Origin of the sequence: Streptomyces sp. NPDC052721 (assembly GCF_040678315.1) — a bacterium.
Lineage (GTDB): Bacteria > Actinomycetota > Actinomycetes > Streptomycetales > Streptomycetaceae > Streptomyces.
Genome location: NZ_JBFATL010000003.1, coordinates 234,285 through 327,094 on the forward strand (window position 1 = coordinate 234,285; position 92,810 = coordinate 327,094).

Genomic DNA, 92,810 nt, shown 5'->3' on the forward strand with positions numbered 1-92,810 from the left:
CTACACGTTCGGCATGCTGATCGGCCAGGACATCTGGCAGCGCGTGTTCACCGCCCGCAGCGACAGGACCGCCAAGTGGGGCGGCACGGTGGCCGGAACCTACTGCCTGGCCTACGCCCTGGCCGGCGCGGTGATCGGTACGGCCGCCAAGGTGCTCTACCCCAAGCTGGGCAGCCCCGACGACGCCTTCGCCACCATCGTCAAGGACGAACTCCCCGTCGGCGTGCGCGGACTGGTCCTGGCCGCCGCCCTCGCCGCCGTGATGTCGACGTCCTCCGGCGCCCTGATCGCCTGCGCCACGGTCGCCAACAACGACATCTGGTCCCGCCTGCGCGGGGTGGTGCGACGGGACGGCGAGGACCACGACGAGGTCAAGGGAAACCGCGCGTTCATCCTGGTCATGGGCCTGGCGGTGATCGGCACGGCGATCGCGCTGAACAACGTGGTCGAGGCGCTCACCGTGGCCTACAACCTCCTCGTCGGCGGCCTGCTCGTGCCCATCCTCGGCGGCCTGCTGTGGAAGCGCGGCACGGTCCAGGGCGCGCTGGCCTCCGTGATCGTCGGCGGTCTCGCCGTCATCGGCCTGATGGCCGGCTACGGCATCCTCGCCAACGAGCCCGTCTACTACGGCCTGCTGGCCTCCCTCGCGGTCTACGTCGCCGTCTCCCTGGCCACGAAGCCCACCGACGAGACCGTCCTCGCCACCTGGCGCGAGCGCCTCGCCGGACGCTCCCCCGAACTCCCGACCGAACCGGTCCCGGCTCACCAGTAGAGTCGTAGAGAAAGCAGTACATGCGCGAAGAAGCGCAGGAAAGAAGGCATTTCACCATGAGCAGCACCGAGACGCCCCGCGGCCCCGTCGACTCCTCCCGCATCCCGCGGTACGCCGGCCCCGCGACCTTCGCCCGGCTGCCCCGCCTGGACGAGGTCGGCACCGCCGACGTCGCCGTCGTGGGCGTGCCGTTCGACTCCGGCGTCTCGTACCGGCCGGGCGCCCGCTTCGGCGGCAACGCCATCCGTGAGGCGTCCCGGCTGCTGCGCCCGTACAACCCGGCGCAGGACGCCTCCCCGTTCGCCCTCGCCCAGGTCGCGGACGGCGGCGACATCGCCGTGAACCCGTTCAACATCAACGAGGCCGTCGAGACCGTCGAGGCCGCCGCCGACGAACTGCTCGGCACCGGCGCCCGCCTGATGACCCTCGGCGGCGACCACACCATCGCGCTGCCGCTGCTGCGCTCGGTGGCGAAGAAGCACGGCCCGGTCGCCCTGCTGCACTTCGACGCCCACCTGGACACCTGGGACACCTACTTCGGCGCCGAGTACACGCACGGCACCCCGTTCCGCCGCGCGGTCGAGGAGGGCATCCTCGACACCTCCGCCCTGTCCCACGTCGGCACCCGCGGCCCGCTGTACGGCAAGCAGGACCTGACGGACGACGAGAAGATGGGCTTCGGCATCGTCACCTCCGCCGACATCTACCGCCGTGGCGCCGACGAGGTGGCCGACCAGCTGCGCCAGCGCATCGGCGACCGCCCGCTGTACATCTCCATCGACATCGACTGCCTCGACCCGGCCCACGCGCCCGGCACCGGCACGCCCGAGGCGGGCGGCATGACCTCCCGCGAGCTGCTGGAGATCCTGCGCGGCCTGGCCGGCTGCAACCTGGTGTCCGCGGACGTCGTCGAGGTGGCCCCGGCGTACGACCACGCCGAGATCACCTCGGTCGCCGCCTCCCACACGGCGTACGAACTGACCACCATCATGAGCCGCCAGATCGCGGCGGCCCGGAAGGACGCGGAAGCGAAGTGACTCACGACCACGACCTGGTACTCCGCCCGACGCCGGCGCAGATCACCGCCGCCCTGAACCCTCCCCCGGGGCGCAACGGCGGAGACCTGGTCGTGGAGACACTGGCCGGGCTGGGCGCGACGACCGTCTTCGGCCTCCCCGGCCAGCACGCCCTCGGCATGTTCGACGCGCTCCGCCGCTCCTCCCTGCGCTATGTGGGCCTGCGGGTGGAGAACAACGCGGGCTTCGCGGCGGACGCGTACGGCAGGATCACGGGCCAGGCGGCCCCGCTGCTGCTCTCGACGGGCCCGGGAGCCCTGACCTCGCTGGCCGCGCTCCAGGAGGCGGCGGCGGCCAGCGCGCCCGTCCTGGCGATCAGCAGCCAGATCCCGACGGCGGGCCTGGGCGGCGGCCGGCACGGCTATCTCCATGAACTGCCGGACCAGGCGGCCTCGTTCCGGGGCGTGGTGAAATCGGTCCACACGGTCCGCACCCCCTCCCAGATCCCCTCCGCCCTCGCGGCGGCCTGGAAGTCGGCCCTGACGGCCCCGCACGGCCCGGTGTGGGTGGAGATCCCGCAGGACGTCCTGCTGGCCGAGACCTCGCTGCCCGTGGTGACGGCGATGGACGCGACCCCGGACGACCTGGTCCCGCGCCCCGAACTGACGGCGGTGGCCGCCGGCCTGCTCTCCCGCGCCGCCCGCCCGGCGGTCATCGCGGGTGGCGGGGTCGTCCGCGCGGACGCGTCCGGCAAGCTGCTCCAGCTGGCCGAGAAGCTCCAGGCACCGGTCGTGACGACCTTCGGCGGCAAGGGCGCGTTCCCGTGGCACCACCCCCTGTCGTTGCAGTCCTGGCTGGAGGACAGGCACACGACGGACTTCCTGGAGGACGCGGACGTCCTGCTGGTGGTCGGCTCGGGCCTCGGCGAACTGTCCTCCAACTACCACACGTTCCAGCCCCGGGGCCGGGTGATCCAGATCGAGGCGGACCTCGGCAAACTGGAGTCCAACCACCCGGCCCTCGGCATCCACGCGGACGCCCGCCTGGCCCTCCAGGCGCTGCTGGAGACGGTGGAGGAGCGCACGGACGCCTCCGCGCCCGAACGGGTGCGGGACCTCCTGGCCCGCGTGTCCGAGCGCATAGCCGCCCAGGAACTCACCCTGGAACAGGACGTGCTGGCGTCGGTCCGCCGCGCGCTGCCCGCCGGCTCCCCGTCCTTCTGGGACATGACGATCCTGGCCTACTGGGCCTGGTCCGCGTTCGACGCGCAGGGCCCCAACACCATGCACTCGGCCCAGGGTGCCGGCGGCCTCGGTTACGGCTTCCCGGCGGCCCTGGGCGCGGCGGCGGCGGACCCGACGCGTCCGGTCCTGGCGGTGTCGGGCGACGGCGGAGCGCTCTACTCGATCGCCGAACTGGCCACGGCCCGCCAGTACGACCTCCCGGTCACCTGGCTGATCATCGACGACGGCGGCTACGGCATCCTCCGCGAGTACATGACGGACGCCTTCGGCCAGGCGACGGCGACGGAACTCACCCGCCCGGACTATGTGGCCCTCGCCGAGTCCTTCGGCGTACCGGGGGTGCGCACGACCCCGAAGACGCTGGAGGAGGACCTGGCGAAGGCGCTGGGGACCCCGGGCCCGTCGGTGGTCGTCCTCCCGGCCCTGCTCCGGATGTTCGCGCCGACCCATCTGGGCGGCTGACGCGCCGCACCGGCGTCGCCCGCGTCCAGGGAGCCGAAGAACCAGGCCTCCAGCTCCGGGTGCCGCTCAACACGGCAGCGCTCAGAAGCTGTTGCGCTCGGAGCCGGAGAGGTTCCAGGACTGGAGCAGCGCCGGCGGCGACCAGCCGGGCGCCGGGTGGGGGAGGGGATCGGTGGCAGATGCCACCGGTGCACCGTGCCGGCCGGCGAAGGGTGCGCGCTGTGGCCCCCTGGGCGCACGCTGCGGGCCGGTGAGAGTCGGGTAAGGAACTCCGGTTCGCCGAACGGGCGTACAACTTTCGACCACCCTGGCGAGTCCAGTCATGCAGCGCACGGGTGCGCTCAACGGCGTTCAGGGGGACGCCCGTACGACATTCGAGGGGGACTTTCCATGACTCACCGGACATCCGGCCGGGCCGGTGCGCTCGCGGCCGCCGTCAGTGCCGCGCTGCTCATACCGGCGGTCACCGCCGCCACGCCGGCCGTCGCGGCCACGCCCGCCGTGACCTGTACGTCCGCCAAGGCGGGCCTGGCCGACAAGCTGAAGAAGGACATCACGGCCGCCCTCACCAACCGCAAGGGCACGGTCGCCATCGGCCTGTACGACCGCAGCACCAAGACCACCTGCACCCTGCGGGCCACCAGTGCCTACGACTCGGCCAGCACGGTCAAGGTCACCGTGCTCGCCACGCTGCTGTGGGACGCGAAGAAGCACAACCGGTACCTGACGAGCACCGAGCAGTCGCTCGCCAAGGCCATGATCACCCAGTCCGACAACACCGCGACCAGCAAGCTCTGGAAGCAGCTCGGCATGACGAAGATCAAGGGCTTCCTGGCCGCCGCCGGCATGACCAAGACCGTGCCGGGCTCGGGCGGCTACTGGGGGCTGACGCAGGAGAACGTCAACGACGAGCAGAAGCTCCTCAAGCTCATCACCGCCAAGAACAGCGTGCTGAGCGACAACTCCCGGGCCTACATCCTGAAGCTGATGGGCCAGGTCGTCTCCTCGCAGCGCTGGGGCACCCCGGCCGGCGCGCCGTCCTCCGTCTCCGTGCACGTCAAGAACGGCTGGCTGCAGCGCTCCTCGCACGGCTGGCGGGTGCACAGCCTGGGCACCTTCAACGGCGCCGGCCGCGACTACATGATCACCGTGCTGACGCAGGACAACAGCACCATGAGCTACGGCGTCACCACCATCCAGAACGTCGCCAAGGCGATCCACAAGGATCTGGTGCCGACCACCGCCGGCGTCACCCGCTACACCCCGACCAGCCAGCCGCGCGAGGCGTTCGTCGCCGTACCGCCGCGGGGCTGACGCTTCACGAGGCGGTCTTCCGCACGTCACCGACCGGTTCTACGGTGGCGGCCATGCGCCTGAGAACCGTACTCGCCACCCTCACCGCCGGCCTGGCGGCGGCCACCTGTCCGACCGCCGCCGGGTCCGCCGCCGGCGCGGAAGCGCGCGCCGCCTGTTCGGCCACCGTGTCGATCGACCGCTTCTCCGACGTGCTCGACAAGACGACGTACGACGGCACCATCGTCGGCAACTTCTCCGCCCTCGCCGTGGACCGGGACGGCTCGCTCGCGGCCCTGGCCGACCGCTCGTCGCTGTTCCGCCTGGACGCCCGTACGCTCCAGCCGCAGGCGGCCGTCCGCCTCGCCGACGAGAAGGGCGCCGGCCTCGACTCCGAGGGCCTCGTCATCGACAGGGACGGCACCCGGCTGATCTCCTCCGAGACCGAGCCGTCCGTCCGCCGCTACTCCCGCGACGGCAAGATCCTCGACCGTCTCCCGGTCCCGGCCGCCCTCCAGGTCACGCCGGCCGGCCGCGCCACCGCCAACCAGACCTTCGAGGGCCTGACCCTGCTGCCCGGCGGCCACACCCTGCTGGCCTCCATGGAGTACGCGCTGTCCGGCGACTCCACCGGCATCGTCCGCTTCCAGACGTGGACCCGCCATCACGGCCGCTTCACGCCCGGCGCCCAGTACGCCTACCGCACCGACGCCGGCCTCGGCGTCCCCGAGGTCCAGGCGACCCCCGACGGCCGCCTCCTCGTCCTGGAGCGCGGCTTCACCGCCGGCGTCGGCAACACGGTCCGCCTCCATCTGGCCGACCTCCGTCACGCCACGGACACGAGCGGCATCGAGAACCTCACCGGTCAGCCGGGTGTCCGCCTGGTCAAGAAGACGCTCCTGGCCGACATCGCCGCCTGCCCCTCCCTCGGTGCCACGGCGAAGCAGCCCCAGCCGAATCCCCTCCTGGACAACATCGAGGGCATGACGATCACGGGCCGTGACCACACCGGCCGCCTGAAGGTCCTCCTGGTGAGCGACGACAACGAGAACGCGGCCCAGACGACCAGGTTCTACTACCTCCGGGTACGTGTCTGACCGCTGCCCTCGCACTGTTGCGGAGGGATGAAATCCGCATCGTCCGACGTTGACGCCTTCTGGTAGAGCACGGCCGAAAACAGGAGGCACCGGCGTGGCAGCGCAACGGGGATGGGCACGACGTCTGGCGGCCTACGCCTGGCGGTATCCGAAGGACGTCGTCCTCGCCCTCGGCTCCTCCCTCGCCGGCATGGCCGTCCTGGCCGTCGTCCCGCTGCTCACCAAGGTGATCATCGATGACGTGATCGGCGCCCACACCCGCGCCATGGCGCCCTGGGCCGGCGCCCTCGTAGGCGCCGCCGTCCTGGTCTACGCCCTCACCTACATCCGCCGCTTCTACGGCGGCCGGCTCGCCCTCGACGTCCAGCACGACCTGCGGACCGAGATGTACGGCACGATCACCCGGCTGGACGGCCGCCGCCAGGACGAGCTGTCCACCGGACAGGTCGTCGGCCGTGCCACCAGCGACCTCCAGCTGATCCAGGGCCTGCTGTTCATGCTCCCGATGACCATCGGGAACGTCCTGCTCTTCCTGATCTCCCTGGTGATCATGGCGTGGCTGTCGCTGCCGCTGACCCTGGTCGCCCTGGCCGTCGCGCCCGCCCTCGGCTGGATCGCCAAGCGCAGCCGCAGCAGGCTGCACCCGGCCACCTGGTACGCCCAGGCCCAGGCCGCCGCCGTGGCCGGAGTGGTGGACGGCGCGGTGAGCGGCGTCCGCGTGGTGAAGGGTTTCGGGCAGGAGGACCAGGAGACGAACAAGCTGCGCGAGGTCGGCCGCCGGCTGTTCGCGGGGCGCCTGCGCACGATCCGTCTGAACAGCACGTACACCCCGGCCCTCCAGGCCGTGCCCGCGCTCGGTCAGGTCGCCATGCTGGCCCTCGGCGGCTGGCTCGCCGTACGCGGGCACATCACGCTCGGCACCTTCGTGGCCTTCTCCACCTACCTGGCCCAGCTGGTCGGCCCGGTCCGCATGCTCGCGATGGTCCTCACCGTCGGCCAGCAGGCCCGCGCCGGCACCGAACGCGTCCTGGAGCTGATCGACACCGAGCCGACCCTCAGGGACGGCACCAAGACCCTCCCCGCCGACGCGCCCGCGACCGTCGAGTTCGACGACGTGTCCTTCGGCTACGACCACGAGCGTCCCGTGCTGGACGGGCTGAGCTTCGAGATCCGGCCCGGCGAGACCCTCGCCGTCGTCGGCTCCTCCGGCTCCGGCAAGTCCACCCTCTCCCTGCTCCTGCCGCGCTTCTACGACGTCACCCACGGCGCCGTCCTGATCGGTGGCCACGACGTCCGCGAGCTGACCCTGGACTCGCTGCGGGCCGCCATCGGACTGGTCCCGGAAGATTCGTTCCTCTTCTCCGACACCGTCCGCGACAACATCGCCTACGGCCGCCCGGACGCCACCGACGAAGAGATCGAGGCCGCCGCCCGCGCCGCGCAGGCGGACCGCTTCATCAGGGAGCTGCCCGACGGCTACGACACCAAGGTCGGCGAGCAGGGCCTCACCCTCTCCGGCGGCCAGCGCCAGCGCGTCGCCCTCGCCCGTGCCCTGCTCACCGACCCGCGCCTGCTGGTCCTGGACGATGCCACCTCGGCCGTGGACGCCCGCGTCGAGCACGAGATCCACGAGGCGCTGAAGCATGTGATGGAGGGCCGTACGACCCTGCTCATCGCCCACCGCCGCTCCACCCTCAACCTCGCCGACCGCATCGCCGTGCTCGACGGCGGCCGGCTCGCCGATCTCGGCACCCACGAGGAGCTCCAGGAGCGCTCGGCCCTCTACCGCCGTCTGCTCACCGACCCGGACGAGCTGGGCGGGGTCTCCCCGGGCCGCGCCGTGCCCGCCGAGCCGCAGGAGGACACCTCCGTCCGCGACGAGCTGGAGGCCGAGTTCGACGCCGAGCGGGGCGTCACCCCCCGGCTGTGGACCGGCGACCGCGAGCGCAAGGACCAGGCGCTGACCGGCACCCCGGCCACCCCGGAACTGCTCGCCCAGGTCGAGGCGCTGCCCCCGGCCACCGACACCCCGGACATCGACGAGGCCCGCGCCGTCCTGCCCGAGGACTCCTACGGCCTGCGCCGCCTCCTGCGCGGCTTCCGGCTGCCCCTGCTCGTCAGCCTGCTGCTGGTCGCCGTCGACGCGGGCGCCGGCCTGCTGCTACCGGTGCTGATCCGGCACGGCATCGACTCGGGCGTCACGAAGATGGCGATCGGCGCGGTCTGGTCGGCGGCCCTGCTCGGCCTGCTGACCGTGCTCGTCCAGTGGGCCGCGCAGATCGGCGAGACCCGGATGACGGGCCGTACCGGCGAACGCGTGCTGTACACGCTGCGGCTGAAGATCTTCGCCCAGCTCCAGCGGCTGGGCCTCGACTACTACGAGCGCGAGCTGACCGGCCGGATCATGACCCGGATGACGACGGACGTCGACGCGCTCTCCACGTTCCTGCAGACCGGCCTGGTCACGGCCTTCGTCTCGGTCGTCACCTTCTTCGGGATCATGGTCGCGCTGCTGGTGCTCGACCTCCGGCTCGCACTCGTCGTCTTCGCCACCCTGCCTCCGCTGATCGTGGCCACCTTCTTCTTCCGCCGGGCGAGCGTGAAGGCGTACGAACTCGCCCGCGAGCGGGTGTCGACGGTGAACGCCGACCTCCAGGAGACCGTCGCAGGGCTGCGGATCGTGCAGGCCTTCCGGCGGGAGCGGGACGGCGGACGGCGGTTCGCCGAGCGCAGCGACGCCTACCGCAGCGCCCGCATCCACGGCCAGCGGCTGATATCCGTCTACTTCCCGTTCGTGCAGCTTTTGTCCTCGGTGGCCGCGGCGGCCGTGCTGATCGCGGGCGCGGGCCGGGTCGAGGCGGCCACGCTGACCACGGGCGCCCTGGTGGCGTACCTGCTCTACATCGACCTGTTCTTCGCGCCCGTCCAGCAGCTCTCCCAGGTCTTCGACGGCTACCAGCAGGCCACGGTCTCGCTGGGCCGCATCCAGGAGCTGCTGCGCGAGCCGACGTCCACGCGGACCGCCGACGAACCCCTCGACGTGCTGTCCCTGCGCGGTGACATCGCCTTCGAAGGCGTGCGCTTCGCGTACGGCGACGAGGAGGAGGCGCTGTCCGGCATCGACCTGACGATCCCGGCCGGACAGACGGTCGCGTTCGTCGGCGAGACCGGCGCCGGCAAGTCGACGCTGGTCAAGCTGGTGGCCCGGTTCTACGACCCGACTGCCGGCCGGGTCACGGTCGACGGCACGGATCTGCGCGCCCTGGACCTCACGTCGTACCGCCACCGGCTCGGGGTCGTCCCGCAGGAGGCCTACCTCTTCCCGGGCACCGTCCGCGACGCCATCGCCTACGGCCGTCCCGACGCCACCGACGCCGAGGTGGAGGCGGCGGCCCGCGCGGTCGGCGCGCACGAGATGATCGCCACGCTGGAGGGCGGCTATCTGCACGAGGTCGCCGAGCGGGGCCGCAACCTCTCGGCGGGCCAGCGCCAGCTGATCGCCCTCGCCCGCGCGGAACTGGTCGACCCGGACATCCTGCTCCTGGACGAGGCCACGGCCGCCCTGGACCTGGCCACGGAGGCACAGGTCAACCAGGCCACCGACCGCCTGGCGGGCCGTCGTACGACCCTGGTGGTCGCCCACCGGCTGACCACCGCCGCCCGCGCGGACCGGGTGGTGGTGATGGACCACGGCCGGGTCGTGGAGGACGGCACCCACGAGGAGCTGCTGGCCCGCGGCGGCCGGTACGCCGAGCTGTGGCGGACCTTCGTCGGCCAGTCCGAGCCGGAGGAGCCGGTCGGCGCCTCCCGCTGAGGCCTCCGGTTGGGCTGTCGCGCTGACGGTCGTGCAACCATCCGGCACACCCGTGCGTCCGTACATCAGTACGGACACGGGGGTGCGTGACCGGGACGGGGAGGACGACAGTGGACAGTGGTGCGATACGCCGGCGACCGCGCAGGCGACTGGCTCTCGCCGCGGCCGTGCTGGCCGCGTCCGGGGTGCTCGGGCTCACGGCGACGGGGACCGCGCAGGCCGGGTCGGCGAACGGCTGCGCCGGGCGTGAAGTGCGGACGCTGCCGTTCAAGTCCGGCGTCACCCACGTCTACAAGCGCAACGGCTACGTCTGCGCCGTCACCGTCGCCCGACAGCCCGGGCCCACCCGGACCATGTCGGTCAGCGTGCAGGCCCGCGGCAACCGGCCGGTCGTCGACAAGGGCCGCTACAAGCACCACGCCGGCCCGGTGACCGTGCACGCCGGCCACCGCTGCGTGTGGATCAAGGGCTCGGTCGGCAGGTACTCGGTCAGCTCCGGCTGGATCCTGTGCTGAACGTCCCGTGCTGAACGCGACCCCAGCACCCGGCCGGTGATCCGGAGCGCTCAATTCCCCCTGGTGGTACAGCAGTTGCTGGGATAGCTTCCGGCGCACATCTGTCTCACAGGGGAGAGTGCGCATGCGCAAGGCGCTCAGATGGCTGCTGGCGCTCACGGTGTTCATAGGAACCCTGAGCACGGCGGCCGGCGCGGCCACCGCCGCCGGGTCCGAGCCCACCGACATCAAGGACCGGCTCCTGTCGATACCCGGCATGAGCCTCATCCAGGAGAAGCCGTACCCCGGCTACCGCTACTTCGTCCTGAACTACACCCAGCCGGTCGACCACCGCCACCCCGACCGGGGCACCTTCCAGCAGCGCATCACCGTGCTGCACAAGGACACGAGCCGCCCCACGGTCTTCTACACCAGCGGCTACAACGTCTCCACGACCCCCTCGCGCCGCGAGCCCACCCAGATCGTGGACGGCAACCAGGTCTCCCTGGAGTACCGCTTCTTCACCCCGTCCCGGCCGGCCCCGGCCGACTGGTCCCAGCTCGACATCTGGCAGGCGGCGAGCGACCAGCACCGCGTGTACCAGGCCCTGAAGCCTCTCTACTCCGCCAACTGGCTGGCCACCGGCGGCTCCAAGGGCGGCATGACCGCCACGTACTACGAGCGCTTCTACCCCCGCGACATGGACGGCGTGGTGGCCTACGTCGCCCCCAACGACGTCGTCAACAAGGAGGACTCGGCGTACGACCGCTTCTTCGAGCGGGTCGGCACCAAGGAGTGCCGGGACCGGCTGAACGCCGTCCAGCGGGAGGCGCTGGTGCGGCGCGGGCCGCTGGAGAAGAAGTACGCCGCGTACGCCGCCGAGAACGGCTACACCTTCACCACCATCGGCGGCCTCGACAAGGCCTACGAGGCGGTCGTCCTCGACTACGTCTGGGGCTTCTGGCAGTACAGCCTCCTGAAGGACTGTGACACCGTCCCGGCGGACGCGGCGACCGCGACCGACGAGGAGATCTGGACCTCGGTCGACACGATCTCCGGCTTCTCCGCCTACACCGACCAGGGCCTGGAGACGTACACCCCGTACTACTACCAGGCGGGCACGCAGCTGGGCGCCCCGACCATCCACTTCCCCCACATCGAGCGGAAGCTGATCCGCTACGGCTACCAGCCCCCGCGCAACTTCGTCCCCCGCTCCATCCCGATGCGCTTCCAGCCGGACGCCATGCGGGACGTGGACACATGGGTCCGCCACCACGCCGACCACATGCTCTTCGTCTACGGCCAGAACGACCCCTGGGGCTCGGAACGCTTCCGCCTCGGCGCGGGCGCCCGGGACGCGTACGTCTTCACGGCTCCCGGGGCGAACCACGGCGCGAACGTGGCAGGCCTGGTACCGGAGCAGAAGTCCCTGGCCACCGCCCGGATCCTGGAGTGGGCGGGCGCTTCCCCGTCCACCGTGGCCGAGGCGAAGCCGCTGGCCAGGTACGACGCGAAGCTGGACGTACGGGACGTGGAGAAGGAGCCGTCGTTGCGGCCGTGACGCCGTTCGGTGATCGCTGACGGCGGGGGCGGCGTGTCGCCCCCGCCGTCTTCGCCGGTACCTCCAGGCGGGCCGGTGCCTCGACCGGGAGACGGCGGGCGGGTGTCTCTAGTAGGTCAGCCCATGGCCGATCGGGTACAGCACCCGCGCCGGGTCGTCCGCCCGCTGTACCGGCACCGGCAGCTTCCCGCGCGGTCTCACCCGGCCCGCGATCACCCGTGCCGCGGCGCGCAGTTCGACGTCCGTCCAGCAGTACGTGGCCAGGCAGGCGCGGACGGAGGGGAGTTGCGCGACGTCGTACGGGTTGCGGACGGCCACCGCGACCACCGGCCTGCCCGTGGCCAGCAGACGGTCCACCAGGGTGCGCTGGGTGCTGGACGCCGTCACGTTGTACGTGGCCACGATCACCGCGTCCGCGTCCCGCGCGGCGGTGACCGCCTGGTCGATGGCCGCGGCGGAGGGTGCGGTGCCGGTGGACAGGGCCGTGGCGGTGAAGCCCAGTTCGGTGAGGGCGGCGGCCAGCACGCCGGTGGGCGGGCCGGTGGTGCCGGACGGGGAGGCCGGATCGGCGCCGACGACCAGGAGCCTGCGCCGCGTGCGGCGGTCGAGGGGCAGCGTGGCGTCCTCGTTGACCAGCAGGGTGGTGGTGCGTTCGGCGATGCGGTCGGCCGTGGCCAGGTGGGCTTGGGTGCCCACCGTGCGGTCGACGTCCGCCCGGTCGGCCCAGGGGCGGTCGAAGAGTCCGCGCCGGGCCTTCAGGCGCAGGATGCGCAGGATCGATTCGTCCAGGCGGGCCTCGGTCAGCTCGCCCTCCCGTACGGCCTTCAGCACCGCGTTCCAGGCCACGTCCAGCGACGGCGGGTTGAGCAGCTGGTCCACGCCGGCCTTGAGCGCGAGCACCGGCACCCGGTCGTCGCCGTACTTGGTGCGCACGCCCTGCATGCCGAGGGAGTCGGTGATCACGACGCCGTCGTAGCCGAGTTCCTCGCGCAGGATGCCGGTGAGGATCGGGCGGGAGAGGGTCGCCGGGTCGCCCGAGTCGTCCAGGGCCGGGAACTGGATGTGCGCGGTCATGATCGAGTCGATGCCCGCCCGGATCGCCGCCCGGAACGGTACGGCGTCCAGCTCCTCCCACAGGTCACGGCTGTGGGTGATGACCGGGAAGCCGTAGTGGCTGTCGACGGCGGTGTCCCCGTGGCCCGGGAAGTGCTTGGCGGTCGCGGCGACACCCGCGGCCTGATAGCCCTTCACCTCGGCGGCGACCAGCCCCGCCACGGCCTCCGGATCGGCGCCGAAGGAGCGCACGCCGATGACCGGGTTGGCCGGATTGACGTTCACGTCGGCGTCGGGGGAGTAGTCCTGGTTGACGCCCATCGCGCGCAGCTCGGCGCCGGAGATCCGGCCCAGGGCGCGGGCGTCGGCGCGGGAGCCGCCCGCGCCGATCGCCATGGCGCCGGGGAAGAGGGTGGCGGGCTTGCCGATCCGGCACACCGCGCCGTGCTCCTGGTCGGTGGCGATGAGCACCGGCAGGCCGCGCGGCTGGTCCAGTGAGGCCCGCTGGATGCCGTTGGAGAGGTCGGCGATCTGGTGCGGGTCGCGGGTGTTGTGCGCCCAGGCGAAGTAGATGATGCCGCCGACCCGGTACCTGGCGATGAGTTCGGCGGCGGTGCGGACGCCGATCTCCTTGAGGTTGGCGTCCACGTCCGTCTGGTCGGGGGCGGTGGCGGAGTGGCCGTAGACCCGCATCACGAAGAGCTGGCCGACCTTCTCCTCCAGTGTCATGCGGGAGATCAGGGCGCGCAGCCGGCGGTCGTCGGGGGTGGCGGCGTGGGCGGTCGTCGGTACGGTCAGCGCGGCGGTGAGGCCCGCGGTCGCGGCGAGGACGGCGCGTCTGGACGGCCGTGCGGTGTGTCTGCCCGCGCTCGCGGAGTTCTCCGCGCCTCCCGTGCCGGTGTCGCCTCCCGTGCCGGTGTCGCTTCCCGTGCTGGTGTGGTGCACGTGCGCTCCTTCCAGAGGAGAACCGCTGAAGGAAACTTCCGAGGAGTCACCAATATCCGGGAAGTTTCTTTCCGTCAAGGGAATGCACAGTAACCACGAAGGTGCGGCCGACCGCGCATTGGCGGGGCGCGTACGGACGTTCCCCGGCATCCACGAGGCTCACTGGACCGGTGGACGCCGGCCGTAGAGGATCACCGGCATGACCACACGCGCGTACCTGATCCTGCACGGCTGGCAGAACCACCGCCCGCCGGAGCACTGGCAGCACTGGCTCGCCGGCCGGCTCACCGCCCTCGGCCACCGGGTCGGCTACCCGCAGCTGCCCGACGCCGACGACCCCGACCTGGACGTCTGGCTCGGTGAACTCGCCCGCCACCTGGAGGAGTTGAACGGACCGGAGGAGCGGGTCGTGGTGGCCCACAGCCTGTCCGCCGTGCTGTGGCTGCACGCCGCCGCCCAGGGCATGGAGCAACAGCGGTACGCGGACCGGGTGCTGCTCGTCTCCCCGCCGTCCGGTTCCGTCCTCGCCCGGCACCCGGAGGTGGCCGCCTTCGCCCCGCCCGCACCGGACTTCACCCTGCCCGGGCCGACGCGGCTGGTCGCGGGCGACGACGACCCGTACTGCCCCGAGGGCGCGGGCACGCTCTTCGCCGAGCCCCTCGGCATCCCCGCCGACGTCCTGCCCGGCGCCGCCCACCTCGACCTGGACGCCGGGTACGGTCCCTGGCCGGCGGTCCTGGACTGGTGCGTCGACGGCACCGCACCGCTCACGCCTCGTCCGGCACCCCGCTAGGCCCTGTCGTCAAACTCCCGTCTGCCGCGCGACGCCATGCACGCACTCTCGCCGCACCGGGCCCCGACCCAAGTACATCCAGTACGAGGGCCCGGGCCCGGCACGCCGAGAGCACGCACCTGACGCCGCGCGGCCCGCCCTCCGGGCCGACGACGGGAGTTTGACGACAGGACCTAGGCCGGTCGCGCAGCTCCGGTGTCGTCGTCGCGACCGCGGCCACCGCCACGACGCACAGCAGGCCGCCGCTGATCAGGGCGGTCGTGCCCGAGGTCCAGCCGGCGAGCAGACCGCCGGGCGCGTTGCCGAGGCTGGGGCCCGCCTGGCCGACGATCTGCTCGGCCGCCGTGACCCGGCCGAGCAGCGCGTCCGGGGTACGGGTCTGCACGATCGTGGAGCGCGAGACCACCGCCGTGGCGTCGCCGCGAGGAAGACGCGGCGCCGGTCGGCCCGGTCCACCCACGCCCCGGCGAACAGCCCGAACACCACCAGCGGCAGCGCCTGGGCCAGCCCGACGGCGCCGGTCCACGCGGTGCTGCGGGTCTGGTCCCAGACCTGGTACATGACCGTCACCATGGTCATGAACCCGCCGAGCACGGACACGGTCCGGCCGATCAGCAGCCGCCGGAAGACGGGTGAGGTGCGCAGGGGCCGTACATCGATGAGCGAGCGGGTGAGGCTCATGAGCGGAGGCGGGCGCACGGCCCCGGTGGCTGGATCACCGGGGGAGGGTAACCGGACGCCGACGCCCCGGCCAGCGAATTCGGCGCGGACAGCGGCTCTCCGGGAGAGGGACCAGCTGGAGGCTAGGCCGCTTCGCCCAGCATCCTCAGCAGATGCTCGCGGCCGGCACCGAGCAGACCCGGAAGCGGTGCCGCTCCCTCGTACCAGCGCTTCTCGTACTCCCAGCACAGCCAGCCGTCCCAGTGATGCCGGGACAGCACCTCCACGCACTCGGTGAGCGGCAGCACTCCGGTGCCGAGCGGCAGCGGGGTGGTGTCCTCGGCGGAGGCGATGTCCTTGACCTGGACGTAACCCAGGTGCGGGGCGAGAGCCGCGTAGGTGTCCGACGGCTGCTCACCGCCCAGCCAGGTGTGCATGACGTCCCACAGGGCGCCCACCTGCCGGTGCCCGACCGGGCCGAGGATCCGGATCGCGTCGGCGCCGGTGCGGTGCGAGTCGTGGGTATCCAGCAGGATCCGGACGCCCAGGGCGGCGGCGTCCTCGGCGGCGGTGCCGAGCCGCCGGGCGGCGATGGCGTCCGACTCCTCGCGGGGCCGGTCCGGGTCGGCGCCGGGGAGGACCCGGACGAAGGGCGCGCCCAGGTCATGGGCCAGCCCGAGGAGGTCCCGGATCTCCGCGAGTACGGGCGCGTCCTCGCCCGGGGCGGCGACGCGCGCGTACCCGGCGAGGCCCAGCACCTCGACCCCGGCGTCCCGGAACAGGGCGGCTGTCTCGGCGCGTTGGGCGGGCGTCAGGCCCGGATGCACCGGCTCCTCGGGATGGGCGCGCAGCTCGACACCGTGGTAGCCGTGCGCGGTCGCGAGCGCGAGGACCTCCGGCACGGGCAGGCCGGGGACACCGAGAGTGGAGAACGCCAGCTTCATGGGCAGGGACCCTACTCGCCCCACCCGCCACCCGCCCGCTCCACACAGCGCGAGCCGCCGGTCTCGGCCGGGACGCTGCGCGTCGTCCGCCTGGTGCGGGCGGTGCGAGCCGCCGGTCTGGCGGGCTGGGTCCGGGATGGTGTGCCGTTCGCTTGGTGCGGGGTGCGAGCCACAGGTCTGGGGCGGGCTGGGGTCGGGGACGGTGTGTGGGCGGTGTCAGTCGCCGGTCTGGCGGGCTGGGGCCCGGGGCGCTGCGCGTCGTCCGCCTGGTGTGGCTGGTGTGAGCCGCAGGTCTGGGGCGGGCTGGGGTCGGGGACGGTGTGTGGGCGGTGTCAGTCGCCGGTCTGGCGGGCTGGGGTCCGGGATGGTGTGTGTCGTTCGCTTGGTGTGGGTGGTGGGAGCCGCCGGTCTGGCGGGCTGGGACTCGGAACCGTGTGTGTCACTCGCCTGGTGCGGGGTCGTGCGGCGTGTTCAGGTCCCGTCCGCGTCACTCGCCCGGCCCGTGTAGCGCCAGCCGCCAGTCCTGGCCGACCAGGTCCTTGCCGAAGGAGCGGTGGGGCCGCTCGGCGACCAGGGCGAAGCCGTGCCGCTCGTAGAGGCGGCGGGCGTCGCCGAGCACGTCGTTGGTCCACAGCACCAGGTCCCGGTAGCCGGCCCCGCGGGCGAAGTCGATCACGGCCCGCACCAGCCGGTCGCCGATGCCGTGCCCGCGCGCCTCGGGCTCCACGAGCAGCAGCCGCAGCCGCGCGGTGCCGGGCGCGTCGTCCCGTACGCACATCACACAGCCCACGGGCCGCCCGGCCAGCTCGGCGATCCACACGCGCTCCAGATGCGGATCGTGATCCTCCGCGTAGTCGGCGACGATCCGGGCGACAAGCCCCTCGTACGCGGCGTTCCACCCGTACTCGGCCGCGTACAGCGCGCCATTGCGCTGCACGATCCACCCCAGTTCCCCGGCCTGCGGCTCCCGCAGCACCACGTCCGCGGCCTGCTTCTCCCCGCCCAGGATGTCCCGGATGGTCCGCATGGCCTCGGCCAGCCGGGCCCGGTCCGCCGGAGCGACGCCGTCGAGCAGCGCCCCGACGGACTCCTGGGCCCGCTCGTCCAGCAGCGCGGCGGTCTCACGCCCGCGCGCGGTCAGCGTGATACGGCGCCGCCGAGGATCGTCCTGCGACGGCTCCCGCCCGATCAGCCCGCTCTCCTCGAACCGGTTCAGGATCCGGCTCAGGTACCCGGCGTCGAGCCCCAGCCCACCGCGCAGGTCGGCCGCGTCGAGATACGGCGCGTGCGCGAGTTCGTAGAGCACGCGGGCCTCGGTCAGGGTGTACGGGGCGTACAGGTGGCGCTCGTAGTCGAGGGCGCCGATCACACCCGTGTAGAACCGGTTGAAAGCGCGGACGTCCTCGACGGTCATGATCGCCCCCGGATGCTTGACCCAGTCAGAGATCCTGCTCCTCCGAGCCTAGGCCGCCCGCACCGAGCCGTCCACGCCTACGACCGCCCGGCGGGCCGGTACACGTTCACCTGTGCGCCGGTCTTCGCGGTGGCCGACGACACCAGTTCCCAGCTGCGCAGCCCCCCGTCGGCCGGGAAGATCGACTTCCCGCCGCCGAGCAGCACGGGCATGACGACGAGCTGCATCTCGTCCACGAGCCCCGCCGCGATCAGCGCCCGCACCAGGGTGGGGCTGCCCATCATCGCCAGATCCCCGCCCTCGGCGGCCCGCAGCTCCCGCACCTTGTCGAGGGCCTGCGCCCCCGGGATCCGCACGGTGTTCTCCCAGCTCAGCTCGTCGTCCGAGAGGCTGTCGGACACGACGTACTTCTTCATGGAGTTCAGCCGGTCGGCGAACGGGTCTCCCGCCCGCTCCGGCCACGCGGCGGCCATCGTCAGATACGTCCGCCGCCCGTACAGCAGCGCCTCGGCCTTCTCCAGCCCCGCGGCGAAGGCCCCGCCCACCACCTCCGGGTCGAAGAAGGGGTGCGACCACCCACCGTGCGCGAACCCCCCGTCGGTGTCCTCCTCGGGCCCGCCGGGGGCCTGCACGACCCCGTCCAGACTGATGAATTCGGTGACGACGACACGCATGGGGTCCGCTCCTCGGCAAGTGTCCGTTGCTTACGACGATGAAGACGCCCAGCACCTCGAAAACTCATCGGTGCTGTCGAGAAAAAGGCAGCCCGGTCAACCCGGGCACCCGGCACACAACCACAAACCGCCGCCCTCCGGCACCACCCCGACGCCCCGGACCTTCACTCCCGCGGCACTCCGGAGGACCCCCGCACCATCAACTCCCCCCGCACCGAGGCGATCCCTCCGGGCGGCGGCTCCTCCCGCCCCATCGCGATGCGCCCGGCCCGCGCTGCCGCCTCCGCCAGCGGCAGCCGGACGGTGGTGAGAGAGGGCACCGCGTCGATGCTGAACGGCAGGTCGTCGAAGCCGGCCACCGAGACGTCCTCGGGAATCCGCAGCCCGGACTCCCGCAGTGCGGCGCAGGCGCCGAGGGCGACGGAGTCGTTCGCGGCCACGATCGCCGTCAGAGAGGGATCGCGGCGCAGCAGCTCCAGCGTGGCCTCGTGACCGGACCGGCGGTCGTAGCGGCCGTGGACCGTCCGGCGCGGGTCCTCTTCGATGCCCGCCGCCGCGAGCGCCGCGCGGTGGCCCTCCAGACGGTGCCGGGTGGTCGTGCGTTCCTCGGGGCCGGCGATGTAGCCGAGCCGGCGGTGGCCGAGGCCGATGAGGTGGTCGGTCAGCGCGCGGGCGCCGCCCCGGTTGTCGAAGGTCAGCGCGACGGCCTCGGTGTCGGGCGCGGGCGGGCGCCCGCACAGCACCACCCGGGTCCCGGCGTCCGCCAGCTTGCGCAGCTTGGCCGCGACCGCCGCCGCGTGCGGCGCGTCCTCCACCGCCCCGCCGGTCAGCACGACGGCGGCGGCGCGCTGCCGCTGGAGCAGGGTCAGGTACGTCAGCTCGCGCTCGGGCGAGCCGCCCGTGTTGCAGACGACCGCGAGGCGTTCGCCGCCCGCGCGCCCGCCGGGTCCGCCGATCTCCGCCTGGATGGCGCTGGCCATGATCCCGAAGAACGGGTCGGCGATGTCGTTGACGAGGATGCCGACCAGGTCGGAGGTGGCCGCGGCGAGCGCGCTGGCGGGGCCGTTGAGGACGTAGTCCAGCTCGTCCACCGCCCGCAGCACCCGCTCGCGGGTGGACGCGGCGACGGGGTAGTTGCCGTTCAGCACGCGCGACACCGTCGCGGGGGAGACCTGGGCGCGGGCCGCCACGTCCGCCAGGGTCACCGTCATCTCGTCGTCCTCCGGTCACGCGTCGTCTGGTACGCCCTCGTAGACAGCCAGGCATGCGTCCTGGTTCCGAGCAGACCTTAAGGCCACGACCCCCCGTTGTTCGCCCCCTCGAACAACTCGAAGCGGACACGGTCTTGTACAGACCACTTCCAGAGGCTAGCTTCTCCTCATGTAGAAAGCGCTTGCTATCCGATGCCTGGACTGCCTGCTCCACCGGCCCACGAAGGGGACTCACGTGACACGCAAGACGGTGCGTATCGCCATGAACGGCGTGACCGGGCGCATGGGCTACCGCCAGCACCTCGTCCGGTCGATCCTCGCCCTGCGCGACCAGGGCGGACTCGCCCTCGGCGACGGCACCGTGCTCTGGCCCGAACCGATCCTGCTCGGCCGCCGTGAGCACGCCCTGCGGGACATCGCGGAGCGGCACGGCCTGGACCAGGTCTCCACCGACCTGGACGCCGTCCTCGCCGACCCGTCCGTCGACATCTACTTCGACTCCCAGGTCACCTCCGCCCGCGAGGAGGCCCTCACGAAGGCGATCGCGGCCGGCAAGCACATCTACACCGAGAAGCCCACCGCCACCGGCCTCGACGGTGCCCTCGCCCTCGCCCGCCTCGCCCACGACAAGGGCGTCAAGCACGGAGTCGTCCAGGACAAGATCTTCCTGCCGGGCCTGCTGAAGCTGAAGCGCCTCGTCGACGGCGGCTTCTTCGGCCGCGTCCTGTCCGTGCGCGGCGAGTTCGGCTACTGGGTCTTCGAGGGCGACTGGCAGCCCGCCCAGCGCCCCTCCTGGAACTACCGCGCCGAGGACGGCGGTGGCATCGTCGTCGACATGTTCCCGCACTGGGAATACGTCCTGCACGAGCTGTTCGGCCGGGTCACCTCCGTCCAGGCCCTCGCCACCACCCACGTCCCCCGACGCTGGGACGAGAACGGCAAGCCCTACGACGCCACCGCCGACGACGCCGCCTACGGCGTCTTCGAACTGGAGGGCGGCGCCATCGCGCAGATCAACTCCTCCTGGGCGGTCCGCGTCCACCGTGACGAACTGGTCGAGTTCCAGGTCGACGGCACCGAGGGCTCGGCCGTCGTCGGTCTGCGCAGGTGCCGCGTCCAGCACCGCAGCGCCACCCCCAAGCCGGTCTGGAACCCGGACATCCCCGCCCCCGAGGTCTTCCGCGACCAGTGGCAGGAGGTGCCGGACAACGCGGAGTTCGACAACGGCTTCAAGGCCCAGTGGGAGCTGTTCCTCAAGCACGTCTACGCCGACGCCCCCTACCACTGGGACCTGCTGGCCGGCGCCCGAGGCGTGCAACTCGCCGAACTGGGCCTGAAGTCCTCCGCCGAGGGCCGCCGCGTCGACGTACCGGAGATCTCGCTGTGACCATCCGACTCCCGGTGGCGGACGGCACCCTGCGCACGTACGAGCCGCGCACCGCACCCCTCGCCCTCGCCCCCGGCACCCCCTTCACCTCCCGCACGGTCTTCTCGGCGGCCCATGTCGTCGCCGACCCGTTCGCCGACGTCTCGCCTGACGCGCCCGCCGCCGTCGACTGGGACGCCACCCTCGCCTTCCGCCGCCACCTGTGGTCCCACGGGCTCGGTGTCGCCGAGGCGATGGACACCGCCCAGCGCGGAATGGGCCTGGAGTGGGCGGGCGCCGCCGAACTGATCCGGCGCAGCGCCGCCGAGGCGCGCTCGGCCGGTGGCCGTATCGCCTGCGGTGTCGGCACCGACCAGATCACCGGGGGCGGCCTCGCGGAGATCCGGGCCGCGTACGAGGAGCAGCTCGCGGTCGTGGAGGAGGCGGGTGCCCAGGCCATCCTGATGGCGTCCCGCGCCCTGGCCGCGACGGCGAAGGGCCCCGAGGACTACCTGGAGGTCTACGGCCACCTCCTGCGCCAGGCCGCCGAACCGGTGATCCTGCACTGGCTCGGCCCGATGTTCGACCCGGCCCTGGAGGGCTACTGGGGCTCGTCCGGCCTGGACGCGGCCACCGGCACCTTCCTGGAGGTGATCGCCGCCCACCCCGACAAGGTGGACGGCGTCAAGATCTCCCTGCTGGACGCGCGGCGCGAGACCGACCTCAGGCGGCGGCTGCCGCGGGGCGTGCGCTGCTACACCGGCGACGACTTCCACTACCCGGAGCTGATCGCGGGCGACGACCAGGGCTTCAGTCACGCGCTGCTCGGGATCTTCGATCCGCTGGGCCCGCTCGCGGCCGAGGCGGTGCGGGTCCTGGACACGGGTGACGTCCAGGGCTTCCGCGAACTCCTCGACCCCACGGTCGAGTTGTCCCGCCACCTGTTCCGGCCGCCCACCCGCTTCTACAAGACAGGGGTGGTGTTCCTGGCCTGGCTCGCCGGCCACCAGAGCCACTTCACCATGGTCGGCGGCCTCCAGTCGGCCCGCTCCCTCCCGCACTTCGCCCGCGCCTACGAACTCGCCGACGGTCTCGGCCTGTTCCCGGACCCGAAGCTCGCGGAGGAACGGATGAAGACCCTTCTGTCGCTGTACGGGGTGAGCCAATGAGCACGGCGGAACTCGCGCGCTTCTCCATCAACCAGATGACGGTCAAGCAGCTGTCGCTCCCGGAACTGGTCGACGCCTGTGCCGCGTTGGGCGTGCCCGGTGTGGGCCTGTGGCGGGAGCCGGTGCAGCGCTACGGCGTGGAGGCCGCGGCCAAGCTGGTCGGGGACGCGGGCCTGACGGTGACGACGCTGTGCCGGGGCGGCTTCCTCACGGCGGCCGACCCCGTCGAGCGGGCCGAGGCGCTGGGCGACAACCACGCGGCGATCGACGAGGCCGCCACCCTCGGCACCGACACCCTGGTCCTGGTCTCCGGCGGACTCCCCGCCGGCAGCAAGGACCTGCGCGGCGCCCGTGAGCGCATCGCCGACGCCCTGGCCGTCCTCGCCCCCTACGCGGCCGAACGCGGCGTACGCCTCGCCATCGAGCCGCTGCACCCCATGTACGCGTCCGACCGCTGCGTGGTCTCCACCCTCGCCCAGGCCCTGGACCTCGCCGAACGCTTCCCCGCCCACCAGGTCGGGGTGACCGTGGACACCTACCACGTCTGGTGGGACGACCAGGCCCCCGCGCAGATCGCCCGCGCGGGCGCGGCGGGCCGCATCCACACCTTCCAGCTCGCCGACTGGACCACCCCCCTGCCCGAGGGTGTCCTCAACGGGCGCGGCCAGATCGGCGACGGGGCGATCGACATGCGGGAGTGGAAGAGCTGGGTGGAGGCCGCCGGGTACACCGGTCCCATCGAGGTCGAGCTGTTCAACGAGCGGCTGTGGGCGCGGGACGGGCGTGAGGTGCTGGCGGAGACGGCGGAGCGGTTCGTGGAACACGTGATCCGCCGGCGGGCCCACGCACAGAAATTCTCAGAAGCGGGTGCAACCATTCCGCCGCCCGCCGTGTCGTAACTGTCGTCGGAACCACGGGGGACCCCGGGGGGGGATCGGGTTCCGGCAGGGGAGGGGAACCCCGAGGGGGCGTCCCCTGGTCTACGGGCCGGGGACGCCCCCTCGAAACGTTCCGGACGTCTCCGCCCTAGAAGAACACCCCGCAGCGCAGCAGGACGTTCGCGTACGGCCGGGCCTCGCCGGTGCGGACGATCAGCCGGGCCCCGGCCGACAGCTCCTTGAGCCGCTCGTGCGGGACGAGGACCAGCTCCGGGAAGCGGGCCTGAAGCAGCCCGGCCGCCGCCGGATTGGCCGCCCGCACCTCCTCCGCCGCCGTGGCGCCCTCCACCACCAGCTCGGTCAGCAGGCCGTCCAGCACTTCGGCGAAGGACGGCACACCGGCGCGGAAGGCCAGGTCCACCACCCGGGGCCCGTCGGGTACGGGCATGCCCGCGTCGCAGACCAGCACCCCGTGCCCGTGGCCCAGTTCGGCCAGGGCGCCGGAGAGATGACGGTTGAGTATCCCCGCCTTCTTCACAGGGCCTCGACCTCCTCCGCCGTCGGGTACGACTCCTGCGCGCCCCGCCTGGTCACGGCCGCCGCGCCGACCCGGGCCGCGTAGGCCGCCGCGTCCGCCAGGTCCGCACCGGACCCGAGCTTCCAGGCGAGGGCGGCCGTGAACGCGTCCCCGGCACCCGTGGTGTCCACCGCGTCCACCTTCACCGACGGCACCCGGGTCACCCGCGAGCCGTCGGCCACCAGCGCCCCCTGCGCGCCCAGCGTCACCACCACCGAGCGGGGACCCTCGGCCAGCAGCAGCCGGGCCCAGTCCTCGGGGGCGTCGCTCGCACAGGAGTCCCCGAGGACGACCCGTGCCTCGTGCTCGTTCAGGACCAGCGGGTCACACGCCGCCAGCACCTCCGCGGGCAGCTCGCGCGGCGGCGACGGGTTCAGCACGAAGCGCGTGCCCGGCGCCAGGTTCCGTACGACCTCCACGACCGTCTCCAGCGGGATCTCCAGCTGCGCCGACACCACCCGGGAGGCGCGCAGGACGCCCGCCGCCGCCCGGACGTCCGCCGGCAGCAGGCGGGAGTTGGCGCCCGGCGACACCACGATGCTGTTGTCGCCGGACGGGTCGACGGTGATGAGCGCGACACCCGTCGGGGCACCCCCCACCAGCACGCCCACCGTGTCGGCCCCGGCCGCGCGCAGGGAGTCGAGCAGCAGCCGGCCGTGGCCGTCGTCGCCGACCCGCGCCAGCAGGGCCGTGGCGGCACCGAGCCGGGCCGCGGCGACCGCCTGGTTGGCGCCCTTGCCGCCCGGGTGCACGGCCAGATCGCCGCCGAGCACCGTCTCGCCGGCGGCCGGCCGCCGCTCGACGCCGATCACCAGGTCGGCGTTGGCCGATCCCACGGCCAGAAGGTCGTAGTCGTACATCAGTTGACTCCCCTGAGAGATGACGCCAGGCGGGCCGGCCCCGGAAGTGCTCGCGGGGCCGGCCGCCCGAGTCGTCTGTTGTCAGCCGGTGAAGCCGGCCACGTTGTCCTTCGTGACCACCTTCACCGGCACCTTCACCGTCGGCTCCACCTTGTCGCCCTTGACCGCCTTGAGGGCGTTGTCCACGGCGATCTTCCCCAGCTGCGAGGGCTGCTGGGCGACGGACGCGTACAGCGTGCCGTTCTTGACCGCGGTCAGGCCGTCCGGGGTGCCGTCGAAGCCGACCACCTGCACGGACCTGCCGGCCTTGGAGCCGAGCGCCTTGATCGCGCCCAGGGCCATCTCGTCGTTGGCGGCGATGACGCCCTGCACGTCCGGGTGGGCCTGGAGCAGGTTCGACATCACGTCGAGGCCCTTGGTGCGGTCGAAGTCGGCGGGCTGCTGGGCCAGCACCTGGATGCCCGGGTAGGCCTTGAGGCCCTGCGCGAACCCGGCCGCCCGCTCCCGGGCCGCCGACGTGCCCGCCTGGCCCTGGAGGATGACGATCTTGCCCTTGCCGCCCAGCTTCTCGGCGATCGTCTTCGCGGCCAGCTCACCACCGGCGACGTTGTCGGAGGCCACCAGCGTGTCCACGGACGCGTGGTTGACACCGCGGTCCACGGCGATGACCGGGATCTTCGCCTTGTCGGCGGCCTTCACGGAGTTGCTCGCCGCGTCCGAGTCCACCGGGTTGACGATGATCGCGCCCAGGCCCGAACTGGTGAAGTTCTGCAGCTGGTTGGCCTGCTGCGAGGCGTCGTTCTGGGCGTCGGTGACGGTCAGGTCCACGCCCAGCTTCTTCGCCTCGGCCTGGGCACCCGTCCGGATCTGCACGAAGAAGGGGTTGTTGAGCGTGGACAGGGACAGACCCATCTTCGGGGTCGTGGACGGCGAGGAGCCGCTGTGCAGGAAGGAGGTCGCGCCGACGACGGCGACGGTGACCACGGCGGCGAGCGCGTACGTCACCGCCTGCTTGCCCTTCGGCCCGCCCGTGCCGGCGGCCACCGGGGTCGCCCCGGCCTTGCGGCGCACGGTGTCCAGCAGCACCGCCAGCGCGATCACGACACCGATCACGACCTGCTGCCAGAAGGCGGAGACGGAGAGCAGGTTGAGGCCGTTGCGGAGCACCGCCAGGATCAGCGCGCCGATCAGCGTGCCGGACGCCTTGCCGGTGCCGCCCGCCAGCGAGGCGCCGCCGATGACGACCGCCGCGATGGCGTCCAGCTCGTAGCCGTCGGCGGCCTGCGGCTGCGCGGAGGACAGCCGGGAGGCGAGCACGATGCCCGCCGCGGCGGCGAACAGCCCGGACAGGGCGTAGATCGCGAGCTTCTGCCGCTTCACCCGGAGACCGGACAGCCGCGCGGCCTCCTCGTTGCCGCCGATCGCGTACATGGACCGGCCGATGTAGGTCCGCCCCAGCACGAACGCGGCGATCAGGCCCATCACCACCATGACCAGCACCGGCACCGGCAGCCAGCCGCCGAGGGTGTCCCCGAGGTGGGAGACCGAGTCCGGGAAGGCGATGGGGGAGCCCTGCGAGATCACCAGGGCCAGACCGCGGCCCACCGACAGCATGGCCAGCGTCGCGATGAACGGCGGCAGCTTGCCGTAGGCGATGAGGAAACCGTTCACCAGACCGGCGACGATGCCGGTGGCGACCGCCATCAGCACCGCGAGCACGACCGGCACCCCGTGGGATGTGGCGCTCCAGGCCAGCACGGTCGCCGACAGCGCGGCCACCGAGCCGACCGACAGGTCGATGCCCGCGGAGACGATCACGAAGGTCACACCGAAGGCGAGGATCGCCGTCACGGCCGCCTGGACGCCGATGTTGAGCAGGTTGTCCGTCGTCAGGAAGTCGCCGGACAGCGCCGACAGGGCGATGACCAGGACGATCAGCGCGGTGAGCGCGCCGTTGTCGAGGAGCAGCCGGCGCAGGCCGCCCGGGGCGCCACTCGCGCCCGCCGGCCTCTTGAGCGTGTCAGTGGCCACGGGTGGCCTCCTTGTCGGTGGTGGGGGTGGAGCCGGTGGCGGAGTCCGAACCGGCGGTCGGGGTGGAGACGGCGAGCGCCATGACGGCGTCCTGGGTGGCCTCGTCGGCCGGGAGTTCACCGGCGATCCGGCCCTGGGCCATCACCAGCACCCGGTCGCTCATGCCGAGCACCTCCGGCAGATCGCTGGAGATCATCAGCACGGCGGCCCCGGCGGCCGTCAGCTCGTTGATGAGCTGGTAGATCTCGACCTTGGCGCCGACGTCGATACCCCGCGTCGGCTCGTCCAGGATCAGCACCTTGGTGTCGGCCAGCAGCCACTTGCCGATGACGACCTTCTGCTGGTTGCCGCCGGACAGGGTCCGCACATGCTGCCCGAGGCCCGCCATGCGCACGCCCAGCTGCCCGGCGATCCGCTCGGCGGCGGAGTACTGCGCCTTGCGGTCCACCAGCCCGGCCCGGGTGGCCGACCGGAGGGTCACCAGCCCCAGGTTCTCCGCGACGGAGGCGTCCAGCACGAGCCCCTGGCCCTTGCGGTCCTCCGGTACGAGCCCGATCCCGGCCGCCATCGCCGCGTTCACGTCGTGCCGCTTCAGCTCGGCCCCGGAGACCCGCACGACCCCGTGGTCGTACGGATCGGCGCCGAACACCGCCCGGACGACCTCCGTACGGCCGGCCCCCACGAGCCCCGCGATACCGACGACCTCGCCGGCGTGCACCTCGAAGCTCACGTCGTGGAACACGCCGTCACGGCCCAGCCCCTCCACGGACAGCAGCGCGGCGCCCTTCTCCGGCCGCTGACGCGGGTACTGCTGCTCGATGGAGCGCCCCACCATCAGCCGTACGAGCTCGTCCTCGGGCGTGGCGGCGGGCACCTGCCCGACACTGCGCCCGTCCCGGATGACGGTCACCCGGTCCCCCAGGGCGGCGATCTCCTCCAGATGATGGGTGATGAAGACGATCCCCACGCCGTCCTCGCGCAGCGACCGCACGATGGCGAAGAGCTTCTCCACCTCCTCCGAGGTGAGCACGGCGGTCGGCTCGTCCATGATGAGCACGCGCGCTTCCAGGCTGAGCGCCTTGGCGATCTCGACCATCTGGAGCCGCGCGATGCCGAGTTCCCGTACCCGCGCGCGGGGCGAGACATCGACCCCGACACGGTCCAGCAGCGTCGCGGCCTCCGCCTCCATCCGCTTCCGGTCGATCATCCCGAACCGGCGCGGCTGCCGCCCCAGGAAGATGTTCTCGGCGACGGTCAGATCGGGAACGAGATTGAACTCCTGATAGATGGTGGCGATCCCGAGGCGCTCGGAGTCCTGCGCGCCATGGATGCGCACCTCCTCACCGCCTACGAGAATCCGGCCGGCATCGGGGGTGTAGGCACCGGAGAGCATCTTGATGAGGGTGCTCTTGCCGGCGCCGTTCTCACCGAGCAGTACGTGGACCTCGCCCCGGCGCAGGTCGAAGTCGACGCCGTCGAGCGCGACCACGCCGGGGAAGGTCTTGCGTATGCCCTCGATGCGCAGCAACTCGTCCGGGTTGCTCACGACGTGCTCCTTTGCACTGGGGAGGGGGACTGCGTGGGGGGTGCGGGGGTCTGGGAGGGCACGAGCGTCTCTCCGCAGGAGCGGCGTACGACGAGCCGCGCGGGCAGGGTGACGGAGCGCGGGGTGCGCCCCTCGATCCGGTCGACCAGGGCCCGTACGGCGGCCCGCCCCAGCTCACCCGTCGGCTGGGCGATGGCGGTGACGGGCGGATCGGTGTGCACGAACCACGGGATGTCGTCGAACGCGGCCAGCGCGATGTCGTCGGGCACGCGCAGCCCGCGCGCGCGTACGGCGTCCAGCGCGCCCAGCGCCATCAGGTTGTCGGCGGCGAAGACGACCTCGGGCGGCTCCGGCAGATCGAGGAACCCTTCGGTGACCCGCCGCCCGCTCTCGGCCTGGAAGTCGCCCTGCCCGATGTAGACGTCCGGCAGCGACAGCCCGTACTCGGCGAGCGCGGCCCGGAACGCCTCCACACGCTCACTGCCGGTCGTGGTGGCGGCGGGCCCGGCGATGATGGCGAGCCGCCGGTGCCCGAGCCGGCACAGATGGGCGACGAGATCCCGTACGGCGGCCTGCCCGTCCGCACGGACCACCGGCACATCCACGCCGGGGATCCACCGGTCGACGAACACCATCGGCGTCCCCGCCCGGGCGGCGTCCAGCATCAGGGGCGAACCGCCGTCGGTGGGGGAGACGAGCAGCCCGTCGATCCGCCGGTCGAGCAGGTTCCGTACGTGATGGTCCTGGAGCTCGGGCCGCTCGTCGGCGTTCCCGATGATCACGCTGTAGCCGAGCGCGCGGGCCTCTTCCTCGACGGAACGGGCCAGCTCGGTGAAGTAAGGATTCAGCACGTCGCTGATGACCAGCCCGAGGGTATGGGTCTGATCCGTCCGCAGGGACCGGGCGACGGCGTTGGGCCGGTACCCCAGGGCATCCACGGCCCCCATCACCCGCGCCCGCGCGTCGGCACTGACGGACGGATGCCCGTTCAGCACGCGCGACACGGTGGCCACGGACACACCTGCCGCAGCGGCCACATCCTTGATGCTCGCCATCGCCGGTCCCACCTCCTCGTGGACTCATGGAATCGATTACATCCCTGCCGTAGGGAGGATTGGAATCGATTACACGGGCCCGAGGCAAGGGGTCACGGGTGGCCGAGACCCAATCGTGACCGAGGGGCGGTGGAGGGGGCCGTCCAGCCGGCACGGCCCGGGCCGGCCGCCGCGCCCGGACGGGCCACCGGGATGGAAGGGTTCTCAGAATACAAACCGCTCGACTCACAAGATGGCGTCTGAAAAGCGAATGACACAAATGAAAAAACGCACGTCCAACGATTCCCGGTCACGTTCACTCATTTGCCGCGCATCTGGAGGAGAGGGGGCGGCGTTAGCTCGGATATGACGACAGCTAGGTTCCGTGGCTTGCCTCACCGCGACGCGAGGAAAGACAGTCTGTCTGCGAGCCGTGTTGTGACGGCGGCAAAGTATATTTACACACCTGGTGTTGCACGCTCGCTGGAGGCGCGTGGCACCTTGCGCGGGGACGGCGCGCGCATCGAACCCCAGGCTACTGACTCGCTGCTCCGCGAGTTCCTTACGCTACTGGAAGCGGTCCAGCAGGAACTTAATCAACGGTGGACCGCCCAGGCAAACTCTGACTGCCGCGCGGATCGCGTGTGACGGGGGTGGATTTCCATGAATCACGACTATGCGGGTCCCCCCTTCGCCCGGCGTGAACGGTATGCGGACACTCCCCCTTACACGGTGGGTACCGTCTGGCACGGCAGTCCTGTCGGCGCCCTGGACTCAGAGGCTCCCCTGGTGCCCCCCGACTCCGGCTGGGACCCGGCCGAGGAACTCGCCTACCTCCTGCAGGAGGCCGTTCCGGCCGAGCAGCCGGCCGCGGTCCCGCCCCCGCGCGGCGAGCCGTCATCCGCCGACGACTACGCCGATCCGATGGAGAACCTGGCCCGGATCACCGCACAGCTGCCGCCCATCCGACGTTCTTCCGTTGGCGCCGGACACCGCAAGAGCCGGGTTCGAAAAATCCGAGTCAAATGGATGCAGACCGGCAGCTTCGTGATCGCGGCGTTCATTTCCGTCATCGTGGCGATGGTCAGCGTATTCGGCGGAATGGCGGCTTACGGGCCACTGCGGAACATCACGTCAGGCACGGGCAGCGAGATGTTCGCCTGGTGGCCCGTCCTCGTGTACGGCCCCTGGATGGTGGCCTCTCTTTCCATCCTGCGAAGCGCCTTGCATCAGCGCCGAGCCCTGCACTCATGGTTCATCGTCCTGCTGTTTTCGTCCGTCGCGATGATGCTGTGCGTGGCTCAGGCCGACCGGACCGTCACCGGCATCGCCGGCGCCGCCCTCCCCGCGTGCGCGTCGCTGGCATGCTTCCAGCAACTGGTCCGCCAAGTCACCTTGACTCTCCCCCCACGCCAGGACAAGCCCCGCCACCGCCGATAGCGACCCGCGCGCCGGCCCCGGCGTGGCGACCCTCTCCCGAGCAGCAACAGGCAGATCTGTTCCACCCGACGACCCACCCCACCTGCGAGTTCCCCCACGCTCCCTGGAACAGGTCTGCCTACCCCTACCGTTGCCCTCCCGGGCCGGCCGGCCCAGGGGCCCGGTGCCGGTCGGCGCGCGGCGCGAGCGGCCCAACGGCTACCTGCTCACTCCTCGGTGAACAGCTCCGTGGCGTCCGCCGCGTGCACGGCTCGTCGGGCCCAGGTCTCCAGCTGGTCGAGGTCGGTGCAGGCGTTCACCCGTTCGCGGACGGCGTCGGGCACGGGGATGCCGCGCCATTGCAGGATCTGGAGCACCATCTCGGCCTTCGCCTCGGCGCGCCCTTGTTCCAAGCCTTCCTCCAGGCCCTGTTCTCGACCCTCCTCGCGCACCTGTTCGGCCAGGGGGTGTCGCCAGAAGTACTGGATCGCCGTCATCAAATCCCTCCACATCTGCTTCGCCTGGGGGTCGGCCAGGCAAGAGTCGACGAACTGCACGAAGACCGCGGCACTGTCGGGGTCGATGGTCCGCAGGGCGGATGCCAGGGACTCCAGTATGGCCGCCGCCCGCGGGCCACGCCCGTGTGTCATCGCCGAGAGCACCGCAAGGGGTACGTCCCGCTCGGCCTGCTGCTCGTCCGCGATCACGGGCACGTTGTCCGGACCCAGCACCAGCGGCCGTACCGTCAGCGAGTCCCACCCCCGGAACCCGAACCGGATCGGACGCGCGGCCCACTTCGCCGTGGCACTGCTCTGCGTGATCACGATCAGCACGGGCTCGCAGCGGTACTTCTCGTACAGGTACGACAGGTAGTACGGCCAGCTGCCCCGCTTGCGGTCGTCCGCCTTGCCCTGCGACTCCACGACCAGCAGGTACGTGCCCTGGTCCGTCTCCGCCCGCAGCAACGTGTCCACCCGGCGCTCGACCGGCTCGATCTCCGTCAGGTCCACGTTCAGCGCCGCGATCTCCCGCGGCTCCGGGAACGGGACGTCCAGCACCCGCTGTAACGCCCGTGTCAGCAGCGCCGGGTCCTTCTGAAAGATCCGGTGCAGCGCTTCATGCGACGAGCCGACCATCAGCTCTCCTTTCATACGACGTGATCAACGAGCTAGGCCGCCGCAAGTTCGCACCACACGTACTTCCCCCGGTCCCCGAACCGCGCCGACGGCTGCCAGCCCCAGTCCTGGGCGCAGGCCGTCACCAGCCCCAGCCCCCGCCCCTCCTCCCACTCCAGCGCCTGCTCCAACGGCACCGGAGGCTCCGGTGGTGCGGGGTCCGTGTCCCACGCGCCGATCCACACCAGGCCCTGCGGGGAGCGCCGTACCCGCAGCGCGGCCGGGCCCTTGGTGTGCCGTACCGCGTTCGACACCAGCTCCGTCGCGAGGAGTTCGGCGGTGTCGAGCAGCCCCGTCAGGCCGTGCAGGGTCAGGATCGCTCGCAGGGTGCGGCGGCAGACGGTCACGGCTCTGGGGTCGTTGGGGACGTAGAGCGTGTAGTCCCAGGGGTCGTTTTCGGGCATGACTCAGCAACTCCAGTCAGCGAGTGGGGATTTCGCACGGTGGCATTGCCGCAGCCGTCATGGCGGGACGGCACGGTGCGCTTCCGCTGCGTGTGCGGTGCGTCACCGACGGTAGGGCTAACTGTTTAACTGTCGCAACCCGGTCGCGTAATGTGACGCCCGAACGAGTTGCGTCCACGGGCGTGTTGGGAGGGATCGGCGATGGCGTTGAGGAGCGAGCCGACAGCACGTCAGCTGCGGCTGGCGGTCGAACTGCGCAGGCTCCGTGATGCGGCAGGCCTCACGGCTCGGGAGGCGGCCGCCCTGCTCGGCGTGACCGCTCCGGTCATCAGCCAGATCGAGACCGGCCTCGCGGGGGTGAGCGAGAAGCGGTTGCGCCGTCTCGCATCCCACTACGCCTGCACGGACGAGGAGTTCATCGACGCCCTGGTCGCGATGGCGACCGACCGGACACGCGGTTGGTGGGAGGCGTACCGAGGACTGCTCCCGACCTCGTTCCTGGACCTCGCGGAACTGGAGTACCACGCCACATTCCTGCGCGAGGTGGCCATCCTGCACGTATCCGGCCTGTTGCAGACGGAGGAGTACGCCCGCGCGGTCTTCTCTTCCAGGGTGCCGGAACTGACCGAAGAAGAGCTGGAGTTGCGTGTGCATCACCGCATGCGGCGCCAGCAGATCACCATTCCGTACGAGTTGGTGATCCACGAGGCGGCCCTGCGTATCCGGGTCAGCGACCGCAACGCCTCCCGAGCCCAACTTGCCAAGCTGCTGCAACTGTCCGAGGCGGACAGCATCACCGTTCGCGTCATCCCCTTCGATCTGGATGGCTTCACCAGGGCCTCAAGCGCCATGGCGTACGTGGGCGGGCCTCTGTCCAAGCTGGACACAGTTGTGCGTGACGCGCCTCACGGCTCAGTGTTCATTGACTCCGAAGCTCAGCTCAACGCCTATCGAACGCGTTTCCGTAAGGTAGAGGCTGTTTCGCTCGAACCCGACCAGTCGCGCGACTTCATCCACAAGCTGGCCCAGGAGCTGTGAGTACCCATGACCACCCTCGACAACTGGCGCAAGTCGTCCTACTCCGGTGAGGGCGACGGCAACGCCTGCGTGGAGATCTCCACCACCCCCACCCACACCTCCGTCCGCGACTCGAAGACCCCCACCCGGGCCACCCTCACCTTCCCCACCCCCGCCTTCACCACCTTCCTCGAAGCCGTGAAGACGTACCAGCACCCGCACCCCCACTCCTAGGAACCCAAAACCCTTCGCACCAACTCGACCCGCCGGGTACGGTCTCCGGCGTGTTGCCACCGCGCGGAGCCCTTCGCTTCGCGTGGCCGCACCGGCAGTTCCCGCGTCGAGAGAGCAGGTTTCGTCCATGGCGTGTCGTATCAGTGAGCTCGTGCTCGGTTGCCGCGAACCCGAGGTGCTGGCGCGGTTCTGGTGCGAGGTGCTGGACTTCGTGGTGCTCGGACGCGAAGACGACGGCAGCATCGAGATCGGGCCGAGGGAAGGGTTCGGCGGCGCGCAGCCGACGCTCTTCCTCAGCCGCAGGGACGAGCCGGAGCCGGGGAAGTCGCGGCTGCACATCGACGTCAACGCCACCGACCGCGATCAGGACGCCGAACTCGAACGCCTCTTGAAGCTCGGGGCGCGCCCGGCCGACATCGGCCAGACCGGCGAGGAGTCCTGGCACGTTCTCGCCGACCCCGAGGGCAATGAGTTCTGCCTGCTCAAGGCCCGCCTCAACCCGCTCTGAGGGTCACGTCGGCAGGGTCGTCACGGGGTGAGTGCGGCGAAGAGGTCCGGGATCAGCCCGGCGTTGGGATGGCTCAGGGGTACGGTCAACACCGGTTTCTCCACGCCCGCTCGGCAGACGTGGATCGCGCCGTTGTACGGCTGTGCAGCGCTGATCGACTCCCAGGGCAGGGAGAGCCGGGGTCTGGCACACGCGATGCCGGCCTGGTTCACCTGCACGCTGCCGCCGACCGTGACGGTCTGACCACGGCGGACCCGGGCGACCAGTTCGGTGAGCAACCGGGGCTCCAGGTACCGCCTGGCCAGGTTCACCAGGAACGTCCACTCCTCGGGCTGCTCGGCCCGGCGGCCCGCCTGGAAGAAGTGCACGCGGACCAGGGGTCCGCCGTGGTACGGGTACCTGCCCACCGCGAAGTCCCAGGTGCTGTCGTGGGTCTTCGGGTACAGGAACCGCTTGGTGGCGGTGTGGGTCGCGGTGTAACTGACCCACTCCACCTGGTCGAGCGCGAGCGTGTGCCTGCCGAAGGTGATGACCTGGGGGTCGGCGTAGAGACGTTTCCGGCGGACCTGTGTGTCGAGGACCGGAACCGGGCCGGGCTGCGCCGGCCTGGCCGGCACCGTCCGGTCCTGCCGGGGAGGGGACGGCCGCGTTGTCGCACCTGTGGCCTGCGGTGCCGTGCGGGTCGCGGCGCCGGCCCCGCCGACGTGTGCGGAGAGCCATGCCGGTGTGTGGGGGCGTGGGTAGGCGGCCAGGTCATCGCGGTAGTGTGCGGGCGCCAGCAGGTGGTCGTCGGGGAAGGGCTGGTCGCCGTAGTCGTACTCCGTGGTGATCCGGGCGTTCGTGCCGGCGCTGTGGCTGACGGTGAGCAGCAGGCGCCACCACGGGCCGGCCGGCATCCGCGCGGCGAGGTGTCGCTGCCGGCGGACCAGTACGGCGATCTGCTCGGGTACCCGGACCTCTGTACTCCGGTTCCCGGACCGGAACCGCAGCTGGGCCACCTCGCCGGAGACCGTGAAGGAGAAGGCCGCCACCAAGCGGTCCCACCCCGGCGGGCCGAGCAGGGCCAGCTGCTGGGCGATCGGGGCGATCAGCCGGGAAGCCCCGGCCGCGATCACCTCCTCGGCGGGGGGTTCGATGGTGAACGAGCCGATGCCCGCGGAGGCTTCCGACGCGGAGTCGAGCCGCATGACCTCGTCCCTGAGGTCGGCCATGAACCGTTCCTCGGCGGGCTCGCGGCGCACGTACGCCTCTTCGGCGGTGAACATGTCCTCCGCCTGCTGAGGAGGGATCGCGCTCGGTATCTCCTTGACCCGCCCGACGTCGCTCACCAGGAACACCGAGCGGCCCACCGGCATGTCCAGGAACGCCATCGGGTCGCTCTCGTCGACGTCCACCGGCGCGTACACGCTCCAGCCCGCTGCGAAGCGATCCGCCGCGAGCCCCTGGACGGGGTGGTCCAGGCGGCGTGCCCGGATGCGTTCCACGACCAGTGAGATCGCCTGTGCCGCGGTCATCCGCCCGCCCTCGGGCATCGGCACGTGGTCGAGCGGGTGGCCGGCCCGGCCGCCGGGGCCGGTACCGGCCGCCGACCGCCCCCGGTAGTGCTGCGTGAGGTCGAACCAGAGGCACACCTCCTCGGCCGTCTCGGCATCGACGTCGGCCGCGATCACCGACCAGGAGCCGCCGGCGTCCCGCCCGTACAGCGTGACCACGTCGCCGTCGTCCCGGCCGGCGACGACGTAGTCCGCCTCGTGGAGTTCGCCGAGTCCGGCCGCCTCGGCGAGCGTGGGCGCCGTGGAGCTGACACGCTGCCCGAACGGTTCCCCGCTCACGTCGATGGCGGTCAACACGTGAGCACCGTCCGGAGCCGGGGCGTACTCGTAGCCGACCGGGGGGCTGCCGTCCCAGGCCGGCTCCGGCCGGCACAGGGCATCGTGCCGGCGGCGTGTGTCCACGACGACGGCGGCGGGGGCGTGGGCGACGAGGACCGACCAGGTGCCGGTGGCGTCTCTGCCGTAGAGGGTGATGTCGTCGTGGCCGTGGCGGACCGAGACGTAGTCCGTCCGGTGTCTGTCGCCGTATTCGGCGGCCTCGCCGAGCGTGGGCGCCGTGGGGACGACGCGCTCCCCGAGCCGTTCGCCGCCGGCATCGGTGGCAGCCATCACGTAGCCGGTCATCAGTCCTGGCTCCTGTCGCTACGAGGATCAGGGGTGCGGAGACGCCACTCTAGTGGCTGACGATGCCGGCGCGCCGGTGTACGGAGTGCCACCGTTCCGGCCCAAACCCGGGCGCTCGTGGGCGAGTTGACCGCTCAGAGCCAGAACACGGCGGCAAGGGCGAGCAACGTGCCCAGGGCGAGGACGCCGCCGAGGATGCCGAACCCCAGGGCGATCGTCACGCTCGTGGGCCGGACCTCCCGCCAGCCCAGCTCCTGGGCCGCGCCACGGATCAGGCGGTGGCCCTCGGCGGAGGAGAAGGAGTACTCCGGTGTGCCGCCCAAGCTCCACGTCTTGGTGACGTACACGCTCCGGCCGGCGGACACGGTCTTCCCCAGGCGTACGCCGCCCGGGCCCGCCTCGTACTCGACGGTGCGGACGACGTCGGTCAGCGTGAAGCGCTTCTCCCGCGGGCGGAGCGCGACCCGGTAGGTGTGGACCTGACTGACCCGGTGCCGGGTCAGCAGCTCCCGCCACTGCGGGGTGTGGACATCGACGGTCAGGTCGAACCCCTCCGCCGTCCCCCGCAAGCGGTACGGCGTCCCCGCGGTGGCCGCCTCGACGCGGTCCCGCAACTCCTGGGCGGCGGCCCCGGTCCCCTCGGCGTCGGTCATGGGCAGGGACCGTACCAGTGCGCCGGTGTCAGACCTCACCGGTACCGTCGGATCATGGCTCAACAGGCGGGGACCCAGACCGGCGAACGGCGTCTTGCCGTGGTCGAAGGCGTGCTGGAGCGGATCACGTACGCCAATGAGGAGAACGGGTACACGGTGGCCCGGGTCGACACCGGCAGAGGCGCCGGGGATCTCCTCACCGTGGTCGGCGCGCTCCTCGGTGCCCAGGTCGGCGAATCCCTCCGGATGGAGGGCCGCTGGGGGTCGCATCCGCAGTACGGCAGACAGTTCCATGTCGAGAACTACACGACCGTGCTGCCCGCCACCGTCCAGGGCATCCGCCGCTATCTGGGGTCCGGGCTGGTCAAGGGCATCGGACCGGTCTTCGCCGACCGCATCACCCAGCACTTCGGCGTCGACACCCTGAGGGTCATCGAGGAGGAGCCCAAACGCCTCATCGAGGTCCCCGGCCTCGGCCCCAAACGCACCAAGAAGATCGCCGACGCCTGGGAGGAACAGAAGGCGATCAAGGAGGTCATGCTCTTCCTGCAGACCGTCGAGGTGTCCACCTCCATCGCCGTGCGGATCTACAAGAAGTACGGCGACGCGTCGATCTCCGTCGTGAAGGAGCGCCCCTACCAGCTCGCCGCCGACGTCTGGGGCATCGGCTTCCTCACCGCCGACAAGATCGCCCAGTCGGTCGGGATCCCGCACGACAGTCCCGAACGCGTGAAGGCCGGCCTGCAGTACGCGCTGTCCCAGTCCGCCGACCAGGGGCACTGTTTTCTGCCGGAGGAGCGGCTGATCGCCGATGCCGTGAAGCTGCTCCAGGTGGACACCGGACTGGTCATCGAGTGTCTGGGCGAACTGGGTCAGGTGCCGGAGGACGGAGGCGATCCGGGGGTCGTACGGGAGAGGGTGCCCGGGCCCGACGGCGGCGACGAGCCCGTCAGCGCCGTGTACCTCGTCCCCTTCCACCGTGCCGAACTCTCCCTCTCCGCCCAGCTGCTGCGCCTTCTGCGCACGGACCAGGACCGGATGCCGGGGTTCCGGGACGTCGACTGGGACAAGGCGCTCGGGTGGCTGCGATCCCGCACCGGCGCCGACCTCGCGCCCGAGCAGGAGGCGGCCGTGAAGCTCGCGCTGACCGAGAAGGTCGCCGTCCTCACCGGCGGGCCCGGCTGCGGCAAGTCGTTCACCGTGCGCTCGATCGTGGAGCTGGCCCGCGCCCGGCGTGCCAAGGTGCTGCTCGCCGCCCCGACCGGCCGGGCCGCCAAGCGGCTGGCCGAGCTGACCGGAGCCGAGGCCTCCACCGTGCACCGGCTGCTGGAGCTGAAGCCCGGCGGGGACGCCGCCTATGACCGGGACCGGCCGCTGGACGCCGACCTGGTGGTCGTGGACGAGGCCTCCATGCTGGACCTGCTGCTCGCCAACAAGCTCGTGAAGGCCGTACCGCCGGGGGCCCATCTGCTCTTCGTGGGGGACGTGGACCAGTTGCCCAGCGTGGGCGCGGGGGAGGTCCTCCGTGATCTGCTCGCCGACGGCAGTCCCGTCCCGGCCGTCCGGCTCACCCGGGTCTTCCGGCAGGCCCAGCAGTCCGGTGTCGTCTCCAACGCGCACCGGATCAACGCGGGGCAGCATCCGCTCACCGACGGGCTGAAGGACTTCTTCCTCTTCGTGGAGGACGATACGGAGGCCGCCGGCCGGCTCACCGTGGACGTGGCCGCGCGGCGGATTCCGGCCAAGTTCGGGCTGGACCCCCGCCGGGACGTGCAGGTGCTCGCGCCGATGCACCGGGGGCCGGTCGGTGCCGGCGCGCTCAACGGGCTGCTCCAGCAGGCCATCACGCCCGGACGGCCCGATCTGCCGGAGAAGCGGTTCGGTGGCCGGGTCTTCCGCGTCGGCGACAAGGTCACCCAGATTCGCAACAATTACGAGAAAGGCGAGAACGGTGTCTTCAACGGCACCGTGGGCGTCGTCACCTCGCTCGATCCGGTCGACCAGCGCCTGACCGTGCTGACGGACGAGGATGAGGAGGTTCCGTACGAATTCGACGAACTGGACGAACTGGCCCACGCGTACGCGGTGACCATTCACCGCTCACAGGGCAGTGAATATCCCGCCGTGGTGATTCCCGTCACCACGGGAGCATGGATGATGCTCCAGCGGAACCTGCTCTACACGGCGGTCACCCGTGCCCGGCAGCTGGTCGTCCTCGTCGGTTCACGCAAGGCGATCGGGCAGGCGGTGCGCACGGTGTCGGCCGGGCGGCGGTTCACGGCCCTCGACTTCAGGCTGGGGGTCCGAGCCCCGGGCGGCGACCCCTGAAGTCACGGTCGGTGGCCCTGAAGTCACCGTGGCGGGCCCGGAATCCGGGCTCACGGCAAAAATGATCGATCAAACGAGTCGTGAAGGTCACAGAGCACTTCCGGTTCCCCCTTCGAGGGGGCAGGATGAGCAGGTTGACGGCACTGAGTGCCGCCAATAGGCCCAATGGTCGACCCCGAGTGCACTCTCCTGAGCCAAATGGGGGATGGTAGAGACAGTCAGGGCACCTCGAAGATGAGGCACTACGTCGGTGAGGGAAGACGTGAGCGACAACTCTGTAGTACTGCGGTACGGCGACGGCGAGTACACCTACCCGGTGGTCGACAGCACCGTCGGTGACAAGGGCTTCGACATCGGGAAGCTCCGCGCCCAGACCGGTCTGGTGACTCTGGACAGCGGCTACGGCAACACCGCCGCCTACAAATCCGCGATCACCTACCTCGACGGCGAGGCGGGCATCCTCCGCTACCGCGGCTACCCCATCGAGCAGCTGGCCGAGCGCTCCACCTTCCTTGAGGTGGCGTACCTGCTGATCAACGGCGAGCTGCCCACCGTCGACCAGCTGACGGCGTTCAAGAACGACATCACGCGGCACACGCTGCTGCACGAGGACGTCAAGAACTTCTACAAGGGCTTCCCGCGCGACGCCCACCCGATGGCCATGCTGTCCTCGGTCGTCTCGGCGCTGTCCACCTTCTACCAGGACAGCCACAACCCGTTCGACGAGACGCAGCGCGACCTCTCCACGATCCGGCTGCTCGCCAAGCTCCCGACGATCGCGGCGTACGCGTACAAGAAGTCGATCGGCCACCCGTTCGTCTACCCGCGCAACGACCTCGGTTACGTCGAGAACTTCCTGCGCATGACCTTCTCGGTGCCGGCGCAGGAGTTCGAGCTGGACCCGGTCGTCGTCGCCGCGCTGGACAAGCTGCTGATCCTGCACGCCGACCACGAGCAGAACTGTTCGACCTCCACGGTCCGCCTGGTCGGCTCCTCGCAGGCCAACATGTTCGCGTCGATCTCGGCCGGCATCAGCGCCCTGTGGGGCCCGCTGCACGGCGGTGCCAACCAGTCCGTGCTGGAGATGCTGGAGGGCATCCGCGACTCGGGCTCCGACGTCGACACCTTCATCCGCAAGGTGAAGAACAAGGAGGACGGCGTCCGTCTGATGGGCTTCGGCCACCGGGTCTACAAGAACTTCGACCCGCGTGCCAAAATCATCAAGGCCGCCGCGCACGACGTGCTCTCCGCGCTGGGCAAGGAGGACGAACTCCTCGACATCGCCCTCAAGCTGGAGGAGCACGCGCTGTCCGACGACTACTTCGTCGAGCGCAAGCTGTACCCGAACGTGGACTTCTACACCGGTCTGATCTACCGCGCCATGGGCTTCCCGACCGAGATGTTCACGGTCCTGTTCGCGCTCGGCCGCCTGCCGGGCTGGATCGCCCAGTGGACCGAGATGATCAAGGAGCCGGGCTCCCGCATCGGCCGCCCGCGCCAGATCTACACGGGCGTGGTGGAGCGCGACTTCGTGCCGGTCGAGGAGCGCTGACACCTGCCGGTGAGGGGCGCCGCTGGGGTGGCGTCCCGTTGCCGGTTCGTGCGGACCCCCCGGCCCCCGGCCGCGCTGAACCCACTGGGTGCAGGGGCCTGTCCGTCCGGGCAGGCCCTGAGCCGGTGGTGAGAACAGAAAAAGCGGAAGGCGCCCCGAGACGCCGGTCCCCCCACGGGCCGACGACCAGGGCGCCTTCCCATGTCCCGGTGCGGATTCCCCCCACGGGATCCGGCCGGGCGCTCGGAGAGGACAGCGCCTGAATCGCTGTCTGTGAGCAGAACGAGCAAAACTCGGCCTGCTCCAGTGATGCGGTGCGATCTGCCGGGACAACGCACGCCGGAAGGGCCGCTCAAAGCTTCCCGGTGTACGTGCCCCGGCAACGCATCTCTGAGGAAGTCCCCCAAGACATCCCCAGATGCCAGTCAGCGCCCCCCAAGACGCTGGTCCGACATCGCCAACTTAGACCTTCGAACCCCTTCGATGGTTACGTTCGCATCACTGTGATCTGCGTCTCTTGCATATGTCCTTTAGGTGCGCAAGAGCCCCGATACGGCGATCGGGGCTCAAGCGTAAGGATGATGCGCGAGCCTTGTGAAGAGCTTATGTGAGGCTCGCGCCGGACTCTAGGGGGACCGGTACATCCGCCCCGGCAATTGCCGCCGCCTCACCGGAAGGCCCGCAGCCGCAGACTGTTGGTCACCACGAACACCGAGGAGAAGGCCATCGCCGCCCCCGCGATCATCGGGTTGAGCAGCCCCGCGGCGGCCAGCGGCAGCGCGGCGACGTTGTAGCCGAAGGCCCACACCAGGTTGCCCTTGATGGTGGCCAGCGTCCGCCGGGACAGCCGGATCGCGTCCGCGGCGACCCGCAGATCCCCGCGCACCAGCGTCAGATCGCCGGCCTCGATCGCCGCGTCCGTGCCGGTACCCATGGCCAGTCCCAGGTCCGCCGTGGCGAGCGCGGCGGCGTCGTTCACGCCGTCGCCGACCATGGCCACGGACCGCCCTTCGCGCTGGAGCCGTCGTACGACGTCCACCTTGTCCTCGGGCAGCACTTCGGCGAAGACGTGCGCGGAGTCGATGCCGACCGTGCGCGCGACCGCCTCGGCGACGGTCCGGTTGTCCCCGGTGAGCAGCACCGGCGTCAGCCCCAGCGCGCGCAGCCCGCGGACCGCCTCGGCGCTGGTCTCCTTGACCGCGTCGGCGACGGCGAGGACCCCGCGGGCCCGCCCGTCCCAGCCCGCCGCGACGGCCGTACGACCCTCCCGCTCGGCCTCGCGGGCCGCGCGGGCCAACTCCTGCGGGAGGTCGTCGTAGAGGCGCCCCACGGCCACCTCGCGGCCGTCCACGCGCCCGCGTACGCCCCGACCGGGCACGTTCTCGAAGTGTTCGACCGGCGGGAGCGCGCCGGCCCGTTCCTCGGCGCCGGCGGCGATCGCGCGGGCCACGGGGTGCTCGGAGGCGTGTTCCAGGGCGCCCGCGAGCCGCAGCAGCTCCTTCTCGTCCTCGCCGTCGGCGACGTACACGGCCTGCAGGCTCATCCGGCCGGTGGTGACCGTGCCGGTCTTGTCCAGGACGACCGTGTCCACCCGGCGCGTGGACTCCAGTACCTCGGGACCCTTGATCAGGATGCCGAGCTGGGCGCCGCGCCCGGTGCCGACCATCAGCGCGGTCGGGGTGGCCAGGCCCAGCGCGCAGGGGCAGGCGATGATCAGGACGGCGACGGCGGCGGTGAACGCGGCCACGGTGTCACCGGTGACGCCCAGCCAGACGCCGAAGGTGCCGAGTGCGATGAGGATGACCACGGGGACGAAGACGGCGGAGATCCGGTCGGCGAGCCGCTGCACCTCGGCCTTGCCGTTCTGCGCGTCCTCGACCAGCTTGGCCATCCGGGCGAGCTGGGTGTCCGCGCCGACCCGGGTGGCCTCCACGACCAGCCGGCCGCCCGCGTTGACCGTGGCGCCGGTGACCCGGTCGCCGGGGCCGACGTCCACCGGCACCGACTCGCCGGTCAGCATGGAGGCGTCCACCGCGGAGACGCCCTCCACGACCGTGCCGTCGGTGGCGATCTTCTCGCCGGGCCGGACGACGAACCGGTCGCCGACGGCCAGGGACGACACCGGTGTCCGTACCTCGCGGCCCTCCCGCAGCACCGCCACGTCCTTCGCGCCCAGCTCCATCAGGGCCTTCAGCGCGGCGCCCGCGCGGCGCTTGGAGCGCGCCTCCAGATAGCGGCCGAGCAGGATCAGCGCGACGACTCCGGCGGCCACCTCCAGGTAGATCGTGGAGGCGCCGTCCATGCGGGAGACGGTGAACCGGAACTCGTCGTGCGTGCCGGGCATGCCCGCGTCGCCGAAGAACAGCGCCCACAGCGACCACCCGAACGCGGCCAGCGTGCCCACCGAGACGAGGGTGTCCATGGTGGCGGCGCCGTGCCGGAGGTTGGTCCAGGCGGCCCGGTGGAAGGGAGCGCCGCCCCAGACGACGACCGGCGCGGCGAGGGTCAGCGAGAGCCACTGCCAGTTGTCGAACTGGAGCGCCGGGATCATCGAGAGCAGGACCACGGGGGCGGCGAGCAGCGCGGAGACGAGCAGGCGGTGGCGCAGGGCGCCCAGTTCGGCGTCCGGTGCGGGGGTTTCCGGTTCCGTTTCGGGTGCGGGCCGCGGTGGTGGGGGCTCCTCGGCGGTGTAGCCGGTCTTCTCCACGGTGGCGATCAGGTCGGCGACCTGGACACCGTCGGCGAAGGTGACCTTGGCCTTCTCGGTGGCGAAGTTGACGGTGGCGCTGACGCCGTCCATCCGGTTGAGTTTCTTCTCCACCCGGGCGGCGCAGGAGGCGCAGGTCATTCCGCCGATGAGCAGCTCGACCTCGGAGGCGGTGCCCGTGGCCGCGGCTGTGCCCGCGGCTTCTGCGGTGGTGGTGGTCATGTCCGGACTCCAGACATCGGACCGCGCCGTACGGATCCAGTATCAGCTGGTCGGCACGGCCCGGTCGGGGAAACGGAGGGTCTTCCTCAGGCCTGGCCGGCCAGCTCGAAACCGGCCTCGTCCACGGCGGCGCGCACGGCCTCCTCGTCCAGCGGGGCCTCGGAGACGACGGTCACCTCGCCGGTCGACGCGACGGCCTTCACCGAGCTGACGCCCGGGATCTGGGAGATCTCGCCGGAGACGGAGCCCTCGCAGTGGCCACAGCTCATGCCGGTCACCTTGTAGACGGTGGTGACGGGGCCCGTGGTGTCGGTCTGAGCGGTCATGTCGTTTCTCCTCGTCGAGGCATCTGGGGCCGATGGGGTCGGCGGAGGCGGTCGAGGCCACGGAGGAACCCCATCTCTTCTCACACTATACCCCTAGGGGGTATTACTCCAACGGGGTCCCCCCTCGTGTTCCCGGTTCCGTGTCACGTGGGGCCGAGCCGGTCGCCCACCAGACGCACGAGCGGTCTGATCACGGTTCGGCGGCCCCCGGAACGTCTAGCCTTCGCGCAGGTTCCCGAAAGGAGCACGCATGCGAGCCGTGATGTTCGAGGAGTACGGAAAGCCGGCCGAGGTGCGGGACGTACCCGACCCGGAGCCCGCGGAACACGGCGTGGTCGTCCGGGTCGAGGCCACCGGCCTCTGCCGCAGCGACTGGCACGGCTGGATGGGCCACGACCCGGACATCACGTTGCCGCACGTGCCGGGGCATGAACTCGCCGGTGTGGTCGAGGCGGTGGGCGCGCGGGTGACCGGCCGGCGGCCCGGCGACCGGGTCACCGTGCCGTTCGTCTGCGCCTGCGGCAGCTGCCCGTCCTGCGCGGCGGGCGACCAGCAGGTGTGCGAGCGGCAGACCCAGCCCGGCTTCCACCACTGGGGCTCCTTCGCCGAGTACGTCGCGCTCGACCACGCCGACGTCAATCTCGTCGCGCTGCCGGACGACATGACGTACGCCACCGCCGCCGCCCTCGGCTGCCGCTTCGCCACCGCGTTCCGGGCCGTGGTCCAGCAGGGCCGGGTGGCGGCCGGGGAGTGGGTCGCGGTGCACGGCTGCGGCGGGGTCGGCCTGTCGGCGGTGATGATCGCGGCGGCCTCGGGGGCCCGGGTGGTCGCCGTCGACGTGTCACCCCGAGCGCTGGAGCTGGCGCGGACGTTCGGTGCCGCCGCATGCCTGGACGCCACCGGCGTGTCCGACCCGGCCGCCGCCGTCCGGGAGCTGACCGGCGGCGGTGCCCACCTCTCCCTCGACGCCCTCGGCTCGCCCGCCACCTGCGCGGCCTCCGTGAACGGTCTGCGCCGCCGCGGCCGGCACGTCCAGGTCGGCCTGCTGCCCTCGCCCGACGGCACCACCCCGGTCCCGCTGGCCCGCGCCACAGCCCTGGAACTGGAACTCCTCGGCAGCCACGGCATGGCCGCCCACGCCTATCCCGGCATGCTCCATCTGGTCCGCTCCGGCGTCCTGCGCCCGGACCTCCTGGTGACCCGGACGATCACGCTCGACGCGGCACCCGATGCCCTCGCGGCGATGGACACGGCGCCGGGCGCGGGCGTCACGGTCATCGAGCCCTGGAGCTGAGAGCCAGGCGCCCACCACCGCTTCCCCCGGGCCCCCGCTGCCCGGCACCGTGTCCGCCGAGCACGTCAGTCCTCTCTGCGGCCGCGGTTGCCGGGGCGGGAGGCGACCCAGGCGCGGACGGTGTCGGCGTACCAGAAGGGCTTGCCGCCCTCGACGTGGTCGGGCGGGGGCAGCAGCCCGTGTTTGCGGTAGGACCGGACGGTGTCCGGCTGCACCCGGATGTGCGCCGCGATCTCCTTGTAGGACCAGAGCCTTCGGTCGGCCATGCGTTGCACCTCCCCGCGCGCACCGCGGCGGCGGCCGGGACGGGTCGCCGGGGGGACCGGGCGCTGCGCTGTTCACAAGCCTGTGTCCGGTGAACGACACATGGTGACCAACGGGGTCGCCCTGTCGATCGGGTGTGACCGGGAACCCGCGTACACGTGACATGTGTGACAGGACGGAGGTCTTTGTGACACAGCAGCCATAAACCGCCCCTCCTGCCGCACCGCCGGAGGGGAACTGGTCCGAATGTCTGGACAAAACATTGACATGGCTCGGCATGCGGGACTAGAAAGCCGGGGAGAGCCATGACGAAGGGAAGCCGATGGCCTACGACCTGATCACCATGGGGCGGATCGGAGTGGACCTCTACCCGCTGCAGACCGGTGTCCCGCTCGCCCAGGTGTCGTCCTTCGGCAAGTTCCTCGGCGGGTCGGCGACGAACGTCGCGGTCGCAGCGGCCCGCCTCGGCCGGCGCACCGCGGTGATCACCCGCACCGGCGACGACCCGTTCGGCACCTACCTCCACGAGGCCCTGCGCGGCTTCGGCGTCGACGACCGCTGGGTCACCCCCGTCCCCGGCCTGCCGACTCCCGTCACCTTCTGCGAGGTCTTCCCGCCGGACGACTTCCCGCTCTACTTCTACCGCCGGCCCAAGGCCCCCGACCTGGAGATCGACGCCCACGAGCTGGACCTGGACGCCGTCCGCGAGGCCCGGATCTTCTGGGTCACCGGCACCGGCCTGAGCGAGGAGCCGAGCCGTACGGCGACTCTCGCGGCCCTCGCCCACCGGGCCAAGGCGGGCATCACCGTCTTCGATCTCGACTGGCGCCCCATGTTCTGGTCGGATCCCGGCACCGCCCGCCCCTTCTATGCCGAGGCCCTGCGCCACACCACCGTCGCCGTCGGCAACCTGGACGAGGTGGAGGTCGCGACCGGAGTGCGCGAGCCGCATGCCGCCGCCCGCGCCCTGCTGGACGCAGGTGTCGAGCTGGCCGTCGTCAAGCAGGGGCCCAAGGGGGTCCTCGCCGTCAACCAGAAGGGCGAGTCCGCCGAGGTCCCGCCCCTGCCCGTCACCGTCCTGAACGGACTCGGCGCCGGGGACGCCTTCGGCGGCTCCCTCTGCCACGGCCTGCTGGCCGGCTGGGACCTGGAGACGATCATGCGGCACGCCAACGCGGCCGGTGCCATCGTCGCCTCCCGGCTGGAGTGCTCCTCCGCGATGCCGACCCCGGACGAGGTGGCCGCCGCGCTCGACGCCGGAGCGGTGCTGTGAGGGCCGGCCGCGTCACGGGCGCGCACCCCGAGGGCGGAACCGCCCCCGGCCCCGAAGGCGCCGGGCACGCTCCCCGCGAGGGTTCCCCGGCGCCCGGTGCCGATTCCCCCGCGTCCGCTCCCCGGGGAGGCGCCGCGCCCTCCCGCCCCGGCCCCACCGCCACCACTCCACGCGAGGGTTCCGCACCCTCCGGTGCCGATTCCCCCGCGACCCCTCCCCGCGAGGCCACCGCGAATGCACCTCGCGAAGGCTCCGCGACCCCTTCCCCCGAAGGCACCGCACCCTCCCGTCCCGACGCCACCCCGACCGCCCCCCGCCAAGGCGCCGCAGGCCAAGGCACCGCAGGCACCCCGTGCCACCGTGTCGACGTGGCCGAGCTCGTCCGGATCCGCACCCGGCATCCGGAGGCGATCGCGGAGGCCGCCGCCCGTCGGGCCCGCAGGCCGCTGCTGAACGAGAACGGGCGGCTGATGATCGTCGCCGCGGACCACCCGGCCCGTGGCGCGCTCGGCGTCGGCGACCGCAAGCTCGCTATGGCGAACCGCGCCGACCTGCTCGAACGCCTCTGCCTCGCGCTGTCCCGGCCCGGCGTCGACGGCGTCCTCGCCACCGCCGACATCCTGGACGACCTGCTCCTCCTCGGCGCCCTGGACCACAAGGTCGTCATGGGTTCCATGAACCGCGGCGGTCTGCAAGGGTCCAGCTTCGAGCTGGACGACCGGTTCACCGGCCACCGCCCGCAGGACATCGAGCGCCTCGGCTTCGACGCGGGCAAACTGCTGCTGCGCGTCGACTACAGCGACCCGGGCTCCCTGACCACCCTGGAGTCCACCGCCCGCGTCATCGACGCCATGGCCGAGCGCCGGCTGCCGGTGTTCGTGGAGCCGTTCATCAGCCGCCGTACCCGTGCCGGAAAGGTGACGAACGACCTGTCCGCCGAGGCGGTCACCCGGTCCATCGCCATCGCCTCCGGCCTCGGCGGCTCCTCCGCCTACACCTGGCTGAAGGTGCCGGTCACCGAGAACCCCGACGACATGGCCCGGGTGATGGAGACCTCCACGCTGCCCGCCGTGCTGCTCGGCGGGGACATCGGCGACTCGCCCGAGGACCAGGTCGCCGCCTACGAGAAGTGGCGCGGCGCGCTCCAACTCCCCACCGTGCGCGGCCTGGTGGTCGGCCGCTCGCTGCTGTACCCGGCGGACGGCGATGTGGCCGCCGCCGTGGACACCGCCGTAGGACTGCTGTGAGGGCCGCATGACCAGCACCGACCTGCATCTGCCCCGGGGCGCCACCGCGAATCCCCCGTACGCCGTCGACATCGATCCCAAGGTGGCCGGCTGGACACACAGCAGCCTGCGTGTCGTCGAGCTGGCGCCCGGTGGCAGCCATACGTTCACCACTGGGGACAGTGAGTGGATCGTGCTTCCGCTGGAAGGCGGATGTACCGTACATATGGAGCATGACGAGTTCCAACTCCTGGGCCGGGAGAGCGTGTTCGCGGATGTCTCCGACTTCGCGTACGTGCCCCGGGACGCCCGGGTCCTGATCGCCTCCGGCGCGGGAGGCCGCTTCGCCCTGGCAGGAGCGAAGTGCGAGCGACGACTCCCCGCCCGCTACGGCCCCGCGCCGGAGGTCCCCGTCGAGGAGCGCGGCAGCGGCACCTGCTCGCGCCGGGTGCGCAACTTCGCCTCCGCCGACTCCTTCGAGTGCGACAAGCTGATCGCCGTAGAGGTGATCACGCCGGGCGGCCACTGGTCCTCGTACCCGCCGCACAAGCACGACGAGCACCGGCCGGGCGAGGAGTCCGAGCTGGAGGAGATCTACTACTTCGAGATCGACGGCCCGAACGGGCTCGGCTACCAGCGGGTGTTCCCCTCCCGCGAGGGCGGTGCCGACGTCCTCGCCGAGGTCCGCTCGGGCGATGCCGTCCTCGTCCCCGACGGCTGGCACGGCCCGTCCATCGCCCAGCCCGGACACGACATGTACTACCTGAACGTCATGGCGGGCCCGGGCGGGACCCGGGAATGGCGGATCTGTTTCCACCCCGACCACGTAGAAAGCACAGGGGGATACCGATGACGATCCGGCTGACCGTCGCCCAGGCGCTCGTCCGCTTCCTCGCCGCCCAGTACACCGAGCGGGACGGCGAACGGCAGCGGCTGATCGGCGCCACCTGGGGCATCTTCGGGCACGGCAACGTCGCCGGCATCGGCCAGGCACTGGTCGAGTACGCGGACGTGATGCCGTATCACCAGGGCCGCAACGAACAGTCCATGGTGCACGCGGCGGTCGGCTACGCCCGCCAGTCGAACCGCCTGTCCACGCACGCGGTCACGACGTCGATCGGCCCCGGCGCGACGAACCTCGTCACCGGCGCCGCCCTCGCGACCATCAACCACCTCCCGGTGCTGCTCCTGCCCGGTGACGTCTTCGCCACGCGCCCCGCCGACCCGGTCCTCCAGCAGCTGGAGCTGCCGTACGCGGGCGATGTGTCGGTCAACGACACCCTGCGCCCGGTGTCGAAGTACTTCGACCGCGTCACCCGTCCGGAGGCCCTGATCCCGAGCGCGCTCCAGGCCATGCGGGTCCTCACCGACCCCGTGGAGACCGGCGCGGTCACGCTCGCCCTGCCGCAGGACGTGCAGGCGGAGGCCTTCGACTGGCCGGAGGAGTTCTTCTCGACGCGCGTGTGGACCGTACGGCGGCCGGGCGCGGACCCGGCCGAGCTGGCCGAGGCGATCCGGGCCATCCGCGCGGCGCGCCGGCCCCTCGTCATCGCCGGCGGCGGGGTCCACCACAGCCGCGCCGAGGAGGCCCTCGCGGAGTTCGCGGCGGCGACCCGCATCCCGGTCGCCTCCACCCAGGCCGGCAAGGGCTCACTGCGGTACGACCATCCGCAGGACGTCGGCGGGATCGGCCACACCGGCACCGCGACCGCCGACGAGCTGGCCCGCACCGCCGACCTGGTGATCGGCGTCGGCACCCGCTACACCGACTTCACCACCGCCTCCGGCACCCTCTTCGAGAACCCGGACGTCCGCTTCCTGAACCTCAACATCGCGCCCTTCGACGGCCACAAGCTGGCCGCACTCCCGCTGATCGCCGACGCCCGCAGCGGCCTGGAGGAGCTGACCGAGCGGCTGCAGATGCACGGCCACCGGGCCGCCGACTCCTACGTCAGCGAGTACACCGAGGACAAGGAGCGCTGGGAGCAGCGCGTCGACGCCTGCTTCGAGGCCGACGAGATCGACGCCCGGCCGACCCAGCCGCAGGTCATCGGTGCCCTGGACGCGCTGGTGGACGAGTCGGACGTCATCATCAACGCGGCCGGCTCGCTCCCGGGCGACCTGCACAAGCTGTGGCGGACGCGGTCGGTGGACCAGTACCACCTGGAGTACGGCTACTCCTGCATGGGCTACGAGATCCCGGCCGCCCTCGGGGTGAAGCTCGCCGCGCCCGAGCGGAACGTGTGGGCGCTGGTCGGCGACGGCACCTATCTGATGATGCCGACGGAGATCGTGACCGCCGTTCAGGAAGGCATCGCGATCAAGATCCTGCTGGTGCAGAACCACGGGTACGCCTCGATCGGCGGGCTCTCGGAGTCGGTGGGCGGCGAGCGGTTCGGCACGGCCTACCGCTACACCGCCGAGGACGGCACCTTCACCGGCGCCCCGCTCCCCGTCGACCTCGCCGCCAACGCGGCCAGCCTCGGCATGCGGGTGCTGCGCGCGAAGACCGTACGGGACCTGCGCGCGGCGCTCGCGGAGGCGCGCGCGGCCGACACTCCCACATGTGTCTACGTGGAGACGGAAACGTCCGACACTGTGTCGGGGGCGCCTCCGGCGCAGGCCTGGTGGGATGTTCCTGTGGCCGAGACCGCGACCCGACCGTCCGCGGTGAAGGCACGTGAGCTGTACGAACGGCACGTCTCGACCCGACGCCGCCATCTGTGAGAAGGAGTCTCCGGACATGACGAAGATCGTCAACCACTGGATCGGCGGGAAGACCGTCGAAGGCGCGTCGGGTGCCTACGGGCCGGTCACCGACCCGGCGACCGGCGCGGTCACCACGAAGGTCGCGTTCGCGTCGGTGGAGGAGGTGGACGCGGCCGTCGCGGCGGCCAAGGACGCCTATCTGACCTGGGGCCAGTCCTCCCTGGCCCAGCGCACGTCCATCCTCTTCAAGTTCCGGGCGCTGCTCGACGCGCACCGGGACGAGATCGCCGAGCTGATCACCGCCGAGCACGGCAAGGTGCACTCGGACGCGCTGGGCGAGGTGGCGCGCGGCCTGGAGATCGTGGATCTCGCCTGCGGTATCAACGTGCAGCTGAAGGGCGAGCTGTCGACCCAGGTCGCCAGCCGCGTGGACGTCTCCTCCATCCGGCAGCCGCTGGGTGTCGTCGCCGGCATCACGCCGTTCAACTTCCCGGCGATGGTCCCGATGTGGATGTTCCCGATCGCCATCGCGTGCGGCAACACCTTCGTGCTGAAGCCGAGCGAGAAGGACCCGTCGGCGTCGGTCCGCCTCGCCGAGCTGCTGGCCGAGGCCGGCCTGCCCGACGGCGTCTTCAACGTCGTGCACGGCGACAAGGCGGCCGTCGACCGCCTCCTGGAGCACCCGGACGTCAAGGCCGTCTCCTTCGTCGGCTCGACCCCGATCGCCCGCTACATCCACACCACCGCCTCCGCCCACGGCAAGCGCGTGCAGGCCCTGGGCGGCGCCAAGAACCACATGCTGGTCCTGCCGGACGCCGACCTGGACGCGGCGGCCAACGCGGCGGTGAGCGCGGCCTACGGCTCCGCGGGCGAGCGCTGCATGGCCATCTCGGCGGTCGTGGCGGTGGGCGCCATCGGCGACACGCTGGTGGACAAGATCCGCGAGCGCGCCGAGAAGATCAAGATCGGTCCGGGCAACGACCCGGCGTCCGAGATGGGCCCGCTGATCACCAAGGCGCACCGCGACAAGGTGGCCTCGTACGTGCAGGGCGCCGCCGCCGAGGGCGCCGAGGTCGTGCTGGACGGCACGGGCTACACCGTCGAGGGCTTCGAGGACGGCCACTGGATCGGCATCTCGCTGCTGGACAAGGTGCCCACCAGCGCCAAGGCGTACCAGGACGAGATCTTCGGCCCGGTGCTGTGCGTGCTGCGCGCCGAGACGTACGAGGAGGGCGTGGCGCTCATCAACGCCTCGCCGTTCGGCAACGGCACCGCGATCTTCACCCGGGACGGCGGCGCGGCCCGCCGCTTCCAGCTGGAGATCGAGGCCGGCATGGTCGGCGTGAACGTGCCGATCCCGGTGCCGGTGGGCTACCACTCCTTCGGCGGCTGGAAGGACTCGCTCTTCGGCGACCACCACATCTACGGCAACGACGGCACGCACTTCTACACCCGCGGCAAGGTCGTCACCACGCGCTGGCCCGACCCGGCGGACGCCCCGGCGGGCGTGGACCTGGGCTTCCCGCGCAACCACTGAGCCGGACAGCACGGTGCCCCGCCCTCTGCCTGGGAGAGGGCGGGGCACCGGCGCGTTCAGCGCTGCTGCTGCTTCTTGACCACGTCGGTGAGGTCGGCGACCCGCCCGGCGGGCGGGGCCTTCACGGTTGCCGTCTTGCCGAACTTGTCGAAGTCCATGGTCACCGTCACGGTGCCCATCTTCTGCTTCAGCCGCACGGGGAGTCCGTCGGAGCCGACCCACACGTCCATGACGATAGACTTCGCGCCGGTCACCTTGCTCATGGGGCTGCCCTCGCCGTAGACGTCCTTGAGCTTGCCCATGTGCGCGCTGTCGATCACGCCGCGGTAGTGCGTGGTGTGCTTCCCGTTCACGGTCTGCGTGCCGAGGTTCCGGACGTCCTTGGCGTACTTCAGGCCCTTCATGGAGGCGGAGGGGCTGCCGTTGTCCCCGGCGAGGGCCTGGGCGCCCTTCTTCCCGAAGAGGACCGAGCCGTCGACCTTGATCCAGTCCTTGCCCTGGTACGGGCCGGAGGGGAAGGCGTCGACGTCGTAGTAGTAGACGCCCTTGAGGAACAGGACGTGCGTCGTGGGGGAGTGGTTCACGGCCTGCATGTTCGCGGCCTTGGTGTCCATCTCCACGTCGAAGGCGTACCCGTCGCCCCAGGAGTAGGTGCCGTCCATGGAGATCGGGCCGCTGGTGCCGAGGTCGGTCGTCATCCGCACCTCGGCCGAGCCCAGCCGCTCCGTCCGGTCCGTCGCCCTGGTCAGTGCCGCCATGGCCTGGTCGGCCTTGTCGACCGCCTCGACGGCCGTCCTGGCGCTCTGCGTGCCGCAGCCGGTGGCCGCCACCAGCGCCGCCGCCGTGCATCCCACCCAGGCGGCGGTGTGCCTCTTCCTCATGTCCCCACCCCAAGCTGTGTGTCTGTTGTGCGGGGGACTCTATCGGCCGCCACTGACATGGACGCGACCCGTTTACCCGTCCGGATACCGGACGGCTGACATTTTTTTGAAACCTTGGCTGCGGTTCCCGTTCAGGGCGGACGAAACGGGTGACGAAGGAATTTCCTGCGGATGACCTTTGAAAGCAAGGTCACAAGCGTAACGGGCTTGATGGATACACCTCTGGGGCGTCACAGCCTGGGAAAGTGATGCGGCGTACAGCCACCCGGCTGTGCGGATTCCGAAGGTAAACGGCCATTGACGTGGCGGTTTTCGTCGGGGTTCTCTATGCAGCGCCGGGAGCGGACGAGACGAACGTAGGACGATCCGCCGGAGGCGATAGCGCTCCCGACCCCCACCCCAGCCGCTCACGTCGATCGGAACCGCCGTATGACCGACACGCTCCAGAAGTCCGTGGTAGACACCGAGACGGCCCCGGCACCGGGGCTGAAGCGTTCCATCGGTGTCGTCGGCGGCACCCTGCTGACGCTGTCCTGCGTCACGCCCGCCTCCACGCTCTTCGTCGTCGTCCCCGACCTGTTCGGTTCCCTCGGCACCGCCACCGCCCTGACGATCGCCATCGGCTCCCTCCTCTGTATCGCCGTGGCGTTCTGCTACTCCGAGCTGGGCACCCTGATCCCCAGCGCGGGCGGCGAGTACGCCATGGTCTCCACGATGGCCGGGCGCCTCGCGGGCTGGCTGGTCTTCGTGCTCTCCCTGCTGGTCGTCATGATCGTGCCCCCGGTCATCGCGATGGGCACCGCGGACTACCTCGCCCCCATCGTCCACCTGGACCCGTCCATGACGGGCGCCGCAGTGATGCTGCTGGCCACCCTCGCCGGCCTGCTGGACCTGCGCGCCAACGCCTGGATCACCGGCATCTTCCTGGTCCTGGAGGTCATCGCCGCCGGGGTCGTCGCCCTGCTGGGCTTCTCGCACAGCCACCGCGGGGTGGGCAGCCTGGTCTCGATGCAGGTGGCCGGCGCCCACGGTCACACGGACACCGTGACGGCCATGCTGATCGTCTCGGGGCTCGCCATCGCCCTCTTCGTCACCCAGGGCTTCTCCACCGCCGTCTACCTCTCGGAGGAACTGGAGAACCCGCGCCGCAACGTCGCCCGGACGGTCCTCGCCACCCTCGCCATCTCCACCGTGGTCATCCTGGTGCCGGTCGCCGCCATCACCATGGGCGCCTCCGACCTCAAGGAACTGACCGGCGGCGACATCAGCTCCATGGTCACCGCCTGGTCCGACTCCGCTGTCGGCACCTTCGTCAGCCTGTGCGTGGCTCTCGCGATCATCAACGCGGGCATCGTCATGGTCATCCAGAACTCCCGCGTCCTGTTCGCCTCGGCCCGCGACAAGGCCTGGCCCGGCCCGGTCAACACCGTCTTCTCCAAGCTCGGCCGCTTCGGTTCCCCCTGGGTCGCCACCCTCGCGGTCGGTGTCCCCGGCGCGGTGCTCTGCTTCGTCAACCTGGACACCCTGTACGGCGTCACCGGCGTCTCGGTGACCGGCATGTACCTGCTCGTCGCGGTCGCCGCCCTGCTCGCCCGCCGCGGCTCCCACAAGCACACGCCCGCCTGGCGCATGCCGCTCTGGCCCGTGATGCCGGTCCTGCTCATCGCCGTCCTGGCCTACATCCTGACCCAGCAGGAGACGAGCTACCTCCTGTGGACCGGCGGCATCACCGCGGCGGCGACGCTGTACTGGGCCCTGTACCTGCGCCCGCGCCGCGACACCCACTGGCTGGTGTCGATCCCGGACGACGCGCAGGCCTGATCACAGGAGCGACCGGGCTGTCACCCGTACCACGGCTGCGGTAGGAGACGGCGGACCCGTACTCCCAGGGGAGGGTCCGCCGTTCACCCCCAGGTCGGCAGCGCTTGTCAGTGCCGCCCCGTACCGTTGACGCATGGATCTTCGACTGCCCGCCCTGCGGCGCTTTCGGCGGCCCCGCCGGCTCCTGGCCGCCGGGGCCGCCGTCGTGGTGCTCGCCGGGGCCGGGACGTGGACGGCGGCCGTCGCCTCCGACGACCCGCGGGCCGTGCGCCGCAGCGACCGGGTGATGGCGGTCGACGGGGTGCGCCTGGACACCTCGTACTTCACCCCGGCCGACGCCGGCCGGCACCCCGCCGTCCTGCTCGCGCACGGCTTCGGCGGCAGCAAGGACGACATGCGCCGGCAGGCCGAGGACCTCGCCCGCGACGGGTACGCGGTCCTGACCTGGTCGGCGCGCGGCTTCGGCAGGTCCACCGGGAAGATCGGCCTCAACGACCCGAAGGGCGAGGTCGCCGACGTCTCCCGGCTCATCGACTGGCTGGCCAGGCAGCCCCAGGTGCGGCTGGACAAGCCCGGCGACCCGCGCGTGGGCGTGGCCGGCGGCTCCTACGGCGGCGCGGTCTCCCTGCTCGCCGCCGGGTACGACCACCGGGTCGACGCCATCGCCCCGGCCATCACCTACTGGAACCTCGCGGACGCCCTGTTCCCGAACGACGTGTTCAAGAAGCTGTGGGCCGGCATCTTCGTCAACACCGGCGGCGGCTGCGGAAAGTTCGAGCCCGCGCTGTGCCGGATGTACGACCGCGTCGCCGAGTCCGGCACCCCGGACCCGGCCGCCCGGAAGCTGCTGGAGGAGCGCTCACCGTCCGCGGTCGGCGACCGCGTCAAGGTGCCCACGCTGCTGGTGCAGGGGCAGACGGACTCCCTGTTCTCCCTCGGCCAGGCCGACGCGGCCGAGAAGGCGATCCGTGCGAACGGCGCCCCCGTCGACGTCGACTGGATCGCCGGCGGGCACGACGGCGGCGACATGGAGACGAGCCGGGTCGAGGCACGCGTGCGTGCCTGGTTCGACCGGTACCTGAAGGGCGACAAGGGCACCGGCACCGGCCCGGCCTTCCGGATCACCCGCACCGGCGGCGTCGACTCCACCGACGGCACCGCCCAGCTGCGCGGCGCGAGCGCCGCCGCCTACCCCGGCCTGCGCGACCACCCGCGCTCCATCGCCCTCACCGGCGGCACGCAGCGCGTCGCCAACCCGGCCGGGGCCAGCCCGCCCGGCGTCTCCGCGCTGCCCGGTCTCGGCGGCTCCGGCGGCCTCGCCCAGCTCTCCGCGCTCGGCGTCGGCGTCTCCCTGGACTTCCCCGGCCAGTACGCGCGGTTCGACTCGGCGCCGCTCACCCACGACCTGCGCATCACCGGCACCCCGACCGCCACCGTGCGCATCACCTCCACCCGCGACGACGCCGTCCTGTTCGGCAAGGTCTACGACGTCGGCCCCGACGGCACGCAGCAGGTGCTGCCCGCCCAGCTCGTCGCCCCCGTCCGGGTGACCGGCGCCACGACGGGCAAGGACGTCACCCTCACGCTCCCGGCGGTCGACCACGAGGTGCAGAAGGGCCACCGGCTCCGCCTGGTCCTCGCCTCCACCGACCTCGGCTACGCCTCCCCGGCCGCCCCGGCCACCTACACCGTCTCCCTGAAGGGAGACCTGAGCGTGCCGACGGCCCCCTCCGTCACCACCGCCGCCGCGCCCCTGCCGGCCTGGGTCTGGTGGCTGCCCGTCGCCGGCGCGGTCGCCGCCCTCGCCCTGCTGCTCACCACCCGCCGCCGGACGGCCGTCCCCGCGCCCGACCCCGGGCTGGCCGAGGTCCCGCTGGTGATCACGGACCTGAGCAAGCGGTACGCCGGGTCCACCGACCGGTACGCCGTCCGGGACCTCTCCTTCCGGGTGGAGAAGGGCCAGGTCCTCGGCCTGCTCGGACCGAACGGCGCGGGCAAGACCACCACCCTGCGCATGCTGATGGGCCTCATCCGGCCGGACGCCGGCGAGATCCGCGTCTTCGGCCACGCCGTCCGGCCCGGCGCGTCGGTGCTCTCCCGGGTCGGCGCGTTCGTGGAGGGCGCCGGCTTCCTGCCCCACCTGTCCGGCCGGGAGAACCTGGAGCTGTACTGGCGGGCCACCGGCCGCCCGCCCGAGGACGCCCACCTGGACGAGGCCCTTCAGATCGCCGGACTCGGCGACGCGCTCGCCCGCGCGGTCCGCACGTACTCGCAGGGCATGCGGCAGCGGCTCGCCATCGCCCAGGCCATGCTGGGCCTGCCCGACCTGCTCATCCTGGACGAGCCCACCAACGGCCTGGACCCGCCCCAGATCCGCGAGATGCGCGAGGTGATGATCCGCTACGCGGCCGGCGGCCGTACGGTGATCGTCTCCAGCCATCTCCTCGCCGAGGTGGAGCAGTCCTGCACCCACCTGGTGGTGATGGACCGCGGCCGGCTGGTGCAGGCGGGCCCGGTCCGGGAGATCGTCGGCTCCGGCGACACCCTGCTGGTCGGCACCGCCGTGCCGGTGCAGGAGCCGGTGGTGGAGAAGGTGGGCGCGCTGGACGGCGTCGCCTCCGCCGTGCGCACCGACGACGGGCTGCTGATCCGCCTGGAACCGGGCGGCTCCGCCGAGCGGCTGGTCGTGGAGCTGGTACGGCTGGAGGTGCCGGTCGCCTCCGTCGGCCCGCACCGCCGCCTGGAAGACGCCTTCCTCACCCTGATCGGAGGTTCCGCATGAGTACGCTCACCGAGGTCGCCTCCGGCTATCAGGCGGGGCGCACCCTGCCGCTGCGGGTCGAGCTGGTCCGCCAGCTCAAGCGGCGCCGCACGCTGGTCATGGGCGCGATCCTGGTCGCGCTGCCGTTCGTGCTGCTGATCGCCTTCGCGATCGGCGGCGACCCGGGCGGCCGGAACAACCAGGTCACCCTGATGGACACGGCGACCGCCTCCGGCGCCAACTTCGCCGCCGTGAACCTCTTCGTCTCGGCGGGCTTCCTGCTGGTGATCCCGGTCGCCCTGTTCTTCGGGGACACGGTCGCCTCGGAGGCGAGCTGGTCCTCGCTGCGCTATCTGCTCGCCGCGCCGGTGCCCCGGGCCCGGCTGCTGTGGTCCAAGCTCGTGGTGGCGCTCGGGATGAGCCTCGCCGCGATGGTGTTGCTGCCGCTCGTGGCGCTCGCCGCCGGCACGGCCGCCTACGGCTGGGGCCCGCTGGAGATACCGACCGGCGGCGCGCTGGAGACGGGTACGGCGGCCCAGCGGCTCCTGGTGGCCGTGGCGTACATCTTCGTGTCCCAACTGGTCACCGCCGCTCTGGCGTTCTGGCTGTCGACCAAGACGGACGCCCCGCTCGGAGCGGTCGGCGGCGCCGTCGGCCTGACCATCGTCGGCAACGTCCTGGACGCCGTCACCGCCCTCGGCCACTGGCGTGACTTCCTGCCCGCGCACTGGCAGTTCGCCTGGGCCGACGCCGTCCAGCCCCGCCCCGAGTGGTCCGGCATGATCCAGGGCACGTCGCTCTCCCTCACCTACGCGCTCGTGCTGTTCGCTCTGGCCTTCCGGGCGTTCGCGCGCAAGGACGTGGTCTCCTAGGCCGGCCGGCGGAGGCTACGCCGCCTTTTCGAGTGATCGGCCGGGCGGCCCACATGCGTTGCGTGGTGCGCGCTCCCGTGATCACATTCCCGGAAAGGGCGCATAAGGGACATTTGTGTGCCGTGATCCGGGGTGACCACCCATGGCGGGCGGCCGCCCCAGTGACCCTGGGAGGACCCTTGCCGCATCGCATGCTTCGGTTGGCGGTCATCGCGCTGCTGGCTTCCGTGCCGCTCCTCGCCGCCGTGCCCGCGCAGGCTGCCGCACGGCAGTACTTCCCCTGTGCCGTCGGCATCCAGAAATACGACACCCGGGTGACCAGTACGGTCACCGTCAGCATCTACTGCGCCGAGGCGCGGAGCGTCGGCGTGAGAATCACCGCGGGCGGCACCGTGCTGCTGAGCGCGCACGAAGCCGTCCGGGCCAAGGTCGGCCAGAGCGTCGGCGTCACCGTGCCCCGAGTTCCGCGCGCCTGCGCGACGGTGCGGACGGGCGGCGCGAACAGCACGGTCTGCACCCCCTGACGCCGGCCCCCGCACCACTCGATCGGCGAGGGTCAACCGGGTGTGTCGGGCATGTGGGGCCAAGCGCAGCGAATGTTATCGTCTGTGACGAGTCGTGCACGTTCCGTAAGGATGGTCGTGTGCGTGAGGAAATCGGAGAAACGATGCAGAAGCTCAAGAAGGTCGCGGCGGTAGCGGTCATGGTCGGCGGCATGGGCCTGGTCGGCGGCGGGGTCGCCAGTGCGCACGGCGGCCACGACTACGACGACTCGCTCCCGTACGTCCACAACCTGCAGGTCGTCAGCTGCGACCAGGAGTTCGACGGCGGCCTCGCCTTCACCAACACGCCCGCCGCTGCCACGGGCGACAACACGCAGAACATCGGCAACTTCTGCACGGTGATCGGTTCCATCGACCGCTGATCGCAGGGGCCCTGACCGCGAGAGGACCGTGGTCCGCATCGTCCGCTGATGCGCCTCGCCCACATCCGTCTGATGCGTGTGGTCGCCGCCATCCGTCCATGGAGCCGTAAGGCATGGGCGGAGGGCGGCGACCGTCATATGAGCGGTGTGGCGACCGCGAGACGGGCCCGCGCGATCGCTCGGCCGGCCACGATGACTGAGGCCGACCGGGCGATCTTCTTCTTTTTCTTAAATACGTGAATAAGTGGTTTGGAGTCACGCAATAGCGTGTGTCGGAAATAGGGGTTTAAGAGGGGGCCGTGTTATCGTCTGTGACGAGTCAGACACGATCCGTAAGGAGGGTCGTGTGTGTGAGGAAATCGGAGAGACGATGCAGAAGCTGAAGAAGGTCGCGGCGGTAGCGGTCATGGTCGGCGGCATGGGTCTGATCGGTGGTGGGGTCGCCAGCGCCCACGGCTACGACGGCAAGTACCTGGTCGACAACCTTCAGCCCGTTGAGTGCGAGCAGACCTTCGATGCCGGCGCCGCCTTTGACAACACCCCCATCGCCGGCGACGACAACAACCAGAACATCGGCAACTTCTGCACGGTCATCGGAACCATCGAGGACTGAGCAGGTCTCCGCTCCTTGGGGTGGTGTCGAACCCCGGAGCGGTAGGGAAAGCGCCTCCGACGGTGCGTACGAGGAATGCGAACTCCTGGTGCCGCTACCTGTCGGAGGCGTTTTGCTGTGGGCCTTCGGGTGTTGGTGTCGTGCCGTCTCGCCGATTTCCGGGTCGTGCTCACCCGGATGGCGTCCGCTGACTTGCGCCCCTCCTGTAGCACCAGGAAAGACCGATAAGCGAGGCTCATGACACTCATTCGGGTGTGTCAGGAATCGCGAATTAAGTGAGGCGTGTGTTATCGTCTGTAATCAGTCAGACACGGTCCGTTAGGAGGGTCGTGTGCGTGAGGACATCGGAGAGACGATGCAGAAGCTCAAGAAGGCCGCGGCCGTAGCGGTCATGGTCAGCGGCATTGGCCTGGCCGGCGGCGGGGTCGCCAGCGCCCACGGTGGTCACGACTACGACGGCCCGCTGCCGTACGTCCACAACCTGCAGGTGGTGGACTGCGACCAGTCGTTCGACGCCGGCGCCGCCTTCACGAACACCCCTGTTGCAGGGGGCGACAACACGCAGAACATCGGCAACTTCTGCACGGTCATCGGGTCCATCGAGGACTGATTTCAGGACGCCGGACAAAGCGGGTCCCGCCTTCAGGCGGGACCCGCTCCTCGTCCTTCTGTGCGACGGAAGAGGTCCGATCCATCACCGTCGCAGACATGGGACGTCGGTAAGAGCCCGATGTCCCTCTTTCTTCGCTACTTCACGCGGCGACGGGTCAGTCGTGGCCGCGAGCACCACACTTGGAGGTACGGATGCGCAGGTTGAGGAAGGTCATGCTGGCGACCAGCGTCATCAGCGGAATCGGCCTGACGGCCGCCGGGGCCGCACAGGCCGCGGACTGCGATGGCCAGGCGCCCCGCCCCGCCGTGGAGAACGCGCAGTCTCTGGATTGCGAACAGGAGTTCAATTCGCTCGTGACGGTCAATATGCCGATTGCCGTCCTGGGTGACAACGTGACGAACCTCGGCAATTTCTGCACTCAGGTCGGCCACGCCAAGTGAGCGGGTGACTGGTTCAGGGGGTGGGTCCTGCGGCGGGGGCTTGCCCCTTGGGTGCCGAGCCGGCACGGAGGCCGGCGTCAAGGGGAACAATTTTTTGTGTGCAGATAATCCTTGTCCGTCTCCATTGAAGAAGCGCCAGCGGCCATCACTGTGATGGCCGCTGAGTTGTTTATCGCATCAGCTGCACTCCTTGGGCCATGTGGATGAAACATTCTCGGCGCTAGCCCGAAAGGGTGTCGGCTGCTTGAGCGTGAATTCATTGTTGATGCAGTATCGGTCCCGTCCTCGGGCTGAAGAGGGGCGACCATGTCATGCCTCGGAGGGAATGTGGCTGATGAGATCATTCTGCCGCGTTGTCCGGAATCGGGAAAAGCGTCGTTTCGCACTGAGTCCGAGGCGCGGGTCTGGCTGGTGAGGCAGCCACTGCTGGAGAAGATCCCCGACCGTATCTACCGATGTTCGGACTGTCGCTACTGGCATTTCACCGGATCGCATTACTGGACCAGTCAGCAGATCAAGTGGCGACGGAACTACGGCAGACGTGAAGCCGCTTCTCGGCGCAACGGCAGGAAAAAGGGCAGGCGCTGAGAATCATTCGGCAGCAGCACGTCAGGCCCGACCCGAAGTCCGCCCCGACCTCCCCCTTCCTCGATCAGAAAGACGACCAGAATGCGACAGAACCTGAGCAGGGGAATGGTCGTGGCCGGCGCCGCGACGAGCATCCTGTCGCTGTACGTCATCCCGGCGTTCGCGAGCTCGCACACCGAGGCGGCTCCGGCGGGCCCCCTCGGCGGTCCGTCCGGCCACGCCGTCCCCGATGTTCCGGTGGACCACGTCGAGGGCAGCTGTGCCGACTCCCTCCGGTTGAGCGCCGAGCCCGACGCGTCCACGGGGAAGTCCTGCAACACCAGCACGAACCCCCGCACCGCGCGCGGCGCCGCACACGGTGACAGCCGGCCGCGCGGCGCCGGCAGCAACCGCACCGCTCACGCCAGTGCTGCCGGTTACGGTGAGGACGACACGGCTGACGGCGTCCCGGTGCGAGCTGACGGCAGTGGCACGGCCGGCAGTGCCCCGGCGCCCGGTCATGGCGGCGGCCGGGAGGGCGGCCTCCCGGGGCACGGCGACGGCAACGGTCTGGACGGCGGCCTCCCGGGGCACGGCGACGGCAACGGACTGGGCGGCGGCTTCCTCGGTCGCGGGGGCGGCGACGGTCTGGACGGCGGCTTCCTCGGCCGAGGGGACGGCAACGCCTCAAGCGGTGTCCATGTGCACGGCACCGAGGTGGGCTACGGAGACACGCCGTCCACGACTCCCCCCAGCACGCCGCCCGTGTCCCCGCCCACCAAGACCCCGCCGACGAAGACGCCGCCCACGAAGACGCCGCCCGCGAAGACCCCGCCCACGACGCAGCCGGCCACCCCGCCCAGCACGCCGGCGTCACCGCCGGCGCAGCCACCCTCCCTGCCCCGCACCGGTGCGGGGGACCTGACGTTCATGGCCTCGGGCGTGGCCGCGCTGCTGACGACCGGTGGCGTCGTCCTGTACCGGCGAGGCCGGACCGCAGCCCGCCGGTAGTGCGCCGTTGCGGGTACCGGACCACGCCCGGCACCCGCAGCCTCCGTCAGGAGCGTGCCACGGACGGTACTTCGGCGCGTACCCAGGCCGCCGGTGCCGGTGCTGGGACCGTTCCGGCCGGTGCCGGGGTGTCCAGCCGGCGGCGCACCCCTTGCACCAGTGTCGTGGCCGTGTAAGTCGCGCCGTGGACGAAACGCATGGCCGGGCCGAAGGCGGAGGCGGTCAGCAGGCCTGCCAGGAACAGGCCGGGGTGCGAGGACTCGAAGGAGCGCCCGACCACGGGGGCGCCCTCCGCCGTGGTCGCGAGGCTCCCGCGCAGTTCGGCGGAGAGCAGGGCGAGGCGGTCCACGGTCGCCCGGAAGCCCGTGGCGGCGATCACGTGCTGCGTCTCCAGGGAGAGGCGCTGCCCGCGTCGGCTCACCGTCTCCAGCCGCACCCCGCCCGGAATCGCCTGGGCCGAGCCGACTTCGCGGTCGAGCAGTAGTTCGACCGCGGGCTCGACCCGGTCCCGTACCCACCAGGCGCCCGCGGGGCCGAGCGCGGTGGACGCGATGCGCGCCCGGGTCGTTTCCGGGAGACGGTGGAACAGGCCCGGGCACTCGGCGTAGAACCAGTTGCGCCAGCCGCAGCCGAGACCGCTGTGCGGGGCGCGGGCCGACTCCCGCCAGGGACGCCGCAACGGCGGCGGCACGTCGTTCCAGCGCAGCTGTTCGGCACGGGCCAGCACCCGTACCCGCGTGCCCTGTTCGGCGAGAAGGGCGGCGGTCTCCAGGGCCGCCTGGCCGCCGCCGACCACCGTGACGTCCTTGCCGCGGAAGCGGCCGAGGTCACTGTGGTGGCTGCTGTGCGAGACGAGCGCGGGGTCCAGTCCGCGCAGTGCGGACGGCACCTCCACGAACGGCATCAGGCCGACCGCCAGCGCCACGGTACGGGCGCGCAGCACCTCCCCGTCCTCGGTGACCGCCTCGAACCAGCCCTGGCGGGCGGTCAGCCGGCTCACCGTCCGTTCGTCCACCGGGGGTACGGCGTGGGACGCGAACCACAGGCCGTACGCGGCGAACATCGCCACCGGGATCGGCTCGGCATGGCGTGCCGTCACCCCCTGTGTCGCGCAGTAGGCGTCCAGACGCCAGCGTCTCTCGGGGTCTGCGAGGTTGGAGGCCCACGGCTCCGACTTCAGGAACATGCCGCGGGGCATGTGGTCCCGCCAGGCCGCCATGGGGCGCCCGAGGATGCGCAGGTTCAGCCCGGCGGCCGCGGCATGCGACGCGATCGACAGGCCGTAGGGGCCGGCGCCCACTACCAGAAGGTCGTACATCAGCAACTGCTCGCTTTCTCGTCGGTCAGGGATGGATCGGCCGCCCGGTGCATCGCGGGCGGTGGAGCGGGAGCCGTCGCGGCGGTGCGCAGCCGCTCCCGCAGCCGGTGGGTCACATGGCGGCACCACAGGGCCCACATCGCCCGGCCGGGTGCCGGGTCGTCCGGGGCGTACCAGGCCAGTTCGCGCCCGCGTGGGGCCGGTCGCAGCGCATCGAGCGGCGCGTAGTTCTCCACCACGAACTCCCGCCCCGCCTGTGGTGCCCCCTCCCGCAGTGGACGGCGTGTCAGGTCCAGGTGCAGGGCGCGTACGACGTCCAGCCCGTCGGTGTCGGAGAACAGCCGGAACTGGGCGCCGGGGCGGGGGTTGAAGTCGAGCAAGTGGTAACGGCCCGTGGTGGCGCAGCGCCGGAAGTCGAGGTCGAACACGCCCCGGTAGTCCAGTTCGCCGGTGAGTCGCTCGGCGAGCGCGCGCACCTGGGCGTTGGGCGTCCAGCAACCGACCGCCGTCAGTCCCGCCGCGCGGGGCCAGGCCCGTCGCTTGCGGCCGGAGCCGCCCGCCCGCACGGTGCCGCACTGATCGGTGTACCCGTGGAAGAACCAGTCGCGGTCGGGGCCCGGCGGAAGGTACTTCTGCAGCAGCAGCGTGTTGCCGGCCTGGCCGGTGCGCAGGTACAGCTCCCGGGCTTCCCGGGCGGAGCCCACCAGCACCGTGCTGCGCAGTCCGCTGCCGGGCGGCAGCAGCCAGGGACGGCTCCACTTCGCCACCATCGGCAGGCCCAGCCGCCGGGCGGCTGCGGCGGCCTGCGCCGGGCTGTCGGGGATCAGTGTCTCCGGATGCGGGATGCCCACGGAGGCGCACACGGTGGCCAGGCCGGCCTTGTCGGCGACGTGCTCGGGCAGCACGCCCGGCATGGCGGGCAGCAGGTAGGAGGACGCGAGTTCCCCGCGCATGCGGCCGATGGCGATCGCGCCGGCGTCGTCCAGCGGAACCAGGACGGCGGGCCGCGTGATGCGCTCGGCCAGCTTGAGCAGTGTGTCGGTGATGTCGCGCGGGCCGGCCCCGGGCGGTGGCGGGGCGTGAAGGTGACGCAGGAAACGCGAGCGGGATACGGGACTTCCCGCGGAATCCGCTACCAGGTGCACCTCGACTCCCGCTCTGCCGAGCGAGCGCACGGCTCCCAGCGTTCCATGGTGAAAAGGGTTCCGGTCGATCCGCAGCAACACGGCGGGGACCCGGATGTCCAGTAGCGACACGGATTTTCCTCCTCGTGGTCGGTCGTGGCGGGTGATTCACCCGTGCGATGGTTCCGGCCCGTCTGAAAGCCGTAACCGCACTGGCAAAATTCATATAGATATGACTGTGTGTCTATAAGAGGAATGCAGGGGAGAGCGCAGCAGTCCAGCGGAGAAGGGTGCAGGCATGGCTCCACAGCAGCGACGGGACCGCTCCCGGCGTCTGGCCGTGGTCGTGGCGGCGGTCGTCGCGTCGATCGCCCTGGCGGCCGGTACCGGAACCGCGACAGGGGTGTGGCGGGCCGCCGGCCCTCCCGTTCCCGCGCCGACCACAGCGGCGTCGGCCACATCGGCCACCGCCGCACCGGCCACACCCGCCGCACCCGCCGCGACGGTGACGCCGGCGCCGTCGGCCACCACGGCGCACACCGGGGCCGGCACCCCGCCCTTCGGTGCCTTCCTCGGCTCCGGCGCCCGCGGCGTGGCCCGCATCACCGAGCTGAGCCAGTGGCTCGGCGGGACCGAGCTGAAGGTCGCCCACACCTACCTCCCCGGCAACAGCTGGCGGGACATCGAAGGCCCGCCCGGTTTCCTGGATCCCTGGGCGCAGTGGCGGCGCGAGAAGGCCGACCGGACGCTCGTCCTCAACGTGCCGATGCAAGAACACAACGAGGACCACCTGAGCGACGCCCAGGTGCGCCGGCTGCTGCGGCTGGCCGCGTTCGGCGCGTTCGACCGCCACTTCCGGGTCCTGGCCGAGCGGCTGGTGAAGCTGGGCGTCCCGGACACGGTGATCGTGCTCGGCTGGGAGATGAACGGCACCACCTACACCCATCGCTGCGGTCCCGACCCGAAGGCCTGGAAGGCGTACTGGAACAGGATCGTCACCACCATGCGTTCGGTGCCCGGCCAGGAATTCCGGTTCGACTTCGCGCCGAGCCGGGGCTGGGACGCCGTTCCCTGGACCGCGTGCTATCCGGGGGACGGCACGGTCGACATCGTCGGCATGGATTCCTACGACCAGCCGGCAGGTATTTCCTTCGACGAGCAGGTGAGGGAACCCTACGGCCTCCAGCAGCACGTGGATTTCGCGAAATCCCACGGCAAGCCCATTTCCTACCCGGAATGGGGGCTCTTCCGTAACGGTGACAACACCGAGTACATGCGGCGCATGCTCGGCTGGATCAGCGAGCACAAACCGCTGTACAACACGCTGACCGATTACTGCCCGCACGGCGTGTGGCAGTGCCCGGACAACCCCGGGGCGTCGGCGCTCTACCGGGCGGCCCTGTACGGCCTTGGCGATCAGCCGGCCCCGGTGCTCCAGAATCCCACGCCGGCCACGACTCCGGCGAACGCGGCGGTTGCCACGCCCACCCTGAAGTTCCCGGCCACGTGCCTGTCGCTGAACCTGGGCGACTGGGTCGCACACCACCTCGGCCGAAGGATCTGCGTCCGCCCCGACGGGTGGTCGCGCACCCGCTAGCCCTGACGGCGGTCCCTCCATCGGTGCAGCACCTCCTTGCCGCGCTGCCGGGCGGCCGCGTCGCACAGCGCGGCTGTCAACAGCGGGGCGGTGCGCCGCCTGGCCAGCAACAGCCGCTGGTTGGCAACCCGCTCGGGACGCCAGTGGTGCTTGTACGGCTCATCGCCGCGCAGCAGGCTCAGCGTGCCCCGACCGCCGGCGCAGGCGTGGGCGGCGTTCTCGGCGCACGCCTCCAGCAGCATCACCGCCACGTCCGCCTTGCGCTCACGCAGCCGTGGATGGGCGCCGTAGAGATAGCAGCCGACCATGTTCCGCGACAGCAGCGTCAGGTCGACGGCCACCACCTCGCCGTCGATCCGGAACTCGGTGATCACCGCGTTCCCCGAGCGCACCATCGGACCCACCGCGCGCACCAGATGCTCGCGGAACCGCGGACGCACGTGCTCGGCCGTCACCTTCCGTCCCTGCCACTGCAGCCGGTGCAGCTCCAGCAACCGGCCGAGCGCCGCGTCCACTTCCTCCGGCCCGACCGCCCGCCGCCGCACGCCCAGCGCGTCCAGCCTGCGCAGTTTGGCCCGCACCCGCTGGGCCCTGTGCGACGGCAGCCGGGCCACCAGCCCGTCCATGGTCACGGCGGGCAGCTCCAGGCCCAGGGAGTCACGGACGGCGCGGCGCGGCCCGCGCCAGCGGTCGTAGACCCGCTCGATCGCACCGCCCGGCCGCACCTCGCGGAAATCGATCAGCGTCGAGCGTGCCGCCTCCGCCAGCCCGCAGGTGAGCGCGCCGGCCGCGCGCTCGCCGTCGGCGTCGTCCAGCAGCACGTCGGCGTAGTCGCTGATCGGCCCGCCGAGCGGGACCAGCGCGGGCAGCGGCCGGCGGACCAGCATCAGCGGTGCCGCGGCCACCAGTTCACCGCCGGCGCGGACCAGCACCAGGCGCAGCCGCCCGGGCCGGCCGTACGACAGCCACCAGGAGTGCAGCCAGGCATGGCTCTGGAACGGGGTCGCGGCGGCGCACCGCTCGTGCAGGCGCTCCCAGGCGGGGCCCAGCGCGGCGAAAGCGTCCTCGTCGCTGACGAGTTCGGCGGTGTACGCCGGGTGCGCCGTGTACGTCGCCGTCACAGCTGGCCGTGCGCTTCGGCGGCGACGGCTGGGCCGGGCACCGAGGGCGCGTGTGCGGGATCCTCCTCCGGCCTGCGCCCGGGCCGCACCACCAGGGCGAGGCCGCCGAGCAACCCGCCCGCGCTCGCCCCGACCAGGCCGGTCACCGTCGCGGGGGGTGAGGCCGGCGCGGTCGGCTTCACCGCCCGGGAGAAGAGCAGGAGTTCCACGTGCGTGTCGGCCTTGGACTGGTTGGCCTGCCGCGTCAGCGCACGGGCGACCGCGTTGGCCATGGCGACGGCCTGCTTCGGGCGGGCGGAACTGGCCGAGATGGCGACCATCGGGGCGTCCGGCGACGTCGCGGTCCGCACGTTGTCGCGCAGGGTGCGCACCGACACTCCCGCCGGCACCTGAGCGTCGTCGAGCACCGCGAGCTGGGTGGCGACCCGGCCGTACGCCTGCGCGAAGCCCAGGGCGGAGGCGGTGTCGGACTTCTGGGTCGGTACGGCGACGACGTAACTGGTCGCCGTGTACGTCGGAGTCTTCAGCACGCCGTACGCGCCGCCGACCAGCCCGCCCGCGAGGACGCCGGCCGCCACCAGCGACCAGGGCGGGAGGGCCCGGGCCCGGAAGAGGGAGGAGATGCGATGCTGCCGGGGATGGTTCTCGGTCATGACGGACTGACTCCCTGTCGGGTCGGGACTTGGGGGCCCAGCACCGCGGCGTACACGTCCATGAGCCGGTCGGCGCTGTGGGTGATGCTGTAGTGCCCGGCCGCAGCGCAGGCGGTGCGGGGGCCGGGGCCGGTCCTGCGGACCTCGGCGAGCGCGCGGGCGTAGGCGCCGGCGTCGCACGGGACGCGCAGCGCGTCCGGGGCGGCCTCGGGCGGCAGGTCCTCCACGGCGGGGCAGGAGGCGTACCGGACCGGTAGCCCCGCCGCGAGCGCCTCCACGACCGCCAGGCCGAACGACTCCTCGGGGGACGGCGCGGCGAGCACGTCCATCGCCGCGGCCAGCGCGGGCAGGTCGGGTCCGGGCGAGCCGTCGGGGACGTACGGCCGCTCGCCGGTGAACAGCACCCGGTCGGCGACCCCCGCCTGCCGCGCGGTGCGGCGCAGGGCGCCCTCCTCGCTGCCCCCGCCGACCAGCAGCAGCCGGCAGTCGCCGGGGAGCCGGGCGAGGGCGTGGATCAGGACGTCGAAGCGCTTGCCGGGGGCGAGTCGGCCGACGCCGCCGATGACGAACGCGTCGTCGGGCAGTCCGAGGCGGGCACGGGTGCGCAGCCGGGTCACCGGGTCGAAGCGGAACCGTGCCAGGTCGATGCCGTTGGGTACGACCGTGATGCGCGGCGCGGGCACGCCCCAGCGGACGAGCCGGTCGGCGACCGTGCGGGAGACGGCCACCGTGGCCCGGCCCAGCCGCTCGCCCAGCAGGTACAACCCGCGTACGCCCGCGGTGAGCGGCCGGCCCTCCAACTGCGTGTCGCCGAGGGAGTGCTCGGTCGCGACGACCGCGCGGACCCCGGCCATGCGGGCGGCGATCCGCCCGTACAGGCAGGCGCGGTACAGGTGGGTGTGGACCAGGTCGTAGCGGCCCCGCCGGATGATGCGGGCCAGCCGCGGCAGCGCGGCCAGGTCGCGGTTACCGGTCATGCCGAGGTGCACCACCCGCACCCCGTCCGCCCGTAGCCCGTCGGCGACCGGGCCGGGGCTGGTCAACGTGACCACATCGCACTGGTTCGGCAAGTGCCGCAGCAGAAGCCGCAGTTGCTGCTCGGCGCCACCGGTCCCGAGGCCCGTGATGACGTGCAGTGCCTTCACCGCCGCCCCTCGACGGGACGGCGGCGCAGCCGGTGCAGCCGGTGCTTCAGATACAGCCGTACGGCTACGTCGTTCTGGCCGACGTACACGCGCGGCAGGGCGTGCGGCCCGTACAGGCCGCCGGGGTCGATGGCGCAGGCATAGCCGTAGCCGGCCTCCCGGACGGCGTTCACGGCCCGCTGGTCGGTCCTGCCGTACGGATAGCAGAAGCCGGCCACCGGTCTGCCGGTCAGCTCTTCCAGCAGGGCGCGGCTCTCGGTGATCTCGGCCTTCAGGGTGATGTCGTCGGCCCGGGTCAGGTCGACGTGGGTGAGACCGTGGGAGCCGATCTCCACGCCCGCCTCGGCGGCGCGCCGGATGCCGTCGGCGGTCAGCAGCGGCTTGCGCGGGCCCAGCGGGTCCCAGGCGTTGACGCCGCCGAGCCGGCCGGGCAGCACGAACAGGGTGGCCGTGCACTGCCAACGCGCGAGCAGCGGCAGGGCGTTGTCCAGGAAGTCGGCGTACCCGTCGTCGAAGGTGAGACCGACCAGGTTGTGCCCGGCTCCGCGCGCCCGCGCGGCGAGCAGCTCGTTCACCGACACGCCCCTGAGTCCCCGTCCGCGCAGCCAGCGCAGCTGCCGGTCCAGCCGGGCGGGGCTGACCGTGACGCGGTACGGATCGTCGGAGCAGTCGCCGACGGAGTGGTACATGGCGATCCACGGGACCGGGCCGGATCTGAGGGCGGCCGTGGAGTCGGTGCGGGTCTGGGACTCAACGCAAGAGGACATGGGCGAGCCTTCGGGCGAGGGTGCGGACGGGACGGAAAGCGGGCGCGAAGCCCTGGACACCCAGGGCCGTGCCGAGCAGAAGGAAAACGACGGTCACGGTGGCGGCCCCGGCGGCGAGCCCGGCGAGCGGCGTCGCGGGCAGGCCCGCGGCCAGGGCGCCGGCCGGCGCGGCGACCACCGCCGCCCCCAGCGGCCGGCTCAGCTCCCGCAGCACGGGCCGGGTCCGGATGGGCACGCCGCGGCGCCCCGTCCCGGCCAGCAGCAGGACGGCGGTGACGGTGATGCCGGTGGCGTTGGCGGCGGCGATCCCCGTCACCTGCCCGGCCCCGACCGTCCAGGCGCCGAGGCAGAAGGTCACCAGGATGCCGGCGGCCATCGCACCGACCGGGTACCAGGTGGCGCGTCCCGCGGAGAAGTAGGAGCGGACCAGGACGCCCGTCACTGTCTGGGCGAGCAGCCCGAGCGCGTAGACCCGCATCACGTCGGCGGTGGCCGCGGTGTCCTCGGCGGTGAACGCCCCCCGCTGGAACAACAGGGCGATCAGCTGCGGGGCGCAGGCCACGACCGCCGTGGCGCCGAACAGCACCAGAGGGGCGGCCAGCGCCAGATCCCGCTCCATCCGGTCCCGGGCCCGCTCGGTGTCGCCGTCGGCCAGCGCCCGCGCCACCAGCGGGAACGTGACGGTGCACAGCATCAGGGACAGCGTCATCGGGATCTGCGCGACCTTCTGCGCGTAGTTCAGGTGCGAGATCGCCCCGGCGGGCAGGCCGGAGGCGAGGAACCGCTCGATCAGCACCTGCGACTGCCGGCACAGCGCGAACAGCAGCACGGTGGCCATCAGCGGCACGTCCATCGGCTGGACCTCGGTGACGGCCTTCGGAGCGGCACTCGGGCTGCGCCGGCCACGCATCTGACCGACGAGTGACGGCAGTTGGACGAGCACCATCAGACAGCCGCCGGCCGCGACACCGAACGCGGCCGAGCGCACGCCCCAGTGGCCGCCGAGGACGTACATCGCCGTGATGATGCCGGTGTTGTACGCGATGTAGATCGCGGCCGGGGCCAGGAACCGGCGGTGGGCCCGCAGGGCCGCGCCGCAGTACCCGGCGAGGCCGAAGCTCAGCACACAGGTCGCGGTGAGCCGGGTGCAGTCCACGGCGAGGGCCGGGTCGGGCAGACCCGGCGCGAGAGCCGCGACGAACCACGGCGCGGCCAGCGCGAGCGCCGCGCCGACCGCCGCGAACGCCAGCGTGAGTCTGGGCAGCGTCCCGGCGACCAGCGAGCGGACCGGGTCCCCGGGAACGCCCTGGGCACGTCGGGCCAACGCCCTGCTGAACGCCGGGACCAGCGCGAAGGCCAGTCCGTCCTCGATGAGCAGCGTGGCCGCGAACTCCGGTACGGTCCAGGCGACCAGAAAGGCGTCGGTGTCCTGCCCGGCCCCGAACAGCCGCGCCAGCGACTGGTCCCGCAGCAGCCCCAGCAGCGCCGCCGCGACGGAGAGGGAAGCGGTGACCAGCGTGGTCCTGGCGAGGAACCGATTGGTGACCGGCGGCTCCTCGGTGACGAGGGACACCGCGCGGGCGCTCTCGCCCGGGGCGGTGAGCGGGGCCGCGGTGAGCGGCGGGGGCGAGGCGCCGGGGTGCACCGGGCCGGGGCGTGCCGGTGAGGCATGGGGACCGGCCGGAGCGGGAGGCACCGTCGAGGCGCGTGACCGGGCGGGAGCGGCCTGTACGGCCGAGCGGGCCTCCGGCAGCCCGGCCCCGCCGGGGCATGCCTCCTCACCCGGCGCCGGAGCGGCCGTCTCCGCCTGTGCCGCACCGGATTCCGGTCCCGGTACCCCGCCGGTCCTGGGACTCGTCATCGCACCTGCCTCCGGTCCCGCACCCGGCTCGCCGCCGGTCCCCGCGCCGACACACGGACCGGTCCCGGCCCGGGCAGGCGTACGTCGCCACGGACCGGCGTGAGGACCTGGCCCGCAGCCGTCAGGTGGGCCGGGCCGCACGCTGCCGGCTGGGCCGTGCGCCGTACCGGCGGATCGGTCAGGATCTCCGGGGCAGGGGTCGTCATCACCGTCATCGCAGGACGGCCTCCCCCGGAACCGTTCCCCGCTCGGACGTCACGGTGGCGCTGTCGGCGGTGGCGGCCCCGGGGCCGCCCACCAGCGCCCACCAGGCGACCAGGCCGAGGCACACCCCCGTCAGCACGGTGGACCGGCCCCCGATGTCGGCGTAGACGAAGTCGACGAGCTGCCAGACCAGCAGCCCGCAGCCGATCAGCGCGCAGTCCAGGCCCCGCCCGCCGACGGCGCGGACCTGCCGTAGCCCGCGCAGCCCGCACACCAGCAGGGCCAGCCAGCCGCCGACGAGGCCCAGCAACCCGGTCAGGCCCTGCTCGCCGAGCACCAGCAGGTACATGTTGTGCGGAGACAGCAGTGGCTGACGGCGGTAGGCGGCGCCCGCGCCCTCGGTGTCACTGCCGGACGACAGCGCGAGGGAGGCGTGTCCGTCGCGGTACTCGGGGAAGCCCTTCAGCCCCACCCCGGTCAGCGGGTGCGCCTGCCACATGCCGGCGGCAGCCGCCCACATCGTGTACCGGTCGGTGACCGACTGGTCGGGTGCCTCGGTGACCCGGGCGATGCTGTCGATCCGTTCCTGCAGCATCGCCGTACCCACCCCGAGCCCGCCCACCAGGACCACGCCCGCGGCCACCGTGGCCGCGCCGATCCTGAGTGCCCGGCGCGGACCGGCCAGCGCCAGCTGGGCGGTGACGGTGAGGGCGGTGGCGATCCAGGCGCCACGGCTGAAGGACAGGGCGAGGGGCGGGAGCAGGGCGAGGGCGCATCCCGCGGCGGTCGCGCGCACCCCGCAGGAGGAGCGGCCCAGGGCGAGGCCCACCGCGCACACCAGCCCCAAGGACACCGCCATCGCCATACCCATCACGTCCGTCGGCCCGAAGGTGCCGACCGCGCGGATGTCCTCGCCCTGGTAGGAGGCGCCGGTACCGGTGAGGTACTGGTGCACCCCGACCGCTCCCTGCCACAGCGCCAGGCCCACGAACGACCAGGCCAGCAGCCGGAAGTCGCGCCCGTCCCGGATCAGCAGCACGACCGCGGCCGGGACCAGGACGAAGACCTGCAGATAGCGGCCGAGGCCCGTGAACGCGGCGCCCGCAGAGACCGCGTTCATCGCGGCGAGTGCGAGACCGGCCACCGGCAGGCCGAGCACCACCGCCGCCGTGCGGGACAGCGGGCGGCGGCGCGTCCGCAGCAGGCGTACGGCGCAGAGGCCGACGACCAGCGCGGACAGCAGGTCGGCGGGGCCCGCGCCACCCTCACCGCCGGGGCGGACCGGCAGCGCGAGCAGCGCGACCACGGCCACCACGGCCAGCACCGGGGACAACCGCGCGGGGCGGCGGAGCGGCGGGGCGAGGGACATCGGTCAGCTCCCCGTCGGGCGCACGAGCGTGACGGCGGTGCGCAGCAGGATGCAGACGTCCTGCCACAGCGACCAGTTGTCGATGTAGGCGTTGTCGAACCTGGCCCGGTCCTCGATGGAGGTGTCCCCGCGCAGCCCGTTGATCTGGGCGAGCCCGGTGATGCCGGTCTGCATGCGGTGCCGGGCCGCGTAGCCGGGGTAGGTCTGGCTGAACTGGGTGACGAAGTAAGGCCGTTCGGGGCGCGGGCCGACCAGGCTCATGTCACCCCAGAGGACGTTCCACAGTTGCAGCAGTTCGTCCAGCGAGGTCTGCCGCAGGAAACGGCAGAAGGGGCTCATCTGCCGCTCGCCGGCGACACTCCAGCGGGTGGCCGACTCGTGGTCGTCGACCGGGCGGTGGGTGCGGAACTTCAGCAGCGTGAAGGGGCGGTCGTCCTTGCCGATGCGCTCCTGCCGGAAGGCCACGCCGGGTCCGTCGGTGAGCCGGAGCACGACCGCGCACACCAGCAGTACCGGGCTGACCAGTACCAGCAGCGCCCCGGACACCGTCACGTCCAGCAGCCGCTTGCCGACGCTGCACCGCCGCGGGCCCAGGTTCAGGCGCCGGACGGCGAACCCGGCCAGCTGGTCGCGCGTCTCGTACGGGGGGCAGTCCGCGTCCAGCTCCCACACCGTGCAGCCGGACTCCGCGAGCGCCCGCAGCAGCGGCCCCTTCTCGGTGCGCACGGCCGGGGCGACGGTGAGTACGACCCGCACCCCGTTCTGGATGAGCGCCCGCTCCACCTCCTCGTCGGTGGTGAGCACGGGCAGGCCCGTGCTGCCGTCGGGGTTGTCGGTGACGACGCCCACCGGCCGCACCCCGCAGCCCGGGTGACGCAGCAGCGACGCGGCCACCCGCTGCGCGGTCGCGGCGGGCCCGATCACCAGGGCGGTGTGCGGGCGCCGCAGCAGCGCGACCCGGCGCCGCCAGTGCACCGTGCCGCGGCCCGCACAGGCCGCCACCGCGTGCAGCGTCCAGCCGAGGAGCAGAGTGGGGGCGGCGAGGGAGCGTCCGGGGTCGTGGGCGGCCAGCAGGGCGGCCAGGCCCAGCCAGGTCACCGCGATCCGCCCGCACACCAAGGGCAGTTCGTCGAGGACTCCCGGCACCGGTCGCGTGGAGTTCGGTCGCAGCAGCAGCGCGCCGGACACCAGGACAGCGGCCAGCAGCGGGCTGCCGGAGGCCGGGGTGAGCGCGACCGCGCCCACCAGCGCGGCGATCAGGTCGGCGGCGAGCAGAGGCAGCGGGGAGGCGTGCCGTTCCGGCGGGCGCCGCGGCGGCAACCGGAAGCCGCTGTCGGCGCGGGACGGCAGGACCGAGACGGGCGTGAGTCCGTTGTCCCATGGCTGCGCGCCGGGGGAGGGGACGGTGTTTTCCGCAATCACGAGTGGATGGGCTCCCTGCACTCGGAGGGCACGGGTGGTCGGTCGCCGAGGAGTTCGCGGTAGAGGACCGCGACCTGTTCGGCGGTGTGCCGCACGTCGTGTGCGGACAGGACGTGTCGGCGGCCCTGGTCACCGAGCGCCGCGCGCAGCGGCGGATCGGACAGCAGCCGGGTGATCGCACCGGCCAGTGCCGCAGGGTCCTCCGGCGGGACGAGGCAGCGCGTGGCGAGGGCGGCCGGCAGGCTCTCGCGGGCGCCGTCGACATCGGTGAGGACGACGGGCCGCCCGCAGCCGAGGGCCTCCAGCGGGGCGAGCGCCATGCCCTCCCAGCGCGAGGGGAGCACCACCAGATCGGCGGCCCGGTACCAGGGCACGGGGTCGGCGACCGCACCGGTGAACCGCACGGAGGGGTGGGCGTTTCGGCGCAGGGCATCCCGGTCGGGCCCGTCACCCACCAGTACCAGCCGCGCGTCCGGCACCGCCTCCAGCACGTCGTGCCAGGCTCGCAGGAGTACGTCCTGCCCCTTCTGCCGGCACAGGCGTCCGACGCAGACCACGACGGGGGGCGCCCCGGACTCACCTTCGGTGCTCCCGTCCGCACGACCCGTGCGGCTTTCGTGGCCGGGCGCGGGTGCCCCTGGTGGGGTGTTCCCCCCGTCGGCGGTTCGCGGTGCGTGCGCGGTGACCGGCGGGGAGCCGGAGGCCGCGCCGGTGGACGGAGCCGGTGCGAAGTGGTCCACGTCGATGCCGTTCCGGATGACGGTGTAGTGGGCGCGTACCCCGGCGCGCAGGCCTGAGGTGCGCTCCGCCTCGCTGACGCACACGACCCGGTCGGCCCAGCGCGCCCCCCACCGCTCCCAGCGCAGCGCGAACGCGGCGGTGAGTCCGCCGACCGCCTCGAAGGACCAGGCGTGCGGCTGGAACACGGTGGGAACGCGGCCGCGGACGGCGAGCCGGCCTGCCAGGCCCGCCTTGGCGCTGTGGGCGTGCACCAGATCGGGCCGTACCTCGCCGATCAGGCGTACGAGCCGCCGTACTTCGCCCGGCAGCCCCGGTCCCGGGGACCGGCAGGCCTGCCAGTCCCGCACGTCGGCTCCCAGGCCGCGCAGTTCCTCGGCCAGCGGGCCGCCGGGGCAGGCCGCCGTGACGCGCAGACCCGCCGCGAGCTGGGCCCGCACCAGGTCGCGTACGACCCGGGCGACACCGCCGTCGACGGGTTGGGCAAGGTGCAGGACCCGTGGCCGGGAGCCGGGCGCTGGCTGGTGCATTCGCGGGATACCTCGCTCACGGGGGGCACTCGGGACTCCGGTCGGGAAACGCGCCTCAATTCCGGGCGTCCACGGCGACGAAGAGCGCGCCGGCCCATGCCGCGTCCCGGTGGGAAACGAGCCGGAAGCCCAACTGGTCACCGCCGTCGCGCAGGGCCGAACCGAGATCGAACACATCCGAGTCGTAGCCGAGCGTGTTGGCGTAGGCCGGAACCCGCCGGGCCGGTTCGTCACCCGGTTCGCTGATCGTGGAGTTCAGTACGTCGTCCGCGGGATCGGCCGCGTCGCCCAGTGCGGCGGGCTCGCTCCGGCGCCCGGTGGCGAGCGTGAGCGAGTCGCCCGCGACGCCCCGGTCGCCGTCGTAGGCGACCAGGCCGACGTGTCCGCCCGCGCCGGCCGGCACGGGGCCGTCGCTCGGCCGGATGTCCACCGGGGAGTCGAGGGAGTCGAAGCCGTCCCAGAGGGACAGCTCCCGCAGCGGTTCCGCGGGGTTCTCGTACGCCACCACCAGGGTCCAGCCGCCCCACGCCCCGGCGGCCGACTGCCCCATGGCGGTGTTGACCTGGGCCACGGTGTACAGGCCGGAACCGCTGTCGCGGACCAGTTCGGTGACGTCCGCCGAGGCCTGGAAAGCGTCCGCGCCCTGCGCCACCCGGTGCCCCACGACCGTGTCGGCGAGGAGTTCCTTGTACTCGCCGCCGGGCTCGGCGATCAGCACGCGCCCGTTGTCCTGCGGCGGTTTCTGCTCGCCGACGCGCAGGTTGCCGCCCCAGTACAGCCGGGCGTAGGTCACCCGGCCGCCCGCGGGGACGCGGACCTCGGCGCGGGAGGAGTTGTAGGTGTTGGGGTCGTGGTCGACGTCGACGTAGAACATGTCGAAGTCGCCGTTCACCGCGGTCCGTCCGTCGCGGACGGCGCCGCAGTCGGGCGCCTCGGGGACGCGGCAGCTGATGGTGGCGTTGGCCGCGCGGACGAAGCCGCCGTGCTGGACCGCGTGGTAGCGCTGTTCGAAGGCCAGGCGCGGTGTCTCGGGGGAGGGCGGCGCGACCGGTCTGGCGGCGGCCGTGGCCGGAAGGGCGGCGAGAGCGACGGCGCCCGCCGTCGTACGCAGCAGCGGACGCAGGAACTTGCGCATGACTGGCGGAGCCTTTCGCATATGCCGGAGAGATCCGTAACTCTAGTGGATTTCCCGACTAATGCGGAGAAACCGGACAAGTGTGTCGATGTCATGGAGGTGATCTCGCGGGCGGGCGGTCCGGTTCACCCTCCCCGGATGGATTACGCACGGTGTGCGAGCGGTTGCAGCGTGCGAGCAAAGGTTCGAGGGTGAGCACAGGTCCCGACGTCCACCGAAAGGAACCCCCCATGCGTGTTCTCCCGACACGTCGTCTCGCGTCCACTGCCGCCTGCGCCGCGGTCCTCGTCGCCGTCACCGGCCCGGCAGCCCTCGCGGCCCACTCCGTGCAGGAACGTGAGCATGCCGCGTCCCAGGCTGCCGTCCCCGGAGCCGAGAAGCTGCTCGCCCAGGTCAGATCCCTCAGCGCCGCCGACCCGGTCCTCCACCCGGTCGTCGAACTGGTCGACCAGGCACTGAAGAAGGGCACGCTGCCCGCCGACCAGGCGAAGCGGCTCGGCGACGCGGCGAAGAAGGCCGTCGCCGAGGCCGCGGCGCACCCGGCCGCCCTGGCGATGCCGACGACGGCGCCCACGCAGCCCGCGGCCCCCACGGCATCCGGCAGCCCCACCGCAACCGCCACGTCCAGCGCGCTCCCCCACCCCACCGTGACGTCCAGCTCCTCCCTGCCCGCGGCCCCGGCTCGCGCGGCGGCGGCCGGCAGCGCCAAGCAGCCCACGGTCCGCGACCTCTCCGGCGACCTGCAGACGGTGGTTCAGTCGATCAGCAACCTGGTCAACGCCGTCACCACCAACCTGGGCCAGGTACTCCCCGCGGCCACCGGTCTGGTGACCGACCTCGTCGGCCTGATCACCGGGATCCTCGGCGGCGTCCTGCCCACGGCCTCTGTGTCCGCCTCCGCGTCCGCGTCCGCGTCCGCCCCGTCCCTGTCGACCGGGTGACGCCGCGGGATCTCATATGTCTTGTGGAGGCGGGGGTTTCCGGCCCGCCCGGACCTCGTTAGGCACGGCGTCGGACATCACCTGGTGACGTGAGTCACCGAAGAAAGGAACAAGATGAAGTCCCTCAAGGCCGCCGCCGTCGTCGCCGGTTCCCTGGCCCTCGCCGGCGCTGCCGCGCCCGCGTTCGCCTCCGGCGCCAACCTGACGCCGCAGAACCTCGACGGCACGCTCAACAAGCTCACCGGCGGTCCCGTCGCCACGCAGAACGTGCTGCCGGTCAAGGGTCAGTCGGTCGCGCTCGACACCGAGAAGAAGGACTCCCCGCTCGGCACCGTCAAGGGCGCCGCCTCCTCCCTCACCCAGAGCGGTGGCCTGCTCGGTGGTCTCCCCGTGCGCCACTGACGAGATCCTTCCCCCACGGGCCGGTACCGCATCCGCGGAACCGGCCCGTGGCGTGTCGCTACCTGATTCGCGGGACCGGCCCGTGGCGTGTCGGTACCTGATTCGCGGATCCGGCCCGTGGCGTGTCGGTATCTGATTCGCGGGACCGGCCCGTGGCGTGTCGGTATCTGATTCGCGGATCCGGCCCGTGGCGTGTCGGTATCTGATTCGCGGATCCGGCCCGTGGCGTGTCGATAGCCCATCCGCGGATCCGGCCCGTGGCGTGCTGGGGACGGGCCCCCGATCGTGTGAGAACGGGGACTGCTGGGCCCCCGCGGCGGGGTGGGGGCGCGAACGCACGCCGGCGCCCGCGCGCCGCGCGTCAGCGGACGACGACCCCTTCGGACGGTGACCCCAGGCGTCCTCTCCCGGTTAACGGTACGGACATGACGGAAACTGGACGAGGAGCGCGCGATGGTCGTCGGTGCCGACGGGGTGACGGTGGGCACGGAGCGGCGGATCACAGCGGGTACGGGCAGACCGTCGCGCAGAGAGGTGGCTCGTGGGCTGCTGGCCTGCGCCGTGGTCCTGACACCGGCACCGGTCGGCACCGCCTCGCGTCCCGCGCCCCCGGCACAGCACCCCGACCGCAGTCGCTTCGAGGAAACCTACCGCGGCCGCCGCATCGAGGGCGTCCCGGTGCCGGTCGCCGGCCGCGAGACGACCGACCGCGACTGGCGGATCACCGTCGACGGCAACCCGCTCCACCTGATGCGGCGGGCCGACGGCACCTGGCTGAGCATGGTCGACCACTACACGTCGTACCGGACGCCGCTGGAGGCCACCCGCGCGGCCGTCGACGAGCTCGCCCCCGGACTGCGGCTGCACGGCCCGGTCCCGGGCTCCCCCGGCGGGCAGCCGGCGGGGGGACATACCCACGGGGGAGGGCGGCATGGCGTACGTGCGTAAGGACGTCAGCACGCTCACCGCAAGCGAGCGGCGGCGGTTCGTCAACGCGCTGCTGGAACTCAAACGCCGCGGTGAGTACGAGGAGTTCGTGCGCATGCACATGGACTACTACACCCCCGACGGCGAGGACGGCCTGCGCACCGCCCACATGGCGCCGTCCTTCCTGCCCTGGCACCGCAGGTTCCTGCTGGAGCTGGAGCGGGCGCTGCGCCGCGTGGACTCGTCCGTGACCGTGCCGTACTGGGACTGGACCCGGGACCGTACGAAGACGTCCGTGCCCTGGACGAGCGACCTGCTCGGCGGCAACGGGCGAAGCTCCGACCGGCAGGTGATGACCGGACCGTTCGCCTACTCGGCGGGCCACTGGACCATCAAGGAGAACACCACCGACGCCAACTTCCTCACCCGGGACCTGGGCCGTTCCGCCGCCCCCATCGAGCTGCCCACCAGCGGAGACGTCAAGCGGGCGCTGGACGACCCCGTCTACGACGTGTCGCCCTGGGACTCGACCGCCACCAAGGGTTTCCGCAACAAGCTGGAAGGCTGGGGAGCCGGCACCGGCAGCGCCTCCTGGCGCAACCACAACCGGGTGCACCGCTGGGTGGGCGGTGCCATGCTCGGCAGCGCGTCCGTCAACGACCCGGTGTTCTGGCTGCATCACGCCTTCGTGGACCTGCTGTGGGACCGCTGGCAGCGTGCCCACCGCAACCACCGCTACCTGCCTGCCGACCCACCCGGTGCCGTCGACAAGCAGCACCGGCGGGTCGTGGCCCGCCACGAGCGGCTCCCACCGTGGGAGGAGACCCCGGACCAGCTGGAGGACCTGAGCCGGATCTACCGATACGGATGAGACGGGCCGAGGCGCCCGGCGAGACGCGCAGACGCCGGGCGACGCCGATCCCGTCGCCTGCGCCGGCGACGCGTACAACAGGCGCCAGCGGACCGGCGATTGCTCGGACTCGTCAAGGACGAGCGTCGACCGCGCGCCTTCACCGCGGTGGCCCCGGGCGCGGACAGCCCCGGGCGGGACACCGAGACGGCCGGGCGCCCGGCGAAGAACACCGCGCGGTGCCGCACCACCACCCGACGTCGGCGCGCGACGATCCCGCTCACACCTGACACCTGCCGGACCGTCACCTCGGCCGCGGCGACCGCCGTGGTCACCGCCGTGGTGACGACCACGGCGACGGTCCTTGATCGACGTCCCCCGGCTGGAACCCCGAAAAGGGCGGCTGAGCGAGGTCCACGCCACGACGCTACCGGTGGCTCGTCGGTGACGTTGCGACGCGCCCCGGCAGCCGGCCCGGGCGCCGTCTGGCCGGGATGCGGTCGGCCCTGGTCGTGAGCGCGTCGCACCGTCGCCGACACCGAGCACCGACCGCGACCACCGCCGACATCAGCGGTGAACCGACCGCCCCGTTGGACGGCGGATCAGCGACCCGCGCCGGCCACCGGAAACCTGCGCTTCCCGGATCCGGCCGTCGCTGCCGGAACGGCACACCGTATGCACCGCAACCACCCGCGGAAATCCGGCGACAGCCGGACGGCGCCGTGCCCTTCCGGTGATCACCGGGGGCGGTCCGGCGCTCTTCCACGTGCGCCTACGCTCACGATGACCAGCAAAAAGCCCTCCCGAGCGGGAGGGCGGTGCCTGGCGCCCCCGGCAGGACTCGAACCTGCGGCCAAGCGCCTAGAAGGCGCCCGGTGGGTCGCGTATCGCACCCTTCCTGACCTGCCCCTCTTCCCGTGCTCGGCGTCTCGTGGACCAGCCTTCGACACGCATTCGACTGGTGGCGGCCAAGTATCCGGTAGAGACCGGATCGAGGCATCAAGATCACAAAAAGCCTCTTTTACGAGGCTGACTTCCCCCCTCGTGGCGCGCACTGTAGCTGTAGCGAGGCTGGGCGTTGGTACCACAGTTGGTACTGCCTTACCGGACTGTCATGGACCACGCTGGGACTCAGATCGATCGGCAAGGCGGTACGCGTGGACACGACCACTCGGGCACCGACTCCGGCCCTCGAACACGAAATCCTGACGGAGCCACAGGGGTACGGGAGGTGTGATGGATAGTCACTGGGAGTGCAACGGCCCAGAACCGTCACCGATTGATCGGAATCTCATAGACGATCTCGCAGTGAGCGGCGGGCACCACGATGTCCGCCGTCTCCACGGGCCGCCCCTCGTCGCTGTAGTACGTCCGCCGGATGTGCGTGACGAGCGCGGCCTTCTGGATGCCCAGGAGTGACGCCTCCTCGGCGGTCGCCTGCCTCGGTTCGGGCTGCTCCACGGCGTGGCTGACGGCGATCCCGATCGCGGCCATGCGGTTCACGACACCCGCCCCGGCATGCGGGCCTCCCTCGGGGAGGACGATGATGGTGCCGGCGGTGAGGTCGTATGGCTCCCAGCTCGTGGACAACTGCACCGGCCTGCCGTTACCCAGGAACTCGTACGTCGTCCGGACGCACAGGTCACCCTCGGCGATGCCGAGTCGCGCCGCGATGTCCGCCGGAGCCGGCACCTTGGCCTCAGTCCGGCTCTCCCAATCCCCTTGCCTGCCCACGGCCTTCATGTCCGCCCGGAACGGCGACCCGTCGGGCCGCTCACGGGCGGACGAACGGACCACCCGTACCCGCTGCCGGGGCTCGGCGACGTACGTGCCCGAACCGGCGCGGCCCTCCAACACACCTTGGGAGATGAGCAACTCCTGCGCCCGGCGGACCACGTTCTCGCCGACCCCGTACTCCTGGCCGATCTGGGCGCGGGACGGCAGACGGTCCCCGGGCTCCCATACGTGTTCCGCGATCCGGCGCCGGAGCTCGTCGGCGATGCGGAGATAGGGCGGCTGCTCAGGCATATGGAAAATCTAGTCCACTAGCTCATCTAGTTAACTAGCTTTACTGAAAGTGATCGCCGGTTGACGGAGGCTGCCCTGTGCCCGCTTCGGGATCTCGCGTGGCGGCCATCGCCGCCCGGCTGTCCGCTGTCGGGCTTCCCACGCGTGTGGAGGAGTACGACCGCTACACGTCGGTCGAAGCGGAGATACCGGAAGCGCTCTCCGCTGACTTATGGCGGGAGGCCCTGGAAGTAGTGGCCGAGGCCGATCGGTTCGGCCTCCTCGCCACCAGCCTGAACGGCCGCACCCTCTGGGCGGTCGTACACAAAGCGGTCCCCGCGACGGGCGATGTCGGGGGACCGAGCCATCAGCGATAGGAGCTGAGCAGCGTGCTCAACCGTATCCGCCATGCCGTCTCGCTCACCAGAGCGCGGTACGCCCCCAAGGGCAGGCACCGCCGCCCCTTAACGACGTCCCGCTCGACGGTCGCCCCAGCCTGCCCGCCGTCCGCCGATGCGTCGAGGCGGCCACTGGGTCGGGTTTCCGACATCGCCAAGCACCGACTCCCGCTCGCGGGGGAGGACAACGCACTCGTCCGCCCCTACGTGCTGGCCTGGGAGCAACGAGTACGGCCACGGACGGTGGTCGTCGCCTCCCATCTGCCGGCTGAAGCCTGGTCGACCCTGGCGGGGGCCCGCTGATGACTCCACGCCAACAGCTCCGCATCACCGAAGCCTCTGCCGTCCCCTACCGGTCGACCACCTGCCGTATCGGCACACACCCGCTCTGCACGGAGTCTTCTCCCGTCTCCGCGCCGATCGACCTACCGGTTGTCTACGAGACGTGCGCGTGCCCGTGTCACTCGATCCCGGGCCACTCAAAGCCCAGGGAGGTGCAGCGGTGAGCGGCTGGGCACCGGGTGGCGCGCTGGTCTCCACGGTCGAGGTCACGGCGACCACCGTGCAGCGGGGCGACGTCATTCAACTGGGCGGCAGAGCGTGCCGGGTCATGGACCTATTCCAACTTCCCCAAGGGGCCAAACGGCTTCTCTTCGAGTCGGGCGAGCTGCTGACCATACACACGCGAACCCGGCTCGCCGTCGTTCGCGTGCAGAGAAGGCGGTGACCCGGCCCGTGCCTTCACGCCATCACGACATCGCCGACGATCTCCGGCGCCAGATCACAACCGGCGCAGTCAAACCGGGTGAACGCCTGCCGTCCGAGGCAGACCTCGCCGACCGATACAAGGTCAGTACGGCCACACTGCGAAGTGCGCTCGCAGTACTCCAGGGCGAAGGCCTTGTCGAGAAGATCCACGGGAAAGGCAACTTCGTCCGCCGCTGCCTCCGCAAGGTCGTGTACGTCGGGGGGTGGGGAACGCTGGATCCATGGACCGCCGCTGAAGCGGCCATGCGCGTAACTGTTCGCACCGCCACCGTGCAGGCAGACGGCCATCTGACGTCCTTGCTGAGGGTGCCGACGGGCAGCCCTCTCGCCGAGTTCTTCTGCATCAGCCAGATGGGACAGTCACCGAACGGTCTGGCCCGCATTTACATCCCGCGCGACCTGGCGCCGGCCGGGGTGCTGGGCGACGACTCCTCGTGGCGGGACACGGCCACGCGCTTCGCCGTCCTCGGCTCGGCACCGGCAACTGTCCGGGAGACGGTATGTGCTCGCCCACCGACATCGGACGAGGCATCCGCCCTCCGGATCGGCCCAACCGCGGCAGCCCTCGCGATTACACGGGTCGCGACCGACGCCACCGGTCGTGTCGTCGAGGCCGCGCTACTCGTGTTCCCAGGAGATCGCGTCGACGCGGTCTTCACCACCCACGACGTGACCAATGAGAAGGGAACCCAACTATGACGGCACCAAACGAACTGCGGCTCCTCCCGTGGTCGGGGCCGGAGGGCAAGCCCTGCTACTTGGACACCGACGACAAGGCCGGCTACATGTCCCGCCTGGCGGACAACATCGAAGCGGTGCAACTGGGGACGGCGGCCGAGTTGCTGGAGCATGCCTCCGCCACCCTCGACGACCAGGACGCCGGCCCGGAAGACTTGCAACGGCTGGCGAGGGAACTGACCAGGGCGTTGCGGGATGTTCTCCGCGTTGCAGTCAGCCGCGGTCACCTCCTGGCGGTGAGCGACCTTCATCGCTCCTGAGGACCGCTGACCAGCGGGACAGCAGATGCGGTGGGCTTCTGCCGTTGTCGGTCGGCGTCGACTGACAACGTCGGCCAAGGGACGGCCTGGACGACCCGCCGCGCTCTACTTTGCGCTGGCCGTAGCCTGTGGGCGACGAGGAGGGAGACATGGTGTTGGGGGTGCAAGGGGTCACGACGCCTGGTCGCCGGCGGCACGAGCTACCGCTAGCGGCTGCGACGCAGGCCAACCTACGGCCAGGCGCTCTGCGGGCCGCCGTGTACGCATGCCGTGGAGCATGCAGGGCACTCTGGGACGACCCTCATCGTCACCACGAACCAAACCTCACACCGGCAACTGGCTAGAACGCCCAGGCAGCCCAGTTCTGCCCTTGATGTCGCCGACGCCATCACGGTCGCGTTCCATCAGGGATTGCCCGTGCGGGCTCACCGTTCCACCACGACCAGTCCGCCGGCCTTCTCCCCCTCACTCTGAACTGGGCGACGGTGAGCACCGTGACTCGTAACCTGCTAGGCCGCCCTGAACCTCCCACGTGACGCGCTCGGCCCCTATAGGTTGCGAGGATGGACACTTACCTGGTCACGCTGCCCGTCGACTTCGATGAGGAACCCACCAAGGACTACCTCAGCGAACTCAACTCAGCTCTGGCCGACTATGACCCCAGGCAGAAGCACGGCGAGCTCTTCTGGACTCGCAATGCTGACACGGGTACTCACACGATCCGACTGGTCGTGGAAGCCGACGATAAGGTCTCAGCACAGCGGAAGGCCCTCAAGATCGCCAACGCGGCCCTCCTGGACACTGGCCACACCGTGGCATCGGCTCGGATCGATGACCGAACAATTGACGCCCAGCTCTGGACGGCATGACCTGGCACGGCCTCGACCTCTTCGTCCCGAAGCAACTTGGGTAAGGGCTCGGCCTGGGGCCGGTGTGCTCCTCACCTGCGCTGATAGTCCGCCGACGTCCGTGCTCGTCCGCCGTTGTCCGTCAACGTTGTCACGCAGTTAGACACTCACACAGTGGACGTCGCATGAGCTTCAGTCACCCGCGAACCATAGGTAAGTGCCTTGGGTGGCCGCGCACTCCTCCAGCATCGTTGCGAGGGCGTCCAGTGCAGCGAGCTGACGTTCATCGCCACATCTCTGCCTCAGACCGTGGATCTCCCGGAGGGCGGGCCGGTGGGTTCGTGCGCCTAGTGGTCGTCACCGGCCACTGTTGTGCAGCCTCGGACGGCCCAGAGACGCCCTTACTTCGGCGCTCTCGGCTGACGGCCGGCACTTTCGATGCGCTCCGTCGGCGCCTCAGCCGAGGACACTCAGCCACGATGGCGGGTGCGCTGACCGACCACGCACGCGTGTGCCTCGATTGCTGCGAGGCTTGAGCTGACGTCTACCACCGCCACGCGTTGTTGGTGTCCGTCGCTGTTGATGTCAGCCATGGATGTCAAGTGCCCCGCCGGTACGGCGACGGTAGACGGCAGGGTCGGTTCCGGGTGCCGGAGCCAGGGACAGGTCCAGGTAGCACGGGCGGTCGGGGTCGCCAAGTGGTCACTGGGCAGGGGAGCAGGAGAGCCCTAACATGCCGCGCCATGGGCATCGAGGCGAAACGCATCGCGCAGCTGGCTGACGAACTCAAGGTTGGGTTTTGCGGTCTCAGCCTGGCCATACTTCCGCTAGCTGACCCCCGTCAGCCGCTCATGGCCATCTACCGCGACCTGTACGGGCAAACCGCTGACTCACCGCTGGTCATCTACCGCAATGATGGTACGCCGCACTCTGCGGAGCGGCTGACGGACATCTTTGCCAAGGCCAGCTCAACTGCGGGTGCTGGACTCGGTGAGGACCTGCTGAACTTCGCTACGATGCATGGTGCAGCCCGCCTGGGTGATGCCATCCAGCGCGCGGGGCTGAGTGACAGGACAAGCCCGTTGCTTCAGTTCGTGCGCCACTTCCGCAACGCCTGTGCGCACGGCAATCGTTGGCACTTTCAGAACGCGGAACCGAGGCAGCCAGCAGAGTTGCGCGGCATTATCCTGACATCGGCGCTGCACGGCTCCAAGGCGGCCGGGGGCACTGTTGGTGCGGGCGACTACCTGGACATGCTCGACGACGTGGCGGCCCACTTCCGGGCCTGAGGCTCGTCAGTCCGTCTCGATGACAGCCAGGACAAGCCGCCTCTGTCACTTGCCATCCGCTTGCGTCATCGGCCCGCTGGCGCCGACTGGATGACGGGTCATCACGATGCGTTGGATCATGCCATTTCGCTACAGGCTGGTCATCGACTGATCGCGCGGTACCGTGATAGGTCGGTGACAGTGCGTGTGGAGGAGGGGGCAGGTGCAGCAGCCTGATGCCCGCAAGAAGACGATCAACCCCAGCGCGTACAACGCACTGGCCGACGCTCTCTGGTTGATCTACTGGAACAAAGATCCTTTTGAGCTGTACGTCCGCGGGATGCTGAAGGACCACAGCGAGCTCCTGCCGCAGCTCAACTTCCAGGCCACCAAGCGCGAAGTCTCCGGCCAGTTGGTCAAACTGCTGCGGGCCAATGAGACCCGGTACCTGGACGTGACCGTGGCGCTCATGCTCGACATCGCCGCCATGGACCGGTTTCCAAACCTCGAGCGACAGGTCGATGGTGACATCATGGTGGCCAAGGCCACGGCGGCCGTCGCGGAACTGCGGCGCTGGACTGGCAAGCAGCAGGACATCATCAAGGAACACGAGGAGCACGCGGCGGCCATAGCCGAGAGTGCGAAGAAGGACCAGGACGGCCGGGTCTTCGCCCAAGCTCATGACGATCTGAGGCAACGGTTCATCGTGATGCACGCGGCGACCGACAAGCACCAGCGGGGGACGGATTTCGAGGGCTTCATCAACGAGCTGTTCGCCCTGTACGACTTGGAGCCGCGGGCGGCCTACATCATGGAGTACGAGCAGATCGATGGCGCGTTCTCCTTCGACACTGACTACTACGTTCTTGAGGCTAAGTGGTGGAAGGAGCGCATCGGCCGACGGGAGCTGGACGTCTTCAAAACCAACATCGAGCGCAAGGGCAAGAACACCCTCGGCTTGTACGTCAGCATGAGCGGCTTCACCTCCGATGCCCTGGCGATCTACAGCCTTAGCACGCCGTTCATCACGATGGACGGCGGCGACTTCATGGCTGTGCTGGACCAACGCATCCGCCTGGACGACCTGATGTCTCACAAGAGGAAGCACGCCAGCCAGACTGGTCACTGCTATCTGCCCGTCTCCGAGATCTTCTCGAGGATGGAATAACCTAGTAGGAGAGGCGGAGAGCCAACAGCGGCTTTCCGGGATGGCATTGAGAGTCGGTCCGACGGGGGTACGGAGACGTGAGGTCGGTGGAGTCTCAATGGGTAAGGCAAGAGATTTCTCCTTGCCCTGGGTCTTGCCGGGGATCTTGGTGACCTGAGTTTTGCTGCTCAGAGACGGTGGGTCCATGCGCCTGGTGGTCGTCGTTGGTCGTCATTGGCCATTGTCGAGCGACCTCGGACGGCCCAGAGACGGCCAAGCCGCGGATCACATGAACGGCCTCAGTCGGCGGAGGAAGCCCGCCATGCGGGGTGATCCGTCCCTCTTCCATGTCCCACCACTCCATGGCTACGCCATAGCTGAGGAACATCTACACCTTGGCGAGCTCGGCGGCCGGCGGACCTCCGGCGCACGCGGCTGAAAGCGACCGAAACCGAGACGGACCGCCCAGCTAGGCCACGGACTTGTCTTCGGCCTGCTCCGCCGTGCCGATCACATGCTCCATAACTACTCGCGTGTACTCCCACAGGGCTGCCAGCAGGTCCGTGACGCCGAAGGCACGGCCATCGGGCAAGACGACTTGGACCTGAGCCGTGATGCTGTACCGCCCCTGGACAGACCTGATGCGGCCGTTGGTCCGATGCCGGAGCAGGACGGCGCCATCTTCAAAGGGAGCAACAACCACCTCAGTGTCGGGCGGCACGCTAGCGGCTGCCCCCTCTTCAGTTTCGAACTCGACTGATGGTGCGTGCTCGATGCTCTGCGGTGCCAGATCCGGCTTGACCTGTAGATGGTGCTTGGTGCTGTTGTCTAGGTCGCGCAGAACCAACAGCAGATCTTCATCCAGGGTGCCGCCGTGCTCGGGCCTCTGGAACGGCTGCACCTGCTCTAGAGCGTCGCGGCACCAGTCGGCCAAGCAAGTCAACGCCTTCTGCCGGCTCTTCCACTCCTTAGGCGTGCCGCTGATGGGGAACATGAGTGCTTTGAGCTGCTTCTCATCCGTCACACCAGACTGCCGCGCTATGGCCACGACCAGATTGTCGAGGGTGGGTCGGAGGTGGTTGACAGCTTCTCCGAAGCGGAAGCCCCAATCGGCGAGTGGCGGAGGGTGGAGGTACCTGGAGCTGTAGCTCCCAGCTGAGCCGATCTTCGGCGATGCTTGCTCGTACGCCATAAGCGTTGCTGCCGCCCCAAGCTTGCATGTCGGCTGACAACTCCGCTCCAAGCTGATGCGCTCGCGTCAGTCGGCTAATCTGGTCGGAGAAGTCCACTTTGCACCCTATTCTCGCTACTTGGCGCCACTTTACTGCCGCCTTTCGGTGGGATCCCTCAGTTTTGCGTACCACTGGCCGTAGACCTTCGGGCCCCTCCGATCACAGCAACGAGGCCTCAGCTTGGGATGCTGCGATCACGCGCGGCCGGTGCGGGCACTGACCTGGGCGAACGGCTGAGGTGAGGCATCATCGGGCTCGGTTGCTATCCCCGTGGTTCCCCGCTGTCCCCACTGGATTTGAGCGCTTGGGGTGCGGTCGAGCATCCCCGTCGAGACTTGATGTCGCCTGAACACGTAGACGAGGCACCCGTACGAGCTGGCAGGGGTCTGACATGCCCCACCGTTCCTGCAGCAGCGGTTGAGAGCGACAGCTCACTGCCGTGCCGCCAGCCGCTGGACCGCTCCAGGGAAGACTTCTGCCATTGGTGCTCGCTAGGTTGGCTACAGGTCTGGGACCCACGCGCGGGGCGTGCGACCCCATGCACTCTGCGTGCCGCAAGTCCCCGCCCTTCCTGCGACGACTCGCCTGACATGGCGTCATTCTTCACCTAGCCTGAGGTCTACAAGGCTGAGGGGGTCCCTTGCTTCACACTCGCATGACGCGTGCACGACTTTACGTCCTCGTGGACTCGTTCGAATCTGACGTACGGCAGATGATCCTGCGGTTCATTCTCGACCACATGAGTGAGACCGAAGCCCTGGGTGACAGCTACGTCCGGGCAGCTGAACGCCGTCACGCTGACGCCACTGACGACGAGCTCTCGATTGTCGAATACCTCGACATGCGTGAGGCGTACGACATTCTGAACCGCCATCGGGAAGCGCTCCCTGTGGAACTGGCCCGAGAATTGCGCCTCGGCACGCCACGGATGGACACCCTGGTGCCGATCCGCAACCGCGTTATGCACGGACGCCCACTACAAGCTGGTGACGCCGAGAAGGCGGTAAGTGCATGTCGAGAATTCAAGAGTCGATTCTGGCCAACAATGCGCGACACCTTGGACAGGTTGAGTGCTGAGCCGGAGTGGGAACCAGCGTTCAACGGCGCAGATCGACGATACTCTGATCGAATTCTTCACAACCTTCCGCCATTCGATTACGACGACACTGGCCTTATCGGAAGGTCTCAGGCGTGTAGCGTCATAGTGAAGCACCTTTTGAGGCGCCGCGAGCCAATGATCACCATTACGGGAGAAGGCGGTATCGGTAAGACAGCTCTCGCTTCTGACGTAGCCTATTCCCTCCTTGACAATCCGGATTCCCCTTATGAGTGCATTCTGTGGACGTCTTTGAAGACGGAGCGGCTAACGGCTAACGGAGTCGTCGAGATTGCAGGTGCGGTACGCGATATAACAGGTGCCACTCAGACCTTGGGTAAGGTGCTAGCAGACGATTTTAAGGGCGGTGCTGAAGAGCTGGCCGAAGCTCTCCAGGGTATTGAGACTCTACTCATCATCGACAACCTTGAAACCGTTAGTGGTAGCGAGATTGTAACGCTTTACGAAACCCTACCCGATAACGTCACGTACCTCATGACGAGCAGGATCGGCGTGGGGCAAATCGAGCGCCGCATCCCTCTTCCTCCGCTGGAGAAGAAAGACGCGCAGACGCTCTTCAGGTCGTTTGCCAGGGTGCGCGGAGGGCGGGCTGAATTCCTAGCAAGCCTGAAACAGGAAACCGTCGAGCAGATTGTCACTCGGCTACGCTTCAGCCCCTTGGCCATTCGATGGTATGTCCTTTCCGTTGAATCCGGGCGAGAGCCTCATCCCACTTTGACTGATCAGGATGAGTTGATCGACTTCTGTGTCCGGTCGGTCTTTGACGCCCTGAGTGAAACGCCAAGAGCCATCCTGTCCGTTCTCTATGCTCTCGATCGATCTTCGACATTTGATGAGCTGGCAGTCCTGACCGACTCCCCAATCGATTCCCTGAATCTAGCAGTCAAGGAGTTAAGTGCGGGTTCGCTGGTAAGTCAGAAGCCAGATCCCGATGACGAGTTGATTTCACGGGTTCAGATAACTGAAGCGGCTCAACACTTCCTGCGTCGAGTCGCGCCGCCGCCAAAAGCTGACATCAGTAGGACACTGCTGCGAGAGCAAGAATTCAAGCGCTCAGAGGAGCAACGTCGTGCGGACGAGAGTAAGCGCCAACTCGCCCCCAGCGTTGTGAGGGTTCGTTCGCCACATGACGAGCCCACAGCTCACCTGCTAAGGCTCGCTTTGGCGCAGTCGCGCGCGGGGTCAATCGACCGTGCTCAGAGTTATCTGACGCGTGCCCGGGCGCTGAATCCCGAGTTCTGGGAGGTGGATCGCGTGGAAGCCTTCATCCTCTCCCAAAACGACCAAATCGACCAGGCTAGCTCCCTTTACCGCTCGGCCTTGCGTAAGGCTGATGAGTCCGGTAAGGCTGTTATCTCCTATTACTTTGCGGGGCACCTTGCCGGCCGCGGCCACGACGTGGATGCCGCTCTACCTCTGGCCAAGTCAGCGCACGAGCACTTTCAAACTGCTGACACCGCACAGCTACTGGGTAAGATTAATCTGTGGGCCCGCAATTACGAAGAGTCCCAGGTGCACCTTGAATGGGCTCTAGAAAACATGACTGGTCGAGGAAGGCTTCGACTGATAATCCTCACCAGTCTCGTCGACTCTTGGCGCAGATGGTCTGAGTCGCTACTTGAAGATGATCGGCGGCCCATAGAAGCGGCTCATAAGGCGTCAGCAGGGTTCTCTCAAGGCATTAAGGAGTTGGACTCGGGGGCTTGGGATCAACGGCTAGCCGAAATGCTCCTTGAAAGCGCCAATGCTTTCCTGCGAGCGATTGGCGAACTCGGCTTGTTCCCGCCCGCCTTCGAAAATGATGCGGTCCGTATCCTGAAGGGGGTGAAGCGTCACGCTGTCCTTTTTGAGCGCTGCGCTGCATGGCGTCACTTCCCTGGGCGGGTCGGTAGGTTGTATCGCCTAGCGGGCATCAGTGAAGAAGTGTCGAGCCTTTGTGAGGACTTGGTTAATGTGGCCAAGCCAAAACCAGGCGGTAGCGACGCGTCACCCCGAGGGATCGTCAAGGCCTGGCGCGGGACTTACGGTTTCATCTCGCACCCAGACTATCCCAGCGATGTGTTCTTTCCAGGGGCGGCAGTCCAAGAAGGGCACGGCGTGAAATGGGACTCCCTTAACCCTGTTGGCGTGCACGTCGTTTTTGAAGTCGACGAACATGGGAAAGGGGACCGTCCACGCGCCAACTACGTATCCCCTATCTCCGTGGACGAGTAGTCGGGATGCGCGCTATTAAAGCGCAAGGTCGGTGGAGCGGCTTTGGGCTGGAGCTGCTTTGGCGCGAGTGATCATGGCCCCATAAGCTTGCGGCGCGTCGGGCAGTCTGTGGACCTGCCCGGTAAAGCACGACGTTGGGGCCATGATCTTCGAGGCTCGCGCCAAAGTGGCTGCCTAAGAGGTCGTTCTCTTTCCGAACCTCGTGTGCGGATTCCGCTGGTCAGACATGGGATTGCGGCTGTCGCGGAAGCCTCGACTCGTTGCTGATCGAG

79 protein-coding genes and 1 pseudogene (1 of these 80 only partly in view) are annotated in these 92,810 nt (G+C 70.8%); 48 read left to right on the forward strand and 32 right to left on the reverse strand.

The window, feature by feature from the left end; all coding sequences use genetic code 11:
- The 8 genes from AB0L21_RS04825 to AB0L21_RS04860 all read left to right on the forward strand — a co-directional run.
- On the forward strand, nucleotides 1–772 hold the 3' portion of the coding sequence (locus AB0L21_RS04825) for a sodium:solute symporter (protein WP_365699658.1). Its footprint begins 689 nt before the window's first position; 772 of the gene's 1,461 nt are visible here — the last part of the coding sequence; its start codon lies off the left edge, out of view; its stop codon occupies nucleotides 770–772.
- Between the two features lie 56 nt (nucleotides 773–828).
- The gene (gene speB, locus AB0L21_RS04830; RefSeq protein WP_365699660.1) at nucleotides 829–1,809 is read left to right on the forward strand and encodes an agmatinase; all 981 of its coding nucleotides are present in this window, start codon (nucleotides 829–831) and stop codon (nucleotides 1,807–1,809) included.
- Nucleotides 1,806–3,494 carry a thiamine pyrophosphate-binding protein gene (locus AB0L21_RS04835; protein ID WP_365699662.1) on the forward strand — a complete coding sequence of 563 codons (1,689 nt, stop codon included), beginning with the start codon at nucleotides 1,806–1,808 and terminating at the stop codon, nucleotides 3,492–3,494. The genes speB and AB0L21_RS04835 overlap by 4 nt, the downstream gene beginning before the upstream one ends.
- A gap of 390 nt (nucleotides 3,495–3,884) precedes the next feature.
- Nucleotides 3,885–4,808, forward strand: coding sequence for a serine hydrolase (locus AB0L21_RS04840; protein WP_365699664.1), 924 nt, complete (start codon nucleotides 3,885–3,887; stop codon nucleotides 4,806–4,808).
- Between the two features lie 53 nt (nucleotides 4,809–4,861).
- Nucleotides 4,862–5,884, forward strand: coding sequence for an esterase-like activity of phytase family protein (locus AB0L21_RS04845; RefSeq protein ID WP_365699666.1), 1,023 nt, complete (start codon nucleotides 4,862–4,864; stop codon nucleotides 5,882–5,884).
- A gap of 94 nt (nucleotides 5,885–5,978) precedes the next feature.
- Nucleotides 5,979–9,698: an ABC transporter ATP-binding protein gene (locus tag AB0L21_RS04850; protein ID WP_365699668.1), complete on the forward strand. Its 3,720-nt coding sequence runs from the start codon at nucleotides 5,979–5,981 to the stop codon at nucleotides 9,696–9,698.
- A gap of 110 nt (nucleotides 9,699–9,808) precedes the next feature.
- Nucleotides 9,809–10,213 carry a hypothetical protein gene (locus AB0L21_RS04855; protein WP_365699670.1) on the forward strand — a complete coding sequence of 135 codons (405 nt, stop codon included), beginning with the start codon at nucleotides 9,809–9,811 and terminating at the stop codon, nucleotides 10,211–10,213.
- A gap of 124 nt (nucleotides 10,214–10,337) precedes the next feature.
- Nucleotides 10,338–11,753, forward strand: a complete 1,416-nt coding sequence (locus AB0L21_RS04860; protein WP_365782244.1) for a S28 family serine protease — start codon at nucleotides 10,338–10,340, stop codon at nucleotides 11,751–11,753.
- A gap of 108 nt (nucleotides 11,754–11,861) precedes the next feature.
- On the opposite strand, the gene AB0L21_RS04865 is transcribed toward AB0L21_RS04860, so the two are convergent.
- Nucleotides 11,862–13,751: a glycoside hydrolase family 3 protein gene (locus AB0L21_RS04865; protein ID WP_365782245.1), complete on the reverse strand. Its 1,890-nt coding sequence runs from the start codon at nucleotides 13,749–13,751 to the stop codon at nucleotides 11,862–11,864.
- A 199-nt stretch (nucleotides 13,752–13,950) separates the two neighbouring features.
- Here AB0L21_RS04865 and AB0L21_RS04870 point away from each other — a divergent pair, with 199 nt between their 5' ends.
- Nucleotides 13,951–14,544, forward strand: a complete 594-nt coding sequence (locus tag AB0L21_RS04870) for an alpha/beta hydrolase (protein WP_365782247.1) — start codon at nucleotides 13,951–13,953, stop codon at nucleotides 14,542–14,544.
- 184 nt (nucleotides 14,545–14,728) lie between these two features.
- Here the strand turns inward: AB0L21_RS04870 and AB0L21_RS04875 are convergent.
- The 5 genes and pseudogenes from AB0L21_RS04875 to AB0L21_RS04895 all read right to left on the reverse strand — a co-directional run.
- Nucleotides 14,729–15,225 (reverse strand): annotated as a pseudogene (locus AB0L21_RS04875) (MFS transporter); the annotation flags it as partial.
- A gap of 122 nt (nucleotides 15,226–15,347) precedes the next feature.
- Nucleotides 15,348–16,148, reverse strand: coding sequence for a sugar phosphate isomerase/epimerase family protein (locus AB0L21_RS04880; protein WP_365782249.1), 801 nt, complete (start codon nucleotides 16,146–16,148; stop codon nucleotides 15,348–15,350).
- A 487-nt stretch (nucleotides 16,149–16,635) separates the two neighbouring features.
- Complete coding sequence (locus AB0L21_RS04885) at nucleotides 16,636–17,562, reverse strand: bifunctional helix-turn-helix transcriptional regulator/GNAT family N-acetyltransferase (protein WP_365699682.1); 927 nt, start codon at nucleotides 17,560–17,562, stop codon at nucleotides 16,636–16,638.
- Nucleotides 17,563–17,639: 77 nt separating this feature from the next.
- Entirely contained in the window at nucleotides 17,640–18,236 is a 597-nt protein-coding gene (locus tag AB0L21_RS04890) for a dihydrofolate reductase family protein (protein ID WP_365782251.1), read from the reverse strand.
- 164 nt (nucleotides 18,237–18,400) lie between these two features.
- Nucleotides 18,401–19,447 carry a LacI family DNA-binding transcriptional regulator gene (locus tag AB0L21_RS04895; protein ID WP_365782253.1) on the reverse strand — a complete coding sequence of 349 codons (1,047 nt, stop codon included), beginning with the start codon at nucleotides 19,445–19,447 and terminating at the stop codon, nucleotides 18,401–18,403.
- 235 nt (nucleotides 19,448–19,682) lie between these two features.
- Here AB0L21_RS04895 and AB0L21_RS04900 point away from each other — a divergent pair, with 235 nt between their 5' ends.
- The 3 genes from AB0L21_RS04900 to AB0L21_RS04910 are packed head-to-tail and all read left to right on the forward strand — an operon-like array spanning nucleotide 19,683 to nucleotide 22,881.
- Nucleotides 19,683–20,834 (forward strand): Gfo/Idh/MocA family oxidoreductase, encoded by a 1,152-nt coding sequence (locus AB0L21_RS04900; protein WP_365782255.1) that lies wholly within the window; start codon nucleotides 19,683–19,685, stop codon nucleotides 20,832–20,834.
- Entirely contained in the window at nucleotides 20,831–21,982 is a 1,152-nt protein-coding gene (locus AB0L21_RS04905) for a dihydrodipicolinate synthase family protein (protein ID WP_365699690.1), read from the forward strand. The genes AB0L21_RS04900 and AB0L21_RS04905 overlap by 4 nt, the downstream gene beginning before the upstream one ends.
- Nucleotides 21,979–22,881 (forward strand): sugar phosphate isomerase/epimerase family protein, encoded by a 903-nt coding sequence (locus AB0L21_RS04910; protein WP_365699692.1) that lies wholly within the window; start codon nucleotides 21,979–21,981, stop codon nucleotides 22,879–22,881. The genes AB0L21_RS04905 and AB0L21_RS04910 overlap by 4 nt, the downstream gene beginning before the upstream one ends.
- A 127-nt stretch (nucleotides 22,882–23,008) precedes the next feature.
- On the opposite strand, the gene rbsD is transcribed toward AB0L21_RS04910, so the two are convergent.
- From rbsD to AB0L21_RS04935, 5 genes are all read right to left on the reverse strand, one after another.
- Nucleotides 23,009–23,398: a D-ribose pyranase gene (rbsD, locus tag AB0L21_RS04915; protein ID WP_365699694.1), complete on the reverse strand. Its 390-nt coding sequence runs from the start codon at nucleotides 23,396–23,398 to the stop codon at nucleotides 23,009–23,011.
- Nucleotides 23,395–24,297: a ribokinase gene (locus AB0L21_RS04920; RefSeq protein WP_365782257.1), complete on the reverse strand. Its 903-nt coding sequence runs from the start codon at nucleotides 24,295–24,297 to the stop codon at nucleotides 23,395–23,397. The genes rbsD and AB0L21_RS04920 overlap by 4 nt, the downstream gene beginning before the upstream one ends.
- Before the next feature lie 81 nt (nucleotides 24,298–24,378).
- Nucleotides 24,379–26,328, reverse strand: a complete 1,950-nt coding sequence (locus AB0L21_RS04925) for a substrate-binding domain-containing protein (protein ID WP_365782260.1) — start codon at nucleotides 26,326–26,328, stop codon at nucleotides 24,379–24,381.
- Entirely contained in the window at nucleotides 26,318–27,874 is a 1,557-nt protein-coding gene (locus tag AB0L21_RS04930; RefSeq protein ID WP_365699700.1) for a sugar ABC transporter ATP-binding protein, read from the reverse strand. The genes AB0L21_RS04925 and AB0L21_RS04930 overlap by 11 nt, the downstream gene beginning before the upstream one ends.
- Nucleotides 27,871–28,929: a LacI family DNA-binding transcriptional regulator gene (locus AB0L21_RS04935; protein ID WP_365782262.1), complete on the reverse strand. Its 1,059-nt coding sequence runs from the start codon at nucleotides 28,927–28,929 to the stop codon at nucleotides 27,871–27,873. The genes AB0L21_RS04930 and AB0L21_RS04935 overlap by 4 nt, the downstream gene beginning before the upstream one ends.
- A 768-nt stretch (nucleotides 28,930–29,697) precedes the next feature.
- On the opposite strand from AB0L21_RS04935, the gene AB0L21_RS04940 reads away from it, so the two are divergent.
- Nucleotides 29,698–30,348: a DUF2637 domain-containing protein gene (locus AB0L21_RS04940; protein ID WP_365699705.1), complete on the forward strand. Its 651-nt coding sequence runs from the start codon at nucleotides 29,698–29,700 to the stop codon at nucleotides 30,346–30,348.
- A gap of 206 nt (nucleotides 30,349–30,554) precedes the next feature.
- Here the strand turns inward: AB0L21_RS04940 and AB0L21_RS04945 are convergent, their stop codons facing one another.
- Nucleotides 30,555–31,463, reverse strand: a complete 909-nt coding sequence (locus tag AB0L21_RS04945) for a hypothetical protein (RefSeq protein ID WP_365782264.1) — start codon at nucleotides 31,461–31,463, stop codon at nucleotides 30,555–30,557.
- A gap of 32 nt (nucleotides 31,464–31,495) precedes the next feature.
- Nucleotides 31,496–31,906, reverse strand: a complete 411-nt coding sequence (locus AB0L21_RS04950; protein WP_365782266.1) for an ATP-binding protein — start codon at nucleotides 31,904–31,906, stop codon at nucleotides 31,496–31,498.
- Between the two features lie 201 nt (nucleotides 31,907–32,107).
- Here AB0L21_RS04950 and AB0L21_RS04955 point away from each other — a divergent pair, with 201 nt between their 5' ends.
- From AB0L21_RS04955 to AB0L21_RS04965, 3 genes are all read left to right on the forward strand, one after another.
- Nucleotides 32,108–32,944: a helix-turn-helix transcriptional regulator gene (locus tag AB0L21_RS04955; RefSeq protein ID WP_365699711.1), complete on the forward strand. Its 837-nt coding sequence runs from the start codon at nucleotides 32,108–32,110 to the stop codon at nucleotides 32,942–32,944.
- A gap of 6 nt (nucleotides 32,945–32,950) precedes the next feature.
- Entirely contained in the window at nucleotides 32,951–33,157 is a 207-nt protein-coding gene (locus tag AB0L21_RS04960) for a DUF397 domain-containing protein (protein ID WP_365782268.1), read from the forward strand.
- A 127-nt stretch (nucleotides 33,158–33,284) separates the two neighbouring features.
- The gene (locus AB0L21_RS04965) at nucleotides 33,285–33,665 is read left to right on the forward strand and encodes a VOC family protein (RefSeq protein ID WP_365699715.1); all 381 of its coding nucleotides are present in this window, start codon (nucleotides 33,285–33,287) and stop codon (nucleotides 33,663–33,665) included.
- 20 nt (nucleotides 33,666–33,685) lie between these two features.
- On the opposite strand, the gene AB0L21_RS04970 is transcribed toward AB0L21_RS04965, so the two are convergent.
- Both AB0L21_RS04970 and AB0L21_RS04975 read right to left on the reverse strand, forming a co-directional pair.
- Nucleotides 33,686–35,842: a hypothetical protein gene (locus AB0L21_RS04970; RefSeq protein WP_365782270.1), complete on the reverse strand. Its 2,157-nt coding sequence runs from the start codon at nucleotides 35,840–35,842 to the stop codon at nucleotides 33,686–33,688.
- A 134-nt stretch (nucleotides 35,843–35,976) separates the two neighbouring features.
- Complete coding sequence (locus AB0L21_RS04975; RefSeq protein WP_365699719.1) at nucleotides 35,977–36,495, reverse strand: hypothetical protein; 519 nt, start codon at nucleotides 36,493–36,495, stop codon at nucleotides 35,977–35,979.
- Nucleotides 36,496–36,549: 54 nt separating this feature from the next.
- Between AB0L21_RS04975 and AB0L21_RS04980 the strand changes: the two genes are divergently transcribed.
- Nucleotides 36,550–38,823 (forward strand): ATP-dependent RecD-like DNA helicase, encoded by a 2,274-nt coding sequence (locus AB0L21_RS04980; RefSeq protein ID WP_365782272.1) that lies wholly within the window; start codon nucleotides 36,550–36,552, stop codon nucleotides 38,821–38,823.
- 262 nt (nucleotides 38,824–39,085) lie between these two features.
- The gene (locus AB0L21_RS04985; protein WP_103810266.1) at nucleotides 39,086–40,375 is read left to right on the forward strand and encodes a citrate synthase; all 1,290 of its coding nucleotides are present in this window, start codon (nucleotides 39,086–39,088) and stop codon (nucleotides 40,373–40,375) included.
- A gap of 667 nt (nucleotides 40,376–41,042) precedes the next feature.
- On the opposite strand, the gene AB0L21_RS04990 is transcribed toward AB0L21_RS04985, so the two are convergent.
- Nucleotides 41,043–43,304 (reverse strand): heavy metal translocating P-type ATPase, encoded by a 2,262-nt coding sequence (locus tag AB0L21_RS04990; RefSeq protein ID WP_365782274.1) that lies wholly within the window; start codon nucleotides 43,302–43,304, stop codon nucleotides 41,043–41,045.
- Nucleotides 43,305–43,390: 86 nt separating this feature from the next.
- Nucleotides 43,391–43,630 (reverse strand): heavy-metal-associated domain-containing protein, encoded by a 240-nt coding sequence (locus AB0L21_RS04995; RefSeq protein WP_103810267.1) that lies wholly within the window; start codon nucleotides 43,628–43,630, stop codon nucleotides 43,391–43,393.
- Nucleotides 43,631–43,880: 250 nt separating this feature from the next.
- On the opposite strand from AB0L21_RS04995, the gene AB0L21_RS05000 reads away from it, so the two are divergent.
- The gene (locus AB0L21_RS05000) at nucleotides 43,881–44,924 is read left to right on the forward strand and encodes a zinc-dependent alcohol dehydrogenase family protein (RefSeq protein WP_365699726.1); all 1,044 of its coding nucleotides are present in this window, start codon (nucleotides 43,881–43,883) and stop codon (nucleotides 44,922–44,924) included.
- A 65-nt stretch (nucleotides 44,925–44,989) separates the two neighbouring features.
- On the opposite strand, the gene AB0L21_RS05005 is transcribed toward AB0L21_RS05000, so the two are convergent.
- Nucleotides 44,990–45,190: a MerR family transcriptional regulator gene (locus AB0L21_RS05005; RefSeq protein ID WP_014672835.1), complete on the reverse strand. Its 201-nt coding sequence runs from the start codon at nucleotides 45,188–45,190 to the stop codon at nucleotides 44,990–44,992.
- Between the two features lie 320 nt (nucleotides 45,191–45,510).
- On the opposite strand from AB0L21_RS05005, the gene iolC reads away from it, so the two are divergent.
- The 5 genes from iolC to mmsA all read left to right on the forward strand — a co-directional run bounded on the left by iolC (nucleotide 45,511) and on the right by mmsA (nucleotide 51,933).
- A complete protein-coding gene (iolC, locus tag AB0L21_RS05010) occupies nucleotides 45,511–46,461 on the forward strand; it encodes a 5-dehydro-2-deoxygluconokinase (protein WP_365699729.1) in 951 nt (316 codons plus the stop codon).
- 368 nt (nucleotides 46,462–46,829) lie between these two features.
- A complete protein-coding gene (locus tag AB0L21_RS05015; protein ID WP_365699731.1) occupies nucleotides 46,830–47,708 on the forward strand; it encodes a deoxyribose-phosphate aldolase in 879 nt (292 codons plus the stop codon).
- Nucleotides 47,709–47,715: 7 nt separating this feature from the next.
- Nucleotides 47,716–48,540: a 5-deoxy-glucuronate isomerase gene (gene iolB, locus AB0L21_RS05020; protein ID WP_365782276.1), complete on the forward strand. Its 825-nt coding sequence runs from the start codon at nucleotides 47,716–47,718 to the stop codon at nucleotides 48,538–48,540.
- The gene (gene iolD, locus AB0L21_RS05025) at nucleotides 48,537–50,414 is read left to right on the forward strand and encodes a 3D-(3,5/4)-trihydroxycyclohexane-1,2-dione acylhydrolase (decyclizing) (RefSeq protein WP_365782278.1); all 1,878 of its coding nucleotides are present in this window, start codon (nucleotides 48,537–48,539) and stop codon (nucleotides 50,412–50,414) included. The genes iolB and iolD overlap by 4 nt, the downstream gene beginning before the upstream one ends.
- A 16-nt stretch (nucleotides 50,415–50,430) precedes the next feature.
- Nucleotides 50,431–51,933 (forward strand): CoA-acylating methylmalonate-semialdehyde dehydrogenase, encoded by a 1,503-nt coding sequence (gene mmsA / locus AB0L21_RS05030; protein WP_365782279.1) that lies wholly within the window; start codon nucleotides 50,431–50,433, stop codon nucleotides 51,931–51,933.
- A gap of 56 nt (nucleotides 51,934–51,989) precedes the next feature.
- Here the strand turns inward: mmsA and AB0L21_RS05035 are convergent, their stop codons facing one another.
- On the reverse strand, nucleotides 51,990–52,814 hold the full coding sequence (locus AB0L21_RS05035) for a hypothetical protein (protein WP_365782280.1): 825 nt from the start codon (nucleotides 52,812–52,814) through the stop codon (nucleotides 51,990–51,992).
- A 429-nt stretch (nucleotides 52,815–53,243) separates the two neighbouring features.
- Here AB0L21_RS05035 and AB0L21_RS05040 point away from each other — a divergent pair, with 429 nt between their 5' ends.
- The 11 genes from AB0L21_RS05040 (at nucleotide 53,244) to AB0L21_RS05090 (ending at nucleotide 62,437) form a co-directional block, all read left to right on the forward strand.
- Complete coding sequence (locus AB0L21_RS05040) at nucleotides 53,244–54,635, forward strand: APC family permease (protein ID WP_365699739.1); 1,392 nt, start codon at nucleotides 53,244–53,246, stop codon at nucleotides 54,633–54,635.
- A gap of 133 nt (nucleotides 54,636–54,768) precedes the next feature.
- The gene (locus AB0L21_RS05045; protein WP_365782282.1) at nucleotides 54,769–57,417 is read left to right on the forward strand and encodes a CocE/NonD family hydrolase; all 2,649 of its coding nucleotides are present in this window, start codon (nucleotides 54,769–54,771) and stop codon (nucleotides 57,415–57,417) included.
- A complete protein-coding gene (locus AB0L21_RS05050; protein WP_365782284.1) occupies nucleotides 57,414–58,268 on the forward strand; it encodes an ABC transporter permease in 855 nt (284 codons plus the stop codon). Before AB0L21_RS05045 ends, AB0L21_RS05050 begins: the two co-directional genes overlap by 4 nt.
- A gap of 191 nt (nucleotides 58,269–58,459) precedes the next feature.
- Complete coding sequence (locus AB0L21_RS05055; RefSeq protein ID WP_365782286.1) at nucleotides 58,460–58,792, forward strand: hypothetical protein; 333 nt, start codon at nucleotides 58,460–58,462, stop codon at nucleotides 58,790–58,792.
- A 119-nt stretch (nucleotides 58,793–58,911) separates the two neighbouring features.
- Nucleotides 58,912–59,193, forward strand: a complete 282-nt coding sequence (locus tag AB0L21_RS05060; RefSeq protein WP_365699747.1) for a hypothetical protein — start codon at nucleotides 58,912–58,914, stop codon at nucleotides 59,191–59,193.
- Nucleotides 59,194–59,241: 48 nt separating this feature from the next.
- Nucleotides 59,242–59,433 carry a hypothetical protein gene (locus AB0L21_RS05065; RefSeq protein WP_365782288.1) on the forward strand — a complete coding sequence of 64 codons (192 nt, stop codon included), beginning with the start codon at nucleotides 59,242–59,244 and terminating at the stop codon, nucleotides 59,431–59,433.
- A 130-nt stretch (nucleotides 59,434–59,563) separates the two neighbouring features.
- Nucleotides 59,564–59,806 (forward strand): hypothetical protein, encoded by a 243-nt coding sequence (locus AB0L21_RS05070; protein ID WP_365699749.1) that lies wholly within the window; start codon nucleotides 59,564–59,566, stop codon nucleotides 59,804–59,806.
- A gap of 331 nt (nucleotides 59,807–60,137) precedes the next feature.
- Complete coding sequence (locus AB0L21_RS05075) at nucleotides 60,138–60,416, forward strand: hypothetical protein (RefSeq protein ID WP_365782290.1); 279 nt, start codon at nucleotides 60,138–60,140, stop codon at nucleotides 60,414–60,416.
- Nucleotides 60,417–60,631: 215 nt separating this feature from the next.
- Entirely contained in the window at nucleotides 60,632–60,859 is a 228-nt protein-coding gene (locus tag AB0L21_RS05080) for a hypothetical protein (protein ID WP_365699753.1), read from the forward strand.
- A gap of 327 nt (nucleotides 60,860–61,186) precedes the next feature.
- Nucleotides 61,187–61,447: a hypothetical protein gene (locus AB0L21_RS05085; RefSeq protein ID WP_365699755.1), complete on the forward strand. Its 261-nt coding sequence runs from the start codon at nucleotides 61,187–61,189 to the stop codon at nucleotides 61,445–61,447.
- Between the two features lie 81 nt (nucleotides 61,448–61,528).
- On the forward strand, nucleotides 61,529–62,437 hold the full coding sequence (locus AB0L21_RS05090) for an LPXTG cell wall anchor domain-containing protein (RefSeq protein WP_365782292.1): 909 nt from the start codon (nucleotides 61,529–61,531) through the stop codon (nucleotides 62,435–62,437).
- Between the two features lie 46 nt (nucleotides 62,438–62,483).
- On the opposite strand, the gene AB0L21_RS05095 is transcribed toward AB0L21_RS05090, so the two are convergent.
- Nucleotides 62,484–63,755 (reverse strand): NAD(P)-binding domain-containing protein, encoded by a 1,272-nt coding sequence (locus tag AB0L21_RS05095; protein WP_365699759.1) that lies wholly within the window; start codon nucleotides 63,753–63,755, stop codon nucleotides 62,484–62,486.
- Nucleotides 63,755–65,011, reverse strand: a complete 1,257-nt coding sequence (locus tag AB0L21_RS05100; protein WP_365782294.1) for an ATP-grasp domain-containing protein — start codon at nucleotides 65,009–65,011, stop codon at nucleotides 63,755–63,757. Before AB0L21_RS05100 ends, AB0L21_RS05095 begins: the two co-directional genes overlap by 1 nt.
- A gap of 166 nt (nucleotides 65,012–65,177) precedes the next feature.
- Between AB0L21_RS05100 and AB0L21_RS05105 the strand changes: the two genes are divergently transcribed.
- Entirely contained in the window at nucleotides 65,178–66,476 is a 1,299-nt protein-coding gene (locus tag AB0L21_RS05105; RefSeq protein WP_365782296.1) for a glycosyl hydrolase, read from the forward strand.
- On the opposite strand, the gene AB0L21_RS05110 is transcribed toward AB0L21_RS05105, so the two are convergent.
- The 9 genes from AB0L21_RS05110 to AB0L21_RS05150 all read right to left on the reverse strand — a co-directional run bounded on the left by AB0L21_RS05110 (nucleotide 66,473) and on the right by AB0L21_RS05150 (nucleotide 77,421).
- On the reverse strand, nucleotides 66,473–67,597 hold the full coding sequence (locus tag AB0L21_RS05110; protein WP_365782298.1) for a GNAT family N-acetyltransferase: 1,125 nt from the start codon (nucleotides 67,595–67,597) through the stop codon (nucleotides 66,473–66,475). The genes AB0L21_RS05105 and AB0L21_RS05110 overlap by 4 nt on opposite strands.
- A complete protein-coding gene (locus tag AB0L21_RS05115) occupies nucleotides 67,594–68,250 on the reverse strand; it encodes a lipopolysaccharide biosynthesis protein (protein ID WP_365782300.1) in 657 nt (218 codons plus the stop codon). The genes AB0L21_RS05110 and AB0L21_RS05115 overlap by 4 nt, the downstream gene beginning before the upstream one ends.
- Nucleotides 68,247–69,395, reverse strand: coding sequence for a glycosyltransferase (locus AB0L21_RS05120; protein ID WP_365782302.1), 1,149 nt, complete (start codon nucleotides 69,393–69,395; stop codon nucleotides 68,247–68,249). Before AB0L21_RS05120 ends, AB0L21_RS05115 begins: the two co-directional genes overlap by 4 nt.
- The gene (locus AB0L21_RS05125) at nucleotides 69,392–70,084 is read right to left on the reverse strand and encodes a polysaccharide deacetylase family protein (protein WP_365782346.1); all 693 of its coding nucleotides are present in this window, start codon (nucleotides 70,082–70,084) and stop codon (nucleotides 69,392–69,394) included. Before AB0L21_RS05125 ends, AB0L21_RS05120 begins: the two co-directional genes overlap by 4 nt.
- Before the next feature lie 61 nt (nucleotides 70,085–70,145).
- A complete protein-coding gene (locus AB0L21_RS05130; protein WP_365782304.1) occupies nucleotides 70,146–72,023 on the reverse strand; it encodes a lipid II flippase MurJ in 1,878 nt (625 codons plus the stop codon).
- 211 nt (nucleotides 72,024–72,234) lie between these two features.
- The gene (locus tag AB0L21_RS05135) at nucleotides 72,235–73,596 is read right to left on the reverse strand and encodes an O-antigen ligase family protein (RefSeq protein ID WP_365699773.1); all 1,362 of its coding nucleotides are present in this window, start codon (nucleotides 73,594–73,596) and stop codon (nucleotides 72,235–72,237) included.
- Between the two features lie 3 nt (nucleotides 73,597–73,599).
- Nucleotides 73,600–75,018 (reverse strand): exopolysaccharide biosynthesis polyprenyl glycosylphosphotransferase, encoded by a 1,419-nt coding sequence (locus AB0L21_RS05140; protein ID WP_365782306.1) that lies wholly within the window; start codon nucleotides 75,016–75,018, stop codon nucleotides 73,600–73,602.
- Nucleotides 75,015–76,286, reverse strand: coding sequence for a glycosyltransferase (locus AB0L21_RS05145; protein WP_365782308.1), 1,272 nt, complete (start codon nucleotides 76,284–76,286; stop codon nucleotides 75,015–75,017). The genes AB0L21_RS05140 and AB0L21_RS05145 overlap by 4 nt, the downstream gene beginning before the upstream one ends.
- 55 nt (nucleotides 76,287–76,341) lie before the next feature.
- The gene (locus AB0L21_RS05150) at nucleotides 76,342–77,421 is read right to left on the reverse strand and encodes a DUF3344 domain-containing protein (RefSeq protein WP_365782310.1); all 1,080 of its coding nucleotides are present in this window, start codon (nucleotides 77,419–77,421) and stop codon (nucleotides 76,342–76,344) included.
- 230 nt (nucleotides 77,422–77,651) lie between these two features.
- Here AB0L21_RS05150 and AB0L21_RS05155 point away from each other — a divergent pair, with 230 nt between their 5' ends.
- The 4 genes from AB0L21_RS05155 (at nucleotide 77,652) to AB0L21_RS05170 (ending at nucleotide 80,562) form a co-directional block, all read left to right on the forward strand.
- The gene (locus AB0L21_RS05155) at nucleotides 77,652–78,362 is read left to right on the forward strand and encodes a hypothetical protein (RefSeq protein ID WP_365699781.1); all 711 of its coding nucleotides are present in this window, start codon (nucleotides 77,652–77,654) and stop codon (nucleotides 78,360–78,362) included.
- Nucleotides 78,363–78,476: 114 nt separating this feature from the next.
- Nucleotides 78,477–78,764 carry a hypothetical protein gene (locus tag AB0L21_RS05160; protein WP_365699783.1) on the forward strand — a complete coding sequence of 96 codons (288 nt, stop codon included), beginning with the start codon at nucleotides 78,477–78,479 and terminating at the stop codon, nucleotides 78,762–78,764.
- Between the two features lie 453 nt (nucleotides 78,765–79,217).
- Nucleotides 79,218–79,712, forward strand: coding sequence for a tyrosinase family oxidase copper chaperone (locus AB0L21_RS05165; RefSeq protein WP_365782312.1), 495 nt, complete (start codon nucleotides 79,218–79,220; stop codon nucleotides 79,710–79,712).
- Nucleotides 79,696–80,562, forward strand: coding sequence for a tyrosinase family protein (locus AB0L21_RS05170; RefSeq protein ID WP_365782314.1), 867 nt, complete (start codon nucleotides 79,696–79,698; stop codon nucleotides 80,560–80,562). The genes AB0L21_RS05165 and AB0L21_RS05170 overlap by 17 nt, the downstream gene beginning before the upstream one ends.
- A gap of 1,251 nt (nucleotides 80,563–81,813) precedes the next feature.
- Here the strand turns inward: AB0L21_RS05170 and AB0L21_RS05175 are convergent.
- Nucleotides 81,814–82,569: a GntR family transcriptional regulator gene (locus AB0L21_RS05175; RefSeq protein ID WP_365782316.1), complete on the reverse strand. Its 756-nt coding sequence runs from the start codon at nucleotides 82,567–82,569 to the stop codon at nucleotides 81,814–81,816.
- Nucleotides 82,570–82,646: 77 nt separating this feature from the next.
- On the opposite strand from AB0L21_RS05175, the gene AB0L21_RS05180 reads away from it, so the two are divergent.
- The 7 genes from AB0L21_RS05180 to AB0L21_RS05210 all read left to right on the forward strand — a co-directional run bounded on the left by AB0L21_RS05180 (nucleotide 82,647) and on the right by AB0L21_RS05210 (nucleotide 87,996).
- Nucleotides 82,647–82,925 (forward strand): hypothetical protein, encoded by a 279-nt coding sequence (locus AB0L21_RS05180; protein ID WP_365782318.1) that lies wholly within the window; start codon nucleotides 82,647–82,649, stop codon nucleotides 82,923–82,925.
- A 523-nt stretch (nucleotides 82,926–83,448) separates the two neighbouring features.
- Nucleotides 83,449–83,673: a hypothetical protein gene (locus tag AB0L21_RS05185; RefSeq protein WP_365782320.1), complete on the forward strand. Its 225-nt coding sequence runs from the start codon at nucleotides 83,449–83,451 to the stop codon at nucleotides 83,671–83,673.
- A complete protein-coding gene (locus tag AB0L21_RS05190) occupies nucleotides 83,670–84,413 on the forward strand; it encodes a GntR family transcriptional regulator (RefSeq protein WP_365782322.1) in 744 nt (247 codons plus the stop codon). The genes AB0L21_RS05185 and AB0L21_RS05190 overlap by 4 nt, the downstream gene beginning before the upstream one ends.
- Complete coding sequence (locus AB0L21_RS05195; RefSeq protein WP_365782324.1) at nucleotides 84,410–84,712, forward strand: hypothetical protein; 303 nt, start codon at nucleotides 84,410–84,412, stop codon at nucleotides 84,710–84,712. Before AB0L21_RS05190 ends, AB0L21_RS05195 begins: the two co-directional genes overlap by 4 nt.
- Before the next feature lie 563 nt (nucleotides 84,713–85,275).
- Nucleotides 85,276–85,581 (forward strand): hypothetical protein, encoded by a 306-nt coding sequence (locus tag AB0L21_RS05200; protein ID WP_365782326.1) that lies wholly within the window; start codon nucleotides 85,276–85,278, stop codon nucleotides 85,579–85,581.
- Nucleotides 85,582–86,303: 722 nt separating this feature from the next.
- The gene (locus AB0L21_RS05205) at nucleotides 86,304–86,849 is read left to right on the forward strand and encodes a hypothetical protein (RefSeq protein WP_365782328.1); all 546 of its coding nucleotides are present in this window, start codon (nucleotides 86,304–86,306) and stop codon (nucleotides 86,847–86,849) included.
- 202 nt (nucleotides 86,850–87,051) lie between these two features.
- A complete protein-coding gene (locus AB0L21_RS05210) occupies nucleotides 87,052–87,996 on the forward strand; it encodes a restriction endonuclease (RefSeq protein ID WP_365782330.1) in 945 nt (314 codons plus the stop codon).
- 448 nt (nucleotides 87,997–88,444) lie between these two features.
- Here the strand turns inward: AB0L21_RS05210 and AB0L21_RS05215 are convergent, their stop codons facing one another.
- Nucleotides 88,445–89,023 (reverse strand): hypothetical protein, encoded by a 579-nt coding sequence (locus tag AB0L21_RS05215; RefSeq protein WP_365782332.1) that lies wholly within the window; start codon nucleotides 89,021–89,023, stop codon nucleotides 88,445–88,447.
- Between the two features lie 923 nt (nucleotides 89,024–89,946).
- Between AB0L21_RS05215 and AB0L21_RS05220 the strand changes: the two genes are divergently transcribed.
- Nucleotides 89,947–92,538, forward strand: a complete 2,592-nt coding sequence (locus tag AB0L21_RS05220; protein WP_365782334.1) for an NB-ARC domain-containing protein — start codon at nucleotides 89,947–89,949, stop codon at nucleotides 92,536–92,538.
- Nucleotides 92,539–92,810: the final 272 nt, after the last annotated feature.

Bases quoted from the DNA above. Each gene is read 5' to 3' on its own strand.
- AB0L21_RS04980 (WP_365782272.1), top strand. From the start codon at position 36,550: ATGGCTCAACAGGCGGGGACCCAGACCGGCGAACGGCGTCTTGCCGTG.
- AB0L21_RS05155 (WP_365699781.1), top strand. From the start codon at position 77,652: ATGCGTGTTCTCCCGACACGTCGTCTCGCGTCCACTGCCGCCTGCGCC.
- AB0L21_RS05150 (WP_365782310.1), bottom strand. From the start codon at position 77,421: ATGCGCAAGTTCCTGCGTCCGCTGCTGCGTACGACGGCGGGCGCCGTC.
- AB0L21_RS05005 (WP_014672835.1), bottom strand. From the start codon at position 45,190: ATGGCCGACCGAAGGCTCTGGTCCTACAAGGAGATCGCGGCGCACATC.
- AB0L21_RS05125 (WP_365782346.1), bottom strand. From the start codon at position 70,084: ATGTACCACTCCGTCGGCGACTGCTCCGACGATCCGTACCGCGTCACG.
- AB0L21_RS05130 (WP_365782304.1), bottom strand. From the start codon at position 72,023: ATGACGAGTCCCAGGACCGGCGGGGTACCGGGACCGGAATCCGGTGCG.
- AB0L21_RS05000 (WP_365699726.1), top strand. From the start codon at position 43,881: ATGCGAGCCGTGATGTTCGAGGAGTACGGAAAGCCGGCCGAGGTGCGG.
- AB0L21_RS05065 (WP_365782288.1), top strand. From the start codon at position 59,242: ATGCGCCTCGCCCACATCCGTCTGATGCGTGTGGTCGCCGCCATCCGT.
- AB0L21_RS05080 (WP_365699753.1), top strand. From the start codon at position 60,632: ATGCTGGCGACCAGCGTCATCAGCGGAATCGGCCTGACGGCCGCCGGG.
- AB0L21_RS05205 (WP_365782328.1), top strand. From the start codon at position 86,304: ATGGGCATCGAGGCGAAACGCATCGCGCAGCTGGCTGACGAACTCAAG.
- AB0L21_RS05175 (WP_365782316.1), bottom strand. From the start codon at position 82,569: ATGCCTGAGCAGCCGCCCTATCTCCGCATCGCCGACGAGCTCCGGCGC.
- AB0L21_RS04870 (WP_365782247.1), top strand. From the start codon at position 13,951: ATGACCACACGCGCGTACCTGATCCTGCACGGCTGGCAGAACCACCGC.
- AB0L21_RS05115 (WP_365782300.1), bottom strand. From the start codon at position 68,250: ATGACCGAGAACCATCCCCGGCAGCATCGCATCTCCTCCCTCTTCCGG.
- AB0L21_RS05165 (WP_365782312.1), top strand. From the start codon at position 79,218: ATGGTCGTCGGTGCCGACGGGGTGACGGTGGGCACGGAGCGGCGGATC.
- iolD (WP_365782278.1), top strand. From the start codon at position 48,537: ATGACGATCCGGCTGACCGTCGCCCAGGCGCTCGTCCGCTTCCTCGCC.
- AB0L21_RS04910 (WP_365699692.1), top strand. From the start codon at position 21,979: ATGAGCACGGCGGAACTCGCGCGCTTCTCCATCAACCAGATGACGGTC.
- AB0L21_RS05035 (WP_365782280.1), bottom strand. From the start codon at position 52,814: ATGAGGAAGAGGCACACCGCCGCCTGGGTGGGATGCACGGCGGCGGCG.
- AB0L21_RS04975 (WP_365699719.1), bottom strand. From the start codon at position 36,495: ATGACCGACGCCGAGGGGACCGGGGCCGCCGCCCAGGAGTTGCGGGAC.
- AB0L21_RS04860 (WP_365782244.1), top strand. From the start codon at position 10,338: ATGCGCAAGGCGCTCAGATGGCTGCTGGCGCTCACGGTGTTCATAGGA.
- AB0L21_RS05195 (WP_365782324.1), top strand. From the start codon at position 84,410: ATGACGGCACCAAACGAACTGCGGCTCCTCCCGTGGTCGGGGCCGGAG.
- AB0L21_RS04920 (WP_365782257.1), bottom strand. From the start codon at position 24,297: ATGTACGACTACGACCTTCTGGCCGTGGGATCGGCCAACGCCGACCTG.
- AB0L21_RS04990 (WP_365782274.1), bottom strand. From the start codon at position 43,304: ATGACCACCACCACCGCAGAAGCCGCGGGCACAGCCGCGGCCACGGGC.
- iolC (WP_365699729.1), top strand. From the start codon at position 45,511: ATGGCCTACGACCTGATCACCATGGGGCGGATCGGAGTGGACCTCTAC.
- AB0L21_RS05070 (WP_365699749.1), top strand. From the start codon at position 59,564: ATGCAGAAGCTGAAGAAGGTCGCGGCGGTAGCGGTCATGGTCGGCGGC.
- AB0L21_RS05220 (WP_365782334.1), top strand. From the start codon at position 89,947: ATGAGTGAGACCGAAGCCCTGGGTGACAGCTACGTCCGGGCAGCTGAA.
- speB (WP_365699660.1), top strand. From the start codon at position 829: ATGAGCAGCACCGAGACGCCCCGCGGCCCCGTCGACTCCTCCCGCATC.
- AB0L21_RS04895 (WP_365782253.1), bottom strand. From the start codon at position 19,447: ATGACGGTGACCCTGGCGGACGTGGCGGCCCGCGCCCAGGTCTCCCCC.
- AB0L21_RS04845 (WP_365699666.1), top strand. From the start codon at position 4,862: ATGCGCCTGAGAACCGTACTCGCCACCCTCACCGCCGGCCTGGCGGCG.
- AB0L21_RS05145 (WP_365782308.1), bottom strand. From the start codon at position 76,286: ATGCACCAGCCAGCGCCCGGCTCCCGGCCACGGGTCCTGCACCTTGCC.
- mmsA (WP_365782279.1), top strand. From the start codon at position 50,431: ATGACGAAGATCGTCAACCACTGGATCGGCGGGAAGACCGTCGAAGGC.
- AB0L21_RS05105 (WP_365782296.1), top strand. From the start codon at position 65,178: ATGGCTCCACAGCAGCGACGGGACCGCTCCCGGCGTCTGGCCGTGGTC.
- AB0L21_RS04840 (WP_365699664.1), top strand. From the start codon at position 3,885: ATGACTCACCGGACATCCGGCCGGGCCGGTGCGCTCGCGGCCGCCGTC.
- AB0L21_RS04880 (WP_365782249.1), bottom strand. From the start codon at position 16,148: ATGAAGCTGGCGTTCTCCACTCTCGGTGTCCCCGGCCTGCCCGTGCCG.
- AB0L21_RS05040 (WP_365699739.1), top strand. From the start codon at position 53,244: ATGACCGACACGCTCCAGAAGTCCGTGGTAGACACCGAGACGGCCCCG.
- AB0L21_RS05090 (WP_365782292.1), top strand. From the start codon at position 61,529: ATGCGACAGAACCTGAGCAGGGGAATGGTCGTGGCCGGCGCCGCGACG.
- AB0L21_RS04960 (WP_365782268.1), top strand. From the start codon at position 32,951: ATGACCACCCTCGACAACTGGCGCAAGTCGTCCTACTCCGGTGAGGGC.
- AB0L21_RS05160 (WP_365699783.1), top strand. From the start codon at position 78,477: ATGAAGTCCCTCAAGGCCGCCGCCGTCGTCGCCGGTTCCCTGGCCCTC.
- AB0L21_RS04970 (WP_365782270.1), bottom strand. From the start codon at position 35,842: ATGACCGGCTACGTGATGGCTGCCACCGATGCCGGCGGCGAACGGCTC.
- iolB (WP_365782276.1), top strand. From the start codon at position 47,716: ATGACCAGCACCGACCTGCATCTGCCCCGGGGCGCCACCGCGAATCCC.
- AB0L21_RS04955 (WP_365699711.1), top strand. From the start codon at position 32,108: ATGGCGTTGAGGAGCGAGCCGACAGCACGTCAGCTGCGGCTGGCGGTC.
- AB0L21_RS04890 (WP_365782251.1), bottom strand. From the start codon at position 18,236: ATGCGTGTCGTCGTCACCGAATTCATCAGTCTGGACGGGGTCGTGCAG.
- AB0L21_RS04935 (WP_365782262.1), bottom strand. From the start codon at position 28,929: ATGGCGAGCATCAAGGATGTGGCCGCTGCGGCAGGTGTGTCCGTGGCC.
- AB0L21_RS05200 (WP_365782326.1), top strand. From the start codon at position 85,276: ATGGACACTTACCTGGTCACGCTGCCCGTCGACTTCGATGAGGAACCC.
- AB0L21_RS05095 (WP_365699759.1), bottom strand. From the start codon at position 63,755: ATGTACGACCTTCTGGTAGTGGGCGCCGGCCCCTACGGCCTGTCGATC.
- AB0L21_RS04950 (WP_365782266.1), bottom strand. From the start codon at position 31,906: ATGCCCGAAAACGACCCCTGGGACTACACGCTCTACGTCCCCAACGAC.
- AB0L21_RS05050 (WP_365782284.1), top strand. From the start codon at position 57,414: ATGAGTACGCTCACCGAGGTCGCCTCCGGCTATCAGGCGGGGCGCACC.
- AB0L21_RS04995 (WP_103810267.1), bottom strand. From the start codon at position 43,630: ATGACCGCTCAGACCGACACCACGGGCCCCGTCACCACCGTCTACAAG.
- AB0L21_RS04965 (WP_365699715.1), top strand. From the start codon at position 33,285: ATGGCGTGTCGTATCAGTGAGCTCGTGCTCGGTTGCCGCGAACCCGAG.
- AB0L21_RS05135 (WP_365699773.1), bottom strand. From the start codon at position 73,596: ATGTCCCTCGCCCCGCCGCTCCGCCGCCCCGCGCGGTTGTCCCCGGTG.
- AB0L21_RS04885 (WP_365699682.1), bottom strand. From the start codon at position 17,562: ATGACCGTCGAGGACGTCCGCGCTTTCAACCGGTTCTACACGGGTGTG.
- AB0L21_RS05170 (WP_365782314.1), top strand. From the start codon at position 79,696: ATGGCGTACGTGCGTAAGGACGTCAGCACGCTCACCGCAAGCGAGCGG.
- AB0L21_RS05055 (WP_365782286.1), top strand. From the start codon at position 58,460: ATGCTTCGGTTGGCGGTCATCGCGCTGCTGGCTTCCGTGCCGCTCCTC.
- AB0L21_RS05045 (WP_365782282.1), top strand. From the start codon at position 54,769: ATGGATCTTCGACTGCCCGCCCTGCGGCGCTTTCGGCGGCCCCGCCGG.
- AB0L21_RS04945 (WP_365782264.1), bottom strand. From the start codon at position 31,463: ATGGTCGGCTCGTCGCATGAAGCGCTGCACCGGATCTTTCAGAAGGAC.